Source organism: Roseospirillum parvum (genome assembly GCF_900100455.1).
GTDB classification, from domain to species: Bacteria; Pseudomonadota; Alphaproteobacteria; order Rhodospirillales; family Rhodospirillaceae; genus Roseospirillum; species Roseospirillum parvum.
The window spans coordinates 112697-226061 of the sequence record NZ_FNCV01000006.1; the positions used below are offsets into that span (position 1 = coordinate 112697).

Annotated in this window: 103 protein-coding genes (2 of these 103 cut by a window edge); 75 read left to right on the forward strand and 28 right to left on the reverse strand. The window is 70.3% G+C overall.

Annotated elements, in window-relative coordinates; translation table 11 throughout:
* Window positions 1-118: the beginning of a homoserine O-acetyltransferase MetX gene (gene metX, locus BLR95_RS10380; RefSeq protein ID WP_425438443.1), read on the reverse strand. Its footprint begins 1088 nt before the window's first position; the window shows 118 of its 1206 coding nt (coding positions 1-118); the start codon lies at window positions 116-118; the stop codon falls past the left edge of the window.
* A 267-nt stretch (window positions 119-385) separates the two neighbouring features.
* On the opposite strand from metX, the gene BLR95_RS10385 reads away from it, so the two are divergent.
* The 4 genes from BLR95_RS10385 (at window position 386) to BLR95_RS10400 (ending at window position 5080) form a co-directional block, all read left to right on the forward strand.
* Window positions 386-1309 carry a chorismate mutase gene (locus tag BLR95_RS10385; RefSeq protein WP_092619438.1) on the forward strand — a complete coding sequence of 308 codons (924 nt, stop codon included), beginning with the start codon at window positions 386-388 and terminating at the stop codon, window positions 1307-1309.
* Between the two features lie 69 nt (window positions 1310-1378).
* Window positions 1379-2470: a histidinol-phosphate transaminase gene (hisC, locus tag BLR95_RS10390; RefSeq protein ID WP_092619441.1), complete on the forward strand. Its 1092-nt coding sequence runs from the start codon at window positions 1379-1381 to the stop codon at window positions 2468-2470.
* Between the two features lie 8 nt (window positions 2471-2478).
* The gene (locus BLR95_RS10395) at window positions 2479-3441 is read left to right on the forward strand and encodes a prephenate/arogenate dehydrogenase family protein (RefSeq protein ID WP_092619444.1); all 963 of its coding nucleotides are present in this window, start codon (window positions 2479-2481) and stop codon (window positions 3439-3441) included.
* Between the two features lie 70 nt (window positions 3442-3511).
* Window positions 3512-5080, forward strand: coding sequence for a mechanosensitive ion channel family protein (locus BLR95_RS10400; RefSeq protein ID WP_092619447.1), 1569 nt, complete (start codon window positions 3512-3514; stop codon window positions 5078-5080).
* On the opposite strand, the gene BLR95_RS10405 is transcribed toward BLR95_RS10400, so the two are convergent.
* The gene (locus tag BLR95_RS10405) at window positions 5061-6209 is read right to left on the reverse strand and encodes a DUF2125 domain-containing protein (RefSeq protein ID WP_092619451.1); all 1149 of its coding nucleotides are present in this window, start codon (window positions 6207-6209) and stop codon (window positions 5061-5063) included. The genes BLR95_RS10400 and BLR95_RS10405 overlap by 20 nt on opposite strands.
* A 160-nt stretch (window positions 6210-6369) precedes the next feature.
* Here BLR95_RS10405 and BLR95_RS10410 point away from each other — a divergent pair, with 160 nt between their 5' ends.
* Window positions 6370-6927, forward strand: a complete 558-nt coding sequence (locus BLR95_RS10410) for a gamma-glutamylcyclotransferase (RefSeq protein ID WP_092619454.1) — start codon at window positions 6370-6372, stop codon at window positions 6925-6927.
* Between the two features lie 40 nt (window positions 6928-6967).
* Here the strand turns inward: BLR95_RS10410 and BLR95_RS10415 are convergent, their stop codons facing one another.
* Together BLR95_RS10415 and crtD are read right to left on the reverse strand one after the other, a co-directional pair.
* Window positions 6968-7864, reverse strand: coding sequence for a carotenoid 1,2-hydratase (locus BLR95_RS10415; protein ID WP_092619457.1), 897 nt, complete (start codon window positions 7862-7864; stop codon window positions 6968-6970).
* A gap of 2 nt (window positions 7865-7866) precedes the next feature.
* Window positions 7867-9381, reverse strand: coding sequence for a 1-hydroxycarotenoid 3,4-desaturase CrtD (crtD, locus tag BLR95_RS10420; RefSeq protein ID WP_092619460.1), 1515 nt, complete (start codon window positions 9379-9381; stop codon window positions 7867-7869).
* A 289-nt stretch (window positions 9382-9670) separates the two neighbouring features.
* On the opposite strand from crtD, the gene BLR95_RS10425 reads away from it, so the two are divergent.
* From BLR95_RS10425 to BLR95_RS10535, 23 genes are all read left to right on the forward strand, one after another.
* Window positions 9671-10540, forward strand: a complete 870-nt coding sequence (locus BLR95_RS10425; protein WP_092619463.1) for a polyprenyl synthetase family protein — start codon at window positions 9671-9673, stop codon at window positions 10538-10540.
* 85 nt (window positions 10541-10625) lie between these two features.
* Window positions 10626-11819 carry a methyltransferase gene (locus BLR95_RS10430; protein ID WP_092619466.1) on the forward strand — a complete coding sequence of 398 codons (1194 nt, stop codon included), beginning with the start codon at window positions 10626-10628 and terminating at the stop codon, window positions 11817-11819.
* Between the two features lie 393 nt (window positions 11820-12212).
* Complete coding sequence (gene bchC / locus BLR95_RS10435) at window positions 12213-13151, forward strand: chlorophyll synthesis pathway protein BchC (RefSeq protein WP_092619469.1); 939 nt, start codon at window positions 12213-12215, stop codon at window positions 13149-13151.
* A 32-nt stretch (window positions 13152-13183) separates the two neighbouring features.
* The gene (locus tag BLR95_RS10440; protein ID WP_092619752.1) at window positions 13184-14149 is read left to right on the forward strand and encodes a chlorophyllide a reductase iron protein subunit X; all 966 of its coding nucleotides are present in this window, start codon (window positions 13184-13186) and stop codon (window positions 14147-14149) included.
* A gap of 249 nt (window positions 14150-14398) precedes the next feature.
* Window positions 14399-15781 carry a chlorophyllide a reductase subunit Y gene (gene bchY, locus BLR95_RS10445; protein WP_245689454.1) on the forward strand — a complete coding sequence of 461 codons (1383 nt, stop codon included), beginning with the start codon at window positions 14399-14401 and terminating at the stop codon, window positions 15779-15781.
* Window positions 15781-17244, forward strand: a complete 1464-nt coding sequence (bchZ, locus tag BLR95_RS10450; protein WP_092619475.1) for a chlorophyllide a reductase subunit Z — start codon at window positions 15781-15783, stop codon at window positions 17242-17244. Before bchY ends, bchZ begins: the two co-directional genes overlap by 1 nt.
* Before the next feature lie 217 nt (window positions 17245-17461).
* Window positions 17462-17668: a light-harvesting antenna LH1, beta subunit gene (gene pufB / locus BLR95_RS10455; protein ID WP_092619479.1), complete on the forward strand. Its 207-nt coding sequence runs from the start codon at window positions 17462-17464 to the stop codon at window positions 17666-17668.
* A gap of 61 nt (window positions 17669-17729) precedes the next feature.
* Window positions 17730-17933 (forward strand): light-harvesting antenna LH1, alpha subunit, encoded by a 204-nt coding sequence (gene pufA / locus BLR95_RS10460; protein WP_092619482.1) that lies wholly within the window; start codon window positions 17730-17732, stop codon window positions 17931-17933.
* A gap of 130 nt (window positions 17934-18063) precedes the next feature.
* The gene (pufL, locus tag BLR95_RS10465; RefSeq protein ID WP_092619485.1) at window positions 18064-18891 is read left to right on the forward strand and encodes a photosynthetic reaction center subunit L; all 828 of its coding nucleotides are present in this window, start codon (window positions 18064-18066) and stop codon (window positions 18889-18891) included.
* A gap of 18 nt (window positions 18892-18909) precedes the next feature.
* The gene (gene pufM, locus BLR95_RS10470; RefSeq protein ID WP_092619488.1) at window positions 18910-19881 is read left to right on the forward strand and encodes a photosynthetic reaction center subunit M; all 972 of its coding nucleotides are present in this window, start codon (window positions 18910-18912) and stop codon (window positions 19879-19881) included.
* A 2-nt stretch (window positions 19882-19883) separates the two neighbouring features.
* Complete coding sequence (gene pufC / locus BLR95_RS10475; RefSeq protein ID WP_092619491.1) at window positions 19884-20972, forward strand: photosynthetic reaction center cytochrome PufC; 1089 nt, start codon at window positions 19884-19886, stop codon at window positions 20970-20972.
* A gap of 89 nt (window positions 20973-21061) precedes the next feature.
* Window positions 21062-22180: a glycosyltransferase gene (locus BLR95_RS10480; RefSeq protein ID WP_143130976.1), complete on the forward strand. Its 1119-nt coding sequence runs from the start codon at window positions 21062-21064 to the stop codon at window positions 22178-22180.
* A gap of 563 nt (window positions 22181-22743) precedes the next feature.
* Window positions 22744-23211, forward strand: coding sequence for a response regulator (locus BLR95_RS10485; RefSeq protein WP_092619497.1), 468 nt, complete (start codon window positions 22744-22746; stop codon window positions 23209-23211).
* A 259-nt stretch (window positions 23212-23470) separates the two neighbouring features.
* Entirely contained in the window at window positions 23471-26548 is a 3078-nt protein-coding gene (locus BLR95_RS10490; protein ID WP_092619500.1) for a response regulator, read from the forward strand.
* Window positions 26545-26910, forward strand: coding sequence for a response regulator (locus tag BLR95_RS10495; protein WP_092619503.1), 366 nt, complete (start codon window positions 26545-26547; stop codon window positions 26908-26910). Before BLR95_RS10490 ends, BLR95_RS10495 begins: the two co-directional genes overlap by 4 nt.
* 69 nt (window positions 26911-26979) lie before the next feature.
* Window positions 26980-28134, forward strand: a complete 1155-nt coding sequence (locus BLR95_RS10500; RefSeq protein ID WP_176787792.1) for an EAL domain-containing response regulator — start codon at window positions 26980-26982, stop codon at window positions 28132-28134.
* Window positions 28131-28514: a hypothetical protein gene (locus BLR95_RS10505; RefSeq protein ID WP_092619509.1), complete on the forward strand. Its 384-nt coding sequence runs from the start codon at window positions 28131-28133 to the stop codon at window positions 28512-28514. The genes BLR95_RS10500 and BLR95_RS10505 overlap by 4 nt, the downstream gene beginning before the upstream one ends.
* 90 nt (window positions 28515-28604) lie before the next feature.
* A complete protein-coding gene (locus BLR95_RS10510; RefSeq protein WP_092619512.1) occupies window positions 28605-29348 on the forward strand; it encodes a 3-deoxy-manno-octulosonate cytidylyltransferase in 744 nt (247 codons plus the stop codon).
* Window positions 29349-29363: 15 nt separating this feature from the next.
* Complete coding sequence (locus BLR95_RS10515) at window positions 29364-30233, forward strand: prephenate dehydratase (protein ID WP_092619514.1); 870 nt, start codon at window positions 29364-29366, stop codon at window positions 30231-30233.
* A gap of 12 nt (window positions 30234-30245) precedes the next feature.
* Window positions 30246-30686 carry a hypothetical protein gene (locus tag BLR95_RS10520; RefSeq protein ID WP_092619517.1) on the forward strand — a complete coding sequence of 147 codons (441 nt, stop codon included), beginning with the start codon at window positions 30246-30248 and terminating at the stop codon, window positions 30684-30686.
* Window positions 30687-30768: 82 nt separating this feature from the next.
* Entirely contained in the window at window positions 30769-32376 is a 1608-nt protein-coding gene (locus BLR95_RS10525; protein ID WP_143130977.1) for a hypothetical protein, read from the forward strand.
* Window positions 32373-33698, forward strand: coding sequence for an O-antigen ligase family protein (locus BLR95_RS10530; RefSeq protein WP_143130978.1), 1326 nt, complete (start codon window positions 32373-32375; stop codon window positions 33696-33698). The genes BLR95_RS10525 and BLR95_RS10530 overlap by 4 nt, the downstream gene beginning before the upstream one ends.
* 90 nt (window positions 33699-33788) lie before the next feature.
* Window positions 33789-35345: a cobyric acid synthase gene (locus BLR95_RS10535; RefSeq protein WP_092619527.1), complete on the forward strand. Its 1557-nt coding sequence runs from the start codon at window positions 33789-33791 to the stop codon at window positions 35343-35345.
* Between the two features lie 338 nt (window positions 35346-35683).
* Here BLR95_RS10535 and BLR95_RS10540 read toward each other — a convergent pair whose 3' ends face one another.
* From BLR95_RS10540 to hisG, 6 genes are all read right to left on the reverse strand, one after another.
* Entirely contained in the window at window positions 35684-36523 is an 840-nt protein-coding gene (locus tag BLR95_RS10540) for a CbiX/SirB N-terminal domain-containing protein (protein ID WP_092619530.1), read from the reverse strand.
* Window positions 36524-36525: 2 nt separating this feature from the next.
* Window positions 36526-37347, reverse strand: a complete 822-nt coding sequence (gene cobA, locus BLR95_RS10545; protein WP_092619534.1) for a uroporphyrinogen-III C-methyltransferase — start codon at window positions 37345-37347, stop codon at window positions 36526-36528.
* 72 nt (window positions 37348-37419) lie between these two features.
* The gene (locus BLR95_RS10550) at window positions 37420-37866 is read right to left on the reverse strand and encodes an arsenate-mycothiol transferase ArsC (protein WP_092619537.1); all 447 of its coding nucleotides are present in this window, start codon (window positions 37864-37866) and stop codon (window positions 37420-37422) included.
* A gap of 6 nt (window positions 37867-37872) precedes the next feature.
* Window positions 37873-38364: a UPF0262 family protein gene (locus tag BLR95_RS10555; protein WP_092619540.1), complete on the reverse strand. Its 492-nt coding sequence runs from the start codon at window positions 38362-38364 to the stop codon at window positions 37873-37875.
* Window positions 38365-38375: 11 nt separating this feature from the next.
* A complete protein-coding gene (gene hisD / locus BLR95_RS10560) occupies window positions 38376-39719 on the reverse strand; it encodes a histidinol dehydrogenase (RefSeq protein WP_092619543.1) in 1344 nt (447 codons plus the stop codon).
* Window positions 39720-39740: 21 nt separating this feature from the next.
* A complete protein-coding gene (gene hisG, locus BLR95_RS10565; protein ID WP_092619755.1) occupies window positions 39741-40397 on the reverse strand; it encodes an ATP phosphoribosyltransferase in 657 nt (218 codons plus the stop codon).
* Window positions 40398-40897: 500 nt separating this feature from the next.
* Here hisG and clpS point away from each other — a divergent pair, with 500 nt between their 5' ends.
* The 3 genes from clpS (at window position 40898) to BLR95_RS10580 (ending at window position 45167) form a co-directional block, all read left to right on the forward strand.
* Complete coding sequence (gene clpS, locus BLR95_RS15915) at window positions 40898-41179, forward strand: ATP-dependent Clp protease adapter ClpS (RefSeq protein ID WP_245689456.1); 282 nt, start codon at window positions 40898-40900, stop codon at window positions 41177-41179.
* A gap of 117 nt (window positions 41180-41296) precedes the next feature.
* Window positions 41297-43606 carry an ATP-dependent Clp protease ATP-binding subunit ClpA gene (gene clpA, locus BLR95_RS10575; protein ID WP_092619546.1) on the forward strand — a complete coding sequence of 770 codons (2310 nt, stop codon included), beginning with the start codon at window positions 41297-41299 and terminating at the stop codon, window positions 43604-43606.
* 451 nt (window positions 43607-44057) lie between these two features.
* Window positions 44058-45167, forward strand: coding sequence for a CaiB/BaiF CoA transferase family protein (locus tag BLR95_RS10580; protein WP_092619549.1), 1110 nt, complete (start codon window positions 44058-44060; stop codon window positions 45165-45167).
* A 31-nt stretch (window positions 45168-45198) separates the two neighbouring features.
* Here BLR95_RS10580 and BLR95_RS10585 read toward each other — a convergent pair whose 3' ends face one another.
* The 5 genes from BLR95_RS10585 to BLR95_RS10605 all read right to left on the reverse strand — a co-directional run bounded on the left by BLR95_RS10585 (window position 45199) and on the right by BLR95_RS10605 (window position 49273).
* Window positions 45199-46104, reverse strand: a complete 906-nt coding sequence (locus BLR95_RS10585) for a type 2 periplasmic-binding domain-containing protein (protein ID WP_092619552.1) — start codon at window positions 46102-46104, stop codon at window positions 45199-45201.
* Between the two features lie 109 nt (window positions 46105-46213).
* Entirely contained in the window at window positions 46214-46828 is a 615-nt protein-coding gene (gene pncA / locus BLR95_RS10590; protein ID WP_092619555.1) for a bifunctional nicotinamidase/pyrazinamidase, read from the reverse strand.
* A gap of 40 nt (window positions 46829-46868) precedes the next feature.
* Window positions 46869-48059: a M24 family metallopeptidase gene (locus BLR95_RS10595; RefSeq protein WP_092619558.1), complete on the reverse strand. Its 1191-nt coding sequence runs from the start codon at window positions 48057-48059 to the stop codon at window positions 46869-46871.
* A gap of 43 nt (window positions 48060-48102) precedes the next feature.
* Window positions 48103-48978 (reverse strand): DMT family transporter, encoded by an 876-nt coding sequence (locus BLR95_RS10600; RefSeq protein ID WP_092619561.1) that lies wholly within the window; start codon window positions 48976-48978, stop codon window positions 48103-48105.
* Between the two features lie 31 nt (window positions 48979-49009).
* Window positions 49010-49273: a hypothetical protein gene (locus tag BLR95_RS10605; protein ID WP_092619564.1), complete on the reverse strand. Its 264-nt coding sequence runs from the start codon at window positions 49271-49273 to the stop codon at window positions 49010-49012.
* 286 nt (window positions 49274-49559) lie between these two features.
* On the opposite strand from BLR95_RS10605, the gene BLR95_RS10610 reads away from it, so the two are divergent.
* Window positions 49560-50309, forward strand: coding sequence for a TerC family protein (locus tag BLR95_RS10610; RefSeq protein WP_092619567.1), 750 nt, complete (start codon window positions 49560-49562; stop codon window positions 50307-50309).
* Here BLR95_RS10610 and BLR95_RS10615 read toward each other — a convergent pair.
* Entirely contained in the window at window positions 50306-51109 is an 804-nt protein-coding gene (locus BLR95_RS10615; RefSeq protein ID WP_092619570.1) for an ABC transporter permease, read from the reverse strand. The genes BLR95_RS10610 and BLR95_RS10615 overlap by 4 nt on opposite strands.
* Window positions 51110-51217: 108 nt before the next feature.
* Here BLR95_RS10615 and BLR95_RS10620 point away from each other — a divergent pair, with 108 nt between their 5' ends.
* The 21 genes from BLR95_RS10620 (at window position 51218) to BLR95_RS10720 (ending at window position 74407) form a co-directional block, all read left to right on the forward strand.
* Window positions 51218-51805 (forward strand): regulatory protein RecX, encoded by a 588-nt coding sequence (locus tag BLR95_RS10620; RefSeq protein WP_092619572.1) that lies wholly within the window; start codon window positions 51218-51220, stop codon window positions 51803-51805.
* A gap of 427 nt (window positions 51806-52232) precedes the next feature.
* Window positions 52233-52799: a ribosome maturation factor RimP gene (rimP, locus tag BLR95_RS10625; RefSeq protein ID WP_092619575.1), complete on the forward strand. Its 567-nt coding sequence runs from the start codon at window positions 52233-52235 to the stop codon at window positions 52797-52799.
* 25 nt (window positions 52800-52824) lie between these two features.
* Window positions 52825-54402, forward strand: a complete 1578-nt coding sequence (gene nusA / locus BLR95_RS10630; RefSeq protein ID WP_245689440.1) for a transcription termination factor NusA — start codon at window positions 52825-52827, stop codon at window positions 54400-54402.
* 31 nt (window positions 54403-54433) lie between these two features.
* A complete protein-coding gene (locus tag BLR95_RS10635) occupies window positions 54434-55207 on the forward strand; it encodes an RNA-binding protein (RefSeq protein ID WP_245689441.1) in 774 nt (257 codons plus the stop codon).
* A gap of 135 nt (window positions 55208-55342) precedes the next feature.
* Window positions 55343-57988, forward strand: a complete 2646-nt coding sequence (gene infB / locus BLR95_RS10640; RefSeq protein WP_092619578.1) for a translation initiation factor IF-2 — start codon at window positions 55343-55345, stop codon at window positions 57986-57988.
* 188 nt (window positions 57989-58176) lie between these two features.
* Window positions 58177-58602, forward strand: a complete 426-nt coding sequence (rbfA, locus tag BLR95_RS10645; protein ID WP_092619581.1) for a 30S ribosome-binding factor RbfA — start codon at window positions 58177-58179, stop codon at window positions 58600-58602.
* Window positions 58592-59533: a tRNA pseudouridine(55) synthase TruB gene (gene truB / locus BLR95_RS10650; RefSeq protein WP_092619584.1), complete on the forward strand. Its 942-nt coding sequence runs from the start codon at window positions 58592-58594 to the stop codon at window positions 59531-59533. The genes rbfA and truB overlap by 11 nt, the downstream gene beginning before the upstream one ends.
* Before the next feature lie 51 nt (window positions 59534-59584).
* On the forward strand, window positions 59585-59854 hold the full coding sequence (gene rpsO, locus BLR95_RS10655) for a 30S ribosomal protein S15 (RefSeq protein WP_092619587.1): 270 nt from the start codon (window positions 59585-59587) through the stop codon (window positions 59852-59854).
* A 258-nt stretch (window positions 59855-60112) separates the two neighbouring features.
* The gene (gene pnp / locus BLR95_RS10660) at window positions 60113-62221 is read left to right on the forward strand and encodes a polyribonucleotide nucleotidyltransferase (RefSeq protein ID WP_092619590.1); all 2109 of its coding nucleotides are present in this window, start codon (window positions 60113-60115) and stop codon (window positions 62219-62221) included.
* A gap of 516 nt (window positions 62222-62737) precedes the next feature.
* Window positions 62738-62914: a Flp family type IVb pilin gene (locus BLR95_RS10665; protein WP_092619593.1), complete on the forward strand. Its 177-nt coding sequence runs from the start codon at window positions 62738-62740 to the stop codon at window positions 62912-62914.
* 397 nt (window positions 62915-63311) lie between these two features.
* Window positions 63312-63845: an A24 family peptidase gene (locus tag BLR95_RS10670; RefSeq protein WP_092619596.1), complete on the forward strand. Its 534-nt coding sequence runs from the start codon at window positions 63312-63314 to the stop codon at window positions 63843-63845.
* Window positions 63846-64128: 283 nt separating this feature from the next.
* Window positions 64129-65157 (forward strand): Flp pilus assembly protein CpaB, encoded by a 1029-nt coding sequence (gene cpaB, locus BLR95_RS10675; RefSeq protein ID WP_092619599.1) that lies wholly within the window; start codon window positions 64129-64131, stop codon window positions 65155-65157.
* Between the two features lie 14 nt (window positions 65158-65171).
* On the forward strand, window positions 65172-66674 hold the full coding sequence (locus BLR95_RS10680) for a type II and III secretion system protein family protein (RefSeq protein ID WP_092619602.1): 1503 nt from the start codon (window positions 65172-65174) through the stop codon (window positions 66672-66674).
* A gap of 17 nt (window positions 66675-66691) precedes the next feature.
* The gene (locus BLR95_RS16250) at window positions 66692-67507 is read left to right on the forward strand and encodes a CpaD family pilus assembly lipoprotein (RefSeq protein WP_092619605.1); all 816 of its coding nucleotides are present in this window, start codon (window positions 66692-66694) and stop codon (window positions 67505-67507) included.
* Between the two features lie 52 nt (window positions 67508-67559).
* Window positions 67560-68801 carry a CpaE/TadZ family protein gene (locus tag BLR95_RS10690; RefSeq protein WP_092619608.1) on the forward strand — a complete coding sequence of 414 codons (1242 nt, stop codon included), beginning with the start codon at window positions 67560-67562 and terminating at the stop codon, window positions 68799-68801.
* A gap of 172 nt (window positions 68802-68973) precedes the next feature.
* Window positions 68974-70500 (forward strand): TadA family conjugal transfer-associated ATPase, encoded by a 1527-nt coding sequence (locus BLR95_RS10695; protein WP_092619611.1) that lies wholly within the window; start codon window positions 68974-68976, stop codon window positions 70498-70500.
* Window positions 70501-70503: 3 nt separating this feature from the next.
* Window positions 70504-71514, forward strand: a complete 1011-nt coding sequence (locus tag BLR95_RS10700) for a type II secretion system F family protein (protein ID WP_092619614.1) — start codon at window positions 70504-70506, stop codon at window positions 71512-71514.
* Between the two features lie 37 nt (window positions 71515-71551).
* Window positions 71552-72511 carry a type II secretion system F family protein gene (locus BLR95_RS10705; protein ID WP_092619617.1) on the forward strand — a complete coding sequence of 320 codons (960 nt, stop codon included), beginning with the start codon at window positions 71552-71554 and terminating at the stop codon, window positions 72509-72511.
* A gap of 65 nt (window positions 72512-72576) precedes the next feature.
* Window positions 72577-73653, forward strand: coding sequence for a GDP-mannose 4,6-dehydratase (gene gmd, locus BLR95_RS10710; RefSeq protein WP_245689443.1), 1077 nt, complete (start codon window positions 72577-72579; stop codon window positions 73651-73653).
* A gap of 79 nt (window positions 73654-73732) precedes the next feature.
* Window positions 73733-74020: a hypothetical protein gene (locus BLR95_RS10715; protein WP_092619623.1), complete on the forward strand. Its 288-nt coding sequence runs from the start codon at window positions 73733-73735 to the stop codon at window positions 74018-74020.
* Window positions 74021-74083: 63 nt separating this feature from the next.
* Complete coding sequence (locus BLR95_RS10720; RefSeq protein ID WP_092619625.1) at window positions 74084-74407, forward strand: YnfA family protein; 324 nt, start codon at window positions 74084-74086, stop codon at window positions 74405-74407.
* A gap of 129 nt (window positions 74408-74536) precedes the next feature.
* Here the strand turns inward: BLR95_RS10720 and BLR95_RS10725 are convergent, their stop codons facing one another.
* Complete coding sequence (locus BLR95_RS10725) at window positions 74537-75529, reverse strand: MDR family oxidoreductase (protein WP_092619627.1); 993 nt, start codon at window positions 75527-75529, stop codon at window positions 74537-74539.
* Window positions 75530-75814: 285 nt separating this feature from the next.
* Window positions 75815-75997: a hypothetical protein gene (locus BLR95_RS10730; RefSeq protein ID WP_092619630.1), complete on the reverse strand. Its 183-nt coding sequence runs from the start codon at window positions 75995-75997 to the stop codon at window positions 75815-75817.
* Window positions 75998-76272: 275 nt separating this feature from the next.
* On the opposite strand from BLR95_RS10730, the gene BLR95_RS10735 reads away from it, so the two are divergent.
* Both BLR95_RS10735 and BLR95_RS10740 read left to right on the forward strand, forming a co-directional pair.
* On the forward strand, window positions 76273-77190 hold the full coding sequence (locus tag BLR95_RS10735; protein WP_245689445.1) for a 50S ribosomal protein L11 methyltransferase: 918 nt from the start codon (window positions 76273-76275) through the stop codon (window positions 77188-77190).
* Entirely contained in the window at window positions 77187-79022 is a 1836-nt protein-coding gene (locus tag BLR95_RS10740) for an aminopeptidase P family protein (RefSeq protein ID WP_092619636.1), read from the forward strand. The genes BLR95_RS10735 and BLR95_RS10740 overlap by 4 nt, the downstream gene beginning before the upstream one ends.
* A gap of 90 nt (window positions 79023-79112) precedes the next feature.
* On the opposite strand, the gene BLR95_RS10745 is transcribed toward BLR95_RS10740, so the two are convergent.
* Window positions 79113-79457 (reverse strand): carboxymuconolactone decarboxylase family protein, encoded by a 345-nt coding sequence (locus BLR95_RS10745; RefSeq protein WP_092619639.1) that lies wholly within the window; start codon window positions 79455-79457, stop codon window positions 79113-79115.
* Window positions 79458-79718: 261 nt separating this feature from the next.
* Window positions 79719-80366: an MlaC/ttg2D family ABC transporter substrate-binding protein gene (locus BLR95_RS15540; protein ID WP_143130979.1), complete on the reverse strand. Its 648-nt coding sequence runs from the start codon at window positions 80364-80366 to the stop codon at window positions 79719-79721.
* Window positions 80367-80802: 436 nt separating this feature from the next.
* Here BLR95_RS15540 and BLR95_RS10755 point away from each other — a divergent pair, with 436 nt between their 5' ends.
* The 3 genes from BLR95_RS10755 (at window position 80803) to metH (ending at window position 86290) form a co-directional block, all read left to right on the forward strand.
* Entirely contained in the window at window positions 80803-81753 is a 951-nt protein-coding gene (locus tag BLR95_RS10755) for an ArsR/SmtB family transcription factor (RefSeq protein ID WP_342719904.1), read from the forward strand.
* Window positions 81754-81784: 31 nt separating this feature from the next.
* Window positions 81785-82660: a methylenetetrahydrofolate reductase [NAD(P)H] gene (metF, locus tag BLR95_RS10760; RefSeq protein ID WP_092619645.1), complete on the forward strand. Its 876-nt coding sequence runs from the start codon at window positions 81785-81787 to the stop codon at window positions 82658-82660.
* A 63-nt stretch (window positions 82661-82723) separates the two neighbouring features.
* The gene (gene metH, locus BLR95_RS10765) at window positions 82724-86290 is read left to right on the forward strand and encodes a methionine synthase (protein WP_092619648.1); all 3567 of its coding nucleotides are present in this window, start codon (window positions 82724-82726) and stop codon (window positions 86288-86290) included.
* Between the two features lie 77 nt (window positions 86291-86367).
* On the opposite strand, the gene BLR95_RS10770 is transcribed toward metH, so the two are convergent.
* From BLR95_RS10770 to BLR95_RS10780, 3 genes are all read right to left on the reverse strand, one after another.
* Window positions 86368-87681 carry a methyl-accepting chemotaxis protein gene (locus BLR95_RS10770; protein ID WP_143130980.1) on the reverse strand — a complete coding sequence of 438 codons (1314 nt, stop codon included), beginning with the start codon at window positions 87679-87681 and terminating at the stop codon, window positions 86368-86370.
* The gene (locus BLR95_RS10775; protein ID WP_092619655.1) at window positions 87659-88183 is read right to left on the reverse strand and encodes a PAS domain-containing protein; all 525 of its coding nucleotides are present in this window, start codon (window positions 88181-88183) and stop codon (window positions 87659-87661) included. Before BLR95_RS10775 ends, BLR95_RS10770 begins: the two co-directional genes overlap by 23 nt.
* A 186-nt stretch (window positions 88184-88369) precedes the next feature.
* The gene (locus tag BLR95_RS10780) at window positions 88370-88567 is read right to left on the reverse strand and encodes a hypothetical protein (RefSeq protein WP_092619658.1); all 198 of its coding nucleotides are present in this window, start codon (window positions 88565-88567) and stop codon (window positions 88370-88372) included.
* Between the two features lie 216 nt (window positions 88568-88783).
* Here BLR95_RS10780 and ccmA point away from each other — a divergent pair, with 216 nt between their 5' ends.
* From ccmA to BLR95_RS10795, 3 genes are all read left to right on the forward strand, one after another.
* Window positions 88784-89464, forward strand: coding sequence for a heme ABC exporter ATP-binding protein CcmA (gene ccmA / locus BLR95_RS10785; protein WP_092619661.1), 681 nt, complete (start codon window positions 88784-88786; stop codon window positions 89462-89464).
* Between the two features lie 12 nt (window positions 89465-89476).
* Window positions 89477-90142: a heme exporter protein CcmB gene (ccmB, locus tag BLR95_RS10790; protein ID WP_092619664.1), complete on the forward strand. Its 666-nt coding sequence runs from the start codon at window positions 89477-89479 to the stop codon at window positions 90140-90142.
* Between the two features lie 249 nt (window positions 90143-90391).
* The gene (locus tag BLR95_RS10795) at window positions 90392-91120 is read left to right on the forward strand and encodes a heme ABC transporter permease (RefSeq protein WP_092619667.1); all 729 of its coding nucleotides are present in this window, start codon (window positions 90392-90394) and stop codon (window positions 91118-91120) included.
* Window positions 91121-91163: 43 nt separating this feature from the next.
* On the opposite strand, the gene BLR95_RS10800 is transcribed toward BLR95_RS10795, so the two are convergent.
* The gene (locus tag BLR95_RS10800; protein ID WP_245689447.1) at window positions 91164-91796 is read right to left on the reverse strand and encodes an RES family NAD+ phosphorylase; all 633 of its coding nucleotides are present in this window, start codon (window positions 91794-91796) and stop codon (window positions 91164-91166) included.
* A gap of 127 nt (window positions 91797-91923) precedes the next feature.
* On the opposite strand from BLR95_RS10800, the gene ccmD reads away from it, so the two are divergent.
* Genes ccmD through ccmI form a run of 6 tightly spaced genes read left to right on the forward strand, consistent with a single transcriptional unit; the run spans window position 91924 to window position 97297 of the window.
* Window positions 91924-92139 carry a heme exporter protein CcmD gene (ccmD, locus tag BLR95_RS10805; protein ID WP_245689448.1) on the forward strand — a complete coding sequence of 72 codons (216 nt, stop codon included), beginning with the start codon at window positions 91924-91926 and terminating at the stop codon, window positions 92137-92139.
* A gap of 1 nt (window position 92140) precedes the next feature.
* Window positions 92141-92647 (forward strand): cytochrome c maturation protein CcmE, encoded by a 507-nt coding sequence (ccmE, locus tag BLR95_RS10810; protein ID WP_092619673.1) that lies wholly within the window; start codon window positions 92141-92143, stop codon window positions 92645-92647.
* Between the two features lie 8 nt (window positions 92648-92655).
* Window positions 92656-94647, forward strand: a complete 1992-nt coding sequence (locus BLR95_RS10815; RefSeq protein ID WP_092619773.1) for a heme lyase CcmF/NrfE family subunit — start codon at window positions 92656-92658, stop codon at window positions 94645-94647.
* Window positions 94648-94662: 15 nt separating this feature from the next.
* Window positions 94663-95235 carry a DsbE family thiol:disulfide interchange protein gene (locus BLR95_RS10820; protein ID WP_092619676.1) on the forward strand — a complete coding sequence of 191 codons (573 nt, stop codon included), beginning with the start codon at window positions 94663-94665 and terminating at the stop codon, window positions 95233-95235.
* On the forward strand, window positions 95232-95813 hold the full coding sequence (locus BLR95_RS10825; RefSeq protein WP_092619678.1) for a cytochrome c-type biogenesis protein: 582 nt from the start codon (window positions 95232-95234) through the stop codon (window positions 95811-95813). The genes BLR95_RS10820 and BLR95_RS10825 overlap by 4 nt, the downstream gene beginning before the upstream one ends.
* Window positions 95813-97297 (forward strand): c-type cytochrome biogenesis protein CcmI, encoded by a 1485-nt coding sequence (gene ccmI, locus BLR95_RS10830; RefSeq protein WP_092619681.1) that lies wholly within the window; start codon window positions 95813-95815, stop codon window positions 97295-97297. The genes BLR95_RS10825 and ccmI overlap by 1 nt, the downstream gene beginning before the upstream one ends.
* 246 nt (window positions 97298-97543) lie before the next feature.
* Here ccmI and BLR95_RS10835 read toward each other — a convergent pair whose 3' ends face one another.
* Window positions 97544-98338 carry a protein NO VEIN domain-containing protein gene (locus tag BLR95_RS10835; protein ID WP_092619684.1) on the reverse strand — a complete coding sequence of 265 codons (795 nt, stop codon included), beginning with the start codon at window positions 98336-98338 and terminating at the stop codon, window positions 97544-97546.
* A gap of 261 nt (window positions 98339-98599) precedes the next feature.
* Between BLR95_RS10835 and BLR95_RS10840 the strand changes: the two genes are divergently transcribed.
* From BLR95_RS10840 to BLR95_RS10875, 8 genes are all read left to right on the forward strand, one after another.
* Window positions 98600-99586, forward strand: a complete 987-nt coding sequence (locus BLR95_RS10840) for a helix-turn-helix transcriptional regulator (protein WP_143130981.1) — start codon at window positions 98600-98602, stop codon at window positions 99584-99586.
* A 272-nt stretch (window positions 99587-99858) separates the two neighbouring features.
* Entirely contained in the window at window positions 99859-101196 is a 1338-nt protein-coding gene (locus tag BLR95_RS10845; protein ID WP_218119530.1) for an MATE family efflux transporter, read from the forward strand.
* Window positions 101193-103289: a TonB-dependent receptor gene (locus BLR95_RS10850; RefSeq protein ID WP_092619693.1), complete on the forward strand. Its 2097-nt coding sequence runs from the start codon at window positions 101193-101195 to the stop codon at window positions 103287-103289. Before BLR95_RS10845 ends, BLR95_RS10850 begins: the two co-directional genes overlap by 4 nt.
* 26 nt (window positions 103290-103315) lie before the next feature.
* Window positions 103316-105046: an ABC transporter ATP-binding protein gene (locus tag BLR95_RS10855; RefSeq protein ID WP_092619696.1), complete on the forward strand. Its 1731-nt coding sequence runs from the start codon at window positions 103316-103318 to the stop codon at window positions 105044-105046.
* Window positions 105033-106748: an ABC transporter ATP-binding protein gene (locus tag BLR95_RS10860; RefSeq protein ID WP_092619699.1), complete on the forward strand. Its 1716-nt coding sequence runs from the start codon at window positions 105033-105035 to the stop codon at window positions 106746-106748. The genes BLR95_RS10855 and BLR95_RS10860 overlap by 14 nt, the downstream gene beginning before the upstream one ends.
* A gap of 220 nt (window positions 106749-106968) precedes the next feature.
* On the forward strand, window positions 106969-107829 hold the full coding sequence (gene exbB / locus BLR95_RS10865; protein ID WP_245689450.1) for a tonB-system energizer ExbB: 861 nt from the start codon (window positions 106969-106971) through the stop codon (window positions 107827-107829).
* 14 nt (window positions 107830-107843) lie between these two features.
* The gene (gene exbD / locus BLR95_RS10870) at window positions 107844-108266 is read left to right on the forward strand and encodes a TonB system transport protein ExbD (RefSeq protein ID WP_092619705.1); all 423 of its coding nucleotides are present in this window, start codon (window positions 107844-107846) and stop codon (window positions 108264-108266) included.
* Entirely contained in the window at window positions 108263-109093 is an 831-nt protein-coding gene (locus tag BLR95_RS10875) for an energy transducer TonB (RefSeq protein ID WP_092619708.1), read from the forward strand. Before exbD ends, BLR95_RS10875 begins: the two co-directional genes overlap by 4 nt.
* On the opposite strand, the gene BLR95_RS10880 is transcribed toward BLR95_RS10875, so the two are convergent.
* The 3 genes in view from BLR95_RS10880 to BLR95_RS10890 are tightly spaced (at most 43 nt apart) and all read right to left on the reverse strand, a layout consistent with a single transcriptional unit that may run on beyond the window.
* Window positions 109090-110895 (reverse strand): ABC transporter ATP-binding protein, encoded by a 1806-nt coding sequence (locus BLR95_RS10880; RefSeq protein ID WP_092619711.1) that lies wholly within the window; start codon window positions 110893-110895, stop codon window positions 109090-109092. The two genes, BLR95_RS10875 and BLR95_RS10880, sit on opposite strands and share 4 nt — an antisense overlap.
* Window positions 110892-112724, reverse strand: a complete 1833-nt coding sequence (locus tag BLR95_RS10885; protein ID WP_218119531.1) for an ABC transporter ATP-binding protein — start codon at window positions 112722-112724, stop codon at window positions 110892-110894. The genes BLR95_RS10880 and BLR95_RS10885 overlap by 4 nt, the downstream gene beginning before the upstream one ends.
* Before the next feature lie 43 nt (window positions 112725-112767).
* On the reverse strand, window positions 112768-113365 hold the 3' portion of the coding sequence (locus BLR95_RS10890) for a class I SAM-dependent methyltransferase (protein ID WP_092619717.1). Its footprint extends 74 nt past the window's final position; the window shows 598 of its 672 coding nt (coding positions 75-672); the start codon falls outside the window, past its right edge; the stop codon is at window positions 112768-112770.

Below are 113365 nucleotides of genomic sequence, written 5' to 3' on the forward strand. Positions count from 1 at the left end.
AGTCGAGCTTCAGCGGCCGCTCCTGGCCGAGCACCAGACGCGGCCCGGCCCCGGTTTCGGAACCGGTGTCGGAGCCGGTACCGGAGTCGGTTCGGTCAGGCGCGGAAGGTTGGGACAAGGCCGGGTCGGTCATCGTCAAACGGGCGCGAAAAGGGGGGCGGCGTGGCCCCCGAAGGGCCTCGCCTAGCTAGGTTGGGGGACCCCGGGTGTCAATGTTTTCTTTGCTTTCCAGGACGTGCCGGAATAAGACTGAGGCGCGGTCGAGCGGCCGCGTGGCGGCCCGCCCGATCAGGATGCTGGTGGTGGCGCGGCGCCGCGCCAGCCCTGATCGCCTCCTCTTTTTCGCCCCTCTGTTCGGACCCACTTTCCGGGACCCATTCTGGTCATGACCCGTCGCCCCGAGGCCCCGCCCCCCGCCGCCGGCGAAGTCGATCTGGCCGCCCTGCGCGACGAGATCGACCGCCTGGACGATGCCCTGCTCGATCTGCTCATCCGCCGCACCGAGGTGGCGCGTCAGGTCGGTCAGGCCAAGCGGGCCCTGGCCGGGCGCGACAAGGGGGTGCCCGGCGACAGCCCGGGGCTCGACGTCGCCTTCCTCAGGCCGGGGCGCGAGGCGCGCATCCTGCGCCGCCTGACCGGGCGCGATATCGGACCCCTGACCAAGCCGGTGGCGGTGCGCATCTGGCGCGAGATCTTCGCCGCCGCGGTGGCCCTTCAGGGGCCGTTCACCATGGCCGTCTACATGCCGACGCGCGGCGCCGGCTATCTTGAGGTCGGGCGCGACGCCTTCGGTGCCTACACCCCGGCGACGGCCTTCGGCTCGCCCGGCCAGGTGGTGCGCGCGGTCAGCGACGGCGCCGCCGTGGTCGGCGTGCTGCCACTGCCCGGCGAGGGCGACGACAGCGCCTGGTGGCCGCACCTTCTGGGGCGTTCCGACAACACCCCCCGGGTGGTCGCCCGGCTGCCGGTGATCGGTCCCGGCCCGGGACGCGGCGACGGGGTGGAAGCCCTGGCCGTGGCCTGCGTGCCGATCGAGGACACCGGCGATGACATCTCGCTGCTGGTTATCGAAACCTCGCCCGATGTCAGCCGGGGCAGCCTCAAGACCCTGCTCGAAGGCGCCGGCCTGCCGGTCCTGGGCTTCCGCGACGCCCGCGACTCCGGGCCCGGGGCGCGGCTCCACCTGATCGAGGTGAGCGGCCTGATCGGGTCCGACGACACCCGCCTCGCCGGCCTCACCGACGACTCCGCCGGCCGGGTCGGCATGGCCATGGTGATCGGCGCCTATGCCCGGCCGCTGGCGCCCTGAGGCGCCGGCCGGTCATCCCGCTTCCCTTCTTAACCCTCCCTCCCTCCCTTCCGAACGAGCCTTCAAGCCATGACCACCCCGACCCCGCGCCCCGGCATCCTCGACATCGCGCCCTACGTGGGCGGTGAATCCGAACTGGAGGGGCTGGCCCGGGTGATCAAGCTGTCCTCCAACGAAGGGGCGCTGGGGCCCAGCCCGCGCGCCATGGAAGCCCATCGCCGCGCCGCCGAGGAAATGCACCGCTACCCGGACGGCGGGGCCGAGGCCCTGCGCCAGGCCATCGCGGCCCGCCATGGCCTGGATGCGGCCCACATCGTCTGCGGCGCCGGCAGCGACGAGCTGATCGGCCTGCTGGTCAAGGCCTACGTCGGGCCGGGCGACGAGGTGCTGTACTCGGCCCACGGCTTCTTGATGTACCGCCTCTATACCCTGGGCTGCGGCGGCGTGCCGGTGACGGCGCCGGAGGACAACCTGACCGCCAGCGTCGACAACATCCTGGCCCGGGTCAGCGAGAAGACCCGCATCGTTTTCCTGGCCAACCCCAACAACCCCACCGGCACCTGCCTGTCGGCCGACGAAGTGGCCCGCCTGCGCGCCGGCCTGCCCGACCACGTGCTGCTGGCCATCGACGCCGCCTATGCCGAGTACGTGGGCCGCAACGACTACAGCGCCGGGGCCGAGCTGGTGGCGCGCACCGACAACACGGTGATGCTGCGCACCTTCTCCAAGATGTACGGCCTGGGTGGCGTGCGCCTGGGCTGGGCCTACGCGCCGGAAGCGGTGGTCGACCACTTGAACCGCCTGCGCAGCCCGTTCAACGTCAGCGCCCCGGCCCAGGCGGCCGGCATCGCGGCGGTCGAGGACGTCGCCTTCCAGGACCTGTGCCGGGCCCACAACGACATGTGGCTGCCCTGGCTGACCGAAAAGCTGCGCGGCCTGGGCCTTGAGGTGGGCGACAGCCACGGCAACTTCGTGCTCGCCACCTTCCCCGGGTCCGGCCCCCACACCGTCGAGGCGGCCGACGCCTTCCTCAAGTCGCGCGGGCTGATCGCCCGCCGGGTCGCCGGCTATGGCCTGCCGCACAGCCTGCGCATCACCGTCGGCGCCGACGAGGAGAACCGTCTGCTGGTCGCGGCGCTGGACGAGTTCATGGCTGCCTGAGTCCGCCGATGACCGAGTCCCCCGCGCCAGTTCCCGCCCTCCCCCGTTTTGGCAAGGTCGCCTTCATCGGCATCGGCCTGATCGGCAGCTCGCTGGCCCAGGTGATGCGCCAGCAGGGGCTGGCCGGGCACATCGCCGCCACCGCGCGCAGCGCCGAGACCCGGGCCAAGGCGCTGGCCCTGGGGCTGGCCGACAGCGCCCCGGACAGCCTGGCCGACACCGTCGCCGGGGCCGATCTGGTGATGCTGTGCGCGCCGGTCGGCACCTACGGCGGTCTGGCCCGCGCCTTTGGCCCCCATCTCAAGCCGGGGGCCATCGTCAGCGATGTCGGCTCGGTCAAGCAGGCGGTGGTGCGCGATGTCGGCCCGTACCTGCCGGAAGGGGTGCACTTCGTGCCCGGCCACCCGATCGCCGGCACCGAGCACTCCGGGCCCGAGGCCGGCTTCCCCGAGCTGTTCCGCGATCGCTGGTGCATCCTGACCCCGCCGCCGGGCACCGACGCCGGGGCCGTCGCCACCGTGCGCGCCCTGTGGGAGGCCGCCGGCAGCCAGGTCGAGGTCATGGACCCGGCGCACCACGACCAGGTGCTGGCCATCACCTCGCACCTGCCGCACCTGATCGCCTACACCATCGTCGGCACGGCCGACGACCTGGAAGAGCACCTGATGCGCGAGGTGCTGAAATACTCCGCCTCGGGCTTTCGCGATTTCACCCGCATCGCCGCCTCCGACCCGGTGATGTGGCGCGATGTCTTCCTCAACAACCGCGAGGCGGTGCTCGACATCCTGCAACGCTTCACCGAGGATCTGACCGCCCTGCAACGGGCCATCCGCTGGGGCGAGGGCGACAAGCTGGAAGAGCTGTTCCGCGCCACCCGCGAAATCCGTCGCGGCATCATGGACTACGGCCAGCACGTGCCGGAGGACGTGAAGATGCGCCGCCTCAGGCGCGGCGAGGACCCCGCCGACTGAGGGGCGGGCCCGAGAGACATCGGCGGCGCCCGCCCGCCCACGGCGACAAACCGGCACAGGAGGAGAGGCGATGGGTCGTCCCTGGTTGATGGTGCTGTCTCTGCTGGTGGCCCTGTGGCCGGCCGGGCCGGTGGCCGCCCAAGGGATGCCGGCGGCGGTCGCCCAGGCCGAGGAGAAGGCCGCCGAGCCGGCGGTCGATCCCGAGCTCAAGGCGCTGATCGACAAGCTGGAGGATCCCGACCAGCGGGCCCGCCTGATCGAGGACCTGAAATCCCTCTCGGCCCTCAAGAAGGCGCAGGCGCCGGTCCGCCCGGCCGAGAACCTGGAGGTGGCGGTGACCACCTTCTGGAGCTGGGTCAACGAGCTGCCGCCGGTCAAGATGTCGCCCGATGAGCGCTGGCGGGCCCTGGCCGGCAGCGGCATCGGCCTGCTGTTGGGGGTTTTCCTGTGGTGGCTGCACGCCAAGGCCAACCGGCTGGGGCGCCGCCTGTGCCAGCGGCTGGCCGAGCGCTGGCCGAGCACCGCCGGGGTTCTGGACAAGGTGCTGATGCACATCCGCCGGCCGCTGCACGCGATCATCGCCGTGCTGACCGTGCTGGCCGTCCTCCACCCCTGGGGTTTCACGGTGGTCGACTGGGCGCGCACCCCGCTCGGCCAGCGGCTGCTTGGCGGCACGGTGACCATCGGCCTGACCCTGTTCATCGCCTACCTGCTGTGGAGCGCCATCGACGAGGGGGTGCGCCGCTATCTGGCCGAGACCGATGCCGAGGGCAACACCGTCGAGCGCTCGTCGCGCGCCCGCACCCTGTTGCCGCTGGCCCGCAACGCGGTCTTCTTCCTGCTTGTCCTGGTGGTCGGGATGGTGGTGTTGTCCGAGCTTGGCATGGACATCGGGCCGCTGCTGGCCGGTGCCGGGGTGATCGGTCTGGCCATCGGCTTCGGCGCCCAGAAGCTGGTCCAGGACGTCATCACCGGCGGCTTCATGTTGATCGAGGACACCGTCAGCGTCGGCGACATCGTCAACGTGGGCGGCTACTCCGGGGTGGTCGAGGCGATGACCGTGCGCACCCTGAAGCTGCGCGACCTGGCCGGCAACGTGCACACCATCCCCTTCAGCACGGTCGGCACCGTGACCAACATGACCAAGGACTTCAGCTACTATGTGTTCGACATCGGGGTGGCCTACCGCGAGGACACCGACGAGGTCGCCCAGGTCCTGATCGAGGTCGCCGACGACGTGCGCGCCGACCCCAAGTTCAAGGCCTTCATCCTGGAGCCGCTGGAGGTGCTGGGGGTCGACGCCTTCGGCGATTCGGCGGTGGTGGTGAAAGCCCGCCTGAAAACCCGGCCGACCCGCCAGTGGATGGTCGGCCGCGAGATGAACCGGCGCATCAAGAAGGCCTTCGACGCCCGGGGCATCGAGATTCCCTTCCCCCACACCACGCTCTACTTCGGCCAGGACAAGCAGGGCGCGGCGCCGCCCCTGCACCTGATGGCCGAGCAGGCGGCGCGCCGTCAGGCCGCCGCCAGCGGCCTGGAAACCCTGGTTCCCGAGCCGGTCCAGGTTCCCGAACCGGCCAACCCGACCAGCCCGACCCCCGATCCGGGGCCGGGGGACATCAGCGGGGGTCGCGGATGATCTCGCCTTCCGGGCCGATCTCGAAGCCGGGGCGGATGTCGCCCCGGTTGCGTTGCAGGTGATAGCCCCAGCGGATGGTCGGCAGGGCGAGCAGCGGCATCGGGCCGACATACAGCATCTGCTGCTGAAGGGTCACCGGCACCTTCAGCTCGGGCGGGCCGCCGCCGGGCGGGCGCTTGGCCAGCACGCCGAGCACGATGCGCGCCATCGAGGCGTCGCGGCTGCGCACCACGCCGCGCGCCGCCAGTGAATCCACCGCCTCGAAAAAGCCGCGCACGCGGGCCGTCAGCGCCCCTTCGGGCTGCATGAAGTCGTCCAGCGCCAGGGTGCCCTCGGTCAGCACGTCGAGCGGCGGCCAGTCGAGCGACAGGCGGTCCACCTCCAGGGTGCCGCCGGCCTCGCGCCAGGCGTTCACCGCCTCGCCCACCGGCAGGGCGGGCAGCGGGCCGAGCAGCCGGGCATCCAGATCCAGGTTGTCGAGCCGGCTGCCCAGGGGCAGGCCGGCCTGCGGCGGCAGGTCGAGGTCGGCCAGTTGCAGGCCGAGGCGCCAGGTGGGGGTGTCGGCGGCCGGTTGCGGCACTTCGCTGGCCAGGGCGGTCAGGCGGCCGTCCAGGCGGGCCAGGGTGAAGGTCTCGCCGCCGCCCAGGGCACCGCGCACCGCCACCTGCTGAAGATCAACGGTCAGCCCGGCGAGGCCGCGGCCGCCGCTCTCGACCAGGGCGGTCAGGGTGTTGCCGGTGATGGTGGCGACCCGGGACCGGCCGTTGACCGAAAAGCTGACCTGCTGGCGGCCGGGCAGGCTGACGATGGTGGTGGTCGGGGCCCAGGGCTCGACGGTGACGGTGACGGTTTCCGGGGCGAAGCCCTCGAACACCACCGCGCCGCGCCGGGGGTTGGCCACCTCGATGGCGGCTCCGGAGAGGCGTAAACGAACCGGTCCGGGGAAGCCCTCGCGGGCCAGCGTGCCGCGCGTCACGCGGTAGCCCTCGGCGGCGCGGGCATCGAACCAGGCGGTGATCTCCTCCTCGGCCGAGGAGGCGATCATGAACCAGAACGCCCCATAGGCGGCGGCCAGCACGGCGGCGCTCAGGGGCAGTGACAACAGCGTCATGACACGGCGCGAGGCCATGGTGGCGAATCCCTCCCGGCGAAGTTCCCCGGCGGCCTCCCGGCTTTTGCCCCAGGGTGTTATCCCCCGGGCCTTGCCTCAAGGCCGCCGCCCGGGCCATTGTCGGTCAACCCCGGCGCCAAGACAAACCAATCCTTTTTCGCAAAAATCGGGAGAAACCATGGCCCTCGACCAGGAACACGGCACCGACGACCTGTGGGTGTTCGGCTACGGCTCGCTGATGTGGCGGCCCGGCTTTCCCCACCAGGAGTGCCGGCCGGCCCTGCTGATGGGCTACCACCGGGCGATGTGCATCAAGTCGATCCGCTATCGCGGCACGGCGGACAACCCCGGGCTGGTGGTCGGGCTGGCCCCGGGCGGCTCGTGCCGGGGGCGGGCCTACCGGGTGGCCGCCGCCGACCGCCCCCAGGCGGTGCCCTACCTGGACCAGCGCGAGTTGGCCACCGGGGCCTACATCCCGCGCCTGCTGCCCTGCCGGCTGGACGATGGCCGCAAGGTCACCGTGTACGCCTTCGTGGCGACCCGCGATCACCCCCAGTTCATGCCCCAGCACGACCGCGAGGCCCTGCTGGCCCTGATCCTGAACGGCAGCGGCTGGGAAGGGCGCTCGGCCGAGTACCTGAAGAACACGGTCAGCCACCTGGACGACATGGGCATCGGCGACGGCCCGCTGCACGCCCTGCTCGGCGAGGCCCGGCGGCGCGATCCCTCGATCTGACGCCCGATCTGACTGGGGGCCCCGGCGGGCGGGGGCCGTCTCAGAAAGCCCGGGGCATGCGGAAGGGCAGGAAGGGCCATACCCAGCCCGCCTTCAGGCGGTCGCCGGAGAGGCTTTCGTGGACCCCCAGCACCTCCTTGCCGTCCATCCGGGTGGCCAGCATGGCGCGGGCGTAGAAGGGGGCGTCCTCCAGGTTGCGGCTGATCCTGGGGGTCATCTCCGGGGTCGCCCGGGTGGCCCGCTCAAGGCGCCACAGGGTGGGCGGCAGGGGCACCTTGGGCGGTGCCTCGCGCTCGTCGATGCCGCCGTCGGGGCGGATCATCAGGCTCATCAGCCGGTCGCCGCCCTGGCGGGCGGTGGGGTCGTACTGGATCAGGGTGCCCTGCGGGGTGTCGCTGCGCGACCAGTCCCAGCGGGCGAAGCCGGCTTCCAGCGGCTCGCCGCCGCGGTTGTGGTCGAAATAGCCGTGGCCGCTCCACGACAGCCCGGGCTCGGACATCTCCACCTCGATGCGGGCGCCGGGGGCGATCGGCCGCCACTGGTGGCGCGCCGCGTCGTCGAGGTCGAAGGTGCGCCCCTGAAGGGCGTTGGGGCGGAGGCGCACGGTGCCCCGGAGGGGGCGGGGCAGGGGGGCGCCGATCTCGCGGATGTGGATGGTCAGGCCGCCCGCGTCCCAGCTCAGGCGGCTGGGGCCGATGGCCAGGGTGGAGACGTCGCGGCTGAGGGCATCGCGGCCGCGTTCGGTCATGCTCCAGCGGCCGCCCGAGGTCTGGTAGAGGGCGACGTTCAAGGCCACGTGGTTTTCCGGGTCGGTCCGCCCGGCCCAGCAGTAGTAGGGCGAAAAGACACTGCCCACGAAGGCGATCAGGGTGATGCCCTGCTGGCCGTCGTCGCTGATCCCGTCGATGTACCACCAGGCATAGCCGCCGGGCGGCACGCTCAGCGAGAAGTCAGGTCCTTCAACGCCGCCGCCGCCGCCAGCCGGCCCGACAGGGTGGCCATCGGCACCCCCGCCCCCGGATGCACGCTGCCCCCCGCCAGGAACAGCCCCGGCAGGCGGCTGGCCGCCGGCGGCCGCGTGAACGAGGCCCGCCAGCCGTGGATCGCCTGGCCGTACAGGCTGCCCCCGGTGGCCGGGAACAGGCGGTGGAAGGTGGCCGGGGTGGTGGCCGTCAGGCGCAGCGACTCCGGGGAAAGGGAGAGGCCCGCGCGGGCCATCAGGTCGAAGGCTCGGGTCCGGCATGCATCGATCTCCGGGTCGGGGAAGGGGTGGGTGTCGCCGCTGGCCGGGGCGTTGACCAGCATCAGCAGGCGTTCCGGGCCAGCGGGGTCGGTGGGTTCCAGAGTGGCCCCGCGATCCTGGGCGCAGACGTAGACGGTCGGCTCCTCGGGCAGGCGGCGATGCCGGAACACGGCGTCGAACTCGGCCCGGTAGTCGCCGCAGAAGAACACCGTGTGGTGGCTCAAGGGGAAGTCCCGGGCCTCGGCCAGCCCGGTCCAGGTGACGGCCGACAGGGCGCGGCGCCCGGCCGGCAGGCGGCGCACGGCGGGCTCGGCCGAAGCACCCAGCAGGCCCTGCGCCAGGGCCTGGGCGTCGCCGTTGAAGATCACCGCGTCGGCGGCGATCTCCTGGCCATCGGCGAGGCGTACGCCGGCGGCGCGGCCGCCCTTGACCATGATCTCGGCCACCGGGCGGCCATAGTGGATCTCGGCCCCCAGGTCGGCGGCCAGCCCGGCGATGGCCCGGGCCACGCCGTGCATGCCGCCGGCCGGCAGCCAGACCCCTTCCTGCTCGACATGGGCGATCAGCATCAGGGTGGCCGGGGCGAGGAACGGCGAGGCCCCGCAATAGGTGCTGTAGCGGCCGAACAGTTGGCGCAGGCGCGGGTCGTGGAAGAAGGTGCCGAGGTCGTCCCACAGGCTGGAGAAGGGCGAGATGCTCATCAGCCGGGCCAGTCGCCCGGCCCGCGCCACCCGCCACACCAGGCTGACCGGGTTCGGTCGCTCGGCCCGCATGAAGGTGTGGTCCAGGGTGTCGAAGATGCTTCTGGCGCGCCGCGTGAAGGCGGCGAAGCGGGCCGCCTCGTCGGGGCCGGAGAGGGCCTCGACGGCGGCTTCGGAGCGCTCAGGGTCGGCGAACAGGTCGAAGCGGGCGCCGTCCGGCCAGGCGTGGCGGGCCAGCACCTCGGCCTGGGTCAGGGAGAGGCGGTCGGCGAGGTTGGCGCCGGCGGCGGCGAACAGCTCCTCGAACACCCAGCGCATGGTGAACACGGTGGGCCCGGCATCGACTCCGGGTGCCGACTCGTCCTCACCCACCGGCACCCGGCGCATCTTGCCGCCGGGGCGGTCGGCCCGCTCGAACAGGCTGACCCGCACCCCGCGCGCCGCCAGATCGACCGCCGCCGCCAGACCCCCGGCGCCGGCCCCGATCACCACCACGTGGTTGTCCGCCACGGCTGCTGTCTCCCCCTTTGGTATGGCGCCGGCGCGCTGTGCCGCCGCCGGCCCGCCGCCCGTCCGCCCCTGGGTCCACCCCTGGGCGTCGTGGACGTTGACTCGACCCTAACAAATGTCCAATCTGATTGACACATTCACAATCGCGTCAACCGCCGTGCCGTGGCGGTGAGCGCGGTTCGGGGGACGCGCGGGCCGCCTCGCCGAGGGGGGCGGCGCTGCTTTTTTTGCAGACAGCCAAGTTTGCGGACATTCTGGTTTGCAGACATCAAAGGGAGAGACAAGGGCGATGGACCCCAGAGAGCGCATCGACCAGGCTCTGGAGGCGGCGCTGGTCCGCCAGGGCGACGCGGGGACGCCGCCCCGGCTGATGGCCGCCATGCGGCACGCCGTGTTTCCCGGCGGCGGGCGCATGCGCCCGCGTCTGGCCCTGGCGGTGGCGGCGGCCTGCGGCGAGGACCTGCCGGCGGCCAGCGATGCCGCAGCGGTGGCGGTCGAGTTGATGCACTGCGCCTCGCTGGTCCATGACGACCTGCCCTGCTTCGACGACGCCGAGACCCGGCGCGGCCAGCCGGCGGTGCACCGCGCCTTCGGCGAGCCGCTGGCGGTGCTGGCCGGCGACGCCTTGATCCTGCTCGCCTTCCAGGTGCTGGCCCGCGACGTGGCGGTGGCGCCGGACCGCATGGGCCGGCTGATCACCATCACCGCCGACGCGGTCGGCCTGCCGAGTGGCATCATCGCCGGCCAGGGCTGGGAGAGCGAGCCCGAGGTCGATCTCTCGCAGTACCATCAGGCCAAGACCGGCGCCCTGTTCGCCGCCGCCACCATGGCCGGCGCCGCCGCCGCCGGGCACCCGCACGCCGCCTGGGGGGCGGTCGGGGCGCGCCTGGGCGAGGCCTATCAGGTGGCCGACGATCTGCGCGATCTGGCCGCCAAGGCCGAGGACCTGGGCAAGCCGGTGGGCCGCGACGCCGAACTGGGCCGCCCCAACGCGCCCGAGGCGCTGGGCATCCCGGGCGCCGTGAAGCGCCTCGAGGGGCTGCTCGCGGCGGCCGCCGAGGCGGTGCCGGCCTGCCCCGGCGAGGAGATGCTGAAAGGTCTGATCAAGACCGAGGCCTCGCGCTTCCTGCCCAAGGAACTGGCCCGCTACGCCGCCTGAGGGGCCGCGTTTTCCTCCCAACCCCGGGCCGGCGCCCGGGGTTTTTCCCACCTCCATATATAACGTGCAGATCGAGGCATCCGAGATGGCCGCCGAGCGCTCCCCGACCGACTCCACGTCCGACTCCGACCCCAAGACCGGCCTGGCCCGCCTCAAGGCCGGCCCCGGCTTCCTGTTCGGCGAGCGCTGGGTACGCCTGCGCAACCGTCTGCTGGCCGACGCGCGCTTCCACCGCTTCGCCGCCGACTTTCCGCTCACCGCCTGGCTGGCCAGGAAGCGCAGCCGCGAGGTGTTCGATCTGGCCGCCGGCTTCGTCTATTCGCAAGTCCTGCTGGCCTGCCTGAAGCTGGAGGTGTTCGAGGCGCTGTCCGGCCCGGCCCAGGAGACGGCGGAGCTGGCGCGGCGCTTCGATCTGTCGATGAGCGCCACCAGGCGCCTGCTGGAGGCGGCGGCGGCGCTCAGGCTGACCCAGAAGATGGGCCCCGACCTGTGGAGCCTGGGCGATCTGGGGGCGGCCCTGATGGGCAATCCCGGCGGGCTGGCGATGATCGCTCACCACCCCATGCTGTACACCGATCTGGCCGACCCGGTGGCCCTGCTCAAGGGCGAGTCCCGGCCGACCGAGCTGGAGCGCTTCTGGGCCTACGCCACGGCCGACGACCGGGGCGACCTCAACACCTCGGCCACCGATGCCTACACCCGCCTGATGGCCGACTCGCAAAGCCTGATCGCCGACGACATTCTGGATGCCTACCCGGTCGGCCAGCACCACCGGCTGCTCGACGTGGGCGGCGGCGAGGGGGTGTTCCTGAGTGCCGCCCTGGGTCGCGCCGGGGGCCTCAAGGGCACCGTGTTCGACCTCCCCTCGGTGGTCGCCCGGGCCGCCGAGCGGCTGGACGGAGCCGGCCTCGGCAGCCGCGCCGAGACGGTGGGCGGCGACTTCACCGCCGACGCCCTGCCGTCGGGGCACGACCTGATTTCGCTGGTCCGCATCGTCCACGATCACGACGACGACGTGGTCGCCGGCCTGCTGGCCCGGGTGCGCGCCGCCCTGCCCGAGGGCGGCACCCTGCTGCTGGCCGAGCCGATGGCCGGCACTCCGGGGGCCGAGGCCATGGGCGCCGCCTACTTCGGCTTCTACCTGATGGCCATGGGCAGCGGCCGGCCGCGCACCGAGGGCGAGCTGACCGCCATGCTGCGCCGCGCCGGTTTCGCCACCGTGACGCCGCTGAAGACCCGCCGCCCGCTGCTCACCTCGGTGCTCGTCGCCCGTCCTTAGCGGGCAATCCCATAACCCCTTCAGCGGGGTAGGGCATGGTATCATCGGGTGTAAGCCGCGCTTGACATTTGGTTACGTCAAGTTAATCTGACAGCAGGTCGAACGGTAGGGGCGCCCGCTCGGGGTGCCTTCCCAGACCTCACCCTCCGTCCCCGCGACCCGCCGCCCGTTCCACCGGGGGCTTCCAGGTTCGGGGCCGGTTCTCGAAGAGAACGGCACGCCGCGAAAGCCGCAAGGCAGGGGTGGTGCCCGGGAGTTCTTCGGGGCCGGCGGAAGGGGTGGGGCGCGCAGGGGGCCAACCTCACTGCGGTCGACCGGCTCGATTTGGTGTTGGACCCCAGGGCGCCCGTGCCCGGTGACGTCCGACCCGCCTGGAGTTTCAAAGAGCCCACAATGGACACCCTGGCTGTCGTGATGGAACAACCCCAACGCCTGGCGCTGAGCCGGCTGGCGCTGGACCCGGCGGGGGATGCCGACGTCGTCGTCGACATCGCCTACAGCGGGATCAGCACCGGTACCGAGCGTCTGCTGTGGACCGGTCGCATGCCGCCGTTCCCGGGGCTGGGCTATCCGCTGGTGCCGGGCTACGAGTCGGTGGGGCGGATCAGCGCCGCCGGCCCGCAGTCGGGGCGTCAGGTCGGCGAGACGGTGTTCGTGCCCGGCGCCAAGTGCTACGGCGAGGTGCGCGGCCTGTTCGGCGGTGCCGCCGCCCGCGTGGTGGTGCCCGGGGCGCGGGTCCTGCCGCTGCCCGAGGGGCTGGAAGAGCAGGGGGTGCTGCTGGCCCTGGCCGCCACCGCCTGGCATGTCACCGGCGGCGATGCCGCCGCCCAGCCCGAGTTGATTGTCGGTCACGGGGTGCTGGGGCGTTTGTTGGCCCGCGTCGCCGTGGCCCTGGGCGCCAGCCCGACGGTGTGGGAAACCAACCCGGCCCGGGCCGAGGGCGCCGAGGGCTATCGGGTCGTTTCGCCGGCCGACGATGGGCGCATGGACTACCACCGCATCTGCGACGTCAGCGGCGACAGCGGGCTGCTCGACAGCTTGATCGGGCGCCTCGCGCCGGGTGGCGAGGTGGTTCTTGCCGGCTTCTATGATCAGCCCTTGCATTTTGATTTCCCACCCGCTTTTATGCGCGAGGCCCGGATCCGGGTGGCCGCCGAGTTCCGGCCGGCCGACCTCACCGAGGTGACCCGGATGATCGCCGAGGATCGACTCGATCTGTCCGGCTTGATCACCCACCGGGTCGCGGCGCCTGAAGCGGCCACGGCCTACGAAACCGCCTTCGGCGACGCCGCCTGCCTGAAAATGGTTCTGGACTGGAGGACCTGTCAGTGACCGCGCCGTCGACCAGCAACACCGCCCCCGCGATGAGCACGACCGATGGCGCGACCGACTCGGTGGCCGATCCGGTGGCTGACGTGACGCCCCGCGAGACCCAGATCATCGCCATCTACGGCAAGGGCGGCATCGGCAAGAGCTTCACCCTGGCCAACCTCAGCTACATGATGGCCCAGCAGGGCAAGCGTGTGCTGCTGATTGGCTGTGACCCCAAAAGCGACACCACCTCGCTGCTCTTCGGCGGCAAGGCCTGCCCGACCATCATCGAGACCTCGACCGCCCGCAAGCTGGCCGGCGAGGAGGTGAAGGTGAGCGACGTCTGCTTCAAGCGCGACGGCGTGTTCGCCATGGAACTGGGCGGCCCCGAGGTGGGGCGCGGCTGTGGCGGTCGGGGCATCATTCATGGTTTCGAGCTGCTCGAGAAGCTGGGCTTCCACGAGTGGGGTTTCGACTACGTGCTGCTCGACTTCCTCGGCGACGTGGTTTGTGGCGGGTTCGGCTTGCCCATCGCCCGCGATATGTGTCAAAAGGTGATCGTCGTCGGGTCCAACGACCTGCAGTCGCTTTACGTGGCCAACAACGTGTGTTCGGCGGTGGAGTACTTCCGCAAGCTGGGCGGCAACGTCGGTGTGGCCGGCATGGTGATCAACAAGGACGACGGTACCGGGGAGGCCCAGGCCTTCGCAGCCAATGTGGGCATCCCGGTGCTGGCGGCCATTCCGGCCGACGAGGAGATCAGGCGCAAGAGCGCGGCCTATCAGATCGTCGGGGCGCCCGGTGGGGCGTGGGGTCCGCTGTTCGAGTCGCTGGCCAGCAACGTGGCCGAGGCTCCGCCGGTGGCGCCTTCGCCGCTCGACCAGGACGGCTTGCTCGGCCTTTTCAAGAGCGAGGCGGTCGGTCGCGACGTGGTGCTTGAGCCGGCGACGGAAGAGGATATGCTTGGTGGGCCCGCCCCGGCCAAGCCGACGCTGGAAGTGGTGTACGATACGGTCTGATCCGTTCCGCCTGGGGGGCCGAACGGGTCCCTCGGGAGGATTTGGGCGTTGCGCCGACGACAACGGCGGTGAAGCGACCCGGAAGAGGAAAAGATCGGAAGAGCTTCTTTGACGACCGCCCCGGGCACTCCGGGGCCGGCCGAAGAGCGAGGGGGAGTGGTCGTGTTCGACCCGCGTACAGACAGGAGTGGAGGGCAGGCCGCTGGCAGCAATGCCAGTTCCGCGCCTCGGTCTGCCTGCGGGGCGGAGATCGACCAGGCCACCGGTCAGACCCTGGCCCGCTACGCCGCCGACTACCCCAAGGGACCCCACGATCAGCCGCAAAGCATGTGCCCGGCCTTCGGCGCGCTGCGCATCGGCCTGCGCATGCGGCGCACGGCCAGCGTGCTGTCGGGCTCGGCCTGCTGCGTCTATGGGCTGTCGTTCACCTCGCATTTCTATGGGGCCCGCCGCCCGGTCGGCTACGTGCCCTTCAGCTCCGAGACCCTGGTCACCGGCAAGCTGTTCGAGGACATCCGCGAGGCGGTCGACAAGCTGGCCGACCCCGAGCAGTACGACGCCGTGGTGGTGATCAACCTGTGCGTCCCCTCGGCCTCCGGCGTGCCGCTCCGGCTGCTGCCCCGGGAGATCAACGGGGTGCGCATCATCGGGCTGGACATCCCCGGGTTCGGCGTGCCGACCCATGCCGAGGCCAAGGACATCCTGGCCGGTGCCATGCTGCGCTTCGCCCGGGGCGAGGCCGAGCAGGGCCCGGTGGCGGCGCCGCGTGGCGGCCCCAGCCAACAGCCGACGGTGACCCTGCTCGGCGAGATGTTCCCGGCCGATCCGATCACCATCGGCGCCCTGCTGGCGCCGATGGGGCTGGCCGCCGGTCCGGTGGTGCCGACCCGCGAGTGGCGCGAGCTGTATGCCGCCCTGGACTGTGCGGTGGCGGCGGCGATCCATCCCTTCTACACCGCCTCGGTGCGCGAGTTCGAAGTGGCCGGGCGTCCGGTGGTCGGCTCGGCCCCGGTGGGGGTCGATGGCACCGCCACCTGGCTGGCCGAGGTCGGCGAGCGCGCCGGCGTTGCCGCCGACAAGATCGCGGCGGCCCAGAACGCCGCCCTGCCGACCATTCGCGAGGCCCTGGCCAAGGCGCCGATCAAGGGGCGCATCACCCTGTCGGGCTACGAAGGCTCGGAGCTGCTGGTTGCCCGCCTGCTCATCGAGAGCGGCGCCGAGGTGCCCTATGTGGGCACCGCCTGCCCGCGCACGCCGTGGGCCGAGGCCGATCTGGCGTGGCTGGAGAGCAAGGGCGTCGAGGTCAACTTCCGCGCCTCGCTGGAGCAGGATCTGGCGGCGGTCGAGGCGGTGAAGCCGGACCTCGCGGTGGGCACCACCCCGGTGGTGCAGGCGGCCAAGGAAAAGTCCCTTCCCGCCCTGTATTTCACCAATCTGATCTCGGCCCGCCCGCTGATGGGTGCCGCCGGTGCCGGCTCGCTGGCCCAGGTGGTGAACGCGGCGATCGCCTCGAAGAGCCGCTTCGACACCCTGACCGAATTCTTCGCCGGGGTCGGCGAAGGCGCCAACACCGGCGTCTGGACGGCCACCGGGCAGGCCCCCTGGGCCGACGCGCAGGGGAGGGCGGCCTGATGTACGTCCTCGATCTGGATCGCGCCGGTGGCTATTGGGGTGCCGTCTATGTGTTCACGGCGGTGAAGGGCCTGCAGGTCATCATCGACGGCCCGGTGGGCTGCGAGAACCTGCCGGTGACTGCGGTGCTGCACTACACCGACGCCCTGCCGCCCCACGAGCTGCCGGTGGTGGTCACCGGCCTGGGCGAGGAAGAGCTGGGCCGCGACGGCACCGAAGGGGCCATGAAGCGGGCCCACCAGACCCTCGACCCCAAGCTGCCCAGTGTTGTCGTCACCGGCTCCATCGCCGAGATGATCGGTGGCGGGGTGACGCCGCAGGGCCGCAACATCCATCGCTTCCTGCCGCGCACCATCGACGAAGACCAGTGGCAGAGCGCCGACCGCGCCATGGCGTGGCTGTGGAACCAGTTCGGTGCCAAGAAGGGCAAGGCCGCGACCGCGACCCCGCGTCCCGAGGGCGCCAAGCCCCGGGTCAACATCCTGGGTCCGGCCTACGGCATGTTCAACCAGTGGTCCGATCTGGCCGAGGTGCGTCGCCTGATCGAGGGCATCGGCGCCGAGATCAACTTGGTCTTCCCGCTCGGCTGCGAGTTGACGCAGGTGGGCCGGTTGGCCGACGCCGAGGTGAACGTCTGCCTGTACCGCGAATACGGCCGCCTGCTCGCCGAGCAGCTCGGCAAGCCCTACCTGCAGGCGCCCATCGGCATCGACTCCACGACCCGCTTCCTGCGCGCCCTGGGCGAGCTGCTGGGCCTCGATCCCGAGCCCTTCATCGAGCAGGAAAAGCACACCACCCTGAAACCGGTGTGGGACCTGTGGCGCTCGGTGACCCAGGACTTCTTCGCCACCGCCAGCTTCGGCATCTCGGCCAACGAGACCTACGCCCGCGGGGTGAAGCACTTCCTGTCCGACGAGTTGGGCCTGCCGTGCAGCTTCGCCTTCGGCCGCTCGGCCGGGCAGAAGACCGACAACGAGGCGGTGCGGGCCAGCGTCCACGAAACCATGCCGCTGGTTCTCTTCGGCAGCTACAACGAGCGCATGTACCAGGCCGAGGCCGGCGGGCGCGGGGCTTACATCCCCGCCTCCTTCCCGGGCGCCGTGGTGCGCCGCCACACCGGCACGCCGTTCATGGGCTACGCCGGGGCGACCTATCTGGTGCAGGAAGTGTGCAACGGGCTGTTCGACGCCCTGTTCCACATCCTGCCCCTGGGGACCGACCTGGACAAGGTGGACGCCACCCCCTCGCGCCTGCATCGGGAACTCCCGTGGGAGCCCGAGGCCCTGGCCGCGCTGGAGCGGTCGGTGGCGCGCCATCCGGTGGTCACCCGCATTTCCGCCGCCAAGCGGCTGCGCGACGCGGCCGAGCGGACGGCCCGAGCGGCCGGGGCGGAGCGTGTGGGGACCGCGCATGTGATCCAGTTGTTGAACGCCGAGGGCAAGGTGCCGGGAGGTGTCTCATGACCTTCTCCTACCGCGCTACTGGGGCTTTCTTCAACGCCAACTTTTTCAGGGATTTCCGGGGCGCCGGGTGCGCCGCCGCGGGCGATGATCGCGCCGCGTCCCGGATCCGAGTGTCCGCCCATTGCCGTTGGGCGGGCAGCTTGCCGCGTCGGCTTTTCGACGCGGTGTCACTCGGTCGCATCCGCGACCGTTAGGGCAAACTTAGGAGGTAATAGACATGGCTACCACCGAGAACGTGACCTCCAGCACCGGTCTGACCGAGGCCGAGGCGAAGGAGTTCCATGCTGTCTACTCGCAGAGCGCCGCCGGCTTCCTGGCCGTCTGCGCCGTTGCTCACGTCCTGGCTTGGATGTGGCGTCCGTTCTGGCCGGGTGCCGAGGGCTGGGTCATGGACACCGCCCAGAACCTGACCTTCCTGGCCTAAGACTCGGATTGCTTCCCTGCAATCTGCTCTAGCCTGAGTTTCCTGTCCAAAGGAGGACACTATGACTTTCTCGACCCACAAGGTTTGGCTGATGTTCGACCCGCGCAGCACGCTGGTCGCCCTGGCTGCGTTCCTGGTCGTCCTGGCCCTGCTGATCCACTTCCTGTGCCTCGGCCATGACCGCTTCAACTGGCTCGAAGGCAACCCGGCCGCTACCAAGGCCGCGGCTGCTGCCGTGACCATGCCGGTGAACCCGGTGGCCTAAAGGCCGTTCCTGGCGAACAGTCGTTTCGCCGGCCGAAGGCAGTGGGCGCCCGGTCATTTGCCCGGGTCGCCCACTGCCGAAGGCTTGGTGATCCACCGTTGCCATGACTCCTGATCGGAGGGCCCACACAATGGCCATGCTCAGTTTTGAGAGAAAGTACCGCGTTCGAGGCGGTTCGCTGATTGGGGGGGATCTTTTTGACTTCTGGGTGGGGCCGTTCTATGTCGGCTTCTTCGGAGTCACCACCCTCTTCTTCACCTTTGTTGGTGTTGCTTTGATTGCCTACGGCTGGGTCATGGATCCGAGTGATCCGACCGTCTGGCAGCTCAGCATCGCCCCGCCCGACCTCAGCTACGGTCTGGGCTTCGCGCCGCTCATGGAGGGCGGCCTTTGGCAGATCATCACCATCTGTGCCGTTGGCGCCTTCGTTTCCTGGGCGCTGCGCGAGGTGGAAATCTGCCGCAAGCTTGGCATCGGCTTCCATGTGCCGTTTGCCTTCTCGTTCGCCATCGCCGCCTACGTCGCGCTCACCGTGGTTCGCCCGATGCTGCTCGGCGCCTGGGGGCATGGTTTCCCCTACGGCATCATGAGCCACCTGGACTGGGTGTCGAACGTCGGCTACCAGTTCCTTCACTTCCATTACAATCCTGGCCACATGCTGGGTATCACCTTCTTCTTCACCACCGCGCTGGCCCTGGCCATGCACGGCGGCCTGATCCTGTCGGCGGCCAACCCCGGCAAGGGCGAGAAGGTGAAAGGGCCGGAGCACGAGAACACCTTCTTCCGGGACACCGTCGGCTACTCGATCGGTACCCTGGGGATCCACCGTCTCGGCCTGATCCTGGCGCTGAGTGCCGTCTTCTGGAGCATCGTCTGCATGCTCATCAGCGGCCCGGTGTGGACCAAGGGCTGGCCCGAGTGGTGGAACTGGTGGTACGAACTGCCGATTTGGGCCTAAGCCAAGGGGGACCACTCAATGTCGGAATATCAGAACATCTTCACCTCCGTGCAGGTGCGTAGCGCACCCCACGAGAGTGTGGCCCTCCCGCGGGGCGCCTGGCCGCGCAGCAAGGCGTCGACCCTGTCCTACTGGCTCGGCAAGATCGGTGACGCCCAGATCGGGCCCATCTATCTTGGCGCCACGGGCATCGCGTCGCTCATCTTCGGCTTCGTGGCCATCGAGATCATCGGTCTCAACATGCTGGCCTCGGTCGACTGGAACCCGGTGGAGTTCCTCCGCCAGTTCCCGTGGCTGGCCCTTGAGCCGCCCGGACCCGAGCATGGCCTGCGTGCCATGCCGCCGCTGAATGAAGGCGGTTGGTGGGTCATGGCCGGCTTCTTCCTGACTGCCTCCATCCTGTTGTGGTGGGTCCGGACCTGGCAGCGCGCCAAGGATCTGGGCATGGGGACCCACATCGCGTGGGCCTTCGCCTCGGCGATCTTCTTCTATCTGGTTCTCGGCTTCATCCGTCCGGTGATGCTGGGCAGCTGGAGCGAGGCGCCGCCGTTCGGCATCTTCCCCCACCTGGATTGGACCGCCGCGTTCTCCATCCGGTACGGGAACCTGTACTACAACCCGTTCCACATGCTCTCGATCGCGTTCCTCTACGGTTCGGCCCTGATCTTCGCCATGCACGGCGCGACCATCCTGTCGGTGAGCCGACTGGGCGGCGACCGTGAGGTCGAGCAGATCACCGATCGTGGTACCGCGGCCGAGCGTGCCGCCCTCTTCTGGCGCTGGACCATGGGCTTCAATGCCACCATGGAATCCATCCACCGCTGGGGCTGGTGGTGTGCCGTGTTCGTCACCCTGACCGCCGGCCTGGGCATCCTGCTCAGCGGCACCGTGGTTGACAACTGGTACCTGTGGGCGGTCAAGCACGGTGTGGCTCCGACCTATCCCGACGTCTTCCCCGGCGTCACGGATCCCGCGGCGATTGGAGGCTAGCAATGAGCAACGACTTCAACTCCCGCTTCGTGTCGCTGATGGCGCGCAAGGGCCGCACCAGCCCCCGGGCTCCGGTCTGGGTTGGTGGCTGGTTCGTGGTTGGCCTGATCACCATCGGTCTGCTGACCGTGATGATGGGGCCGGCCGGCACCTATACCCAGTCGGGCTATCGCGGCCTGATGATGGGCGAGGTGGACATGGCCGACGAGCTGGCCGACGACATGGCCGCGCCCAAGAACCAGGTCCCCGCCGCCTCCGAGCGTTTCCCCGACGAGGGGCCGCTGGCTGGCGAGGTCTACGTGAACGTTCCGGTGCTGGCGCACCTGAGCGCTGACAACTTCAACCGCCTGATGGTCGCCATCACCGAGTGGGTGTCGCCGGAAGAGGGCTGTAACTACTGCCACGATCCCGACGACCTCACCGCCGAGCGGCCGTACACCAAGATCGTCTCGCGCCGTATGCTCGAGATGGTCATGTACCTGAACAGCCAGTGGGGCGACCACGTTGCTCCGTCGGGCGTCACCTGCTGGACCTGCCACCGCGGCAATCCGGTTCCGGAGAACATCTGGTTCAAGAATGACGATGCCGATGGCGGTTCGGGCGCGCTGGGCAACACCTTCGGTCAGAACGCGGCGTCCTGGGATGCCGGTCTGTCCGCGCTGCCCAACGACGTGATGGAAGCCTATCTGTTGGACGACCAGAACCTGCGAATCACCCCGACCAACGATCTGCCGATGAACGGCGTGACCCAGATCGGGACCAAGCAGGCCGAGTGGACCTACGGCATGATGTTCCACATCTCCAAGGGTCTGGGTGTGAACTGCACCTACTGTCACAACAGCCAGTCGTTCCGCGTCTGGGAGATGAGCCCGCCGGCGCGTGTCACCGCCTGGCACGGCATCCAGATGACCCGGGCCATCAACGTCGACTTCCTCGACCCGCTGCAGCCGGAATACCCGGCCAACCGGCTGGGTCCGGAGGGCGACGCCCCGAAGGCCAACTGTGCCACTTGTCACCAGGGCGCGTTCAAGCCGATGTACGGCGAGAATGTCATCGACGACTATCCGTCGCTGGCCGCCCCGGGCGAGTAACATCCTGAACTCCTCTTCCGAGAGGGAACAGGTCGGCGGCGCGGGACATTCCCGCGCCGCCTTTCTTTTGTGCAGCGGAGATCGTGGCCGTGTCCTCCCTCTCTGAGATCACCGCACGGCGGCCGGTGGTCGTTGTCCTCCCGTCGCTGGCTGGCGGCGGAGCCGAGCGGGTGGCGCTCGGGCTGCTTGCCGAGGCGACCAGGGCTGGACTGGCGGCGCGTCTGATCACCCTTGGCGGGCCACACACCCTGGCCGATCTGGTACCCTCCGGGGTGGCGTGGCGCGACCTTGGTCGGCCGCGCCTGCGTCAGGCCCTGCCGGGGCTGATCGGCGAGTTGCGCCGATGCGGTCCGGCCACGGTGTTTTCCACCTTCGGCCATCTCAATCTGCCTCTGCTGGCGGCGCGCCCCGTGCTGCCGCGGGGCACTCGCCTGGTCATCCGGGAAGCCAACCTGCCCAGCCTCAGCCTGCACCGGGTGCCTGTGCCGGGGCTGTTCGGCCGCCTGATGGGGCTTCTGTATCCGACCGCCGATTGCGTGGTGGCCAGTTCGCGGCTGATGGCCGACGAGTTGCAGGCCCGTTTCCGGGTCCCCCCCGGGCGGCTCGAGGTCTGCCCCAATCCGACCGACGTCCGCACCCTGCGGGCCGCCGCGACGCCGCCCCGGCGTGCCCCCGGGCCCGGCTTGCGGTTGGTGGCGGCCGGTCGCCTGACCCGTCAAAAGGGGGTGGATCGACTGATTCCGCTGCTCGGGGAGTTGCCCGCCGACACCCATCTGACGGTTCTCGGCGAGGGTCCGGAAGGGCCGGCGTGGCGGGCCCTGGCCGAGCGCCTGGGAGTGCAGGCGCGGATCGAGTGGCGCGGCTTCGCGGCCTGTCCCTGGCCGTGGCTGGCCGGGGCCGATGCCCTGGTCCTCCCGTCGCGCTGGGAGGGGTTGCCCAACGTGGTGCTGGAGGCATTGGCCTGTGGCACGCCGGTGGTGGCCGCGCCGGAGGCCGGGGCGGTGGCCGAGATCGCCGAGGCGGCGCTGGGAGCGGTGCGGCTGGCCACGCCGGGCCCGGCCATGGTGGCGGCCCTGGCGGCGCTGGATCGGAAGACGGCGGACGCGGTGCGCCCCTCGTTGTTGCCGGCCATGTACACCGCCCCGGCCGCCGGGCGACGTTTCCTGGCGGCGGTTGTGGGGGGCGACAGCACTCCCCGGGCGAGGTAAAGGCCGGAGGCATTCCAGGGTGACATAGCCTGGGGCTTTGCCTGGAAGAGCCGACCGGAAGGCGGCGGCGACGCGGCGGCCGCAGCGTAGCCGGGTGCCAGCCCACCCTGACGGATCGACGTCAGACCCCGCGCGCGCTCAAAATATCAAACATTTGCTGAGTCGACTCGCTCGCTGATTCGGTTGGAGGGCATCCTTTGAGGCATTGCTCCGCGCCCAGCGCAACCTTCGCGGCGATGCAAAAAACGGCCGAAAGTTTGATTGAGATTCAACCTACTGGGTTATTCTTGCCCTTTAAGTGGTGGTTTTGGTATTGCATCTGGCACGGCGCGCGGTGAATGCTTTTTTGCCGTCGGTTTCCCTATGGCGCCGAACCGGTTCTTGGCAGCGGCGCCTTGTGGGCGCGGTGGCGGGTGGCCCGCCGATCTGCTCAAGGGAAACGGCCAAGGGAAATGGTCAAGGGAAACGGCCAAGGGAAACAGCCCACGGCGGAAGGTGTCACCGGCTTTTCGGGGCCGGTGCCGGGAACCACGGGGGGGCACGTGAAGTGAGAGGTTGCAGCCATGCCCAATATCCTGATTGCCGACGACGACTCTGACCTGAGCCTGGTGATCGCGCGCGCGCTGGAGCGGGCGGGCTGGAGTTGCCGCACGGTGGATAACGGGGTCGACGCCCTGGACGAGCTTGCGGACGACAGCCTTGATCTGTTGCTGACCGACCTTGCCATGCCCCGCAAAAGCGGGCTCGACGTGATCATGGGAGCCAAGGAAGGGCGGCCCGACCTGCCGGTGGTGGCCATGTCCGGTGCCGGCCGGCCGGTGTCGGCGGCGCTGGACATCGCGCGGCGCAGCGGCGCCGACGCGGTCATCGCCAAGCCGTTCAAGCTGTCGAGCCTGACCGCCCTGGTCGAGCACGTCCTGGCCGGAACCGGCACGCCCGACCCGGATCAGCCGCTGGACGTGGCGACCAACCCGGAAGACGTGGCGGTGATCGTGCCGCCCAACCTGTTGCTGGCCAAGGTGCGCGGTTGATGCCGGGGCAGGGCAATTTTTGAGGGCCTGAAGAATCACGCCGCAACCGAAAGAGACGAAGGGAGGGCATGTCACCCAGGGTTGATCGGGCCGGAAGTCCTGGCCCAACCCCGGGACGAGGAACACAGGGTCATGCCGCCGGGTTGGCGGTCGGCGTCGCGGTCAAACCTTGGGGGGCAGTCCGCGGCTGATCGACGCCAAACCCAACGCCCCTTGGGGCGGCGCGCGGCGGTGAGAAGGTACCGAGGAGTTGCAAGCCATGTGGCAGTCCGTTCAGCCCCCCATCGCCGCCCTGGCGCGACGCCTGAGGTCGCTCCGGCCGGGCTTCGGCATGAAGAGCGCGCTGTTCTTCCTGCTCTACTCGGCGGCGATCATCGGCGCCATGGCGGTGACGGCGCACCTCGACCAGCGGCGGCAGGCGGAAGAGCTGACCGAACAGCGGCTCAAGGGCCTGGCGGTGGCCCTGGAAGCGCGCATCCAGGCCTTCCTGCGCGGCTCCCGCCACCAGATGCTGAGCCTCATCGACTCCTACCCCCTGCGGCGCTATGCCAACGCCCTGGAAGAGGGCAGCCCGGGCGAGCTGGAGTTCGCCACCGCCCAGGTCGCCGATCTGCTGCGGGCCCATCTGGCGGCCCACGCCATGCACTATCAGGCCCGGCTGATCGACGCCCGCAGTGGCTGGGAGCTGATGCGCCTGGACAAGGACCGCTACACCGACGCCATCCACTCGGCCGAGGACCTGCAGGACAAGTCGCACCGCGACTATTTCCAGGAGCTCAAGGGGGGCGGCGCGGACCGCTTCTACGTCTCGGCGGTGAACCTCAACCGCGAGCACGGGGCGGTGGAGACGCCGCATCGCCCCACCCTCAGGCTGGCCGCCCGGCTGCGCGGCAAAAGCGACCGTCCGGTGGCCTTCCTGGTCATCAACATCTCCTTCGCCAGCCTGATGTCGGACCTGCACCGCATCCTCGGGGATTCCCACGTCCCCCTGGTCCTCGACTCGCTGACCCGCTACCTGGTGCACCCCGACCGCCGGCGGGCCTTCGCCTTCGAGTTCGGGCGGGTCGAGAGTCTGGCCGTGGATGCCCCGGAGGTGGCGGCGCGGCTGCTCGGGCCCCATGCGCCGGGCATGCCGTACGGCGAGGTGTTCACCCCCGATCTGCCGATCAGGGGCGAGCCCTACATGGCGGCGCTGCGGGTGATGCCGATGCAGGGCGGCGACAACCGGCGGACCTTGATTGTCGGCGCCGCGATGCCGGCGCGCCAGGTCTATCCCAGCCTGCTCGGTTCGGTGACCCACAGCCGCGAGGCTCTGGTGGTGCTGCTGCTGGTGGCCCTGTCGGCGACCTTCCTGGTCGCCCGGGCCCGGGCCCACGGTCAGCGGGTGGCGGCCACCCACGCCAAGCTGAAAGGCGTGCTGGAGACGGCGCAGGACGGCATCGTCATCACCGATGGCGCCGGGCGCATCGAGGAGGCCAACCCGGCGGCCGGCCGACTGTTCGGCGTGAAAGGCGCGGAGCTGGTTGGCAAGCCGCTCGATGCGCTGGTTCCGGCGCTGGCGGCGGCCGATCCCAGCCGCTTCCGCAAAGGGGTCTGGCAGCCTTCCGAGGCAAAGGAGGCGGCCGACCCCGACGATCACGCCATCGAGATGGCGCGGCGCGCCGACGGCCGCGAGTTTCCGGTCCACGTCTCGCTGGCCGAGCTGCCCGACCCGAGGCAGCGCCGGCTGGCCGCCATCCTGCACGATCAGAGCGACATGGTGGCCGCCCGTCAGGCCGCGGTGGCGGCCAATCTGGCCAAGTCGCAGTTCCTCACCGCGATGAGTCACGAGCTGCGCACGCCGCTCAACGCGGTGCTGCTGTACAGCCAGATGGTGGCCGAGGACCTGGCCGACAGCGCCAGCCCGGAGGTGCTGGCCGACCTGGAGCGCATCCATCAGGCGGGGGCCCATCTGATGGACCTGATCAACGGGGTGCTTGATCTGGCGCGCATCGAGACCGGTCGCATGGAGCTGAACATGGCGACCTTCGATCTGGCCGAGATGGTCGCCGACACGGTCAGTCTGGCCGGCCCGGTGCTGCGCCAGAACGGCAACCAGCTGCTGGTCGACGTGGCGGACGACATGGGGATGATCGTGGGCGACCGGGTCAAGCTGCGCCAGTGCATGATCAACCTGATCTCCAACGCCGCCAAGTTCACCGAGCAGGGCGCCGTGACCATCGCCGGCTGGCGTCAGCACGACATGGTGTTCCTGTCGGTCGCCGACACCGGCATCGGCATGGACGAGGAGCAACTGGGCCGGGTGTTCAATGTCTTCGAGCAGGCCAGCACCCAGATCAAGGCCAAGTATGGCGGCTCCGGCGTCGGGTTGGCCCTGACCCGCCAGTTCATCGACCTGATGGGCGGGCAGATCGAGGTCTCCTCGCAACTGGGCGAGGGAAGCTGCTTCACCATCAGCCTGCCGGCGGTGGCGGTTTCGACAAGTCCGCCGTCGCCCGATCAGGTGAACGTCGGCCAGCGCATGAAGGTGCTGGTGGTTGATGACGATCCGGCCATGCGCGCCCTGCTGGGCAGTCAGCTTGAACCCAATCTCTATGAGGTGGTTGGGCTGCCCGGCGGTCAGCAGGCGTTGGAATACCTGGCCAGCCATGCCGTCGACCTGATCCTGATGGACATCCTGATGCCGGAGATGGACGGCTGGGACACCCTGCGCGTGCTGAAGGCCGAGCCGCGCACCGCCAACATTCCGGTGCTGGTGGTGTCGATCGTCGGCGACCGCGAGATTTCCGAGGTCCAGGGGGCCTGCGGGCATGTGCGCAAGCCGTTCCGGGCCGACGACATCGCCGCCGCCATCGAGCGCTGCCAGGCCTGCCGCATGGGGCGCAGCGTGGTCATTGTCGAGGACGACCTGAACATGCGCGCCGCCCTGGTCCGCGCCGTCGAGCGGGTGGGTCTGCCGGCGGTCGCCTTCTTCGGGGTCGATGACGCGCTTTACCATGTGCGCCTGCGCCGTCCCGGGGCCATCCTGCTCGACCTGCAAATGGCGCGCGGCCCCAGCGGCTTCGACATGCTCGACGAGTTGGCCAACGAGCCGGCGCTGGCCGAGGTTCCGGTGTTCGTCATCACCGGCGTCACCTTGAGCGTCGACCAGCGGGCCGCGCTGGCCGAGCGCTGTCAGATGGTGCTGGAGAAAGGCGCCTTCGATCTCGACGGCCTGATGGCCCACCTGTTGGAGTTCATCTCCGGGGAGTGCCCCAATGATCGGCCCGGCGCGTCCGACCGGGTGCCGCCGGCGGCCCCGCCGGCTCTACGGATGGTTGGAGGAGAACAGCCATGACCCGCGTCCTGCTGGTCGAGGACAACGCGATGAACGCCGATGCCCTGGGCCGTCTTTTGACCCGACGGGGGGCGACCGTCCACCACGTGGCCGAGGGGCTGGCGGTGTCGGCGGCGGCCCGCGCGTTCGCCCCCCAGGTGATCCTGATGGACATCGGCCTGCCCGACATCGATGGCCTGGAGGTGACCCGCCGGCTGAAGGCCGATCCCGAGTTGTCGGCCATCCCGGTGATCGCCCTGACCGCCCATGCCACCGCCCAGGACGAGCAACTGGCCCGTGACGCCGGGTGCTGCGACTACGCCACCAAGCCGGTCGACGTGAAGGGGTTGCAGGAAAAAATCGGCCGCCTCGTTGGTGCCTGAACCATGCGGAGAGAACAACGTCAACGGACCTCGCCGGGAGAGAGGTCCACCGCTTCCGGAGAAAGGGATATGAACGACCTGCACCTGCCGCGCGCCCTGATCGTCGACGACGACCCGGACGCCCGGGCCATCCTGCACCGGGTGTGCACCGGGGCTGGCTGGCGTTCGCTGACCCTGGAAAGCCCCGAACTGGCCATCAAGGCCATCGGCGAGTTCCGGCCCGATGTCATCTTCTGGGACCTGACCTATCCCGATGGCGACGGGGTGGCCCAGTTGACCCGGGTCGCCCAGATCATCCCCAAGGCCAACGTGGTGCTGGTCAGCGGCTGCGAGCCCGAGGTGCTGCGCTCGGCCCAGCGGGTCGGGGCGCGCATGGGGGTGCGCATGCACGAGCCGATCGAAAAGCCGGTCTCGCTGGCCACCGTGCGGGCCCTGCTCGCCCAGTTGCGCGAAGGCGACGCCGTGCTCACCCCGGTTGATCTCAGGGCCGCCCTCAACGACGGGCAAATCTCCATGGCCTATCAGCCCAAGGTGCGGCTGAGCGACGGCGCCTACGTGGGGGTCGAGGCGCTGGGCCGCTGGACCCGGTCCGATGGCGTGGCCATTCCGCCCTCGGTGTTCATCCCGGTGGTCGAGATGGACCGCCAGTTGGCCCGCGACCTGCTGCTCTTCGGCCTCGACCGGGCGAGCACCGAGGCCGAGGCCTGGCGGCGGCCGGGCACCCGCTGTGCCGTCAACCTGTCGGCCACCTGCCTCAACGACCTGACCCTGCCGGACTACGTGCTGAAGGCCGCCGTCGGGCGCGACGCCCGGGCCAGCGACTTCGTGCTGGAGGTCACCGAAACCGCCTCGCTGGGCGAGCCCGACCGTTCGGAAGAGGTGCTCACCCGGTTGCGCATCCAGGGCTATCAGGTGTCGCTGGACGACTTCGGCACCGGCCACAGCTCGCTGTTGCACCTGCAGCGCATGCCGTTCAGCGAGCTGAAGATCGACCGCCAGTTCGTGGTCGCCATGGGCGAGGATCGGCGGGCCGAGCAGATCGTCCACATGATGGTCAGCCTGGGCAAGGCACTGGGCGTGACCACGGTCGCCGAGGGCGTCGAGACCAGCGCCCAGATCGCCCACCTGACCGAGTTGGGCTGCGACGTGATCCAGGGCTATTTCATCGCCCGTCCCATGTCGGCCGACCAGTGCGCGGCCTGGATCGAGGACTACAAGCCATGAGCCAACCCAGTGCTCCGGCGCCGACGCCGCCCGTCACCGGCATGGGCGGTCTGCTCGACGAGGTCCACAACCTGGATCGCCTCATCGTGCACCTGGGCGCCCTGCTGGCCACCACCACCCTGGCCGCCGATGTCGAACGCATGCAGGTGCGGGCCCGCGACCTGAGCCCGCTGCTGGCCGAGTACCTTGAGGCGGCGGACGACGACCGCCGCCGCCTGCGCCACGATACGCTGAACGTGCTGGGCGCGGTGGCCGGCTATGCCGAGCTGATCGGCGACGACGTTCGCGAAGGCATGGCCCACGATCTGACCGAGCGCATCCAGGGCGGCGCCCATGCCCTGTCGGCCATGTTGGCGGCCGACCGCGAGGCGGCGGGCTGAGCCCCGGAGGTTGGTGGGGCGGCTGGACAGCCGGCGGGCGGCTGGGCTATCGAGGACGGCGTGCCCGTCCCGTTTTCGGAACCCCCCTTGATGCCCCGCGCCCTGACCGTCGTCCCCGCCCGCATGGCCTCGACCCGCCTGCCCGGCAAGCCGCTGGCCGACATCCACGGCAAGCCGATGATCGTCCATGTGCTGGAGCGCGCCGCGGCGGCCGACCTGGGGCCGGTGCTGCTGGCCTGCTGCGAGCCCGAGGTGGCCGAGGCCGGCCGCGCCGCCGGCTTTGAAACGGTGATGACCGACCCCGACCTGCCCAGCGGGTCGGACCGCGTCTGGCAGGCGGTGTGCCGCTTCGATCCCGAGGGCCGCCATGACGCGGTGATCAACCTCCAGGGCGACCTGCCGACCCTGGACCCCGAGCTGCCGCGCGCCGCCCTGGCGGCCCTGGCCGACCCGGCGGTGGACATCGCCACCCTGGTCGCCGAGATCACCGACCCCGCCGAGGCGGCCAATCCCAACGTGGTCAAATGCGCCCTGGCCCTGGCCGCCGGGGCCAGCGCCGGGCGGGCGCTGTACTTCAGCCGTGCCGCCGTGCCGCACGGCGTCGGGCCGCTGTTCCACCACATCGGGCTGTACGCCTATCGCCGCGCCGCCCTGGCCCGTTTCGTCGCCCTGCCGCCGGGGGTTCTGGAGCAGCGCGAGCGGCTGGAGCAACTGCGCGCCCTGGAAGCCGGCATGAGCATCGCCGCGGCCCGCGTTGACACCACTCCGCTGGGGGTCGATACTCCGGCCGATCTTGACCGGGCCCGCCTTCTGCTGGCCCCGGCCGCCCCCTGAAGGACCCCCGGCGTCGTGTCCCCTTCCCAGCCCAGTGTCGCCTTCCAGGGCCTGCCCGGCGCCTATTCCCATCTGGCCTGCCGCACCGCCCTGCCGGGTCATGAACCGCTGCCCGCGCCGTCGTTCGAGGACGCCTTTTCGATGGTCCGCGACGGCGGCGCCGATCTGGCCATGATCCCCATCGACAACTCGCTGGCCGGCCGGGTGGCCGACATCCACCACCTGCTGCCCGAGGGGGGGCTGCACATCGTCGGCGAGCATTATCAGCGGGTGAACCATCACCTGCTGGCGGTGCCCGGGGCCCGCATCGGGGACCTGAAGCGGGTGAAGAGCCACGTCCACGCCCTGGGCCAGTGCCGCCGCCTGATCCGCGAGCTGGACCTGGTGCCCGAGGTGGTGGCCGATACCGCCGGCGGGGCGCGCGAGGTGGCCCGGCTGGCCGACCCCTCCATCGCCGCCATCGCCAGCGAGCTTTCGGCCGAGACCTATGGGCTGGTCTCGCTGCGCGCCGGGGTCGAGGACGCCGACCACAACACCACGCGCTTCATCCTGCTGGCCCGCGAGCCGGCCGATCCGGGCCCCGGCTCCGGCCCGGTGGTGACCAGCTTCGTGTTCCGGGTGCGCAACGTGCCGGCCGCCCTGTACAAGGCCCTGGGTGGGTTCGCCACCAACGGCGTCAACATGACCAAGCTGGAAAGCTACATCGTCGACGGCGACTTCGTGGCCGCCCAGTTCCTGGCCGACGTGGAGGGCCATCCGGAGGAGCGGGGCCTGCGGCTGGCCCTGGAGGAGTTGCAGTTCTTCTCGCGCGAGGTGCGCATCATGGGCGTCTACCCGGCCCACCCCTACCGCTTCGAGGCCCGGGCCGCGCTGGGCGCCGAGTAGGGCGGGCAGGCCATGAGCGGCCCGCTGCTGGTCTTCCTGTGGCTGGGCAGCCTGGGCCTGGGGGCGGGTCTGGGCTGGCTGCTCGGGCCGTGGGTGGCCTCGGCCGACGATATCGCCCTGCGGCGCGCCCTGGAGCAGGAGCTCAGCCGGCGCTTCTACCGCTTCTATCCCGACGACCCCATCTTCGCCGCCGAGTTCCAGGCCTTCGCCGCCGAGCAGCGGCTGATCGTGCTGTCGATGACCGGCACCCTGACCTGGACGCTGCGCCGCGACCGTCTGCTCTCGACCCTGCTCACCCTGCTGCTGGTGCCGCCCATGGGCAGCTTCCTGATCGGCCAGGGGTTGGCCGGTGACGGCGGGCCGCTGGTCAAGCTTCAGTTGCGCAGACTGGGGCGTTGGGATGCCGCCCTGCTCGACGACCTGGGCCAGACCTACCGCGACGAGCCGGATTGACCGGGCCGGCGCGGCGGCCCTTGACGCGGCGGGGCGAACGTGGGTTTGTGCCGCCGTGGGATTTCAAGACTCGGGATCGTTCATGCGCACATCCTTGGCTGTGGTCCTGGTGGCCTTGTCCGTGGTCGGCGCCGTGCTCTTTCTGGCGGCCGATTTCGGCCATCGGATCAACGATCTGCCGGTGGTCGCCGAGGGGCCGTCACCGCGCCCGGACATGTCGGGCAGCGCTTTGGAGCGCGACAGTCTGGTCGGCCAGGCGGCCCACGCCGAAGGGCCGGAGCGCTGGCGTTTCCGCTATCGGCTGTACAGCGTGCATTCCGACGAGATCGTCAACTTCGTCGCCTTCGCGCGCTTGAAGCGCGGGCTGGCCGAGGGGCGGCCCGATCCCGGGATCTACCAGTACGGCGGGGCCTACCTGTATCCGATGGCGGCCTGGCTGGTCGGCCTGGACCGCCTGGGGCTGGTCGAGATCGGCGGCCTGACCGAACTGGTCGATGACCCCCAGCGCATGGACCGTCTCTATCTGGCCGGGCGGACTCTGGTGCTGCTGGCGGCGCTGAGTGGGGGGCTGTTCGTTTATCTGGGATTCTCGGCCCTGGGCCGGCCCTGGCTGGGCGGGGTGGTCGCCCTGCTCCAGGTGCTCACCCCGATGGCCCTGCTCGCCGAGACGACCATGAAGCCGCACTGGTACGCCACCCTGTGGGCCGGCCTCGCCTTTTTCGCCCTGGCCCGGCTGTGGGCGGGGACGGCGCGGCCCTGGCCGTGGCTCGGCGCCGCCGCCCTGGGCACCGGTCTGGCGGTCGGCGCGACCCTGCCCCTGGGGGCGATGGCGGTGGTCCTGTGGGGCTTCCTGGTCGCCCTGGCGGTCCGCCGCGCCGTGCCCTGGGTGGCCCTGCTGGCGGTGCCGGTCGGGGCCCTTCTGGTGTTCGCCGCGACCAATCCCTTCCTCTTCCTCAACCACGCCGCCCGCACCGCCGAGCAGGGCGCCGCGCTGGGCTTCTACGATCGCCTGGGCGGGCCGGCCGAGGTCTTGGCCTTCTTCTGGAACTCCCTGGTGCCGGGCCTGGGCCTGGGCCTGCTGGTGGCGCTGGGGCTGGCCACCGTGGTCGCCCTGGCCCGCCCCGAGCGGGCCCGCCTGCTGCTGCTGGCGGCGGTGTGGGGGCCATTGCTGGCCATGGGGGTGCTGACCGGGGCGCTGGTCGAGTGGACCCAGCACGCCCGCTATCTGCCCTTCATCGTGCCGCTGATCGGTCTGCTGCTGGCCGCCGTCCTGGGCCGCCGGGCGCTGCCGGTGGCCGGGGCGGTGCTCGTCCTGACCCTGGTCCAGAGCGTCCCCCAGATGGTCGCCCGGTTCGACGAGGACAGCCCGCGCCATGGCACCCGGCTGGCCGCCGCCGCCTGGATCGACACCCAAGTTCCGGCCGAGCCGGGGATCTGCGCGCCGTCCCATCTGGCGCCCTTCCAGGCGCCGCCGTTCGACTTCGCCCGCCTTGCCGTCAACCGGCCCGACTGTGCCTGTCGGGTGCGGGTGGCGGGCTCGACGGTGCGCCCGCACGACGACCCGTGGCCGTTGGCGGCCGAGTTCGCGCCCCGCCTGCGTCTGCCCGGGCTGCCGCCCCTGTATGACCACGTCAACCCCAGGATCACCGTCCATTGTCGTCCCGATTTCCGGCCGGCGGCTGGCTCATGACCGCCCCCGGCGCTCCCACCTGGCTCGACCGGCTGGCCGGCGGGCTGCTGTTCGCCCTGCCCACGGTGGCCTATGTGGCCCACCATGGGCTGGTCTGGCTGGTTCCCCTGCTCGGCCTCTACGCCCTGTGGCGCAGCCGTCCCGACGGGCCGCATCCGCTCGCCGTGATGAAGGCCGCCTGGCCGCTGCTCGCCCTGCTCGCCCTGGCCCTGGCCTCGGCCCTGTGGTCGCCCGATCCCGGCTACACCCTGAGCCGGGCCCTGCGGCTGGCCGTCGAGATGGGCTTCGGGCTGCTCCTGCTGTCCGCCGCGCCGCGCCTGCCCGAGGCCCTGCGCCGCCGCGCCGTGCGCCTGCTGGCCGCCGGGCTGGCGGTGGGGGATGTCATCCTGCTCGCCAACCTGGGGCTTGATGGGGCGGTGCTGGCGCCCTTCAAGGACGCCGCCTTCGAGGCCGAGTTCATCAACCGGGTGAGCGGCGGTCTGGCGCTGAACGCCGTGCTGGTGGTGCCGCTGGCCCTGCTGCTGGTCCGCCTGCGCCACCCGGCGGCGGGGCTCGGGCTGGTCGCCCTGCATGGCCTGACGGTGGTGCTGTTCGCCAACCTGTCGGCCAAGCTGGCGGTGCTGATCGCCGTTACGGCGGCGCTGTTCGGGCTGTTCTCCGGCCGACTGGCCCGCTGGCTGCTGCTGGTCCCGGTGCTGATTGCCCTGTTCCTGCCGCTGGCCCTGCCGGTGGCCGTCGATCAGCCGCCGCTGTGCAGCGCCGGTTGGGTGAAAAGCTCGATCCTGCACCGCCTGCAGGTGTGGAACTTCACCCGCGCCCGCATCGACGAGGCGCCGCTGTTCGGCCATGGCCTGGAAGCCGCCCGCCTGATGCCCGAGGGCCGGGGCGTGGTCTACTTCTATACCTGCCAGCCCGATGGCAGCGACGTGCGCACCTTCGGCTGGGCCGAGGCGCTGCCCCTGCATCCGCACAACGGCTTTCTCCAGGTGTGGCTGGAGATGGGGCTGGCCGGCGCCCTGTTGGTGTCGGCGGGGCTGATCCAGGCGGCGCGGGCCACCTGGCGCACGGCACGGCGCACCATGCGGCGCGACGGTCCGCGCGACGGCGCCCGACTGGCCCGCCTGCAACCGCTGGCCCTGCATCTGGCGGTGCTCGGCCCGGCGACCTCGGTCGGTGCCATCAGCTTCGGGCTGTGGCAGGGCTGGTGGCTGGCCGGGCTGTGGCTGGCCGCCACCCTGGCCGCCGCCGGCGCCACCCTGGGCCCGGGCGAGGAGGTGGCGCGCCGGACCCGCGTGGTGCCGGGGCGCGAGCCGTCGCCCTGACGGGGTTGCCCCGGCCGCCCGGGCCGGCTATATCGCCCACGCCCCGGGGGAGGGTGGGGGCCGTTTTCCTTTGACGCGTTGGGACCTTTCATGATCGTGCCTCCCGATACCTCCGGCCTGCCCACCGAAGTCGACCAGCGGCCCCGCCGGGCCCGCGTGCTGATGCTCCAGGGCACCAGTTCCGACGTCGGCAAAAGCCTGCTCGTCGCCGGGCTGTGCCGGGCCTACGCCAACCGGGGCCTGAAGGTGCTGCCCTTCAAGGCCCAGAACATGTCCAACAACGCCGCCCTGGCGGTGGACAGCGAGGCCGAACCGGGCCCCGACGGCACCATCCCGCCCGGCGAGATCGGCCGCGCCCAGGCCCTGCAGGCCCGCGCCTGCCGGGTCGCCCCCTCGATCGACATGAACCCGGTGCTCCTGAAGCCGCAGACCGAGATCGGGGCCCAGGTGGTGCTGCGCGGCCGGGTGCTGGGCAACTGCCCGGCCAAGGTCTACCACCGCATGCGCCACGCCCTGATGCCCTCGGTGCTGAGCAGCCTCAACCGCCTGTGGGCCGAGGCCGACCTGGTGCTGGTCGAAGGCGCCGGCAGCGGGGCCGAGATGTACCTGCGCGACTCCGACATCACCAACATGCGCCTCGCCGACTCGGCCGACCTGCCGGTGGTCTTCATCAGCGACATCGACCGCGGCGGCACCATGGGCGCCCTGGTCGGCAGCCACGCCCTGCTGCGGCCCAACGACCGGGCCCGCGTGAAGGGCTACCTGATCAACAAGTTCCGGGGCGATTTCTCGATCTTCGAGCCGGCCTGCGAGACCATCACCGAACACACCGGCTGGCCCTTCCTCGGCGTGCTGCGCTGGTTCGAGGCCGCCGGCAGCCTGCCGGCCGAGGATTCCCTGGCCCTGGAACGCCCGGCCCGCAACCTGTCGGGCCGGGTGCGCATCGCCGTGCCGCGCCTGCAACGGGTCGCCAACTTCGACGACCTCGACCCGCTGGCCGCCGAGCCGGCGGTCGACCTGTTCTGGCTCCAGCCCGGCCAGCCCCTGCCGGCCGATACCGATGTGGTCATCCTGCCCGGCTCCAAGGCGACCCGGGCCGACCTTGCCTTCCTCAAGGCCCAGGGCTGGGACATCGACATCCTGGCCCACGTGCGGCGCGGCGGCCATGTGGTCGGGCTGTGCGGCGGCTATCAGATGATGGGCCACGCCGTGCGCGACCCCCAGGGCCTGGAAGGGACGCCCGGCGAAACCCCGGGCCTCGGCCTGCTCGACCTCATCACCGAGATCGGCGGCGACAAGCGGCTCATCGCGGTGGACATGACCGACACCCTGAGCGGCCAGACCGTGCGCGGCTTCGAAATGCACATGGGCTGCACCGAAGGCCCCGGCCTCGCCAGCCCCTGGTTCGAACTGGAAAAGAACGGCCAGCGGGTGGCCGAGGGTGCCGTCGCCCACCAGGGCCGGGTGATGGGCGGCTACGTGCACGGCCTGTTCGCCGACGACGGCTTTAGGGCCCACTGGCTGAAACGTGTCGGCGCCACCGCCGAGTTGGCCTACGAGGAACGGGTCGAAGCCACCCTCGACGCCCTGGCCGTGCACTGCGAACAACACCTCGATCTGGACAAGCTCTACGATCTGGCCAAGTAACCGGGGCGCCGCCCCGGACCCCGCCGGGGGGACAGGGTCCCCCCGGACCCCGCCATGTCGTTGGAGGGGGACGCTTAAGGCCGAGCCGAGCGCGGATGGGGGTTGGTTGCAGGCCAGCTTCGCTGGCCTGCGGAACCAAAAACCACCGAGCACTTATCTGCGCGGACTTGATCCGCGCATCCTTGCTCAATTCCCTTGGTGTCTGTTTACGCGGGCCAGCAAAGCTGGCCCGCACCCAACCCCATCCGAATTCAGTCCGCGGCCGGCGCTCCGCTCCAACGAATTGGAGGGGGTCCGGGGGATCGCCTTCGATCCCCCGGTTGGGGTCAAGGTTGGGGTCAAGGGGGCAGGGCCCCCTTGTTGGCGCTCTGTCGCACCAGATCGAGCACCAGGTCGGCGGTGGTGGCCGGATCGGTGATGGTGGGGATGATCCACAAGCGGCGTCCCTGGCGTTCCAGGGGGCCGAGGGGGGCGCTGGCGGCCTTGAGGGTTGCCGGGTCGAGATCGAACAGGGCCGCCATGTCGCCGCTGCCGTGGTAGCCCCGGGCGATGAGCAGGGGCAGCACCAGTATGTTGGGGGAGGCGAGGTGGTGTGGCCAGTCGCTGGCCGCCGGTTCCTGTTCCAGGAAGGCGGCGGCCACCTCGGCGACCCGGCCGGTCCGTCGCAGGGTTTCGACCAGGGCGTTGGCGGTGGCGCCGGAGCCACCCGGGCGGCGCGAGCCGTGGGCGATGAGCAGCAGACCGGTGGCCGAGGGATCGAGGCGATGCGCCGCCACCACCTCGCCGACCCGTTGGGCGATCAGTCCGGGCACGGCGGGGTGGCTGCCCAGCGGCGGGGTCAGGACGAGCCGGCCGCCGGGCCGCCGGGTGGTGGACTGGCCCGGGGCGAGGCCCAGGGTCTGGGGGATCAACTGGTCGGTGAACAGGCCGGCGCCGGCGAAGTTGGGGACCACGTAGAGGTCGCCGAGGGCGGCGTCGGCCAGCACCTCTTGCAGGCTTGGGCGCTGGCGCCAGAAGGCGCAGCGCACGGCCTGGAACAGGCCCCGGGCAGCGATGATCTCGGCCAGTTCGCGGGTCGGGGTGGCGCTGTCCGGGTGGTGGGCCGAGCCGTGGCCGACCAGGATCAGGCGGGCGCGGCGCCACGTCGGGTCGGGGGAGGTGTCGGGCCGGCCGGCCATGGTCAGCCGCTGGCTTGCCGGGCCAGGGTGGCGGCCTCGGCGCCGAACCAGGCGAGCGTCTCGGCCAGTTCGACCACCCGGCCGAGCACCAGCAGGGTGGGCGGCTCGAGGTCGGCCTTCTCCACCGCCTCGGCCAGGGTGGCGACGGTGGCCACGACGCGGCGCTGGGCCGGAGTGGTGGCCGCCTGCACGGCCGCCGCCGGGGTCGCCGGGTCCATGCCGTGGGCGATCAGCTGCTCGACGATGTCGCCCAGGTTGGTCAGCCCCATGTAGACGACCAGGGTGGTGTTGGGGTCGGCCAGCCCGGCCCAGTCGTGGCACAGGGCCATGTTGTCGGCCCCGTGGCCGGTCAGGAACCGCACGCTGGAGGCCAGTCCCCGGTGGGTCAGCGGGATGCCGGCATAGGCGGCGCCGCCGGCGGCGGCGGTGATGCCGGGCACCACCTCGAAGGGGATGCCGGCGGCGGCCAGGCAGGCGGCTTCCTCGCTGCCACGGCCGAAGATGTAGGGGTCGCCGCCCTTCAGGCGCACCACCGAGCGGCCGGTGCGGGCCAGGGTGACCAGCAACTGGTTGATCTCATCCTGCGGCAGGTGGTGGCGATCCAGCGCCTTGCCGGCGTAGATGCGCGAGGTGCCGGGGCCGATCAGGTCGAGAATGGGCGGGCTGACCAGCCGGTCATAGACCACCACCTCGGCGCCGGCCAGCAGGCGGGCCGCCTTCACGGTCAGCAGCTCGGGGTCGCCGGGGCCGGCGCCGACCAGATACACCATGCCCGGGCGGAGGCCGGCCCCGCCCGGCGAGTCGGAGGGAGGATGTGCACTCATGTCCGACACCCTACCCCCTGTCACGCGCCGGCAACAAGCGGCAAGCGACGGGCGATCAGGTCGGGCTCGCCCTCAGCCGACCGAGGCCATGGTCGGTGGCGGAAAGGTTGTCAGGATGCGCTGCTCCAGCTCGTCGCGCACCGCCCGGTAGGCGTCGAGGCGGGTTTCCCGGCAGCCCTCGACGATGGAGGGGTCGAAGGTGTGCCAGAACAGCACCTCGCAGGCCATGTGGCGGGTCAGGTCGACGGCCTTGTGCTGGGCTTCCGGCGACAGCGAGACGATCACGTCGAAGCTGCCGTCCTCCAGTTCCTCGAAGGTTTTCGGCCGGTGGTGGCTGATGTCGATGCCCACCTCGTCCAGCGCCGCGATGGCGAAGCCGTCCACCGGCTGGGCCTTGACGCCCACCGAATCGACGAACACCCGCTTGCCGTGGAAGCGTTTCATCAGGCCCTCGGCCATCGGCGAGCGCACCGCGTTCATGGTGCAGGCAAAGAGGATCGCCGAGGGCAGGCCACTCACCGCCCCTTATCCCCGCACGTGCAGGACGCAGATCAGGGTGAACAGGCGCCGCGCCGTGTTGAGGTCCATCTCCACGCGCTCTTTCAGCAGGTCGCGCAGCAGCTCGGCGCCCTCGCTGTGCAGGCCGCGCCGGCCCATGTCCAGGGCCTCGATGCGGCTGGGCGGCAGGGTGCGGATGGCGGTGTAGTAGCTTTCGCAGACCTGGAAATAGTCGCGCACCAGCCGGCTGAACGATTTCAGGGGCAGGATCAGGCGGGCCAGCAACTGCTCCGCTTCGTCATGCACGGTGATGACCAGCCGGGTCAGGCCGGACATGGACAGATGCAGCACATAGGGGCCGGGCGGCCCGGCCAGCAGCACGAAGTGGTTGCCTTCCAGCAAATCGAAGATGGCCACCCGGCGTTCGTGCTCCACCTCTGGCCGGCGCCGCACCTTGACCGTTTCGTCCAGGCGGACATCGACCAGGCGGTGGCGTTCGGCCAGATCGGGGGTGGCCATCGGGGGCTCCGTCAGTCGCCGGGGTCGCCGGTCGGCGCCGCCGGCATGCCGGGCACCGGCATGTTGAGGCGCAGGCCGACCGACAGGCCGTGGGCGTGCAGGCCCTCGGCCCCGGCCAGGGCGAGGGCGGCGGGGCCGATCCTGCGCAGCGAGTCGGCGTCGCAGCCAAGCAGCGAGGTGCGCTTCATGAAGTCGAGCACCCCGAGGCCCGAGGAGAAGCGGGCACTGCGCGCCGTGGGCAGCACGTGGTTGGGGCCGCCGACGTAGTCGCCCACCGCCTCCGGCGTGAAGCGGCCGAGGAAGATGGCCCCGGCGTGGTTCACCTTGTCGGCCAGCCGGTCCGGGTCGTCGACCGCCAACTCCAGGTGCTCCGGGGCGATGCGGTCGACCAGGGCGGGGGCCTCGTCGTAGAGGTCCTCGACCACGATGATGGCGCCGTTGGCCTGCCAGCTTCGGGTGGCGATGTCGGCCCTGGGCAGGGTCTTGAGCAGGCTGTCCACGGCCTGGGCGACGCGCCGCGCGAGCAGCGGATCGTCGGTGATCAGGATGGCCTGGGCGGCGGCGTCGTGCTCGGCCTGGCTCAGCAGGTCGGCGGCCAGCCAGGCGGGGTCGTTGTCGCCGTCGGCGACGATCAGGATCTCCGACGGCCCGGCGATCATGTCGATGCCCACGGTGCCGAACACCTGGCGCTTGGCGGTCGCCACATAGGCGTTGCCGGGGCCGACGATCTTGTCCACCGGGGCGATGGTCTGGGTGCCGTGGGCCAGGGCGGCCACCGCCTGGGCGCCGCCGATGCGGTAGGCCTCGTCCACGCCGGCCAGATGGGCGGCGGCGAGGACCAGCGGGTTGAGCACCCGGTCCGGGGTGGGCACCACCATGACCAGCCGCCCGACCCCGGCCACCTTGGCCGGCAGGGCGTTCATCAGCACCGAGGAGGGATAGGCGGCGGTGCCGCCGGGCACGTACAGCCCGGCCGCCGATACCGGCCGCCAGCGCATGCCGGCCCGCACCCCGTCGGCGTCGGTGGTTTCGAAGTCGGCCGGCTTCTGGGCCTCGTGATAGGCCCGGATGCGCTGGGCGGCCAGCTTCAGGGCGTCGATCAGGGCGGGGTCGCACCGCTCGGCGGCGGCGGCGATCTCGTCGGGGCCGATGCGCAGGTCCTCGGGGCTTTCCGGGGTGAAGCGGTCGAAGCGGGCGGTCAGCTCGATCAGGGCGGCGTCGCCGCGCGCCCGGACGTCGGCGATGATCTCGGCCACCGTCTGGTCGACGGCGCTGGCCGCCTCGCGCTGGGTTTCGAGCAGGGCGGCGAAGGCGCCATCAAAGCCGGGCGCGGTGCTGATCAGTTCACGGGCCATCGGTTGGGGTTCCGGGGTTGCTCAGGTGTCGGTCAGTTGGCGGAAGGTGTCGATCCAGCCGGTCAATTCCTGCGAGCGCGTTTTCAGCGCCGTGCGGTTGACGACCAGCCGCGAGGAAACGTCGGCGATGCGCTCGACCTCGACCAGGCCGTTGGCGGCCAGGGTCGCCCCGGTCGAGACCAGATCGACGATGCGCGTCGCCAGGCCCAGGGCCGGGGCCAGTTCCATGGCGCCGTTCAGCTTGATGCACTCGGCCTGCACGCCGCGGGCGGCGAAGTGGCGCCGGGTGATGTCCGGATACTTGGTGGCCACCCGGACATGGCTCCAGCGGGTCGGATCGTCGTCGCGCGACAGGTCCACCGGCTCGGCCACGGCCAGCCGGCAGTGCCCGATGTCGAGGTCCAGCGGCGCGTACAGCTCCGGAAAGTTGAACTCCATCAGCACGTCGTTGCCGGCGATGCCCAGTTGCGCCGCGCCGAAGGCGACGAAGGTCGCCACGTCGAAGCTGCGCACCCGGATGATGTCGATATGGGCGTGGTTGGTGGCAAACCGCAAGAGCCGGGTGTCCGGGTCGTCGAAGGCCGGCTCGGGCTCGATCCCGGCGGCCCGGATCAGGGGCATGCATTCCTTCAGGATTCGCCCCTTGGGCAGGGCGATGACCAGTTTCTCCCGGGACATGGGCGCTTCCAAAGGGATCGGGGACAACAGGGGCGGCGGGCCGGCCATGGGACCGGCCCGCTCCTATATACCCGAGGCGCCGCGGCGATGACACCCGCTGATCACGCGGGCGGGGTCGTCATGACCCGGCGCGGGCGGGGGGCTGATATCCTGGAATGGGCGGGACTTGCCCAGCCCCGGGGGGAACCTCATATCGGGATCGCAAGGTTGGCTGGGGCGTCCGGTGGGGCGCGGGAGAGGCCTCGGTGGCCCCCTTTCGTCCCGCCTGGGCCTTGCCTACAATATGACGGCCGGCATGCCCGTCGGCGAGTGCGGCCGCGAAAAGACGCTCGAGAGAGGACCCGATACCCGTGATACGTGGGGACAGGCAGGAACGGCATCTGCGTCACGACGACCCGGTTTGTCATGACAACCGGGCGGGGGCGTCGCGGCCCTGGCTCGGCCCCGGCGATCCGGACGACTCCGGCGCCCCGCCGGACGACGGCCGGGGCAGCCCGGACGTGGTGCTGAAAACCCGCACCCGCACCCAGAAACCGTCCATGTACAAGGTGCTGATGCTGAACGACGACTACACGCCGATGGAGTTCGTCGTCCAGGTGCTTCAGCAGTTCTTCAACATGGATCAGGAACAGGCCACGCAAATCATGCTGCACGTACACACCAAGGGGGTGGGGGTGTGTGGCGTGTTCACCTACGAGGTGGCCGAGACCAAGGTCAACCAGGTGATGAGCCTGGCCCGTCAGCACCAGCACCCGTTGCAGTGCACCATCGAAAAGGCGTGAGCGGCCCGGCCGCCCCGCCTCGCCCGGAAGGGGCGCCCAACCGGCCCTTCCGTCACCACCCCCCAGGGCGTGTCCGCATCCTTGCGTCCCCGCCCGCCGGCCCCGAGGAGGTCCCGTATGCTCTCGGAGAACCTTGAAAACAGTCTGCGCCGCGCCCTGCACGTGGCGGCCGAACGGGACCACGAGTTGGCCACCCTGGAACACCTGCTGTTGGCCCTGACCGACGACCGCGACGCCATCGCCGTGCTGCGCGCCTGCGGGGTGGACGTGGGCCGGCTGCGCGGCCAGCTGATCGAGTTCCTGGACGAGGAAGGCCAGGGCATGAGCGGCGGCGGCCACGATCCGCAACCGACCGCCGGCTTCCAGCGCGTCATCCAGCGCGCGGTCATCCACGTGCAGTCCTCGGGGCGCGAGGAAGTGACCGGGGCCAACGTGCTGGTCGCCATGTTCCACGAGCGCGAAAGCCACGCCGTCTACTTCCTGCAGCAGCAGGACATGACCCGCTACGACGCCGTCGCCTACATCAGCCACGGCATCGCCAAGGCGCCCGGGCGCGGCGAGTCGCGCGGCCCCGAGGGGGTCGACCCCGAGGCCCGGGAAGAGACCGCGACCAAGCAGGGCGGCGAGGCGCTGGAGGCCTACTGCGTCAACCTCAACGAGAAGGCCCGCCGGGGTCGCATCGACCCCCTGATCGGCCGCGAGGCGGAGCTTGAGCGGACCATCCAGATCCTCTGCCGGCGGACCAAGAACAACCCGCTCTACGTGGGCGATCCCGGGGTCGGCAAGACCGCCATCGCCGAGGGGCTGGCGCGGCGCATCGTCGACGGCCAGGTGCCCGAGGTGATGAGCGAGGACACCATCTTCTGCCTCGACATGGGGGCGCTGCTGGCCGGCACCCGCTACCGGGGCGACTTCGAGGAACGCCTGAAGGCGGTGCTGAAGGAGATGGAGGAGTACGAGGGCGCCGTCCTGTTCATCGACGAGATCCACACCGTGATCGGCGCCGGGGCCACCTCGGGCGGCTCGATGGATGCCTCCAACCTGCTGAAGCCGGCCCTGGCCAGCGGCACCCTGCGCTGCATCGGCTCGACCACCTACAAGGAATACCGCAGCCACTTCGAAAAGGACCGCGCCCTGGTCCGCCGCTTCCAGAAGATCGACGTCACCGAGCCCTCGATCGACGATTCGCTGAAGATCCTCAAGGGGCTCAAGCCCTACTACGAGGAACACCACGGCATCCGCTACACCAACGCCGCGCTGAAGGCGGCGGTCGACCTGTCGGCCCGCTACATCCACGACCGCAAGCTGCCCGACAAGGCCATCGACGTGATCGACGAGGTCGGCGCCTCGCTGCACCTGCGCCCGGAAAGCAAGCGCAAGAAGACGATCAGCGTGAAGGATGTCGAGGACGTGGTCGCCAAGATCGCCCGCATTCCCCCGAAAACCGTCAGCCGCGACGATCAGGCCGCGCTCAAGACCCTGGAGCGCGACCTGAAGACGGTGGTCTTCGGCCAGGACCCGGCGGTGATGGCCCTGTCGTCGGCCATCAAGCTGGCCCGGGCCGGCCTGCGCGAGCCGGAAAAGCCGGTCGGCTGCTACCTGTTCAGCGGCCCCACCGGGGTCGGCAAGACCGAGGTGGCGCGCCAACTGGCCCGCTCGCTGGGCATCCCGCTGACCCGTTTCGACATGTCCGAATACATGGAGCGCCACTCGGTCAGCCGGCTGATCGGCGCCCCGCCGGGCTACGTGGGGTTCGATCAGGGCGGCCTTCTGACCGACGCCATCGACCAGCACCCCCACTGCGTGCTGCTGCTGGACGAGATCGAAAAAGCCCACCCGGACCTGTTCAACATCCTGCTCCAGGTGATGGACCACGGCAAGCTGACCGACAACAACGGCAAAACGGTCGACTTCCGCAACGTCATCCTGATCATGACCACCAACGCCGGGGCCGCCGAACTGGCCAAGCCGGCCATCGGCTTCGAGCGCGAAACCCGCGACGGCGACGACAGCGAAGCCATCGAGCGCACCTTCAGCCCCGAGTTCCGCAACCGGCTGGACGCGGTGATCCCCTTCGCCAGCCTGGGCAAGGACACCATCGGCAAGGTGGTCGACAAGTTCATCATGGAACTGGAGGCCCAGCTCTCCGACCGCAACGTGGCCATCGAGTTGACCGAACGGGCCCGCGGCTGGCTGGGCGAAAAAGGCTACGACAGCCGCATGGGCGCCCGCCCGCTGGCCCGGGTGATCCAGGAAAACATCAAGAAGCCGCTGTCCGAGGAGCTGCTGTTCGGCAAGCTGACCAAGGGCGGCGTGGTCAAGGTGAAGGTGAAAGGCGGCCGCCTGACCTTCGACATCCTGCCCGCCGACACCAACCGCCAGACCACCGACGCCGACGAAAGCGATACCGATCCCGCGCCGGCGTGAGGTGGGGACAGAAAAAAGGAAAGGGGCGCTGCCCCTTTGAACCCCGCCGGGGGACCCTGGGGGTCCCCCGGACCCCCGCCATGACATGATCGGCGGTGCCCTGCCGAGGTTTTTCGGTTCGCAAGCCAGCTTTGCTGGCTTGCATTCTCACTTCCCCATCAACTTCCTCCGACGTGGAGAGTTGCGCGCGCGGCATTGGATGCACGCCGGCTTTTCCGGCGTGCGAAAACCCTTGAGCCTGGGCCACAAAAGTCGGCCCATCTCTCCGGCAAAAGTGCAATGGTGGGGTCTGGGGAGGCCTGAAGGCCTCCCCAGCGGGGATACAAAAGGGGCAGGGCCCCTTTTGACTCTTGCTTGTGCGCACGCCGTCGTCGCGATGCCTTCGGCCTCGCTCGGGGCGTGCGCGGGGGCGGAGCCCCTTTCTTTCTTTCTTCAGAGGGAGATTTCATCAATGTCGGGTCCCTGTCTGGCCGGTTTGCGGGTGTTGGATCTCAGCCAGTATTTGCCGGGTCCGTTTGCGACGTTGATGTTGGTGGATTTCGGGGCTGAGGTGGTGAAGGTGGAGCCGCCGGCGGGCGATCCCATGCGCGGTCTTGAGCCCATCGGGGCGGATGGCGAGGGCTTGTCGTGGCGGGCGGTGAACGGCGGCAAGACGGTGGTGCGGCTGGATTTGAAGGACCCGGCGGATCAGGATCGTCTGGCCCGGCTGGTCGAGCGGGCCGATGTGCTGCTGGAGAGTTTCCGCCCCGGGGTGATGGCGCGCCTGGGCTTTGCGGCCGAGCGGCTGGCCGAGCTCAATCCGCGCCTGGTTCACTGCGCGTTGACCGGCTGGGGTTATACGGGGCCGCGGTCGAAGGCGGCGGGGCACGAGATCGGCTATGCGGCGGCGGCCGGGGCGCTGGACTATCAGGGTCCGGCGGCGGCGCCGTGCGCCAGTTTTCCGCCGGTGGGGGACATGGTGGCGGGGTTGTCGGCGGCGCTGGCCATTCTGGCGGCGGTGTTGCGGGCGCGGGCCGAGGGGCAGGGGGCGTTTCTCGACTGTTCCATATTCGAGAGCGTCCTGGCCTTGCAGTTCTATCCCCAGACATTGGCCCTCAACGGCCCGTTGGGGCGCGAGGAAAGCGTGCTCAACGGCGGGGCGGCGTGCTACCGCGTCTATCGCGCGGCGGACGGGCGGTTCGTCAGCCTGGGGGCGCTGGAGGCCAAGTTCTGGGCCGCCTTCTGCCGCGCCGTGGGGCGCGAGGATTGGGTCGCCCGGCAGGCCGAGCCGATGCCTCAAACTGATCTGATTGGCGAGGTGGCCGATCTTTTCGCGGCCCATCCCCTGGCCCACTGGCAGGCGGTTCTGGCCGAGGCCGACTGCTGTTTCGAGCCGCTGCTGACCCCGGAGGAAGTGCGCCGCGACCCGCATGTGGTGGCGCGTGGGCTGGTCCATGGCGGCGACGCGCCCGGCGGCGCGGTGGAGGTGGCTGCCCCGGTGCTGATCGACGGCGCCCCGCCGCCCCGCCGCGCCGCCCCGCGCGAATGCCCGGCCGAGGCGGTGCTGGCGGCGTGGGGGTGAGTCGCGGCCTGCTTCGCCCTGCCTGAGCGTCTTACCGGGCGGCCTGCTCCTCCAGCGGGTCGAGCCACAATTCGGCGCGCTCGACGGGGACGCCCTCGGGCAGGGTGGGGTTGTCCAGCTCGATGACCCGCCGCGCCTCGATGTTCAACTGCTTGAGAAGGCCGCCGAAGGTGTCGCGCCACCGGGCGTGGTAGGTGCCGTCGGCGATCAGCGCTTCCATGCCGTCTTCCAGGCGCTGGGCCAGGGCCTCGTGGTTGGGCGAGACGTAGAAGAACAGGGGCAGCGGGGCGCGGATCAACAGCGCCTGCTCGACCGTGAGATTGGGCAGCCGGGGGCCGTGGGTTTCGAACTCGGGCAGGATTTCCAGCACCCCGCGCGAGAAGTAGTCGAAGCGCCCGGCGGCCAGCATGTCGAACAGCAGCTCGTAATTGTCCAGCGAGGCCGAGACCACCGGCAGGTCGTTGTGCTGGAACACCTTGGCGATGCCCCAGTCGGCCAGCAGCCCGGCGCGGAATTGCCGCAGGTCCTGAAGGTTTTCCACCTTCGCGAAGGCGTCCTGGCTTTCGGCGCGGATCAGCGACACCCGGTAGCCGAGCAGGCCGCGAAAGACCGGGATGCGCACCGACGGGAACTGGTCGTCCAGCGCCTTGTCGGCCGGGGCGACGGCCACGTTGAGCTGTTCGCCGGCCAGCAGCAGGTTGATCACCCGGTTGCGCGACAGCCGCTGGGGGTTGAGCTCCAGCCGCCCGGGACCGTGGGCCGCTTCGGTGCGCGCCAGGGCGAGGCGCAGGATGTCGTGCAGGAAGGCGTCGCGGCTGTCGTCCTGCGATTGCGGCCCGGGAAAGCGGACCACGGTTTCGGCCGTTGCCGGGGCCAGCAGGGTGGAGCCGGCGATCAGGCAGGCGGCCAGCACGGTGACAAGGAACGGTGCGCGCACAGGGTCTCTCCTTCCCAATGACGATCCCGGCGTCTTCCCAAGGGGACGCCCATGATTTTGGCGCGGATGGTAGCCCGTGGCGGCGCGGGTGGGAAGGGTGGGTATGCGCCTAAAGGTGGTGCTCGGCCTCGATCAGGCGCACCCCGGCGTCCTTCAGCGCTTGATGGGCCTGGGCCAGCGAGCCGTTGACGTCGATGGCCCGGCAGGCGGCCTCGACCAGGCCCACCGAGAAGCCCAGCCGCATCCCGTCGACCGCCGAGTCCTTGACGCAGAAATCGGTCGCCAGACCGACCATCACCAACTCGGTGATGCCGCGCTCCTTCAGCGCGCCGGCCAGCCCGGTCGGCGTTTCGTGGTCGTTTTCGAGGAAGGCGGAGTAGCTGTCGATGTCGCGCCTGAAACCCTTGCGCACGATCAACTCGGCCCGGGTGGTGTCGAGATCGGGGTGGAAGGCGGCGCCCTCGGTGCCCTGCACGCAGTGGTCGGGCCACAGCACCTGGGGGCCATAGGGCATCTCGGTCAGGCTCATCGGCTCGGCCCCCGGGTGGCTGGAGGCGAACGAGGCGTGGCCCGGCGGGTGCCAGTCCTGGGTCAGGATGACGTGGGGGAAGGCCGGCATCAGGCGGTTGATCAGCGGCACCACGGCATCGCCGTCGGGCACGGCGAGGGCGCCGCCGGGGCAGAAGTCGTTCTGCACGTCGATCACCACAAGGGCGCTGGTCATGGGTCCTCTCTCCCGTTCCGGTCTCGCGGTGGCGGCCAGCCTACACCGGTTTGACCGCCAGTTCGCGGGGGAAATGGACCAGACACTCGGCCCCGGTCTCGGTGATCAGCACGCTTTCGCTGATCTCGATCCCCCAGTCGTCGGTCCAATAGCCGGGCATGACGTGCAGCGCCATGCCGGCCTGCAGCTCGGTGCGGTCGCCGGGGCGCAGGCTGATCGTGCCCTCGCCCCAGTCGGGGGGGTAGTTGAGGCCGATGGAGTAGCCCATGCGGCTGTCCTTCTCGATGCCATGCGGGCGCACCACCTTCTGCCACGCGGCGACCACCTCCTCGGCGGCGACCCCGGGGCGGATGGTGTCGATGGCGGTCTCCAGGGCCTCGACCAGCACCTCGGCGACGTGGGCGAGGCGCGGGATCGGCTCGCCCAGCAGCACGGTGCGGGCCAACGGACAGTGGTAGCGCCGCCGGCAGCCGGCCAGCTCCAGGATGGTCGCCTCGTTCTCGCGGAAGGAGGCGTCGCTCCAGGTCAGGTGGGGGGTGTTGGTGCCCCGGCCCGAGGGCAGCATGGGGACGATCGCCGGGTAGTCGCCGCCGAAGTCGTTGGTGCCGGCGATCTGGGCCTGGAAGATGGCGGCGCTGGCGTCGCACTGGCGCACCCCCACGGCGACCTTGGCGATGCCGCTGGCCATGGCCAGCTCGGCCAGCCGCCCGGCCTCGCGCAGGTAGGCGATCTCGGCCGGGCTCTTGATCAGGCGGATCCAGTTGACCAGCCGGGTGGCGTCGACCGTCTCGGCATCGGGCAGGGCGGCGGTGAGCGCGGCGTGGGCCTTGGCCGAGTACTGGAAGCTGTCCATCTCCACCCCGATGCGCCCCTTGGTCAGGCCGCGCGCCGCCAGCTCCTGGGCCATGAACTGAAGGGCATGGGCCTCGGGGTTGTGCACGTAGGTGTCGGGGTAGGGGACGATCATGCCGTCCGGCAGATAGGTGGTCAGGCGGGCCGCGTTGGCATCCATGCCGCGGCCCATCCAGATCGGCCAGGGCTCGGCCAGGGCCACCGCCACCGCCTGCGGCACGTAGAACGACCAGCCGTCATAGCCGGTCAGGTAGCCCATGTTGGCCGGATCGGTGACGATCAGAAGATCGAGCCCCCGGGCCTCCATGGCGTGCCGGGTGGCGACCACCCGGGCGTTGTACTCGTCCTTGCTGAAGGCGGGGCCGAAGGCGGGGTCCATGGGCGTGGCTTTCGCGGCTTGGGGAGTGTGGAGGGCGAAGGGGTCAGGTCCGGCGACGGTTGGCGCGCATCCCGGCCAGGGCGTTGCCGCCCACCGCCGCGACCACCAGGAGGCCGCCGGCCAGGGCCAGCCAGGTGGGTGTCTCGCCCACCCCGAGCCAGGTCCACAAGGGGCCGAGCAGGGTCTCCACCAGGGCCAGCAGGGCCACCTCGGCGGCCGGCACGTGGCGTGCCCCGGCAAAGAACAGGCCCAGCCCGATGGGCGTCAGGACCAGCCCGATCAGGGCCAGGATGGGCCAGTCGGCGGCCGGGATGGTGGCCGGCTGGGCCCCCAGCAGCAGGGCCAGCGGCACCGCCAGGGTGGCGCCCAGGGCCAGGGCCGGGGTCATGTCGACGTCCTTGGCGTGGCGCAGCACCACCAGATTGAGGCCGTAGACCAGCGACAGCAAGAGGCCGTAGAGATTGCCCGACAGACCAACCCCGCCCACGCCGTCGCCGACGATGACGACCACCCCGACAAAGGCGGCGGCGATGGCCACCCAGGTCCGCCGGCGCACCGCCTCGCCGATCAAAAGGCGCCCGAGCAGGGCCGCCGACAGCGGCATCAGGGCCAGCATGAACAGGGTGTTGGCCACCGTGGTGTTGAGGATCGACAGGGTGAACAGGATGTTGCCCCAGGCCACGATGGCCGCCGAGGCCAGGCCCGGCCAGCCGATCCGGCGCACCGCCCGGGGCAGGGCGCGGCGGTGGCGGGCCGCCAGCCAGCCCCACAGGGCCAGCCCCATGAACAGGCTGCGGGCGAAGGCCGCCTCCAGCGGCGCGGTGCCCTCGAGCAGGCGCATCATCAGGCCGTCGGGGCTGATCACCACCATCCCGGCGACCGAGAGGGCAATGCCCCGGGCATAGCCGCCGGCGGACACGGTACGCGGGCCTTGGTCGGATCGCCGGGGGTCAGTCGCCAGGGCGGTCGTCGGCGATGATCTCGTCCAGCACCTCGCGGTAGAGGCGGTTGATCACCTCCTCCAGCTCCGGGTCCTCCTTCATCATCTCGTCGATGGCTTCCTGCGCCTTGCCGGCCTCCAGGGTGTGGAAGGTGGACTTGGCGAGGAACTCCTCGATCGTCATCTCCGTTTCGTGGGCCTTCAGCTTTTCCTGATCGAAGTGGTGCTTGGCAAGCATGGTGATCCAGTGTTTCAGCGCGGCTTCGGCGGGCATCGGGAAGGCTCCGGGGATGGGGACGGATGATGGTGGCGGACGCGATGAATAAGTCGAACGGATACCACAGTCGCCCCAGGCGGCCAAGTCGGGGGTGTCTCGCCGGGGTGTCTCGCCGTTTGGCGTCGGATGGGCGAGAGCAGATCGTGCGAAATGTGAATCGCGGAGCGCTTCAGATTTCGCACGAACTGTTCTCGTTTTTCGCTCTCGGCGCTAGAATGATCCACCTCGGGCACCGGCGGGCGCCCCGCCTGCCGCGGCCCCCGCCCACCGAGCCACCAGCGCCATGATCGACCTGCTCGTTGATCCCTCTGTCTGGGCCAGCTTCCTCGCCCTGTCGGCGCTGGAGATCGTGCTCGGCATCGACAACGTCATCTTCCTGTCGATCGTCGCCGGCCGGCTGCCGCCGGCCCGTCAGGCCAGCGCCCGGCGCATCGGCCTGCTGCTGGCTCTGGTCATGCGGGTGATTTTCCTGCTGGCCATCAGCTGGATCATCGGCCTGACCCAGGCCGCCTTCGAGGTCTTCGGCCATGCCGTGTCGTGGCGCGACCTGGTGCTGATCGCCGGCGGGCTGTTTCTGCTCGTCAAGGGCACCCTGGAGATCCACGCCAGTGTGGAGGGCGGGAACGGGGAGGGCGGGACCCACGCCAGCCCGACCCAGGCCGCCGCCGGGGCCGGCTTTGCCCTGGTGGTGGCGCAGATCGTCATGCTCGACCTCGTGTTTTCCATCGACTCGGTGGTCACCGCCGTGGGCATGGTGCCGCATGTGGAGGTGATGATCGCCGCCGTGGTGGTTGCCATCGCCGTGATGATGGCCGCCGCCGAGCCGGTCAGCCGCTTCATCGAGGCCCACCCGACGGTGAAGATGCTGGCCCTGGCCTTCCTGCTGCTGGTCGGCGTGGCCCTGGTCGCCGACGGCCTGCACTTCCACATTCCGCGCGGCTACATCTACTTCGCCATCGCCTTCTCGGCCGGTGTCGAGGGGCTCAACCTGCTGGCCCGGCGGCGCCGCGAACGGGCCGGCGGAAAGGGTTAGGCCTTCAGCTTCCAGCCCTTGCGGATCAGCCAGTAGGTCAGCCCGGCAAGCACCAGATTGGTTCCCCCGACCACGATCACCGACAGCCCGGGCAAGGCGTCGTCGTGGCCGATGAAGCCATAGCGGAAGCCGTCGATCATGTAGAAGAACGGGTTGAAGTGGGCGATGAACTGCACGTTCTCGGGCAGCCGGTCGAGCGAATAGAAGGTGCCCGAAAGGAACGACAGCGGGGTGATCAGGAAGTTGGTCACCGCCGCCAGATGGTCGAACTTGTCGGCCCAGATGCCGGCCAGCATGCCGAGCAGCGAGAGCATCAGCGAGGCCCCCACGGCATGGAACAGGATCATCCCCACGTCATGGATGTGCACGGTCACGAACAGGCTCATCGCCAGCCCGACCGCCAGGCCGACCAGCAGCCCCCGGGTCACCCCGGCGGCGCCATAGGCCAGGGTCAGCTCCAGCGGCGAGATGGGCGGCATCAGCACGTCGATGATGCTGCCCTGCACCTTGCTGATGATGATCGAGCTCGAGGTGTTGGCGAAGGCGTTCTGCACCATCGCCATCATCATCAGGCCGGGCGCCAGGAACTCCATGAACGGCACCCCGCCCTGGGTCTGCACGGCGCGGCCCAGGGCCAGGGCGAAAATCGACAGGAACAGAAGGGTGGTCACCAGCGGCGCCCCGATGGTCTGCAGATAGACCTTCACGAAGCGGCGCACCTCCTTGAGGTACAGCTCCCACAGGCCGCGCCAGTTGACCGCGCCAATGGTGCGGGGGACGGGGGGCTGGACGGCGGACATGGAACGACTCTCCGGTTGGGCGCGGAACAGGGCCGGCAAGGGAAATGGTGACTGGGAAATGGTGACTGGGGGATTGAGAATGCGAAGAGGCTCATGTAGGCCGAAATCATGGCGAAGAAAACCCCACCCGACCGCCCACCCAACCACCCTCCCGGCCGCCCACCCCGCCGCCCACCCCGCCCCCTGACCCCGGAGCGCCTGGAGAAATCCGCCCTGGCCTACCTCGAGCGCTACGCCAGCTCGGCCGAGAACCTGCGCCGCGTGCTGATGCGCAAGGTGGCCCGGGTGGCCCGCCACCACCCGACCGACCCCGACCAGGCGGCCGAGTGGATCGACGCCCTGGTCGCCCGCTACCTCAAGGCCGGCCTGCTCGACGATCAGACCTACGCCGAAGGCCGCGCCCGCAGCCTGACCCGCCAGGGCGCCTCGGCCCGGCGCATCGCCGCCACCCTGGCCGCCAAGGGCGTCGAGCGCGACCACATCGACGCCGCCCTGGCCAGCCGCGACGACGGCGAGGACGCCGCCGAAGCCGACCGCGCCGCCGCCTTCACCTACGCCCGCCGGCGCCGCCTCGGACCCTACCGGGCGCCCGACAAGCGGGCCGAACACCGCCACAAGGACCTCGCCGCCCTGGCCCGCCAAGGCTTCTCCAGCGACACCGCCCACGCGGTGATCGACGCCGATCCGGAAGAGTGAAAAAGGGGCGCTGCCCCTTTGAAACCCCGCCGGGGGGACAGGGTCCCCCCGGACCCCGCCATTTCGTAGGCGTGGGGCGAAAACGATGCGTTGAACGCAGGCAGGGGTTGGTTGCAGGCCAGCTTTGCTGGCCTGCGAAAACAAACCGCTCTCCAGGACACACGGCCCGGGACGGTGTCGAAGAATCGAAATGGCGGGGTCTGGGGACCCCCTGGGTCCCCAGCGGGGCATGGGGCGGCGCCCCATCAAGCCGCCGCAAGGCGGCTTTTACAGTTGGCACCCCAGGCCCCTTCGCAAAGCATCTTGTCAAAAATCGGTCGCGGGTTTATCTATCCTCCACACGCTTTTTCGAAATGCCCCTCGGGGCCGGGAAGGTGGGTCCCCCGGGGCCCGCTTTTTTTGTTTTACCCTCACGCCGTCGACACGTATGGACATCGCCTCAAGCCCGCTCGAACACCGCCTGGCCGAGATTGTCGGCCCCACCCTTCAGGGGATGGGGTTTGATCTGGTGCGGGTGCAGATGCAGGGGGGCAGTGGCAACCGCAAGGTGTTGCAGGTGATGTGCGAGCGCCAGGGCGCCACCGGCTTGCAGGGTCAGGTGTCGGTCGACGACTGCGCCGACATCAGCCGGGCGCTGTCGGCGGTGCTGGATGTGGCCGACCCCATCGACGAGGCGTTCGTGCTCGAAGTCAGCTCGCCGGGGTTGGATCGGCCGCTCACCCGGCGCGCCGATTTCGACCGTTTCGCCGGCCGCGAGGTGCGTCTGGAGACGGCCTTCACGGTCGCGGGGCGGCGCCGTTTCAAGGGGGTCCTCAAGGGTCTGGCGCAGACCGACGATGGCCCCATGGTGGCGCTCGATGCCGACGACGGTCTGGCCGTGTCGCTGCCTTTGGAAAGCCTCATCAAGGCCAAGCTGGTGATCACCGACGCCGTCATCGCCGAGGCGCTGAAGGGCGAGCCCGACTCCGACCCCGCCTCCTCTTCCTCCGACTGAACCTTCTTCAAGGAATGCCGTAAAGATGAGCAGCAAGACCACCGGCATGGTCCGCCCCGAACTGGTCCAGGTGGCCGACACCGTGGCCCGCGACAAGAGCATCGACCGCGAGGAGGTGTTCATCGCCATGGAGCAGTCGATCCAGAAGGCGGGTCGCTCGCGCTATGGCCATGAGCACGACATCCGGGCGACCATCGACCGGCGCACCGGCGAGATCCGCATGGCCCGCTACATCGAGGTGGTGGAGAGCGCCGAGGAGGTCGAGGACGAGGCGACCCAGATGCCGCTGGCCAAGGCGCGGCGCAAGCAGCCCGAGATCGAGGTCGGGCAGTATCTGGTCGATCCGCTGCCGCCCATCGATTTCGGGCGCATCGCCGCCCAGACCGCCAAGCAGGTGCTGGTCCAGCAGGTCCGCGACGCCGAGCGCAAGCGCCAGTTCGAGGAATACAAGGGCCGCATCGGCGAGGTGGTGAACGGCCTCGTCAAGCGGGTCGAGTTCGGCAACGTGGTGGTCGACCTGGGCCGCGCCGAGGCATTGCTGCGGCGCGACGAGGTGATCCCGCGCGAGCACTTCAACAACGGCGACCGCATCCGGGCCTACATCATGGACGTGCGCGAGGAACCGCGCGGCCCGCAGATCTTCCTGTCGCGCAGCCACCCCAACTTCATGGCCCAGCTGTTCGCCCAGGAAGTGCCGGAAATCTATGACGGCATCATCGAGATCCGCGCCGTCGCCCGCGACCCGGGCAGCCGGGCCAAGATCGCGGTGATCAGCAACGACAGCTCGATCGACCCGGTGGGCGCCTGTGTCGGCATGCGCGGCTCGCGCGTGCAGGCGGTGGTCGCCGAGTTGCAGGGCGAGAAGATCGACATCATCCCCTGGTCGATGGACACCGCCACCTTTGTGGTCAACGCCCTGGCCCCGGCCGAGGTGAGCAAGGTGGTGCTGGACGAGGAAGCCCAGCGCATCGAGGTGGTGGTGCCCGACGAGCAGCTCTCCCTGGCCATCGGCCGGCGCGGCCAGAACGTGCGGCTGGCCAGCCAGTTGACCGGCTGGGACATCGACATCCTGACCGAGGAGCAGGAGAGCGAGCGCCGCCAGGAGGAATTCCGCAGCCGCTCGGCGATGTTCATCGAGGCGCTCGACGTGGACGACGTGATCGCCCACCTGCTGGTCGCCGAGGGCTTCGCCAAGCCGGAAGAGGTGGCCTATGTCGACCTCTCCGAGCTGACCGGCATCGAGGGCTTCGATGACGACATCGCCGAGGAGCTTCAGAACCGTGCCCTGGTGTGGCTCGACGAGCAGTCGCGCCTGCTCGAGGAGCGGGGCGCCGAACTGGGCGTCGCCGAGGACCTGAAAACGGCCGAGGGGCTGACCCCGCAGATGATCCTCAAACTGGCCGAGCAGGGCGTGAAGACGCTCGACGATCTGGCCGATCTGGCCAGCGACGAACTGGTCGAGATCCTGGGCGGCGAGTTGATGGACGAGGGCGAGGCCAACAAGGTGATCATGGCTGCCCGGGCCCACTGGTTCCCGGACGAGGCGGCGGATGAGGCCGCCGATGACGCGGCCACCGCCGAGCCGGCCGGGGAGGCGGGCTGAGGTCGCGGCCGCAAAGGCGGGGGGCGGCGGGATGAGCCGATCCCAGGACAGCAACCGCGCGACCCCGCCCGACCCCTCGGGCGATCTGGGGGCGGTGCGCGACGGCGTCGTGCGGGGGATGGCCGAGGGCCGCGACCCGGAGCGGCGCTGCATCGTCAGCCGGCAGCGCCGGCCGCAGTCGGCGATGATCCGCTTCGTCTTGGATCCGTCCGATCGGGTGGTGGCTGATCTGGCGGCAACCCTGCCCGGGCGTGGTTTGTGGTTGAGCGCCAGCCGCGATGTGATAGAAACGGCCACCAGGAAGCGCCTGTTCCACAAGGCCGCCCGGCGCCCGGTGACGGTGCCCGACGATCTGGCGGCGGGAATCGAGCGCGCCCTGGCCCGTCGCTGCCAGGAACTGCTGGGGCTGGCCCGTCGGGCCGGACAGGCGGTGGCCGGGCACGACAAGGTCCGCGCCTGGTTGGACTCGGAGCCGGTGGCCCTGCTGCTGAGCGCCCGTGACGGCTCCGCCGCCGAGTGCGAGCGAATGGCTCGGGCAGCGGCCGGCAAGGCGCCTCAGGCGGCCCGGGTGGCCCTGCTCGACGGGGCCGAACTGGGCCAGCCGCTGGGTTGGCCGCGGGCGGTGCATGTGGCGGTGCGGGCCGGTGGCCTGGCTCGCCGATTGACGGTGGAGACCTCCCGCTTGGCCGGTTTCAGGGCCCCGCCGGACGTGTCCGGGGCGGGGCCGACGGTCGTTGCCGGGTCGGAAAACGCCGGGTCGGAAAACGCCGGGTCGGAAAACGCCGGGTCGGAAGCCGCCGGGTAGGATATGGGCGCCGGTTGAACGGTGCCTGACCCGCCCGGTTGGCCGATGGCGCCGTGTTCCCCCGGCGCCACGGAGTTGATGGTTCGGTCCCCCGGATGGTGGACCGGCAACGTTGGTTGGAGAGAAAGACGACGCATGTCCGACGATACCAAGAGCAAGACTCCCCTCTCCCTGTCCTCGCGCGGCAAGCTTGAGCTGAAGCGGGCGGTGGAGTCCGGGTCGGTGCGTCAGAGCTTCTCCCACGGCCGCTCCAAGATGGTGCAGGTCGAGGTGCGCAAGAAGAAGCGTACCGGGGCGCCAGCCCAGGACAGCGCGCCGCCCAAGGTGGACGTGACGACCCGCGCCGCCGAGGCCGCCGAGGCCGAGCGCCAGGCCGCCGAGGCCCTGCGCCAGGGCGAGGCCGAGGGCAACCTCACCACCGAGGAGCGCTCGCACCGTCTGCAGGCCCTTCAGGCGGCCAAGAAGGCGGCCGAGGAAGCGGCCCGCCTGCAGGCCGAGGAAGAGGCCCGCCGGGCCGCCGAGGAAGCCGAGCGGGCGGCCGAGGAAGCGGCCCGTGCCGCCGAGGAGGCGGCGCGCGCCGCGGCCGAGCCGGCGGTCGAGGAGACCGCCGAGGCGGCCTCCGAAGCCGCGCCCGAGGCGCCGGCCGAAACCCCGGCTGAAGCCCCGGCCGAGGCACCGGCCGAGAGCCGGCCCGAGCAGGCTGGGGCGACCGAGGAAGCCGCCGAGTCGGCCGAGCCGGAGCACAAGCCGCGTCAGATCGTTTCCGCCTCGCGCATCGTCGAGACGCCGCGTCGCACCGAGGAGGATGACGAGGCGGACTCGCGCAAGGCCGGCAAGGCGGCGCCCAAGCTGGCGCCCAGCCGCAAGGGCGAGCCGCGCCGCCGCTCCGGCAAGCTGACCATCGCCGCCGCGCTGGATGGCGACGAGCGCACCGAGCGCGGTCGCTCGGTGGCCGCCATGCGTCGGGCCCAGCAGAAGGAGCGGCGCAAGCAGCAGCAGTTCCAGGGCGGCGAGCGGGTCGTGCGCGAGGTGATCATCCCGGAGACGGTCACCGTGCAGGAGCTGGCCAACCGCATGGCCGAGCGCGGCGCCAACGTCATCAAGGCGCTGATGAAGATGGGCGTGATGGCGACCATCACCCAGAGCATCGACGCCGACACCGCCGAGCTGGTGGTCGAGGAATTCGGCCACAAGGCCAAGCGGGTCGCCGATTCCGACATCGAGATCGGGCTGGTGGCGCCGCAGGACGATGCCGACAAGCTGACCTCGCGGGCCCCGGTGGTCACCGTCATGGGCCACGTCGACCACGGCAAGACCTCGCTCCTGGACGCCCTGCGCCAGACCGACGTGGTTTCTGGCGAGGCCGGCGGCATCACCCAGCACATCGGTGCCTATCAGGTCACCCGGCCGTCGGGGCAGAAGATCACCTTCATCGATACCCCGGGCCACGCCGCCTTCACCGCCATGCGGGCGCGTGGCGCCAAGGTCACCGACATCGTCATTCTGGTGGTCGCCGCCGATGACGGCATCATGCCGCAGACGGTGGAGGCGATCCGCCACGCCAAGGCGGCCGAGGTGCCGATCGTGGTCGCCGTCAACAAGATCGACAAGCCGGACGCCGACCCCAACCGGGTGCGCACCGAGTTGCTCAACCACGACATCCAGGTCGAGGAGATGGGCGGCGAGGTGCTCTCGGTGGAGGTCTCGGCCAAGCAGAAGCTGAACCTGGACAAGCTGGAGGAGGCCATCCTCCTGCAATCCGAACTGCTCGACCTCAAGGCCAACCCCGAGCGCAGTGCCGAGGGCACGGTGATCGAGGCCAAGATGGAGAAGGGGCGCGGCTCCATCGCCACCATCCTGGTCACCCGGGGCACCCTTCGGGTCGGCGACGTCTTCGTGGCCGGCAAGGAGTGGGGCCGCGTGCGGGCCATGGTCGATGAGCGCGGCCAGCGGATCGACGAGGCCGGGCCGGCGGTGCCGGTCGAGGTGCTGGGCTTCGCCGGCACCCCGGACGCCGGCGACGACTTCGTGGTGGTCGAGGACGAGGCCCGGGCCCGCGAGGTGGCCGAGTACCGCCAGCGCAAGGAGCGCGAGGCCCTGGCCGTGAAGAGCGCCCGCGGCGGCTCGTCCATGGAGCAGCTGTTCGCCGCCATCCAGGCCGGCGAGACCAAGGAACTGCCGGTGGTCATCAAGGCCGACGTGCAGGGCTCGGCCGAGGCCTTGGTCGGCACCCTGGAAAAGCTGGGCACCGACGAGGTCAAGGTGCGGGTGCTGCACAGCGCCGTCGGCGGCATCAACGAATCCGACGTGACGCTGGCCAAGGCCAGCAACGCGCTGATCATCGGCTTCAACGTGCGCGCCAACCCGCAGGCCCGCGATCTGGCCCGCCGCGATGGCGTCGACATCCGCTACTACTCGATCATCTACGACGTCGCCGACGACATGAAGCAGGCCCTGACCGGCATGCTGTCGCCGACCTTCAAGGAGAGCTTCCTGGGCTACGCCCAGATCCGCGAGGTGTTCTCCATCACCAAGGTCGGCAAGGTGGCCGGCTGCATGGTCACCGAGGGCCAGATCAAGCGCGGCTGCAAGGTCCGCCTGCTGCGCGACGACGTGGTCATCCACGAGGGCGACCTGGGCCAGCTCAAGCGCTTCAAGGATGATGTGAAGGAGGTGAAGGAGGGCTACGAGTGCGGCATGTCCTTCGCCAACTACCATGACATCCAGGTGGGCGACATGATCGAGTGCTTCGAGATGGAGCAGATCGCGGCCCAGCTTTAACGGCCCCTGGTCTGTCGCGCCGCCTGCCCCGCGCCGGGCGCCCCTGACGACCAGGGGCGGGCCCGGCGCGGCCCTGCGAGGGTCCCCCGCCCCGCAAGCCGAGGCGGGGAGGGCGCCTTTCCCGCCCCCCCCAGGTTCCTGAGCCAGGTTCCCGAGCCAAGTTCCTGACAAGCCCCCGACGTAACGCCATGAGCCGACACCGACCCGCCCGTGCCCCCTCCAACCGCCAGCTCAAGGTGGGCGAGGAGCTGCGTCACGCCCTGGCCTGGGTGCTGGAACGCGGCGATCTGGCCGACCCCGGTCTGGCCCAGACCCCGGTCACCGTGACCGAGGTCAGGGCCAGCCCCGACCTCAGGCAGGCCACCGTGTTCGTGGTGCCGCTGGGCGGCGGCGATGCGACCGAGGTGCTGGCCGCCCTGAAACGGGCCCGCCCCCTGCTGCGTCACGAGATCGCCCGGCGGGTGGTCCTGAAATACGTCCCCGATCTCAGCTTCGCCGCCGACACCTCGTTCGACACCGCGGCCCACATCGACCACCTGCTGCACCGCCCGGAGGTGGCCCGCGACCTGGATGGCGCCCCCCTCAAGGCGGACGACGAGCCCGATGGCGCGTAAGCGGCGCGGGCGTCCGGTTCACGGCTGGCTGGTCATCGATAAGCCGACCGGCATGACCTCGACCCAGGTGGTGGGCAGGGTGCGCCGGGCGCTGGATGCCCAGAAGGCGGGCCACGGCGGCACCCTCGACCCGCTGGCCACCGGCCTGCTGCCGATCGCCCTGGGCGAGGCGACCAAGACCGTGTCCTATGTCATGGATGGCGCCAAGGCCTACCGGGTGACGGCCCGCTTCGGCATCGCCACCGACAGCGACGACGCCGAGGGGGCCCCCGTCGAGGAACACCCCCACCGCCCGGACGACGCCGCCATCCGGGCCGCCCTGCCGGCCTTCCTGGGCACTATCGATCAGGTGCCGCCGGTCTATTCGGCGATCAAGGTGGACGGCCAGCGGGCCTACGACCTAGCCCGCCGCGACGCCGCCGTGGACCTGACGCCGCGCCCGGTGCGCGTCGATGCCTTCGACCTCGTCGCGCGGCCCGACCCCGATCACGCCAGCTTCACCATCGCCTGCGGCAAGGGGACCTATGTGCGGGCCCTGGTGCGCGATCTGGCCCGTGCCCTGGGCACGGTGGCGCATGTCACCGCGCTGCGCCGCACCCGCTGTGGCCCGTTCACCGAGGCGACGGCGATTTCGCTGGAAATGCTGGACCAAGTGGGTCATAGTCCGGCGGCCTTCGAGCATCTGTTGTCGGTTGAGGCGGCGCTGGACGACATCCCGGCCCTCTCGGTTGCCGACAACGACGCCAGGCGCCTTTCCAGCGGCCAGTCGGTCTCGCTTTCGACCGTTCTTCCCGGCGGTGCGATGGGGGCGGAGATTTCTCCCCCGCCGCCCGAGGGAAGCACGGTTTCGGTTCTTTGTTCCGGTCGTCTGGTCGCCCTGGCCCGGCGCGCCGGCGGCGAGATCCGGCCAATCCGCGTCATCAACCTCTGAGGCGACCGCGAATCCACGGCGCCCCGGACAGACAGGAGCAGTCGTTACCCGATGTCGATCACGCCCGAACGCAAGCAGGAACTGATCCAGGAATACGCCACCGCCGAAGGGGACACCGGCTCGCCGGAGGTCCAGGTGGCGATCCTCTCCGAACGCATCCGCAACCTGACCGAACACCTGAAGACGCACCACAAGGACACCCACTCGCGGCGCGGTCTTCTGATCATGGTCGGCCAGCGGCGGCGCCTGCTGGACTATCTGAAGAAGAAGAGCCAGCCGCGCTACGCCACCCTGATCGAGCGCCTTGGCCTGCGTCGCTGAGCCGCCGATGTGAACCATCCCCAAAAGGGGCGACGCCCGTTTTTGCCGCGTCGCCCCTTTTCGGCATTTGTCGGGGTGGGCTTTCGGCCGCCCCGCCCGTTCTCCAGACAGTTTCCGCGTCCCACGCCCCGGCGCCATTGCCTTGGGTGCCCTTGGAAGGGCGGGGCGCTGGTTTGAAACAGCCGGTGGGGAAGGATCAAGACCGGCAAGGACGGGGCAATCCGGCACCCGTCCGAACACCAATAAGGAATGACCTCAATGTCGATGTTCACCGTCGCCCGCAAACAGATTGAATGGGGCGGCCGCACGCTGACCCTGGAAAGCGGCAAGATCGCCCGCCAGGCCGACGGCGCGGTGCTCGCCACCTACGGCGAGACCACCGTGCTGGCCACCGTGGTCGGCGCCAAGAGCGCCAAGCCCGGGCAGGACTTCTTCCCGCTGTCGGTGCACTACCAGGAAAAGACGTTCGCCGCCGGCAAGATCCCGGGCGGCTTCTTCAAGCGCGAAGGCCGCCCGACCGAGAAGGAGGTGCTGACCTCGCGCCTGATCGACCGGCCGATCCGCCCGCTGTTCGTGAAGGGCTTCAAGAACGAGGTGCAGGTCATCTGCACCGTCTTGAGCCACGACATGGAAAACGACCCGGACATGGTGGCCATGGTCGCCGCCTCGGCGGCGCTGACCATCTCCGGCCTGCCCTTCCTCGGCCCCATCGCCGGCTGTCGCGTTGGCTACATGGAGGGTGAGTACATCCTCAATCCGCTGCTCGCCGAGATGCCGTCGAGCGAGCTGGATCTGGTGGTGGCCGGCACCACCGAGGGCGTGCTGATGGTCGAATCGGAAGCCCACGAGCTGTCCGAGGAGATCATGCTGGGCGCCGTCGTGTACGGCCACGAGGCTTGCCAGCCGGTGATCGAGGCGATCATCGAGTTGGCCGAGCTGTGCGCCAAGGAGCCCTGGGACCTGCCCCCGGAAGCCCCCGAACTGGCCGAGCTGAAGACCACCCTGGCCCCGCTGGCCGAGGACTTCGCCGCCGCCTACAAGCTGACCGTCAAGCAGGACCGCGTCGCGGCGCTGGACGCCGCCCGGGCCAAGGGCATGGAGCTGGTCGGCGACGACGAGGCCAAGCGCCAGCTCGCCCAGGGCGTGATGAAGGGCATGGAGTCCGACATCGTGCGCGGCGGCATTCTCGAAACCGGCCAGCGCATCGACGGCCGCGACCTGAAGACGGTGCGTCCGATCGCCGCCGAGGTGGGCTTGCTGCCCCGGGCCCATGGCTCGGCGCTGTTCACCCGCGGCGAGACCCAGGCCCTGGTGGTCGCCACCCTGGGCACCGGCCAGGACGAGCAGATCGTCGACGCCCTGGCCGGCGAGTACCGCGAGAACTTCATGCTGCACTACAACTTCCCGCCCTACTCGGTGGGCGAGGCGGGCCGCATGGGCTCGCCGGGGCGGCGCGAGATCGGCCACGGCAAGCTGGCCTGGCGGGCCATCCGCCCGATGCTGCCGACCAAGGAAGCCTTCCCCTACACCATGCGCGTGGTTTCCGAGATCACCGAGTCCAACGGCTCCTCGTCGATGGCCACGGTGTGCGGCACCTCGCTGTCGCTGATGGACGCCGGGGTGCCGCTGGCCCGTCCGGTGGCTGGCATCGCCATGGGCCTGATCAAGGAAGGCGAGCGCTTCGCGGTGCTGTCGGACATCCTGGGTGACGAGGATCACCTGGGCGACATGGACTTCAAGGTGGCCGGCACCGCCGAGGGCGTCACCTCGCTGCAGATGGACATCAAGATCACCTCGATCACCAAGGAGATCATGGATGTCGCCCTGAACCAGGCGCGCGACGGCCGCCTGCACATCCTGGGCGAGATGGCCAAGGGCCTGGGCGCGGCGCGCGAGACGGTGTCGAACAACGCCCCGCGCATCGTCGGCTTCAAGATCGACCCCGGCAAGATCCGCGACGTGATCGGCTCCGGCGGCAAGGTGATCCGCGAAATCTGCGAGGTCACCGGCTGCAAGGTGGACGTCGATGACGACGGCTCGATCAAGATCGCCAGCGTCGACGCCGACGCCATCGAGAAGGCCCGCGAGTGGATCGAGGGCATCGTCGCCGAGCCGGAAATGGACAAGATCTACAACGGCAAGGTGGTGAAGGTGGTCGACTTCGGCGCCTTCGTGAACTTCCTCGGCAAGCGCGACGGTCTGGTCCACATCTCCGAACTGGCCCCGGAGCGGGTCAAGGAAGTGGGCGACGTGGTCAGCGAGGGCGATCAGGTCAAGGTCAAGGTGATCGGCTTCGACAACCGCGGCAAGGTCAAGCTGTCGATGAAGCAGGTCAACCAGGAAACCGGCGAGCCGGCCGAGGACTGATCGCGGCGCCCCGCCGCGTCGCCTGGGCGCCTCGCCTGGGCGCGGCGCGACGGGGGCCCGTCCATACTGAATACGGATCGCACACCCCCCGGGCGGTTGCCCGGGGGGTGTTGGCGCGTGTCTGAATAAAGCCGGTTTATCCGCTCCCGCCCTCGGAGTATACTCGCCCACGAGGTCCGGTCCGCCAGGGGGCCCTTGGCATGTGTGGCGGCCGGTGTTTCGGGTGCCCAGCGGCCACGGGTGGCGACGATACATAAGGGTTTGTATCATCGCCTACTGCCGAAGGGGCTGGCGCCGTGTAGGATCGGTCCGTCGTGCCGTCGATCCGTGGCTTCGGACGGGCGGTCGGTTCTGGTCAGGAGGCAGGCGGACCGTCCTGCTTCCCGCGGCCAGGGTCGCCGCCGGAAGGGAGCCAGGGAAAGGCGCCGATGCCGAGAGGAGAGCGGGGCCTTCACCTGCCCCATCAGTCTACCGTTCCAGACCTTGTCCTTTTTGACCCGAGTGGGAGTGACCAACATGCTGACCAAGCTGTTCAACCTGAAGCGCGACGAAGACGGCGCCACCGCCATTGAATATGGCCTGATCGCCGCTGGCATCGCCGTCGCCATCATCGCCATCGTGTTCACCATCGGTGACGAGATCGAGAACATGTTCTCCGACGTGCAGACCCAGCTGGAGAACCGCGACAACTAAGCGCGGCTGTCCCCGACGGGTCCGACCGATCCGGGCGGGCGCCCGCTGGCGCCCGCCGTTCTCCCGGTCCCTCCGCCGCCGACCCGGTGTGCCCGGCGTGCGGCCCGGCGGGACCTGGAGCGTCCGGTTGATCTGGCGCGTTCGGTTGACCTGGGGCGCCCGGTTTCAGAGGGGAAGCCGGGTGAGGGCGGCGCAAGGTGACGCCGGCGCGGCACAGGGGATGTGCCGTTGGCTGGCGGGAGTTGCCTTGCCGCCTGTCTTGTCGCCCCGCCGTGTCACGGTCCCGTCCTGACGATCCTCGGCGCCCTGCCGTTCACGCGGCAGGGCGTTCGTGTTTGCTCTGCCGCCTGTCACTCCCCTTCTTCCCTCTTTCCGCTCGCCCGGTCACGCCGCCATCATGCCGCCGCTCGCCGACCTGCCCGTCTGGGCCCTGGTTGTGGTCGCCCTGGCCCAGGGGACGGCCGCCGCCGCCCTGCTGGTCGCCGCGTGGAGCGACCTCAAGGCCTTTCTCATCCCCAACCGGGTGCCGGCCGCCGTCGCCCTGGCCTGGCTGCTGGCCGGGCTGTCGGTTGGTCTGGCCGGACTGGTCCCGGTGGCCACCCTGGCCCTCGATCTGGCGGTGGCGATGGGGGTTTTCGCGGTGCTGGTCGGCCTCTACCTGACCGGCGCGTTGGGGGGCGGTGACGTCAAGCTGATCCCCACCGTTGCCCTGTGGGCCGGCGCCGATGGCGTGCTGGTTTTCCTGATGCTGACCGCCCTGGCCGGCGGTGTTCTCGCCCTGGCCGTGCTGTTGGCGCGTGGAGCCGCCCGCCTGCCGGGGCTGGGCGGCTGGCGGGTGATCCGGGTCACAGCCGGTTGCCAGCGCTTGCCCTACGGTGTGGCGATCGCCGTTGGCGGCCTGTGGGTCTTGGGGCGAGGGGCCTTCGGTTGATCCCATGGTTGTCCGGGGGAGGGGGCGGGCCGGGCTCGCGCCTGAGATGTAAAAATGACACACCGGGCCCGTGATCTGTGGGGTTGTGGAAATTGTTGCTTTTTCTCACGGGGGTTTATGACTAGACTCCTCAATAATGAGATTGGGAAGGGGCAGGCTTGGTGAACTGTCGGCAGCGGTCTTCCGGCCCGTCACGACGGGCAACCCACGCGGGATGGCTTGATGCCTGTCCGGCCGGGGCGGCGCGTTGCGTCGCGCCGCGGCGGCTGGCGGAGGGGGCGTGATGCGGCCGTTGACCATCATCCTGCTGGTCGCCGCCCTGGCCATTGCCGGCGCCGCGGCGTTCCTGGTCAACTCACTGATCTCCAGCCAGGAAACCCAGGAAGAGGCCGGCCCGGCCATTCCCACCGTCGATGTGCTGGTCGCCAACGACGAGCTGAGCGTCGGGGCGATGATCCGCGACGACGATCTGGCCTGGGCCCCGTGGCCCGAGGATGCCCTTGATTCCCGGCTGGTGGTGCGCACCTCGGGCAAGGACCCCAAGGCGGTGTTCGTCGGCGCCTTCACCCGCAAGGAACTGATCCCCGGCGAGCCGCTGCGCCCGGCCTATGTGTTCCGCCAGGGCGATGCCCGGGTGATGGCCGGCCTGCTCACCCCCGGCATGCGCGGCATGGCCATCTCGATCAGCGCCGAAAGCTCGGTCGCCGGCTTCATCCGCCCCGGCGACCATGTGGACGTGGTGCTGACCTACCGGGTGCAGACGGTGAAGGGAACCGGCGAGAAGCAGGTCCACGAAAACGCCTCGGAGACCCTGCTGCGCGACATCCGGGTGCTGGCCATCGATCAGGCCGTGCGCGGCGGCGAGGACGTCGCCAAGACCGGCAAGACGGCGACCCTCGAGGTCACCCTGCCCCAGGCCGAGGTGCTGGCCCTGGCCCAGGACCTGGGCAACATTTCGCTGGTTCTGCGCTCGCTGGCTCCGGGGCCGCGCGACAAGGACCCCTCCGGCCCCAGCTTCACCTCCGACCTGATGGTGGCGCGCGGTCTGGCCCAGGCGGTGCTTGGCCGGGCCTGGGGCGAGGCATCGGGCAGCGGCCGCGACCGTCAGCCGACCCCGGTGGTCCGCCAGCCGACCATCAGCGCGCCGCCGCCGCCCACCATTTCCTCGCCGCCACCGCCGCCGCGCGCCAGCGCGCCGCCGCCGCCGCCCAGCAGCACCAACAACGCGGCAAGCGGGGCGGGCGCGTCGCCGGCGCCGCCGGCGGTGGTCAACATCTATCGCGGGGGCAGCCGCTCCCAGAAGGCGTTCTAGGGAACAGGGGCACCATGACGCCATTTGCCAGTCATATCGGCCGCTTGCTGGTCCTGGTCGCCCTCGGGGTCGCCGTGCCGCAGCCGCTGCTTGCCCAGGCGCCGCCCGAGGCCGGCGGCGACCCGGCGGCGCGGACGGAGAGGGATCGCGGCGCCGCGCCCACCCGGCTCGACGTGCCCGACCGCGTGCGCGCCGCCCCGGTGACCCCGGTCGAGGAAGATGACGGGCCGGTGGTCCGGGTCCGCGACGGCGAGGACATCCAGTTGCCGGTCGGCACCTCGCGCCTGCTCAAGCTGCCGGTGCCGGTGCGCGACGTGGTGATCGGCAACCCCGACGTGGTCGAGGTGATCGCCCGCACCCCCACCGAAGCTTTCCTGATGGCCCGGGGAACGGGCATCACCAACGTCTTCTTCCTCGATGTCGAGGGCCGGGTGGTGTTGCGCTCCATGGTCTCGGTGGTGGTCGACGTGGACGGCCTGAGGGCCACCCTGTCGCGCCTGCTGCCCAACGAGCCGATCCAGGTCGAGGCGACCCCGGACAGCGTCTACCTGCGCGGCCGGGTGAGTTCCGACAGCGTGGCCGATCAGGCGCTGCGCGTGGCCGCCCGCTTCGCCGGGGGCGAGGGGCTGGTCAACCTGCTGTCGGTGGGCCAGGAGCAGCAGGTGCTGCTTCAGGTGCGGGTCGCCGAGGTGGCCCGCAACACCCTGAAGGAACTGGGCATCAACTTCAATTCCCTGGGCGCCGACAACATCAACACCACCATCTGGAACGCCGCCACCACCGCCTCGGCGCTCGATCCGGCGCTGACCAAGGCGGTCACCCTGGGCCTGAGCGGCATCGCCGGCGGCATCCCCTTCGACCTGACCATCCGGGCGCTGGAGGAGCGCGGTCTGGTGCGCACCCTGGCCGAGCCCAACCTGACGGCGGTCTCTGGCGAGGCGGCCGAGTTGGTCGCCGGTGGCGAGTACCCGTTCCCGGTGGCCGATGGCTCGGGCGGCGTGACCATCGAGTTCCGGCCCTATGGCGTGGCGGTCAGCTTCACCCCGGTGGTGCTGTCGGACGGGCGGATCAGCCTTCGGCTGTCCAGCGAGGTGTCGTCCATCGACACCGCCGTGCAGGTCACCGTGGGCGGCAACATCGTCAACGGCTTCAAGGTGCGCCGGGCCAACACGGCGGTCGAGCTGCCGAGCGGCGGCTCGCTGATGATCGCCGGCCTGCTGCAGAACGAGACGCAACAGAACCTCAATGGCGTGCCCGGGCTGATGGACCTGCCGATCCTCGGCAACCTGTTCTCCAGCAAGGCTTTCCAGCGCGATGAATCGGAGCTGGTGATCATGGTCACCTGCTATCTGGTCGACCCGGTTCAGCCCGGCCGGCTGGCCACCGCCACCGATGGCTTCGCGGCCACCAACGATCTGGATTTCTACCTCCTGAACCGGCTGCACCACCTGTACACCGGCAAGAGCACCCTGCCCGCCAACGGGGTGGTCGGGCCGATCGGCTACATCGTGCGCTGAGGAGTTCGAAGAAGACGATGCCCCGCCTCGCCCCGCTCCTCGCCGTCGCCCTCGTGCTGGCCGTCGCCGCCTGTGCCAATCCGCACGAGGTGCGCCGCAAGCATCCGATCATGGTCAACGTCGAGGAGTTGTCGATGGTCATGCGCCCGCCGGCCGCCGACGGCGCCCTGGGGGTGGGCGACGCCGGCCGCCTGGATGCCCTGGTCGACGACTACCGGCGGCGCGGCGAGGGCCCGGTGCACGTGACCATGGGCGGCTTCGCCAGCACCGGCGAGGCCGAGCGGCGCGGTCTGGTGGTGCTCGACGAACTGGTCGCCCGGGGCCTGCATCCAGACCTTCTGCGCCTGTTCGTCGAACCGCTCAGCGCCCACCGCGCCGCCGCGCCGGCCAGCGCCGACCAGCCGGCCACCCACGGCGACGAGGGCACCGGCCGGCGGCCCACCGGCGCCTATGCCGCGGGCCATGCCCCCGACAGCGCCCCCGACGGCGCCCCCGACAGCGCCACCGACATCAATATCGACGCGACCCATCTGGCCGCCGTGCGCTCCCACCTGCGGCCGGCGACGGCGGTGATCAGCTTCATGGGCTACGTCGCCGAGGTGCCCCAGTGCGGGGACTGGTCGGAAGACCTGAGCAACAACTTCGACAACGAGCCGGCCGACCGCTTCGGCTGCGCCGTGCAGCGCAACATCGGCCTGATGGTCTCTAACCCCCGCGATCTGATCCACAGCCGCAGCGATCCACGCAGCGGCCTGCGGGCCGGGCCGATCATGGATGCCTACTCGGCCGGTGATCTGACCACCATGAGCGAGGGTGCCTCGGTCGGCGACTGAGCGGCCGGCGACACGGGATAGACGCTTCAACACCAGGGACGGATCGACGGTCGTGCTGTTTCGGATCAACATTGACGCCTTCGTGCTGACCGAGCCGGTCCAGGCCGCCCTCGAGCAGGCGGCGCGCCATCCCGACCTGGGGCGCTCGAACATCAATCTGGTGCCCGGCGGGCTGGCCGCCGCGCCAACCCACTATGGCGACAACACCACGCCGCAGCTCCTCATCGTCGAAGAGGGTGACGACGACCGGACGATGATGGAAAACCTGGGCCGGCTGGCCGAGGTCTGCGATCCGGCGACCAAGGTGGTGGTGGTCGGCCAACTGAACGACATCGGGCTTTATCGCGAGCTGATCTCGCAGGGCATCAGCGACTATCTGGTCACCCCGATCACCGCCCATCACATCGTGCAGGCGGTATTGTCCATCTTCACCGATCCCAGCGCCCCGCCGCGCGGCCGGCTGATCAGCTGCATCGGGGCGCGTGGCGGCGCCGGGTCGAGCACCGTCGCCTACAACGTCTCCCACATGCTGGGCAAGCTGTACGACGAGGAGGTGATCGTCGTCGATCTCGACCTGTCGTTCGGCACCGCCGGGCTGGCCTTCAACGTCGATGCCCAGCAGACGGTGGCCGATGCCCTGGCCCAGCCGGACCGCCTGGACAGCAACCTGCTCGACCGCTTCATGGCCCGTCGCGACGATCTGTTGCGGGTCTTCTGCGCCCCGGAGCGGCTGGGCGTGGCCGGCGAGGTGGAGCAGGACACCCTGGACATGGTGCTGGAACTGGTCCGCCAGATGGCGCCTTACGTGGTGCTCGACCTGCCCCACCAGTGGAGCCCCTGGGTGCAGGCCATGCTGGCCGCCGCCGATGACGTGCTGCTGACCGCCACCCCCGATCTGGCCGCCCTGCGCGACGCCAAGAACATCGCCGACGCCATGGTCGCCATGCGCGGCGCCGATGCCCCGGTCCATCTGGTTCTCAACAAGGTGGGGCTGTTCCCCAAGGGCGAGCTGTCGCGCAAGGACTTCGAGGACACCATCGACTTGAAGGTGGCCGCCTCCATCCCTTACGATCCAGGGACGTTCGTCAACGCGCTGAACAATGGCCAGCTGGTCGCCCAGTCCAGCAAATCGAGCAAGCTGATTGAACCGCTGGAGAGCCTGGGCGGTCTGGTCAGTGGCCGGCAGGCGGCGGCGGCGCCCAAGAAGGGGGCGTTTTCCTGGCTCACCGGCGGGGCGGGCAAGCCCAGGCGCCGGGCCAAGAAAGCGACCGGCAAACCGGCCAAGAAGAGTTGATCGCCCTCGGCCCGGGCCTGGGCCAGTCGGCGGCGAAAGAAGGTCAGGAGAGCCCGCCACAAGGGTCCTGGCCGGCAAGCGGGAGCAATCGGGATCGCGCACCTTCGCAAGGACCAAGGCGGGGAACGATGGGGCGCCATCCCACAGGGCACTGAAGAGGTAACCCGGGGCCATGTTTGGCAAGCGTACCCAGCCTCCGGCGTCGCGTCCGACCACGCCGCCCGGTCCGCCCCGGCCCAGTCAGCCGGCGCCCAGGGACGACTCCGCCCCGCCGGCCCCGCCGGCGGCCGACCAGCCACCGCCGCCCGCCGCCGCCCCGCCGCCGGCGGCCAAGCCCGCGGCCAAGCCGGCCGTCGCCGCCAAGCCGGCCGTCGCCAAGCCGACGCCGGCCAAGCCGAGCAAGCCCAAGGACCCGGCCGAGGCGGCCCGCCTGCAGGAAATCAAGATCGGGGTCTTCAACGACCTGATCGATTCGGTCGACCTGACCGAGCTGGCCAAGCTGGAACCGGCCCAGGTGCGCGAGGAAATCTCGGACATCGTGTCCGAGATCATTTCCATGCGCAATCTGGTGCTGTCGGCCCAGGAACAGCAGCAGGTCATCGACGACATCTGCAACGATGTGCTGGGCCTGGGGCCGCTGGAGCCGCTGATCGCCCGCGATGACATCGCCGACATCATGGTCAACGGGGCGGACAAGGTCTACATCGAGACCAAGGGCAAGATCGAGCTGACCGACATCAAGTTCCGCGACAACGCGCAGCTGATGAACATCTGCCAGCGCATCGTCTCGGCGGTCGGCCGCCGGGTCGACGAGGCCAGCCCGATCTGCGACGCCCGTCTGGCCGACGGCTCGCGCGTCAACGTGATCGCCCCGCCGCTGGCCATCGACGGGGCCGCGCTGACCATCCGTAAGTTCAAGAAGGACAAGCTGCGCATCCCCGATCTGGTCAGCTTCGGCTCGATCACCCCGGCCGGCGCCAAGATCCTGGAGGTGATCGGCGGCTGCCGCATCAACGTGCTGATCTCCGGCGGCACCGGCTCGGGCAAGACCACCCTGCTCAACGCCCTGACCGGCTTCATCGACGTCGGCGAGCGCACCATCACCTGCGAGGACTCGGCCGAGCTGCAACTTCAGCAGCCGCATGTGGTGCGCCTGGAAACCCGTCCTCCCAACCTCGAGGGGGTGGGCGAGATCACCATGCGTGATCTGGTCAAGAACTGCCTGCGCATGCGCCCGGAGCGCATCATCGTCGGCGAGGTGCGCGGCCCGGAAGCCTTCGACCTTCTGCAGGCCATGAACACCGGCCACGACGGCTCGATGGGCACCATCCACGCCAACAACCCGCGCGAGGCGATCAGCCGTGTCGAGAACATGATCGCCATGGGCGGCTTCAACCTGCCGGCCAAGACGGTGCGCGAGCAGATCGCCGGCGCCGTGCAGGTGATCGTCCAGGCGGCCCGTCTGCGCGACGGCTCGCGCAAGATCACCCACATCACCGAGATCGTCGGCATGGAAGGCGAGGTGGTCACCCTGCAGGACCTGTTCGTCTACGAGATCGAGGGCGAGGGGCCGGACGGCAAGCTGGTCGGCCGCCATCGGGCGACCGGCCTGCGGCCCAAGTTCTGGGACAAGGCGCGCTATTTCGGCAAGGAACGCCTGCTGCTGGAAGCCCTCGAGGAAGCCAAGGCCGGGAGTTGACAGATGATGGACCAGCTCGCCGTCTCTCCCCTGATGCTCGGCCTGATCGGCGGCATGTTCCTGCTGCTGATGGTCTTCGCCGGGCTCATCCTGAACCTCCAGTATGGCCCGCGGGCCCGCCTGCGCCGGCGCATGGAGGCGGTGACCGGGGTCTCGCTGACCGGCGGCCGCAAGGGCGCCGCCCAGGGCAAGGCCCAGCCCGGCGGAGGACGCAAGAAGGCCATCCAGACCAAGCTCAAGGAGCTGGAACAGCAGCGCAAGCAGCAGAAGGCGGTCAGCCTCAAGCAACGCCTGATCCAGGCCGGCCTTCAGGTCAGCCCGCGCGGCTTCGTGCTGATCGGGCTGGCCTTCGGGGCCTTTTCGGCCGTGGTCTACTACCTGATGGGCTACAACCCGATCGGCATTCCGCTGGTGCTGGTCGCCATGGGGCTGGGTTTTCCGCGTCTGGTCCTGAAAAAGCTGATCAAGCGCCGCCAGAAGAAGTTCACCGCCAACTTCGCCGACGCCATCGACGTGATCGTGCGCGGCATCCGCTCCGGCCTGCCGGTCGGCGAGTGCATGAGCATCATCGGCCGCGAGTTCGACGATCCGGTGGGGCCCGAGTTCCAGTTGCTGATCGAGGGCCAGAAGCTGGGCATGACCCTGTCCGACGTGCTCGACCGGGCGCTTACCCGCATGCCGACCAACGAGGTGAAGTTCTTCGCCATCGTGCTGGTCATCCAGCAGCAGACCGGCGGCAATCTGGCCGACACGTTGTCCAACCTGTCCAACGTGCTGCGCGAGCGCAAGAAGCTGAAGGACAAGATCAAGTCGCTGTCCAGCGAGGCCAAGGCCTCGGCCATGATCATCGGCTCGCTGCCCATCGTCATGACCCTGCTTCTGTTCCTGGTCAAGCGCGAGTACATCACCACCCTGTTCACCGACCCGGTCGGCCAGATCATGATCCTGATCGGGCTGGGCTGGATGGGCACCGGGGTCCTGATCATGAATCAGATGGTCAACTTCGAGGCCTGAGGGCCTTGCTCTTACGGCGGCGAAGGCAGACGGCCCCATGAGCTTCATCGACACCGAATCCCTGGTCATCGGGCTGTCCGCCCTGGGCGCCTTCCTGACCATCCTGGCCATCGGCATGCCACTGATCCAGCGCGACGGGTTGTCGTCGCGCCTGAAAAGCGTCGCCGCCCGGCGCGACGAGTTGGCCCGCCAGCAGCGCGAGAACCTGAGCCAGAGCCGCCGCACCCGCTACCAGAAGAAAAAGAGCGTGGACCTGATGAAGCAGGTCCTGGACAAGCTCAACCTGCAGAACGTAATCGCCAGCCGGGAGCTGAAAAACCGCCTGTCGCAGGCCGGCTATCGTTCGCAGAACGCGGCCGTGGTGTTCTCCTTCGCCCGCCTTGCCCTGCCCCTGGTGCTGGCCGGCCTGTTCCTGCTGTTCGCCGGCGCCAACAGCGACCTCGACCTCGACCTGGGGATGCAGTTGCTGATCGCCGCCGGGCTGGCCGTGGTGGGCTTCTACCTGCCCGGCCTGCTGGTCACCAACACCGCCCAGAAGCGCCAGAAAACGTTGATGCAGAACTTCCCCGACGCGCTCGACCTGCTGGTCATCTGCGTCGAGGCCGGCCTGTCCATCGAGGGGGCGTTCACCCGGGTTTCGGAAGAGCTGGTCGACAGCGCCCCCGACCTGGCCGAGGAATTCGGCCTGACCACCGCCGAGCTGGCCTTCCTTGGCGATCGCAAGCAGGCCTACGAGAACCTCGCCGAGCGCACCGGCCTGCCGGCCACCAAGTCGCTGACCACCGCGCTGTTGCAGTCGGAGCGTTACGGTACCCCGGTCTCGGTGGCCTTGAAGGTGCTCTCGCAGGAGAATCGCGATTCCCGCATGGCGGCGGCGGAAAAGAAGGCGGGCGCCCTGCCGGCCCAGTTGACCGTGCCGATGATTGTCTTTTTCCTGCCGGTGTTGTTCATTGTGATCATCGGTCCGGCGATCATCCAGTCGCTGGAAAACCTCTGATCGACCGCCGCCCGCCAAGAGTTTCCCCCAGCCGGCGGCGCGCTACCCGTTAGGAAATGCAAGCGTTGAGCGATCCCATTGCCCTTGTCACCGGCATCACCGGCCAGGATGGTGCCTATCTGGCCGAACTGCTGCTTGAGAAAGGGTACCGGGTGCACGGGGTGAAGCGGCGCTCGTCGTCCTTCAACACCGAGCGGGTGGACCACCTCTATCACGACCCGCACGATGGCGACGTGCGCTTCCGCCTGCACTACGGCGACATGACCGACGCCACCAACCTGATCCGCCTGATCCAGGAGGTGCAGCCGACGGAAATCTACAATCTGGCCGCCCAGAGCCACGTGCAGGTCAGCTTCGAGACCCCGGAATACACCGCCAACGCCGACGCCCTGGGCACCTTGAGGCTGCTCGAGGCGTTGCGCATCCTGGGCATGGAAAAGCGGGTGCGCTTCTATCAGGCCTCGACCTCGGAGCTGTTCGGCAAGGTCCAGGAGACGCCGCAGAGCGAGACCACGCCGTTCTACCCGCGCAGCCCCTACGCGGTGGCCAAGCTTTACGCCTACTGGATCACCGTCAACTACCGCGAGGCCTACGACATGTTCGCGGTCAACGGCATCCTGTTCAATCACGAAAGCCCGATCCGGGGCGAGACCTTCGTCACCCGCAAGATTACCCGGGCCGCCGCCGCCATCCATCTCGGCCTGCAGGACTGCCTGTACCTGGGCAACCTGGAGGCACGCCGCGACTGGGGCCACGCCAAGGACTACGTGCGCGGCATGTGGCTGATGCTGCAACAGGACACGCCCCAGGATCTGGTTCTGGCGACCGGCGAGACGCGCACCGTCAAGGCCTTTGTCGAGGCCGCCTTCGGCCGCCTTGGCCATGACATCGAATGGCGCGGCGGCGGGGTCGAGGAAGAGGGCATCGACAGGCGCAGCGGCAAGGTGGTGGTGCGGGTCGATCCCCGCTACTATCGGCCGACCGAGGTGGACCTTCTGCTGGGTGACCCGTCGCGGGCCCACGAGGCGCTGGGCTGGCGGGCCGAGATCCCGTTCGAGGCGTTGGTCGGCGAGATGGTCGACGGCGATCTGGCCCGCCTCAGGGGCGCCCAGGCCGCCGACCTGCACCGCAGTGGCGAGTGAACGCCCGACCACCGACGAGGTCCCGATTACCGAAGAGGCCTCGACCATCGAAGAGGCCCTGACAGGCAAGGAGAGTCCGATGTCCGAGTTGATGCTGTCCCACATGCAGTCGACCCTTGAGCGGGTGTCCGGCGAGCTGTCGGCGCTCAAGGGCAAGGCCGACGCCGACCGCGAGCGCATGCTGGGGGCCCTCGGTGATCTGAGCGCCAACTCCGGCGCCGTGATGACGGTGCTCGCCGCCTTCCTCAAGGCGCATCGGCTGGACCCGGCCATCGCCCTGGCGGTGCTCGACGAGGAGGAGGCCGAAAGCGGCATCCAGTCGCCGGAAATCCGCCAGCGGGTGAAGCAACTGGTCGGCGCCGTCTGATCCACCCCGGACCCCGGGCAAGGGGAGGGGGGCCAAGGGGAGAGGGCCAAGGGGAGAGGCGCGGTGTCGATCCTGCTTTCGGTGCTGGCGGCGCTGGCCGAGATCGCCGGCTGCTTTTCCTTCTGGGCCTGGCTCAGGCTCGGCAAGTCGGCCCTGTGGCTGGTTCCCGGGGTGTTCAGTCTGGTTCTGTTCGCCTGGCTGCTGACCCGCATCGACGCTGACTTCGCCGGCCGCGCCTATGCCGCCTACGGGGGCGTCTACATCGCCACCTCGCTGGTCTGGCTGTGGGCCGTGGAGGGCGTGCGGCCGGACCGCTGGGACGGTCTCGGCGGTGCCCTGTGCCTGCTCGGCGCGGCGGTCATCCTGTTCGCCCCGCGTCAGGCCTGAAGGCGGCCGTTTTCGGTTGGAGGGCGATGAGAAAAGGGGCGCCCCGGGTGCCCGTTTTCGTTTGGAGGGGGGACGAGAGAAAAGGGGCGCCTGGGCGCCCCTTTTCGGTTGCTGGTCCGTGGCGGCGGATCAGCCGTTCACGTCGACCACCACGCGGCCGCGCACCTGACCTTTCAGAATGGCCCGGCCCAGTTCCGGCACCTCGGACAGGCTGGCCGGGACGATCATCGCCTCCAGCTTGTCCAGCGGCAGGTCGCGGGCGATGCGGGCCCAGGCGCGCTCGCGGTCGGCCTTGGGGCGCATCACCGAATCGATGCCCAGCAGGTTGACCCCGCGCAGCAGGAAGGGGATCACCGTGGCCGGCAGGGCGGTGCCGCCGGCCAGCCCGACGGCGGCCACCGAGGCCCCGTACTTCATCTGGCCGAGCACCCGGGCCAGCATGTCGCCGCCCACCGCGTCGACACAGCCGGCCCAGGTTTCGGTTTCCAGCGGGCGCTTGACGGTCTCGGCCAGCTCCTCGCGCGGCACGATCCGGCTGGCCCCCAGGTCCTTCAGGTAGTCGGCGCTTTCCGGGCGGCCGGTCACCGCCGCCACCTCGTAGCCCAGGTTGGCCAGGATGGCGGTGGCCACCGAGCCGACGCCGCCCGCCGCCCCGGTGACCAGCACCGGCCCCTGGTCGGGAGTCAGGCCGTGGTCCTCCAGGGCCATCACGGCGAGCATGGCGGTGAAGCCGGCGGTGCCGACGGCCATCGCCTGGCGGGCGGTCAGTCCGTCGGGCAGGTTGACCAGCCAGTCGGGCTTGACTCGGGCCTTCTGGGCGTAGCCGCCCCACCATACCTCGCCGACCCGCCAGCCGGTCAGCACCACCGGGTCGCCGGGGGCAAAGGCCGCATCGGCGCTGTCGGCCACCGTGCCGGCGAAGTCGATGCCGGGCACGTGGGGCCAGCTTTTCACCAGCCCGCCGCCCGAGCCCAGGCACAGGCCGTCCTTGTAGTTGACCGTCGAGTAGGCCACGTCGACCGTCACCGCCGCCTCGGGCAGGGCGGTTTCGTCCATCTCCTCGACCGTGGCCGAGGCCTTGCCCGCGTCATCCTTGCGGACCACCAACGCCTTGAAACCCATGATGTCGCACTCCTCCCTGCGCCAAACATCGAAGATCAAGGGGCCAGCCTAACCCACAGCACGGCACGCCGCCAACCGGTCGGGTTGGCGTGGCGTCAAGGGCGGCGGGACACGGGAAGGAGTGCGGCCCCGGGGCTGGTCCGTGGGAGGAGAGGGGAGGCTCGGACCAGACCCCGGAGCCGCGTCAGGCAGCGATCCCGGAACCGGCGGCCTCTTGGGGGGGCATGGCCGGCGGCTCCTGGGAGGTGGGATCGCGCCTGGGGATGGATGGCTGTAAGGAGGGTCTCAGGCGGTGCGGGCGTGGCCACCAGAGTGGCCGCCCGGATGGCCAAGGGTGCGCTGCCAGCGGCGGGCCAGGGACTCGGCGGCCCGGTGCAGGGCATGGGTCAGCCAGACGGCGCGCAGGTGGCGCACGTGGAGGTCGAGGCTGGGCTGATCGATCGGCGGCGTGGGCAGACGGGGCGACATGGTCTTGGACGTTTCGTTTTCAGGGGTTATGGGAAACCGGCGTCGCGTTCTTCGGCGGCGTCCGGTGGCCCTTATATAAGTCCCAACGGACACCCCACAGCCGCTGATTTTGCACCGCAGCAATGAGGAGTGCGCATAACCCCCACCTGAAAGTGTGGGTATCCGCGGGTCAGGCGTCGCGCCCCGCCTTTTGGCGGACTTGCCCCGCGCCGCGGGACGTGGTGATGTGCCGGAGATGATCGAACGGGCACAGCGTGTTGCGGAGGATGGACCGGGTGTCGGGAACGGGTGAGGTGCCGGCTGGAGAAGGCGGCGTGTGGCGGCTGACGGTGGTGGTGCCGGCCGAGGCGGTGCCGGCGGTGGAAGGTGCGCTGTCGGAGGTGGCCGAGGCGGTGCTCGCCTTCGAGATCGAGGACGGGCCCGAGGCCGGCCGCTGGCGCCTGGATGGCCTGACCGAGACCCCCCCCGACGCGGCGCAACGGGCCCTGCTGGCCACCCTCTCCGGACTGCCGGAGGACGCCTTCGCGGTCAGCCAGGAGGCGCCGCGCGACTGGCTGGCCGAAACGGCGCGCGCCTTTCCGCCCTTCTCGGTGGCCGGCTTTCACATTCGCGGCTCGCATGTCGCCGTGCCGCCGGCCGGGCGGCGGCGGCTGATGGTCGATGCCGCCACCGCCTTCGGCTCGGGCGAGCACGAGACCACCGCCGGCTGCCTGGAAGCGCTGGCCGGGCTGGCCCGGGCGTGGCCGGGGGGCGCCCCCCGGGTGCTCGACCTGGGCTGCGGCTCGGGCATCCTGGCCATGGCGGCGGCGCGCTGCTGGCCCGGCGTGGTGAACGCCGTGGACATCGATGCCGAGGCGGTGCGGGTGGCGGCGATCAACGCCCGGCTCAACCACCTGGGGCCGCGCCTGCGGGTGGCCCGGGCCGACAGTCCGGCCCGCCCGGCGGTGCGCCGCCATGGGCCCTATGACCTGATCCTCGCCAACATCCTGGCCCGCCCGCTGATCGCCCTGGCGCCGGCGGTCAGCGCCGCCTTGGCCCCCGGCGGCCGGCTGGTCCTGGCCGGTCTGCTGGCCGAGCAGGAGCGGGCGGTGCGGGCCGCCTACCGGGCCCGTGGGCTGGTTCTGGCGCGGCGCCGCCGGCGCGGCCGCTGGACCATCCTGGAGTTGCGCCATCCCCTTCGGAGACACCCATGACCAGCGGTCTTGAGATCGCCGCCGGCTGGACGCCGGACCGCCTCGACGCCCTGGACGAGGCCCTGCGCCGGGCCGGGGTGGACGCCCTGCTGATCCCGCGCGGCGACCGCTTCCGGGGCGAACAGGTGCCGCCGGCCGACGAGCGGCTGGCCTGGGCCACCGGCTTCACCGGCTCGGCCGGGGCGGTGCTGATCCTGCCGCCCAAGGCCGACTCGCCGCGTCGCGGGGTGCTGTTCGTCGATGGCCGCTACACCCTTCAGGCGGCCGAGGAGGTGGACACCGAGCGGTTTCCCGTGTGCCATCTGGTCGACAGCCCACCCTCGGTGTGGGTCGAGAAGAACCTCGCCCCGGGCACCCGGCTGGGGGTCGATCCCTGGCTGTTCACCCCGCGCGAGGTGGAGCGGCTGAACGAATGTTGCACCAAGGCCGGGGCTCGGCTGGTCGAGCTGGACGGCGATCCGGTGGCCGAGGCCTGGGCGGACCGCCCCGGCCCGCCGCTGGCCCCGGCGGTGGTCCACGAACTCACCCACGCCGGGCGCACCGCCGAGGACAAGCGGGCCGAGATCGCCGGCCGGCTGGTCGAGGCCGGGCAGCACGCGGTGGTTCTCAGCGACCCCCACTCGGTGGCCTGGCTGCTCAACATGCGCGGCGCCGACGTGCCCAACACGCCGCTCGCCCTGGCCTTCGCCCTGCTCCACGCCGACCGCCGGGTGGACCTGTTCCTGCCCCCGGAGAAGGTCGGCCCGGCCCTGCGCGATCACCTGGGCGCGGCGGTGGCGGTGCGCGAGCCGGCCGCCCTGGGGCCGATCCTGGACGCCCTGGGCAGCGAGGACGCCGTCATCCGCCTCGACCCCGAACAGGCGCCGCTGTGGTTCCTGCGCCGCCTGGAGACGGCCGGGGCCAAGGTGGTCCGCGCCGCCGACCCGTGCGCCCTGCCGCGGGCCTGCAAGAACCCGGTGGAGCTGGAGGGGGCGCGCGCCGCCCACCGCCGCGACGGGGTGGCCCTGTGCCGCTTCCTGGCCTGGCTCGATGCCACCGTGCCGACCGGCGCGGTCAGTGAGCTGGCGGCGGTGGAGCGCCTGGAGGCTCTGCGCCGCGAGCACGAACTGTGCACCGACGCGAGCTTCGCCACCATCGCCGGGGCCGGTCCGCACGGCGCCATCGTGCACTATCGGGTGACCCCGGCGACCAACCGCCAACTGCGGGCCGGCGAGTTGTTCCTGCTCGACAGCGGCGGCCAGTACCTGGACGGCACCACCGATGTTACCCGCACCATCGCCCTGGGCCGCCCCCAGGCGCTGGAGCGGCGCCGCTTCACCCAGGTGCTGAAGGGGCACATCGCGCTGGCCCGGGCGGTCTTCCCGGCCGGCACCTCGGGCAGCCAGCTCGACACCCTGGCCCGTCAGTTCCTGTGGCTCGACGGGGTCGACTACGACCACGGCACCGGGCACGGGGTGGGCAGCTATCTGTCGGTCCACGAGGGGCCGCAGCGGATCAGCCGGGTGCCCAACCAGGTGGCCCTGAAGCCGGGCATGATCCTCAGCAACGAGCCCGGCTACTACAAGCCCGACGCCTTCGGCATCCGCATCGAGAACCTGGTGGCGGTGGTCGAGGCGCCGCGCATCGACGGCGCCGAACGCGACATGCTGGCCTTCGAGACCCTGACCCTGGCCCCCATCGACCGCCGGCTGATCGACCCCGCCCTGCTCAGCGACGAGGAAAGGGCCTGGGTCGACGCCTACCATGCCCGGGTGCTGGCCACCATCGGCCCGCTGCTGCCACGCGGCGACCGCCTGTGGCTGGACGACGCCTGCGCCCCGCTGACCGCCTGACCTTCCAAAGGCACGAAAAAGGGCCAAGGGCACGAAAAAGGGGCCGCGCGCGGCCCCTTTTGAGGTTTGCCGGTGGGTCGCTGCCTGGGCTCAGGCGGCCTTGAACTGGTCGAAGGCCTTCAGCGCCTCGACCCCGTAGACGGTGGCCGGGCCGCCACCCATCAACTGGGCGACGCCGATGGTCTCGACCACCTCGCGGCGGGTGGCGCCGGCCTCGACGACCAGTTTCACATGGTGGGCGATGCAGCCGTCGCAGCGCACGGTGATGGCGATGGCCAGGGCGATCAATTCCTTCATCTTGATCGACAGCTCGCCGTCGCAGCCGGCGGTGGCGCCCATCAGGCTCTTGAAGGCCTTCATGGTCTCGGGCTCGGCCTGAGCCAACTGGCCCATGCCATCGGCCAGTTCCTGGCCCACTTTCACGAAATCGGTCATTGGGGGGCTCCTTGGGAGACGCACGAAAAACCCGGCGCTTTCCCCTTCGGGGAGCGGCACCGGTTGGCGCGTCAAGGCAGGAAGAGTGACCCCGCTCCGGGGACCCGGACGGGGGCGGACGAGACCGCCCGCCCAGATCAGGTTGGGTGTGGGGGCCGGCGGATCAACCCGCCCCGGAAAGGTTGTGGTCGGGCGGGGGTGCCATGCGATCCCTCCGGTCGCGAGGCCCGGGCGTCAGGCTGATCCGCCGGGCCGGGCGGCTCAGCCTTCCTGGCCGAGAAGCTGTTGCTTGAGCTCCGCCACCTTGCCGTCGAGCATCTCGATCAGGCCGTCGATGCCGCCGCTCTGGCGGATCACCGAGGCGTACTCCGAGCGGTAGGTGATGGCCATGCTGACCCCTTCGACCACCAGATCGATCACCTGCCAGCCGTCGTCGCGGCTGCGCAGGCGCCAGGTGACGATCACCGGCGGACCGCTCGGCTGGACGATCTCGGCGCTGACCAGGGCGCCGCCGTTGTCGTCGGGCTGGGAGTCGACCACGTCCAGGGTCTGCCCGCCGTATTCGTCGAAGCGCCGGGCCCAGGTCAGCACGTTCATCTCGCGGAAGGCCTCGATGAAGGCCTTCTTCTGCTCCGGGCTGGCGACGCGCCAGTGGCTGCCGACGACGAATCGACCGATGGTCGCCACGTCGAAGTAGCGGGTGAACATGGTGCGGAACCGCTCGACCTTCTCGGCGCGCGGAATGTCGGCGGTGAAGACGTTCTCGATGGCCTCGCGGGCCACCTCGTCGACGAAGGCTTCCGGGCTCTGCTCGGCGGCCCGGGCCGGGGCGGCCACGGCCAGCAGCAGGCAGACGGCCAGGGCCAGCACGGCGTGCGGCAGGCGGATGTCGTGGGGCATGGGGCGCATGTCGTCGTGCTCTCGTCGTTGGGCCAGCGTTCGGGGGGCTGGACGGAACGGAATGGTCGGCGGGCCGGGCGGATTTGAGTGGGCGGCGGGGCCGGGCGTGAACGGATGGCCGGCCGGGCCCGGAATGGGCCGCCGACCGGGAAGCTGTCTTATCATGCCCGGGGGTGGGCGGCAAAGCCCCACCAAACGGCAGGGGTGAAGGGGGCGCGCGGAGGTGGAGCCGAGGTGGGGCGGCGTGGCGTTTGCCACAGCGCCATTCGCCACAAGGGGGCTCGATATAAAGGGCTCTTGATATAAAGGTATCTTTATATGTATATATGCAGTGAGAATATGGATGGCCATATGCACTGACCACATGCGCTGACCGTGCGCGGCGCGGCCCTGCCCGGTGCGGTTTCACCGGGCGTCCCTACCTTTTGTCTGGCGGTTCCCTCCCATGCCCACCATGGACCACCTCCTGGCCGCCCTGCGCGGTGCCGGCGAAGAGACCCGCCTGCGGCTGCTCGCCCTGTGCGCCCGCTCGGACCTGACGGTGAGTGAGTTGACCCAGATCCTGAGCATCAGCCAGCCCCGGGTGTCGCGTCATCTGAAGGTGATGTGCGCCGCCGGTCTGCTCGAACGCCTGCGCGAGGGGGCCTGGGTGTTCTACCGCCCCGCCCTGGCCGGGCCGGGGGCCGAGGCGGCGCGCGCCATCGTCGAGCTGCTGCCCGGCGATGATCCGGTGCTGGCCGCCGACCGGGCCCGCCTGGCCGAGGTGCAGGCCGAGCGGGCGGCCCGCGCCCAGGCCTGGTTCGATGCCCAGGCCGGGGTGTGGGACGCCATCCGCTCGCTGCACGTCGACGAGGCCGAGATCGAGGCCGCCCTGGTCGCCCACCTGAAGGCCGAGCCGGCGCGCGACTACCTGGATCTGGGCACCGGCACCGGGCGCCTGCTCGAGGTGCTGGGGCCGCTGGTCGCGCGGGCCACCGGCATCGACCTGTCGCGCTCCATGCTGGCGGTGGCGCGCGACAACCTGGAGAAGGCGGGGCTGCGGCACTGCCGGCTGCGCCAGGGCGACATGTACCAGATCGCCGATGCCGATGGCGCCTTCGACCTGATCACCCTGCATCAGGTGCTGCACTACGCCGAGCGCCCGGCGGCGGTGATCGCCGAGGCGGCGCGCGTGCTGGCTCCCGGCGGCCGCCTGCTGGTGGTCGACTTCGCGGCCCACGACGTGGAGGAGCTGCGCGAGGTGCACAACCACCGCCGCCTGGGCTTCGCCGAGGCCGAGGTGCCCGGCTGGCTGGCCGAGGCCGGCCTTGAGGTGGCGCCGCCGCGCGCCTTCCCCGGCGGCCGGCTGACCGTCATGCTGTGGCTCGGCCGTCGCCCGGCCGACCCGGCTTCCTGAGACCCGCTTCCCGAAGAGATAAGGATCAACCATGGTGACCTCTGCTTCCCCGTCCCGGGCCACCGTTTCCTTCGAGTTCTTCCCGCCCAAGACCGAGGCCATGGAGGCCCAGTTGTGGCGCGCCGTGACCGATCTGGCCGGGCTTCACCCGTCCTTCGTCTCGGTCACCTACGGGGCCGGCGGCTCGACCCGGGAGCGGACCCACGAGACGGTGGCCCGCATCCGTCGCGACACCGACCTCGAGCCGGCCGCCCACCTGACCTGCGTCGCCGCCAGCCGCGACGAGGTGGACGCCGTGGCCAAGGCCTACTGGGCCGATGGCATCCGCCACATCGTGGCTCTGCGCGGCGATCCGCCGGAAGGCGTCGGCGAGCGCTACACGCCGCATCCCGAGGGCTACCCCTATGCCGTCGACCTGATCCACGGCCTGAAGCGCCTGCACGATTTCGAGATCAGCGTCGCCGCCTATCCGGAAGGGCACCCGGAGGCCACCTCGCCCGAGGTCGATCTCGACAACCTCAAGCGCAAGCAGGATGCCGGAGCCACCCGGGCGATCAGCCAGTACTTCTTCGACATCGACGCCTACCGCCGTTTCATGGACCGGGTGGCCGCCGCCGGCATCACCCTGCCCATTTCGCCGGGCATCCTGCCGGTGGCCAACTTCGCCACCGTGTGCAAATTCTCCCAGGCCTGCGGGACCCGGGTGCCGGACTGGATGCACGCCCGCTTCGCCGGCCTCGACGACGACCCGCAGGCGCGCGCCCGGGCCGCCGTCGAGGTGGCCTGCAACCTGGGTCGCGCCCTGCTTGCCGATGGCGCCGGGCACATCCACTTCTACACCTTGAACCGGGCCGACCTGACCACCACCATCTGCCAGGCCCTGGGCCTGACCCCGGACGAGGGGTGAGGCGCGGGTAGCCCCCTCCCCTGGCCGGCTTGAACTTCATCTGGAACGTCTGGATCTGAAACCATGAGCGACTTTCTCGACCATCTTCGTCAGCATGTGTTGCTGTGTGACGGCGGCATGGGCTCGCTGGTCCAGGCGCTGGACCTGTCGGTGGCCGACGATTTCCTGGGCCAGGAGAACTGCACCGAGATCCTGACCCGCTCGCGGCCCGACGTGATCCGCGACATCCACCGCCAGTACTATGGCGCCGGGGCGGACGTGGTGCTCTCCAACACCTTCGGCGGCTCGTCGGTGACCCTGGCCGAGTTCGGGCTTGAGGGCGAGACGGAAGAACTCAACCAGCGGGCCGTGGAACTGGCCCGCGAGGCGGCGGACAGCTTCGCCGACGGACGGAAGCGCTTCGTGCTGGGCGACATCGGCCCGGGCACCAAGCTGCCCAGCCTGGGCCACATCGACTACGACAGCCTGGAGGCCGGGCTGGTCCGCCAGTGCGACGGCCTGATCGCCGGCGGGGCCGACGGCATCCTGATCGAGACCTGCCAGGACCCGTTGCAGTTCAAGGCGGCCATCAACGCCGCCAAGATCGCCCGCGACAAGGCCGGGCGGTGGCTGCCGATCCTGCTTCAGGTGACCGTGGAGACCACCGGCACCCTTTTGGTCGGGGCCGACATCGCCGCCGCCGCCACCGTCGCCCACAGCCTGGGGGTCGACAGCATGGGCCTGAACTGCGCCACCGGACCGCAGGAAATGGCCGAGCACATCTCCTGGCTGGCCGAGAACTGGCCGGGGCTGATCTCGGTGCAGCCCAACGCCGGCCTGCCCGAGCTGCGCGACGGGCAGACCTACTACCCACTGACCCCGCGCGAGCTGGCCGACTGGCATCGCCGTTTCGTCACCGAGTACGGGGTCAACATGGTCGGCGGCTGTTGCGGCACCACGCCGGAGCACATCAGCGCCGTCGATGCCATGCTGCGCGAGCTGGGCGCGCCCCGCCCGGCGCCGGTCGAGCGCACGGTGCACTGGGTGCCCTCGGTGGCCTCGCTCTATAACCAGATGCCGCTGCGCCAGGAAAACGCCTTCCTGTCCATTGGCGAGCGCTGCAACGCCAACGGCTCGAAGAAGTTCCGCGACCTCCAGGAGGCCGAGGACTGGGACGCCATCACCGCCATGGCCCGCCAGCAGGTGCGCGAGGGCAGCCATACCCTGGACGTCTGCACCGCCTTCGTCGGCCGCGACGAGATCCGCGACATGACCGAGGTGGTCAGCCGGCTGCGCGGTCAGGTGACGACGCCGCTGGTCATCGATTCCACCGAGACCCCGGTCCTGGAGGCGGCGCTGAAGCTGTATGGCGGCAAGGCCATCCTCAACTCCATCAACTTCGAGGACGGCGAGGAGACGGCGGCCCGGCGCCTGGAGTTGGCCCGCAAGTTCGGCGCCTCGGTGATCGCCCTGACCATCGACGAGGAGGGCATGGCCAAGGATGCCGAGAGCAAGCTCAGGATCGCCCGCCGGCTGTATGATTTCGCCGTCAACCAACACGGCCTGCCGGCCTCGGACCTGATCTTCGACCCCCTGACCTTCACCATCTGCACCGGCAACCAGGACGACCGCCGGCTGGCCCTGGAAACCCTGGAGGCCATCCAGCGCATCGCCGAGGAAATGCCCGAGGTGCAGATCATCCTCGGCCTGTCCAACGTCTCCTTCGGCCTGAAGCCGGTGGCCCGGCACGCCCTGAACAGCGTCTTCCTGCACCACGCGGTGAAGGCCGGGATGACCGGGGCGATCGTCCACCTGTCCAAGATCAAGCCCTTGCACAAGCTCGACCCGGCCGAGGTCGAGGCGGCCGAGGACCTGATCTTCGACCGCCGCCGCGAGGGCCATGATCCGCTGTCGGCCTTCATCGAGCTGTTCCAGGACAAGACCCTGGAGGCCGAGCGCGAGGCGGTGGAGAACCTGACCATCGAACAGCGCCTGGAGCGGCGCATCGTCGATGGCGACCGCCAGGGGCTGGAGGACGACCTTGACGAGGCGCTGAAGACCATCCCTCCGCTGGACATCATCAACACCCACCTTCTGGCCGGCATGAAGGTGGTCGGCGAGCTGTTCGGCTCGGGCCAGATGCAGCTTCCCTTCGTGCTCCAGGCGGCCGAGACCATGAAGGCCGCCGTGGCCCACCTGGAACCGCACATGGAGAAGGTCGACGGTCAGGCCAAGGGCACCCTGGTGCTGGCCACGGTGAAGGGCGACGTGCACGACATCGGTAAGAACCTGGTCGACATCATCCTGTCCAACAACGGCTACAAGGTGGTCAACCTGGGCATCAAGCAGCCGGTGACGGCGATCATCGAGGCGGCCCGCGAACACGACGCCGACGCCGTGGGGATGAGCGGCCTGCTGGTCAAGTCGACCGTCATCATGCGCGAGAACCTGGAGGAGATGACCCGCCAGGGCCTGAACCTGCCGGTGCTGCTGGGCGGCGCCGCGCTGACCCGCAAGTACGTGGAGAGCGACTGCTCGGCGGCCTATGGGGAGGGCGCCGTGGCCTATGCCCGCGATGCCTTCGATGGCCTGACCCTGATGGCCAAGGTGGGCGAGGGCAGCTTTGTCGAGCACTGTCGCGCCGCCCAGGCCAAGCGCGCGTGGCCGGCCAACGCGCCGGCCGGCGGGCCGCCCGACGACGGGGCCGCCCCCACCGCTGCCCCCTCGGCGGCCCCCTCGGCGGCCAACGAGAACCAGCCGGGCGAGGCGGATCGCGCCAAGGGCATCACCGAGCGCCCGGTGGAGTGGGACTGGCCGGAGATCACCGCCCGCCGGCAGGATCTGGCCGCCGGGCATCAGGTGCCCGAACCGCCCTTCCTGGGCGCCACCCGGATCACCGACATCAGCCCGCGCAGCCTGGTCCCCTACATCAGCGAGACCATGCTGTTCCAGTTCCAGTGGGGCTTCAAGAAGCAGGGCCGCACGCTGGCCCAGTGGAAGGAGTGGGCGCGCCAGGAGTTGCGCCCCATCCTGGCCGACATGGTCGCCCGCTGCGAGGCCGAGGAGATTCTTCAGCCGGCGGCCGCCTATGGCTACTACCGCTGCGCCAGCGACGGCGACACGGTGGTGCTGTTCGAGCCCGACGGGACCACCGAGTTGGCCCGTTTCTCCTTCCCGCGCCAGCGCCGCGCCGACGGGCTGTGTCTGGCCGACTTCTTCCGCGACATCCGCCAGCCCGAGCGCGACATCTGTGCCCTGCAGGTGGTGACCATGGGCCAGAAGGCGTCGGAGGTGGCGCGCCAGTGGTTCGCCGACAACCGCTACAAGGACTATCTGTACCTGCACGGGCTGTCGGTGGAGATGGCCGAGGCGCTGGCCGAGGTGACCCACAAGCGCATCCGCGCCGAGCTGGGCTTCGCGGCCGAGGAGGGGCCGACCATCGAGGCGGTGCTGAAGCAGCACTACCGGGGGGCGCGCTACTCCTTCGGCTACCCGGCCTGCCCCAATCTGGAAGATCAGGCGCGCATCCTGGAACTGCTGGGGGCCGAGGCGATCGGCATCACCATGAGCGACGAGGACCAGCTCCATCCCGAGCAGTCCACCTCGGCCATCGTCACGCTGCACCCGGAGGCCAAGTACTTCAAAGTGTGAGCCCGGCGCGGTCGACCGCCGGCCCTGGGCTGGCGGTGACGCGGCGGGGGGGCCCTGGCGCGGGAGGGACGCGGCGGTCAGACCACCGTCTTCAGTTCCTTCATGAAGTCGATCATGCGGTCGTTCAACTCGCCCGACTGGCTGTCCAGTTCGCTCGAGGCGCCGCTCACCTCGCGCGCCGAGGCATCGGTCAGGGCCACCGCCTCGGCCACCTGGGCGATGTTCTCCGAGACCTCGTCAACCGCCCCGGAAACCGACTGGACGCTGCGCGCGATCTCCTGGGTGGCGGCGTTCTGTTCCTCCACCGCCGCCGCCACGGCGCCGGAGATGGCGCTCAGCTCGCCGACCACCCGGGTGATCTCGCCGATCGCCTGAACCGAGCCCTCGGTGGCCGCCTGGATGGCCGCCACGTGTTGACCGATTTCCTCGGTCGCCTTGGCGGTCTGGGTGGCCAGGGTCTTGACCTCGCCGGCGACCACCGCGAAGCCCTTGCCGGCCTCGCCGGCCCGCGCCGCCTCGATCGTGGCGTTCAAGGCCAGAAGGTTGGTCTGGTTGGCGATGTCGGTGATCAGGCCGACCACCTCGCCAATGCGCTGGGCGGCCTCGGTCAGTTTGGTCACCTGGGCGCTGGTCTGCTCGGCCTGTGCGGTGGCCTGCTGGGCGATCTCGTTGGAGCGCCCCATCTGGCCGCTGATCTCGGTGATCGCGGCGTGCAACTCCTCGGCCGCCGCGGCGACCATGGCGGCGTGCTCGCTGGCCTGGGCCGAGGCATCGCGCACCCGCTCGGTGCGCCGGCTGGCGTCGGTCGATGAATGGGCCAGCGCCTGGCTGGTGGTCGACAGGCTGGAGGCCGACTGGCCCAGTTCCTCGACCACGCCGCGCAGGTTGGCCTCGAAGGTGTCGGCGACCCCGCCGAACGCCTTGACGCGATCCTCGATGGCCCCCGAGGCGGCGTTGATGACGCCTGCCGAGTGCAGGAAGCTGCCCTGCATGCCGCGCGAGATGATGCGCCGGAAGTACTTGTTGTCGCGCACGTATTCCAGCGAGGCGGCGGCTTCGCGCACGAAGGCGTCGGTGCGGTCCAGAAGGTCGTTGGTGGCGTGCATGAAGGCGCCCAGGTCGCCGCCCTCGGTGATGCCCAGGACGCGCTCCTCGAAGCGGCCGCGCGCACCCTTCTCCAGCACCTTGCGGCAGTCGCCGATGGTGCGCTCGGTGCGCCGCAGCAGGAACAAGGCGTAGGCCGCCAGGACCAGCGACAGCCCGGCCCCGACCAGCGCCGTGCTCTGCCCCGTCGGGCCGCCCAGCAGGACGCCGGCGGCCTCGCCGGCGACGGCCAGCACCATCACCCCGAGCAGGGCCAGCCGGGCCTTAGAGAGAGAAGATGAAAGCATCGTAGGTCAATCCCTTGGCGGCCAGCGTTTCGGTCAGCAGGCGGTAGCTGGCGGCCATCCCATCCTTGCCGTTGGCGTGACGTTTTTCCTCGTCCAGCATGCTGCGGTACAAGGGCTTGATCTTCTCCAGCTTGGCCGGCTCCGGGACCCGGCGGCTGGAGTGGTAGCCGATCACCTCGCCCTGGTCGGTGAAGCTCGGGGTGACGTGGGCGAACACCCAGTAGTAGTCGCCGTTCTTGCAGCGGTTGACCACGTAGGCAAAAATCTCGCGGCCGTCCTGGATGGTCTCCCAGAGCAGCTTGAAGATGGCGCGTGGCATGTGCGGATGGCGCAGAATGCTGTGCGGCGCCCCCATCAGTTCCTTCTCGGCATAGCCCGAGATGTCGATGAACACCTTGTTGCCATAGAGGATCCGACCCTTGAGGTCGGTCTTGCTGACAATGATGTCGTCGGGGTCGAAGGTGCGCTCGACGCCGGTCAGGGAAGCCGTTGACGTGGCCATGTGTGAGGGTGTCCCGGGTGGTTGAAGCGGTTGTCGGGGATTCGTTGTACACAAAGCACTTCAGAATAAGTCCATAGCAGATTTGGCGGCATTGAGCAAACGCGTGTCGGAGGACCGCGGGGTGCGCTTAATAATGGAAATAAAAGCGCCGGCGGGCGCGCCGTGCAATTTGCGCGGCAGGCCGGCTCAGCACTCCACTTCGCCGATCTGCCGATAAAGGATCATCAGGGCGCCGGCCGACTCGGTGTCGCCACCCATCGCCCGCGCCGCCAGCTTGTCGATGCATTGGCCGGCCAGGGTCCTGAGCTCGGCCGTGCCAAGGGCGCCGAGAAAGCGGTCGGGGTCGGTCTTGAGGGCGAACAGGAAGGGGCTGTCGGCGGGCATGGGCGGGCTCCGGGCGCGGGGGTGGGAAGAAGGCAACAGGGTCGGACCCCGCGGGGTGGCCCGTCAAGCGCCCCCCATTACGCCCCGGGGCGGCGGTTGGATCATGCGCCATATTCCCTGAGCCCTGGCATGGTCGGGCAAAAAACCCTATGAAGGCGGACACCCGGGCCCAGTGCCGGCCCGCGTTCCGTACCCCTTGCCGTCACCGAGCCGCCCATGTCCGATCCCGCCCCCGTCCTTGAAGCCCGCGACCTGATGTGCGTGCGCGGCGAACGGGTGGTCTTCGCCGGCCTCGACCTGACGCTCAAGGCCGGGCAGGCGGTGCTGCTGCTGGGCCCCAACGGCTCCGGCAAGTCGAGCTTCCTGCGCCTGCTGGCGGGCCTGTTGCGCCCCGCCGCCGGGCGCCTCACGGTGGATGGCGAGGAGGTCTTCGCCGACCGCGAGACGCACGGTCGCAAGGCGCGCTATGTGGGCCACCTGGATGCCGTGAAACCGGTCCTCTCGGCGGCCGAGAACCTGGCCTTCTGGGGCCAGCTCTATGGCCTTTCCGGGGCCGCGCTGGAAACCGCCGTGGCCGACGCCCTGGCGGCGCTCGACATCGCCCGCTTGGCCGCCACCCCGGGCAAGATGCTCTCCGCCGGGCAGAAGCGGCGCCTCAATCTGGCCCGCCTGCTGCTGGCCCCGGCGCCGCTGTGGCTGCTCGACGAGCCGACCACGGCCCTCGACAAGGCGACCATCGCCCGCTTCGAGGCCCTGCTCGCCCGGCACCGGGCCGACGGCGGCATGGTCGTGCTGTCGACCCACGCCCCGGTCGACCTGCCGGGCGCCGGCGAGCTCTACATGGATCGCTTCGCCGTTGATCCGGGCACCACCACCTTCGACCTTCACCACCTTTAGCGGGGAGCCGAGATGGGGCTGCTGCTCGACCTGATCCGCCGCGAGTTGCGTCTGGCCCTGCGCCAGGGCAGCGACAGCCTGATGGTGGTCACCTTCTTCGTGCTCACCGTCATCCTGTTTCCCTTCGGCGTCGGCCCCGAACCCGGGGTGCTGGAGCGCATCAGCGCCGGGGTGCTGTGGGTGATGGCCCTGCTCGCCTCGATGCTGTCGCTCGACCGATTGTTCCAGACCGACTACGAGGACGGCAGCCTGGACCTTTTGGTCGCCTCGCCGGTGCCGCTGTTCCTGTTGGTGCTGGGCAAGGTGACCGCCCACTGGCTGACCACCGGCCTGCCGCTGATCGTCGCCGCGCCGCTGCTCGCCGTCCTTCTGCAGATGAGCCCCGACGGCTTCCTGATCCTGATCGCCGCCATGGCCCTGGGCACCCCGGTGCTCAGCCTGATCGGCTCGGTCGGCGCCGCCCTGGTGCTGGGCGCCCGGCGGGGCGGGGTGCTGCTGTCGCTGCTGGTCCTGCCGCTCTACGTGCCGGTGCTGATCTTCGGCGTCTCGGCGGTCGATGCCGCCGTGCAGGGCTTCGAGACCGGGGCCCAGATCAAGATCCTCGGCGCCTTCCTGCTGGCCGCCGGCGCGCTGTGCCCGCTGGCCACCGCCGCCGCGCTTCGGCAGGCGACGGAGTAGCCGGCCCCAAGGGGGCGCTGCCCCCTTGGAACCCCCGCCGGGGAAGCAGGGCTTCCCCGGACCCCTCCACGAGTTGAAATCCTCCGGAGGGGGCGCGCCCCCTCCGAAGGATTTCAGGTCATGGCGGGGGTCCGGGGGACCCTCTGGGTCCCCCGGCGGGGTTTCAAAGGGGCAGCGCCCCTTTGCGGTTGGCCGCGCCGAGGCCATGGGAGTAGAGTGCGTCGGTTTTCGCTGTCGTCAGAGGCTGTCATGCATCGCTATGCCAATCCCGCCCGGTTCCTGAAGATCGCCAACGCGATCCTGCCCTACAGCCTGTGGGCCACGGTGCTGTTGACGGCGGTCGGCCTGTACATGGCGCTGTTCAACTCGCCACCCGACTATCAGCAGGGCGAGACGGTGCGCATCATGTACGTCCACGTGCCGGCCGCCTGGATGGGGCTGTTCTGCTACATCGGTCTGGCCGTGGCCAGCTTCGTGGCACTGGTCTGGAAGCACCCGCTGGCCGACATCGCGGCCAAGGCCTCGGCCCCGGTGGGGGCGGTGTTCACGGTCATCTGTCTGGTCACCGGGGCACTGTGGGGCAAGCCGATGTGGGGCGCCTGGTGGGTCTGGGATGCCCGCCTCACCTCGATGCTGGTGCTGCTCTTCCTCTACCTCGGCCACATGGCGCTGGTGAACGCCTTCGACGACCCCGGGCGGGGCGCCAAGGCGGGCGCCGTGCTGGCCCTGGTCGGCGCGGTCAATGTGCCGATCATCAAGTTCTCGGTCGACTGGTGGAACACCCTGCACCAGCCGGCGGCGGTGTTCCGCATGGACGGCCCGACCATCGACACGCCGATCCTGATCCCGCTGCTGGTCATGGCGCTGGCCTTCAAGTTCTACTATCTGACCGTGCTGCTGTGGGCCATGCGCGGCGAGATCGCGGCGGCCAAACTGCGCTCGGCCCGCCTCGCCGAGGTCCACGCCGGGGCCACCTAAAGCAAATCCTCGGCGATCCGGCCCGGATCGCCGAGGATTGGCCCTACAGCGCGAACAGCCGGCCGCTGCCGCGATCCCGCACCCGGTCGACCCGCTGGCCATCCCAGTGGAAATCGCAGTGGGTGCCCTGGATCGGCACCGGCGGCACGTCGGGCCAGAAGACGCCGATGCACTGGCCGCCCGGGCAGCGCACGCTGGGGTAATGGACCCCGTCCGAGCCGGCGGCCCGCAAGGCCCGGCCCAGAGCCTGCCCCGGGCCATGGTCATCAGGGGCAAGGACTTCCGACACCGCCGACAGATCGTGCAACTCGCGGTCGATGTGGCCGATCAACTGGCGGAACCGGGAGGTCCATCCCGGGGTTTCGTCGGTCGCTGCCATGGCCCGCCCGTGGTGATGGGCGACCTCGCGCAGCGCCACCTCCGCGCGGTTGCCGGCGCTGTAGACGCCGTGGCTGCCATCGGTGAAGCGGCCCGGTCGATCGGTCGAGACATGGACGAACGGGGCCATCAGGCAGCTCGCCCCGGGGCCGCCCACCCGGCGCCCGGGCGGGACCAGATCAAGGCGCCCGTAGTCGGCCCGCAGGCGGGGATTGGTCTTGGCCTCGGCACTGGCCAGGGCCTCCCAGTCGGCGGGGTCGGCAGATGACCAAATTGTTAGTTTCCCCACTCCGACCACGGCGATAGGCTGCCGCCCGGTCGGCTGGCGCCGACCATTCTTAAGAAGGCGGCCGGCCCCGCCCACCCTTGGAAGACGGCCGGCGCCGGTCATCCTTCGTGTCATCAAGCCCTTCGAGGTCTTGAACGTGGACGCCGTACAAGAATTCCTGAACATGGGCGGCTATGCCGCCTACGTCTGGCCCAGCTACGGGCTGGCCGTGGTCCTGCTGGTCGGGCTGGTGGTCATCACCCGCCAGGGCATGCGCCGCAACGAGCGCCTGCTCGGCCAGTTGCAGGCGGCGCGCGAGGCCCGTCGCGCCGCGTCCTCTCCCTCTTCATCAGCCGAGGCGGATCATGGCTAGGATGTCGCGCAAGCGTCGTCGCCTGTACGTTGCCGGGGTGGCCATGCTGGCCCTGGGGGCGGCCACCGCCCTGGTGCTGGCCGCCTTCGAGGACAATCTGGTCTTCTTCTACAGCCCGCGCGACCTGGACAGCAAACAGATCACCCCGGACCGCCGCTTCCGGCTGGGCGGGCTGGTCGCCGATGGCACCGTCGAGGTCAACGGGCAGGTCGCCCGCTTCGTGGTCACCGACCTGGATGCCGAGGTGCCGGTGCTCTTCACCGGCATCCTGCCCGACCTGTTCCGCGAGGGGCAGGGGGTGGTCGCCGAGGGCAAGCTGGGCAGCGACGGGGTGTTCGTCGCCGACGAGGTGCTGGCCAAGCACGACGAGAACTACATGCCGCCCGAGGTGGCCGACGCCCTCAAGGAATCGGGCCGCTGGAACGAAGGCGGGGCCGACCACGTCAACGCGGACGGGGCCCTGACCGACCCGGTCAGCGGCCAAGTGCTGAACGGAGCCACGCAATGATCACCTACATGGTCCCCGAACTGGGCCATTTCGCCCTGGTCCTGGCCCTGATGGTGTCGCTGGTCCAGTCGGTGGTGCCGCTGGTCGGGGCGCAGCGCGGCATTCCCGAGTGGGTCGCCCTGGCCCGCCCGGCGGCGGTGGTGATGTTCATCCTGGTCACGGTGTCGTTCGTCTGCCTGACCTGGTCCTATGTGGTCAGCGACTTCTCGCTGGCCAACGTGGCGGCCAACAGCCACACCGACAAGCCGCTGCTCTACAAGATCAGCGGCGTGTGGGGGAACCACGAAGGCTCGATGCTGCTGTGGGTGCTGATCCTGGCGGTGTTCAGTCTGGCCGTCGCGGTGATGGGCGGCAACCTGCCGCCCGGCCTGAAGGCCCGCGCCCTGTCGGTGCAGGGGATGATCACCACCGGCTTCGTGCTGTTCATCCTGTTCACCTCCAACCCCTTCGTCCGTCTGGCCCAGGTGCCGCAGAACGGCGAGGGCTTGAATCCGCTGCTCCAGGACCCCGGGCTGGCCTTCCATCCGCCCATGCTCTACCTGGGCTACGTGGGCTTCTCGATGGCCTTCTCGTTCGCCATCGCGGCGCTGATCGAGGGCCGGGTGGACGCCGCCTGGGCGCGCTGGATCCGCCCCTGGACGCTGGTCGCCTGGGTCTTTCTGACCCTGGGCATCGGCCTGGGCAGCTGGTGGGCCTATTACGAGCTGGGCTGGGGCGGCTGGTGGTTCTGGGACCCGGTGGAGAACGCCAGCTTCATCCCCTGGCTGGCCGGCACGGCGCTGCTCCACTCGGCGGCCGTGGTGGAGAAGCGCGACACCCTGAAAAGCTGGACCATCCTGCTCGCCATCATCACCTTCTCGCTCAGCCTGCTCGGCACCTTCCTGGTCCGCTCCGGGGTGTTGACCAGCGTGCACTCGTTCGCCAGCGATCCGACGCGCGGCATCTTCATCCTGCTGCTGCTGATCTTCACCATCGGCGGCTCGCTGACCCTGTTCGCCATCCGCGCCCCGGCCCTCAAGGGCGGCGGGCTGTTCGCCCCGGTGTCGCGCGAGGGCAGCCTGCTTCTGAACAACCTGTTGATGAGCACGGCCGCCGCCACGGTGCTGCTGGGCACTCTTTATCCGCTGATCGCCGAGGCCCTCGACCTGGGCAAGGTGTCGGTCGGCGGGCCGTTCTACAACGCCGTCTTCGTGCCCCTGATGGTGCCCATGATCGCCGCCATGGCGATCGGCCCGCTGCTCGGCTGGAAGCGCGGCGACCTGCCCGGCGCCCTGAAGCGGCTGTGGCTGGCCGCCGGCCTGTCGGCGGCCGCCTTCGCCGCCACCTTCGTGGTCGTCGGTGGCGGGCTGGACGAGGTGATGGGCGCCTTCGGCATGGCCCTGGCCGTCTGGCTGGCGGTCGGCACGCTGGTCGAGTACGCCGAGCGCATCAAGCTGTTCCGCCTGCCGCTCGGCCGCTCGCTCAGCAAGGCGACCAGCCTGCCGCGCTCGGCCTATGGCATGACCCTGGCCCACTTCGGGCTGGCCCTGGTCATCGCCGGCATCACCGCCTCCAGTTGCTGGAAGGTGGAAAAGACGCAGACCATGGCCCTTGGCGAGACGGTCAACGTGGCCGGCTACGACTTCACCCTGACCGGGGTCGAGTTGACCGATGGGCCCAACTACTCGTCGCTCACCGGCACCTTCGAGCTGTCGCGCGATGGCAAGCCGATGGGCCTGATGACCCCGGAAAGGCGAGTCTACGACACGCCGCCCATGCCGACCACCGAGGCCGCCATCCACACCACCTTCCTCAACGACCTGTACGCCGTGATCGGCGAGCCGGACGATCAGGGCCGCTACGTGACCCGGCTCTATTTCGAGCCGCTGGTCCCCTGGCTGTGGTACGGCTGTCTGGTCATGGCCGCCGGCGGGCTGTTGTCGCTGTCGGACCGCCGCTACCGGGTCGGCGCGCCGCGCCGCGCCCCGGCCGGCGACGCCGCCGCCCAGCCGGCCGAGTAGGGAGGCCCGAAGCCCATGCGCGACACCCCCGCCGCCGCGCCGTCGGGCAGACGACGCTGGCTGTATCTGCTGCCGGTCGGCGTGTTCCTGGTGCTGGCCGGCATCTTCGCCCTGCAACTGGCCGATCCGCCGGGCCAGGTGCTGCCCTCCGAGCTGATCGACCGCCCGGTGCCCGAATTCGCCCTGGAGCCGCTGCCCGGGCGCGGCCGGCCCTTGACCTCCGAGCACCTGAAGGGCGAGGTCAGTCTGGTCAACATCTTCGGCTCGTGGTGCGTGGCCTGCGTGCAGGAGCACCCCTTCCTGGTCGACATCAAGAACACCGGGGACGTGCCCATCCACGGCATCGACTGGAACGAACGCAACCCCGAGGACGGCATGAAGTGGCTGCAACGCTTCGGCGACCCCTACGACCGGGCCGGCCTCGACCCGGACAGCGAGGTGGCCATCGCCTTTGGCGTGACCGGGGCGCCGGAAACCTTCGTGGTCGATCGGAACGGCGTGATCCGCTACAAGCACAGCGGTCCGATCACGCCCACCGTCTGGTCGAAAACCCTGAAACCCCTGATCGAGGACTTGAGGCGCCAATGATTCCCCTGGTCCCGGCCCGCGCCAGCGCTGCCCTGGCGGTTTGGCTGGTCGCTCTCATGCTCGGGCTGGCCGGGCCGCTGCTGCTGGCCCCCACCCCGGCCGGCGCGGTGATGCCCGACGAGATGCTCGACGATCCGGAGATGGAAGCCCGGGCGCGCGACATCGGCGAGCAACTGCGTTGCGTGGTCTGCCAGGGCGAATCGATCGACGAGTCCAACGCCCCGCTGGCCCGCGACATGCGCATCCTGGTCCGCAAGCGGCTGAGCCAGGGCGACAGCAACCAGGAAGTCATCGACTACCTGCAGGACCGCTACGGTGATTTCGTGCTCATGAAGCCGCCCTTCAAGCCGACCACCTGGGTGCTGTGGCTGGGGCCGCCGCTGCTGCTGGTGGCTGGCGGCATCGGGGTGGCGATGTATTATCGCGGGCGGCGCGGCGAGTCGGCGGCGGCGCCGCTCAGCCCGTCCGAGGAGGCCCGCCTTCAGGCCCTGCTCGAGGCCGAGGACGCCGCCGCCAACGGGCGGCATGATGACGCCGCCAATGGTCGGCATGACGAGTCGCGCGGGGGGCGCGCCTGATGGTTTCGGTGTGGATTTCCTTTGTTCTGTTTGCCCTGCTGGCCTTCATGCTGCTGGTCGTGCCGCTGTTGCGCGGCCAGGGCAGCCGGGCGGCGCGGCGTCGCGACTACGACCTCAGCGTCTACCGCGACCAGCTCGACGAGGTGGAGCGCGACCTGGAACGCGGCCTGCTCACCATCGATCAGGCCGAGGCCGCCCGGGCCGAGCTGAAGCGTCGCCTGCTGGCGGTGGCCGAGCGCTCCCGCCCGGCCCGCGAGGACGGCCTCGACGCCGACTTCCACGACGAAAGTCTGGCCCGGGCCGCGCGGCGCCGCACCTGGGCGCTGGTCATCGGGCTGCTGATCCTGGTCCCCGGCGGCGGTATCGGCCTGTACGCCTTCACCGGCAACCCGGGGCTGCCGGCCCAGCCGTTCGCCCTGCGCGCCCAAAGCCACCAGCCGGACGGCGCCGCCCAGATGGCGGCCAGCGGCGAGCAGGCCATGGAGTCGCTGACCGTCGAGTTGGAACAGCGGCTGGCCAAGAATCCCGCCGATACCCAGGGCTGGATCATGCTGGGCCGCACCTATGCCACGGCCCAGCGCTACGACGATGCCATCCGCGCCTACCGCGGTGCCCTGGAGCACGGCAAGCCGACCTACGCCCTGTACAGCGAGCTGGCCGAGGCCCTGGTCGCCAAGGCCGAGGGCACGGTGGACGGCGAGGCCGCCGAGGCCTTCATGGAGGCGCTGCGCCTCGACCCGCGCGACCCGCGCGCCCGCTACTACCTGGGGCTGGGCCGGGTCCAGGCCGACGAGCCCGAGGCGGCCCTGGCCATCTGGCGCGACCTGGAGCGCGACTCGCCCGATGACGCGCCGTGGATGGAGGTCCTCCAGAAACGCATCCAGGAGACCGTGGCGGACAGTGGCCTCGACCCGGAGGCGGTGACCCCGCAACACCCGCTGCAACTGGCCGGCGAGCCGCCGCCCGAGATGCCGGCCCCGTCGCCCCGGGGCCAGGGTCAGGCACTGCCCGGCGGTGGCCGCTTCAGCGAGGAGGAGTTGGCCCAGATCGAGACCATGGTCGGCAACCTGGAAGCGACGATGGCCGAAACCCCGGACGACGTGGAAGGCTGGCGGAAATTGGCCCGCTCCTACGACGTGCTGGGCCGGCCGGCCAAGGCCATTGAGGCACACCAGAACATCGTGCGGCTGGAGCCGGAGAACGTCGAGGCCCAACTGTCCTACGCCATGGCCATCCTCAAGGACTCCCAGGAGCGCGGCGAGGCCGAGTTCCCGCCCCGGGTGTTCGACATCATGCGCGATGTCCACGCCCTTCAGCCGAACAACCCCAACGCCCTCTACTTCCTGGGCCTGGAGGCGGCGATGACCGGCAAGACCGAGGCGGCGCGCACCTACTGGCAGCCCCTGCGCGACCTGCTGCCCGAGGACCACGAGGTGCGCCGCGACGTGGAAAGCCGCCTCAAGGCGCTGTCCGAGGAGGGGTAGGGGGCGCTCTGCCCCGCCTCCCCCGCTCCGGGGGCACCGATCAGGCGGGCGGCCCGCCGGTCGTGGCGGGGCGTCAGTGGAAGCCGGCCACGAAGGTCGTCGCGGTGAGCGTGACGTGGGCATCGAGCGGCGGATGCGGCTCGAACGCCTAGCGTTTTGCGCCAAAACGGAATCACTGGCTTCTGGGGTCCGGTTCGCAAAACGCTATCGATTCAATAATTCAGAGCACGTCGCGGTTATCTGGGGTCACAAAGTGACCCCAGATAACCGCGACGTGCTCAAGGGCGCGCGCGCGAAATTCCACAGACGGAACAGGCACCATTCGGCCCGCTGCGCGTCGGCCACCGCCAACTCGTTGCGGGTGATGTGGAAGGGCGTCCGTTCCCATCCGTTGGTCGTCTTCACCTCGATCAGGCGGGCCCGACCATCCGGCGCGAAACTGGCGATGTCGTAGCCCGCGCCATCGCCGTCCTCCTCGGCCACCCAGCGCACCTTCCGCGCCAGATCGGCGCGGCCGAGGGCGTGCAGCGTGGCCCGCTCGTGGGCCGGCACCCGGGCTTCGCCGGCGCGACCGAGCTGCCGGTTCCGCGCGTCCCGCCCGGCAACGTCGAACCGCCGGGCGATGTGCGGCATCTGCTCCGGTTCCTGTGGCGGCGGCTGGTTGGGCAGGGTGGGCGGTGGGGCGATCCACAGCGGCGCGGCTTCCTGAAGCTCCCTGTCCGGGCGGGCGGGAGGCGGGCGGGCGAGCCACGCCGGGTTCAGCATCAGCCAGCGTGCCACCGCATCGACCAGCGAGGCCTGGAAGTTGAAGGCCGGCTTGTCGCCCGCCATCCAGTCCTCGCCGAGCCCCTTCAGAACGGCGCTGATGTTCTGGTGCTTGAACTCGACCGAGGCCTCGGAGCGGCCATCCAGCCGGGGCAGCAGGGCCCGCCGATGCGCCGCCTTGCTGTAGGGGCGGCCCAGGATGTCGTCGGCCAGCATCGCGAAATAATCCGCGACGATCAGGTCGTTCTCCGCATCGCTCCAGGGCTGGCTCGGCATCCGGCCAGGCCCTAACGGAGGTGTCCATCGTTTTGGCGCAGGGTTGGTTGGGCCCTGATCCGCCCCATCGGTGCCATCGGCGCGCACGCCGACCAGGGGGCCCGGCTGACCGGCAGAGGGGCGGGAACATGGAAGGTTGTGCGACCGGCTTTGGTCGTGCTGCCCCGGCTTCTGTTGCGAGCGGCTCGCAATTCTGATCCGATGGGAGCCCCCGCCTGCCGGAGTCTTCCCGGCCGTGCCCGACCGTCAGCCGGACATCCCATGAACAGCCTCACCCTGAATGATCTGATGACCCCGGTGACGCGGCGCTTCGGCGTCACCTGGGGCCGCTACCATGTCGATGGCGCCGGCGAGGACGGGGCGCTGGAGCACACCGTGGCCCGTGGCCATCTGGAGGTGTTTCCACTGCATCCCGGCCTGACCTTGACCCTGGGCAACCTGTCCACCCTGACCGAGGTGCGGGGCGAGGCGCAGTACCCGGCGGGGGTGATGCTGGCGGCGATGATCGACGGCACGCCGGACATGGCCCGGGTCGATCAGCGGCTCGGCCCCGCCCCGGGCTGCTGCCTGGTGGTCGCCGCCGACCGGGCGTTCAGCCTGGGCGGTCGGACCATGAAGGGGTTCCAGGGGCGGCTGGCGATCCTGCATGCCTCGGTCGACTGGCTGAGCGGGGCCGACCTGCCGCTGGCCAGCCTGCCCGCTGGAAGTCCCGGACTGGGCAGCCATCCGCTGTCGGCGGCCATGCGCGAGGCCTTGCGCACCCTTATGAACAACGCCGGCCCGTCCGACGGTCTGCGCGCCCTGCGGGCGGAAAGCCTGGCCCTTGGCCTGCTGGCTGACAGTCTGGGCACGGCCCACCAACAGACCGCCTCGGCGCTGCGTCCGCGCGATCTGGATGCCGTCTGGGCGGCCCGCCAGGCGATGGAGATGGACCCCTTCGCCGGGCACAGTCTGGCCTCGCTGGCCCGTCTGGCGGGGATCAGCGCCTCGTCGCTGAAGGCCAAGTTCCCGCGGGCTTTTGGCATCCCGGTTCTCGGCTTCCTGCGCGACCTGCGCCTGGAGATCGCCCACGCCTCGCTGGAGAGCGGCCGGTGGACGGTCGCCGAGGCGGCGTATGCCGTGGGCTATGCCCACTCCTCCAACTTCTCCATCGCGTTCAAGCGCAAGTACGGCTATCCGCCGCGCCAGGTTGGCCGTGCCAGCGAAACCGAGGGCAGGCCCGACGGGTTGCTGGCCACGGCGCCCTGACCCCGACTTCCCCGCGCCACGAGAGCCCGCCGCGCCGGCCGACACCCGGCGCGGGGGGGGGGCGTTGCGCGCGCCCAGGCCGGCGGTTGGCCGTGCCCATACGTGATTTGACCGGCCGCATACGCCGCCGTTCTTGAGGCGCCTCACGGGCCACGTCTAACATTGCGATGCATTCGCACATAGGATAATATTCCATGCCACCGACCTCGCGAAGCCTGCCCCCGGGCCAGGTTTCTTCCGGCACATTGTTGCGTCTTTCCGGCCCCCTCGCCGTGACCCAACTGGCGCAGGTGGCCAACGGATTCGCCGATACCGCGATGGCCGGCCACCTGGGGGCGGTGCCGCTGGCGGCGGTCTCGGCCGGGGCGGCCTTGTGGCTGCCGATGATGATTTTCCTGCTTGGCCTGCTCTATGTCCTGGTGCCGGTGCTCGGCCACCTGCGCGGCCAGGGCGACAGCGCGGCCGTGGCCCAGGCCGCCGCCGCCGGCCTGAAGCTGGCCGTGCTCGGCGGGCTGCTGGCCGCCGGGCTGCTGGCCCTGGCGATGCCCCTGCTGGGGCTGATCGGCGCCGACCCGGCGCTGCTCCCCGAGGCGCGGCGGTACCTGCTCTGGATCATACCCGGAATGCCCGGCGTGGCGCTGTTCCTGGCCCTGCGCTACGTCCGCGAAAGCGCCGGCCTGACCGGCAAGGTGACCGTGGTTGCGCTGCTCGGCGCCGGCCTCAATGCCGGCCTCAATTACCTCCTCATGTTCGGCGCCCTGGGGGTGGAGCCGATGGGCGTCGCCGGGTGCGGGCTGGCCACCACGCTCGCCAACTGGACCTGCGCCATCATTCTCGGCCTGCTCATCGCCGGCGAGGGCCTGCTGAGCGGCGTCGGTCGCGCCCTGACCGCCGGCCGGGGCGCCACGGCCGGGCCCGGGCTGGCCGCCCTGGCCGGCAAGGGGCTGCCGATCGGCCTTGGCTTCGTGTCCGACTACCTGGTGGTGGCGGTGGTCGCGCTGTTCATCGCCACCCTGGGGGCGGCCCAGATCGCCGGCCACCAGATCGCCTTCAACGTGCTGTCGATCCTGGTCATGGTGCCGCTGTCCATTGCCATGGGCGGCGCCATCCTGCTGGCTCAGGCGTTGGGGGCGGAGGATCGCGCGATGGCGCGGGCGGTGATCCGCCAGACGCTGGCCGTCAACCTGATCCTGGCCCTGGTGCTGGCCATGCTGGCCGCCGTTCTGGCGCCGCTGCTGCCGGGGCTCTACGCCGTCGATCCGTTGGTCCATCAGGCCAGCCAGCCGCTGCTGCTGGTGGTCGCCGGACTGCTGGCGTTCGACATCGCGGTGTTGACCGCCGGCAGCCTGCTGCGCGGCTTCGGCGACATGACCGGGCCTTTTCTGGCCACCGCGCTGGCCCACTGGCTGCTCAGCCTGCCGCTTGGCTACGCCCTGGGGATGACCGACCTGCTGGGGCCGGCTCGTGGGGCGAGCGGCTGGTGGACCGCTTTCGGCGCCGGCCTGCTGGTCGCCGCCCTGGTACTGGGCCTGCGGCTGCACCGGGCCACCGTCCGACAGCTTGGCCAGGCCGGTCAACCAATCCAACCATCAACAGGAGAAACCGCATGACCACGCGAGAGTGGCGGCTGCCCGCCTGCCTCGGGCTTTCGGTCGTTCTTGCCGGCGCGGTGGCGACGCCCGGGGCACGGGCCGAGGAGCGCCCCACCACCGCCGAGACCGAAACCCTGTTGCTGGCGCCGGTGACCGTCACCGCCCGCAAACGGGCCGAGGTCGAAAGCGACATCCCGGTCGCCATGACCACCCTGGGCAGTGACGAGATCACCGCCGCCGGGATCGAGACCATCGAGGATGTCGCCCGCCACGCGCCGGGGCTGAACTTCAGCCAGGGCTCGCAGTCGCGCTATTCCACCATCAACCTGCGCGGCGTCGGGTCGCTGGTTCCGGGAGGCTACGAGGACGGCTCGCTCAGCGCCTACGTGGATGGCGTGCCGGTGCCCATGTCGATGCTCGACACCACCTATCGCGACCTGGAGCGGATCGAGGTGCTGCGCGGCCCGCAGGGCACCCTTTACGGCAAGAACGCCCAGGCCGGCGCGATCAACATCATCACCCGCGCCCCGAGCGACCAGACCGAGGCGGAACTGGGCTTCGATCTGGGCACCGATGGCCGGCGGCGGGCCTCGGGCCTGGTCGGGGGGGCGCTGGTGCCCGGTCTGCTGGCCGGCCGGCTGTCGGTCGACGGCTCGACCGAGAACGGGCTGATCGAGAACCGTGCCCTGAATCGCGACAACGGCGACCTGGAGCGCGTCAACGCCCGGCTCGGGCTGGCCGGCACCTGGTCGGACAGCTTCCGCAGCCGGCTCACGGTCAGCCGCGAGCAGATCAACAACAACGACAACCAGCCGGTGCCGAGGAATTTCCACGACGTCACCTACGAGCCCTGGGTGGGCACCGACGATCAGCTCATCTGGTCATTCGGCCTGACCAACACGGTGGCGCTGAGCGAGGCCATCGAGCTGAACCTGGTGACCGGCTTCTACGACATGGACGGCGAGGAGCATTACGTCCAGTCGGCGACCAGCCACAGCCGCACCGACTACGCGGAGCGCCAGATCACCCAGGAAGTGCGTCTGAACGGCACCCATGGCGGTTTTGACTGGGTGCTCGGCACCTACCTTGGCCACTTCTCGCACGATCAGACCCTGGCCGGTCTGGGCGCCATCCGGGCGGTCGACACCGGCGAGCACGAGCGCACCACCGGCGCCGTGTTCGGCGAGGTGAGCCAGGATCTGACCGACAGCCTGGAACTGACCGCCGGCCTGAGGCTGAGCCGCGACCGCGTCGAGACCGATGAGATCGTGGTCAATCAGACCTTCGGCTTCACCCACGGCTACGCCATGTCGGAAACCTTCTCCGGTTGGCACGGCCGGCTCGCCCTGGCCTACCGGCCGAGCCAGACCGACACCCTGTTCGCCTCGATCGCCCGCGCCTACAAGCCGGGCGGCTTCCAGACCGCCCACGTCAACGCCATCAGCGGCATCGCCCAGGTGACGGAAGGTTACGGCTCGGCCCGCACGGTGGCCTACGAGGCGGGCTACAAGGGGCAGTTCCTGGACCGCCGGCTGAGCGCCGACATCACCGCGTTCTTCTCGGAAACCGAGGACGAGCAGGTGGTCGGCTACGATCCGCTGACCTTTGTCAGCCAGTACGCCAACATCGATGCCTCCGCCTATGGCCTGGAACTGGCCGCCCGCTTCCAGGCCACCGCCAACCTGAGCCTGGGGGGCGGCCTGTCGCTGAGCCGCGCCTTCGCCACCGAGGATGCCGACCTGGGCTGGGGCGGTCTGGTCTCCGACGGGGCCCAACTGCCCAACACGCCGACCGTTTCCTACAACCTCCATATCGACTGGCGGGATGATCTGGACTGGGCCGCCCTGCGCCAGACACTGCCCGGCCTGGCCTGGTTCGCCCGCGCCGACTATGGCTTCACCGGCGCCCGCTGGGGCGAGGCGACCCACGACAACCGGCTCGACTCGTTCGGCGTTCTCGACCTTTCCCTGGGTCTGGAGAGCGACGCCATGCGCCTTGAGGGCTACGCCGAGAATGCGCTGGACGAACGCTACACCGAGTATTCGGCCTTTGGCCGGGCCCGCCCGGGGGCGTCCCTCAGGGTCGGCCTGCGCGGCTCGGTGTACTTCTGAGCGATGGCCGGGCGGACCGTCGACCAATGTCGCTTCTGATGCGTCTCATGGCCCGCCGGCGCTGGCTGCTGGCCGGCGCCGGGGTGGCCAGTGCCGGGGCCGCCGGGCTGGGGCTGATCCCCTTCATCGCCATCTGGCTGCTGGCGGTCCAGTTGATGTCCGGGGCTCCCGAGCGCGACCGCCTGCTGGCCATCGTGGGGCTGGTCGCCGGCGGGCTGGCGGCGCGCTGGCTGTTGCTGGGGTTGTCGGCGGCGCTGTCGCACGTCGCCGCCTTCGACATCATCCACCATCTGCGTCTCGAGGTGGCCGGGCATCTGGCCCGGGTGCCGCTGGGCGCCTTGCGGCGCCGCTCCTCGGGCGAGATCCGGCGCATCCTGCAGGACGACATCGAGCGTCTGGAAATGCTCCTTGCCCATATGCTGCCCGAACTGATCGGCGCCTTGACCACCACCCTGGCCGGTGCCGTCGTGCTGCTGGTCGTCGACTGGCGCCTGGGTCTGGCCGCCCTGGCGCCGATCCCACTGGCCCTGCTGGCCCAGGTCCTGCTGTGGCGCCGGGCGGCCGGTGGGGTGGGCACCTACCAGACCAGCCTGGACCGGATGAACGCGGCGGTGATCGACTTTCTGCGCGCCCTGCCGGCGATCCGCGCCTTCGGCCTGAACCGGGTCGCCGAAAGCCGGCTGCGGGTGGCGACCGCCGACTACAGCGCCAGCGTGGCCGAGTTCTCGCGGCACGCCGTTCCCGGCTGGATGGCCTATCTGGTCCTGCTGTCGAGCAGTCTGCTGCTGCTGCTGCCGGTCGGCGCCCACCTGCTGGCCGGCGGCGTCCTCGACGGCCCCACCTTCATCCTCTGCCTGGTGCTCGGCATGGGGTTGTGCCAGCCGCTGGCCCGGGCGAGCACGGTCGGCAGTTCGTTCAAGGTGGTGGCCAACGGCCTGGAGCGGGTCCAGGCGGTGCTCGACACGCCGCCGCTGCCCGAAGGCCCCCGCGAGGCGCCGCCGCCGAGCTTCTCGGTGAGTTTTCGGGATGTCTGGTTCTCCCATGGCGAGCAGCCGGCGCTGGCCGGACTGGACGTCACCTTTCCGGCCAATCGCCACACCGTGATCGTCGGCCGCTCGGGGTCCGGCAAGACCACCCTGGCCCATCTTGCCGCCCGCCATCTGGTTCCCGACCGGGGCACGGTCTGCCTCGGGGACATCGACATGGCCGAGTTCTCCTCGCCGGCGCTGGGTCGCTGGGTGGCCTGTGTCTTCCAGGATGTCTTCCTGTTCCGCGACAGCGTCCTTGAGAACATCCGCCTGGGCCGCCCCGAGGTGAGCCGTCAGGCGGTGGTCGAGGCGGCCCGGATCGCCCAGCTCGATGATTTCATCGAGGGCCTGCCGGAGGGCTACGACACGCAGCTCAGCGAACGCGGGCGCAACCTCTCGGGCGGCCAGCGGCAGCGTCTGTCGATCGCCCGGGCGCTGGCCGGCGCGGCGCCGGTGGTCATCCTCGACGAGGCGACCGCCTTCGCCGACCCGACCACCGAGCGGGCCTTCCATCAGGCCCTGACCCAACTGGGCCGGGAGCGGACGGTGATCACCATCGCCCACCGCCTGGCCACCGTGCGTCATGCCGATCACGTGGTGGTGCTCGAGGCCGGCCGGGTGGCCGGCGCCGGCAGCCACGCCGAGCTGCTGCACGGGTGCCCGGCCTATGGCCGGCTGTGGGCGGCCCACGACTCGGCGGAACGGATGACGCGCCATGATCTTTCTTGACATTCTGCGCCTGGCCGAGGGGGTCCACGCCCGGCGCCTGCGCCTGGCGGTTGCCCTGAAGGTGGGCGAAACCCTGTGCGCGGCGGTGCCCTTCGTCGTCCTGTGGGGCATGCTGGAGCTGATCCTGCGCCTCGACCGCCCCCCCTTCGAGGCCTGCCTGCCCTGGCTCGGGCTGGGTCTGGCCGGTCTGCTCGGGCAGTACCTGTTCGGGCTGTTCGCCGCCCGTCTGGCCTTCACCCATGGCTATGGCCTGATGGCCGATTTCCGGGTCCGCTTCGCCGAGCATCTGGCGCGTCTGCCGTCCGGCTTCTTCACCGAGGCGCGGATCGGCGAGCTGACCAGTCTGGTTTCCGACAGCGTGCGCATGATCGAGGATGTTTTCACCCATCTGGTCGGCGAGCTGGTGGCGGCGGCCGTGCTGCCGCTGGTGGTCGGCGTGCTGCTGCTGTGGATCGACTGGCGGATGGGCCTGGCGGCGCTGGTCACCGTGCCCCTGGCCTGGGCGGTGCCGGTGCTCGTCGGGCGCGCCTTCAACCGCCTGGTCGGCCAACGGCTGCGCAGCCAGGAAGAGATCGCCGCCCGCCTGCTGGAGTACATCGATGGCATGCCGGTGATCCGCGCCCACGGTATGGGCGGGGGGCACTTCAAGGCGCTGGAAGCGGCCATGCGCGATTTCCGGCGCGCCGCCCTGCGTCTGGAGGCGACCGGCGGCCTGGCGGTGATCGGGTTTGCCGTCGCCCTGGAGTTGGGGTTCGTCGCCCTGCTCGGGCTGGGCACCTATCTGCTGCTTGGCGGCGGCATCGCCGGCGCTGCCTTCCTGACCGTCGTGGTGCTGGCCCAGAAGTTCTACGCCCCGATGACCCAGACCGCCATGCTGGTGGCCGAGGCGGCCTTCCTGTCGCGGGCCTACCAGCGGGTGCGGGCGGTGATCGACCTGCCGACCATGCCAGAGCCGGCGTTGCCCAAGTCGCCGCCCGGCCACCACCTGACCTTCGAGCGGGTCGACTTCGCCTATCGTCCCGGACGGCCGGTGTTGCACGGGTTGTCGGCGACCATTCCGGCCGGCCAGGTGACCGCCCTGGTCGGTTCCTCCGGGGCCGGCAAGAGTACCGTCGTCCAGTTGGCCGCCCGCCTGTTCGACCCCGACCGGGGCAGCGTTCGCATGGGCGGCGTCGACCTGCGGGAGATCGGCTCGGAGGGAGTGCGGGCGCGGGTCGCCATGGTCCTGCAGGAAGTCCACCTGCTGGACGACACGGTGGCTGAAAACATCCGCCTGGGCCGCCCGGAGGCGAGCGACGCGGAGGTTCGCCGGGCGGCCCGCGCGGCCCAGTGCGAGGCCTTCATCGAGGCCCTGCCGGCGGGCTATGAAACGCCGGTCGGCGAGGCCGGGGCCCGGTTGTCGGGCGGCGAAAAGCAGCGCCTGTCGATTGCCCGCGCCCTGCTCAAGGACGCCCCGATCCTGATCATGGACGAAAGCACCGCGGCCATTGACGCGGAAACCGAACTGGCCTTCCAGCGCGCCTTCGAAACCCTGCGCCAGGGCCGAACCGTACTTCTGATCGCCCATCGCCTTTCCAGTGTGGTGCGGGCCGACCAAATTCTGGTAATGAGTGGCGGTCGCATCTGCGAGCGGGGGACACATGCCGAGCTGGTGGCGCGTGAGGGGCCCTACCAGCGCCTCTGGCAAGCCAGTCGGTTCTGATTCCGACCTCTCTCCGAGTCATGCCCTTCGCCGCCGGTCACCGCTGGCCGGCCGGGGCGGGGTGTGCGCCGGCCGTGAAGGCGGTGGCGGCAAGGTTCGTGTTCGCAAGTTTTATGTTTGCAAGTTCCATTTTTGACGGCCCCGGATTTGGGAAAGGACCGAGATGACTGCCCCGCGTTCGACCTTTTTGGGTTTTCTTCTGCTGTGCGGACTTGTCGCGTTGGGACAGCTTCCGGCCCGGGCCGACGAGGCGGCGGGCGCCACGCCGCCACCCGGCGGGTTGGCCGCGGGGGCGTTGGCCGACCCGGCGCCCGGCATGGCGGCCGCGCCCGAGGGCGTGGCACCGCCGGCGGGACTCGGCCCCGACCCCAGCACGCTGCCCCATGACCTGTCGCCGTGGGGCATGTTCCTGGCCGCCGACCCGGTGGTCCAGACGGTGATGACCGGGTTGTTCCTGGCCTCGGTCCTGACCTGGACGGTGTGGCTGGCGAAAAGCCTGGAACTGCGGCTGGCCAGCCGCCGCCTGGCCCGGACGATGGCGGTGCTGGAGCAGGCCTCGGGGCTCGCCGAGGCTCTGGCCCGGACCAGCCAGGCGGCCGGTCCCGAGCCCGAGCTGGTGCGCGCCGCGGCGGCCGAGGTGCGACTGTCGGCCGATGCCTTGGGGAACGGTGGAAAGGGGCTCAAGGAGCGCGTCGCCTCGCGCCTGGGGCGCCTGGAGGCGGTCGCCGCGCGGCGCATCGCGCGCGGCACGGGGGTTCTGGCGACCATCGGCTCGACGGCACCGTTCATCGGCCTGTTCGGCACGGTATGGGGGATCATGAACGCCTTCGTCGGCATCTCCCGCTCGCAGACCACCAATCTGGCGGTGGTCGCGCCGGGCATCGCCGAGGCCCTGCTGGCCACCGCCCTGGGACTGGTCGCGGCGATTCCGGCGGTGGTCATCTACAACGCCTTCGTGCGCGCCATTGCCGCCTACCGGGGTCGCCTCGGCGATGTCGCCGCCGCCGTCGAGCGGATGGTCAGCCGCGATCTGGATCGCGGCGGCCCGGCGCTCGAACCGTCGATCCCGCGGGCCGGCTGAAGGGGGGCGGGACAATGGCGTTCAAGACCGACGGCGGCGACGATCTCAGCGAAAGCCACGAGATCAACGTCACCCCGTTCATCGACGTGATGCTGGTCTTGCTGATCATCTTCATGGTTGCCGCGCCGCTGGCGACGGTCGATGTGCCGGTCGACCTGCCGTCCTCCACGGCGCCCGCCCAACCGCGCCCCGACACCCCGCTGTTCCTGACCGTGCGGGCCGATCTGGGGCTGGTTCTGGGCGATGACCCGGTGCCCGAGGAGCGGCTCGCCCAGGTCCTCGATTCGGCCAGCGGCATGGACCGCGAGCGCCGCGTCTTTCTGCGCGCCGACAAGGTGGTGCCCTACGGCGATCTGATGGCGGTGATGGACCGCCTGCGGGACGCCGGCTACCTGCGGATCGCCCTGGTGGGTCTGGAACGGGCCGAGTTGGAATGATCAACGGCCGGCGGACGCGGGTTCTCTGGGGCAGCAGTCTGCTGGCCATCATGGGGCTGCACGCCGGAGCCCTGGCGGGGGTGATCCTGCACACGCCGACCCCGCCGGAGGCCCCGGATATCGAGATCGTGCCGATCGAGATGGCCGCCTTCGAGCCCTCGGCGCCCGAACCGGCCCCCGCGCCGGCCCCGCCACCCGAACCACAGCCGGAGCCGGAGCCGCCGCCCGAGCCGGAACCGCCACCCGAGCCCGAGCCGCCGCCCGAGCCGGAACCACCACCCGAGCCCGAGCCGCCGCCCGAGCCGGAGCCGCCACCGGAGCCGGAGCCACTCCCCGAGCCCGAGCCGCCGCCCAAGCCCGAGCCGCCGCCCAAGCCGAAGCCGACGCCGACTCCCAAGCCGACGGCCCCGGCCAAGCCGACGGCGGTTCCAGCCCCCCCGGCGCCCCCCCCACCGGCTCCGCCCATCGCCGCGCCGGTCGAGGCGGCGCCCGTTGCGCCGCCGACGGTGGCGCCCGGCCCGCCGCTGGCTGATCTGGTCGCCCTCTGGCAGAGGGACCTGCTGTCGCACCTGGAGCGTCACAAGGTCTATCCACGGCGAGCCCGGGATCGCAACCAGGAAGGGGTCAGCCATGTCCGGCTGGTGATCGACCGGACCGGCGCGGTGCGCGAGGTCCGCCTGGAGCGCAGCTCAACCTACCGGCTGCTCGACCGCGAGGCGGTCGAGTTGATGCAGCGGGCGATGCCCTTGCCGCCCCCGCCCCCCCGCCTGCTCGACGGCCGCGAGGCCTTCGAACTGGTGGTGCCGGTGCGCTTCGGGTTGCGCTAGGGCTTGCCGGGGCAGGGGGCGTCGGTGGCGGCGGTGTGCCATGACTTGGCGGACTGCTGGGCTTTCCAGAGGCTGGCGTAGCGGCCGTTGGCGGCCAGCAGGTCGGGGTGGCGGCCGCGCTCGACGAGGTGGGCGTTGTCGAAGACCAGGATCTGGTCGGCGCCGACGATGGTTGACAGGCGATGCGCGATGACGATCACCGTGCGCGCGCGGACCAGGGTGTCGATGGCGGTCTGCACGGCGCGCTCGCTTTCGGTGTCGAGGGCGGCGGTCGGTTCGTCGAGGACGACGATGGGGGCATCCTTGAGGATGGCGCGGGCGATGCTGATGCGCTGGCGCTCGCCGCCCGAGAGGCTGCCGCCGATGTCGCCGACCGGGGTCCGGTAGCCCTGCGGCAGGCGGCGGATGAAGGCGTCGGCGTTGGCCGCCCGGGCCGCCGCCTCGACCTCGGCATCGCTGGCTTCCGGGCGGCCCAGGCGGATGTTCTCCAGGATGGTGTCGTCGAACAGGTAGACGTCCTGGAAGACCACCGACAGGCAGCGGTTGAGGTCGTTCGCCGACAGGGCGCGGATGTCGATGCCGCCGATGCGCACCGTCCCGGCCTGCGGGTCGGCGTAGCGGGTCAGCAGGCGGACCAGGGTGCTCTTGCCGGAGCCGGAGGGGCCGACCAGGGCGGTCATGGTGCGCTCCGCCAGCTCGGCCGAGACCTCCTTCAGGGCCGGCTCGCTGTCGCCGGCGTAGGTGAACGAGACGGCCTCGAAGCGCACCTCGTGGTGGCGCGGCGGGGGGCTGGGGGGAAGGTTCGGCAGCGGCTTGGCGGCGACCACCGCATCCATGCGGAGGAGGGCGCTTTCCATCAGGTCGAAGACCTGGGTCAGCTCGTTGAACAGGGCCAGCGGCTCGCTGAAACGCAGGATCACGACCAGCAGGGCGGCGAAGGCGGCCACCGACAGGCTGCCCTGGGTGACCCAGGCCAGACCCAGGGCGAGGACGACCAGCAGGCCCAACTCGACCAGCCCGGCCATCAGCAGGGTTGGCAGCAGGGCGGCGCCCATGGCCTCTTCCTGGACCGTCTTCAGGTGGGCCAGCGCGGCGCCCAACCGGGCCGTTCGGGGACCCGCCTGACCGAGCGAACGCAGCACCGCCAGGCCTTGGGTGTATTCCACGATGTCGGCGTTGGTGCGGGCGTGGGCCTCGGCCACGGCGTGATGCTCGGCCATCGAGGCCCGGCGCTGCCAGCGGTGGATGGGCACCGCCAGCGGAAAGATCAGGGCCATGGCCAGGGCCATCCGCCAGTCGACGGCCAGGGTGACCAGGATGCTGGTTGCCGGCACCACCATCAGGCGGATGATCACCTGGACCAGGGAGCCCAGCGGGGCGACCGCCTCGTCGATGTTGCCGCCCAGGGTGGCGGCCAGGTCGCCGGTGCGCCAGGCGGCCAGGCTCTGCATCGGCATGGCGCGCAGATGACGTCCCAGGCGCAGGCGCAAATCGTGGGTGACGTCGGCGACCGCGGCGCCGTACTCGAAGGCGTGGCCGCGCCAGGCGAGAAGCAGGTCGGCGGCCATCGCCAGCGCCATCACCAGCAGCCACATCGCCACCGCCGAAACATCCGTCGGCTCGGCGAGGAGGGCCGAGAAGAGCGGAAAGAAGCAGGCGAAGGCCAATCCCTGGGCCACGGCGGCCAGGGCGAAACAAAGCAGCATGCGGCGCACCGCCGGGGCCTGTTCGCCGGCGGCCAGGATCAGCCGGCGGTAGGTGTCGGAAAAGCGGGGGATGGCGCGGCTCATGGGGGGACTCATGGGGGGGCTCCTGGGGGGACTCCGCCGTCGGGTGTGCGCAACGCCCAGCCCTGGGCCTGTTCGTGCAGCCGCCACAGCCGGGCATAGAGGCCGTCGGCGGCCAGCAGGTCGGGGTGGCGGCCGCGCTCGGCGAGGCGGCCCTGGTCGAGGACGATGATCTGGTCGGCGTCGCGGATGGTGGCCAGCCGGTGGGCGATGACGATCACCGTCCGGCCGCGCGTCAACTCGGCCAGGGCGGCGACGATCAGCGCCTCGTTCTCCGGGTCGGCGAAGGCGGTTGCCTCGTCGAGGATGAGGATCGGCGCGTCGCGCAGGACCGCCCGGGCGATGGTGATGCGCTGCCGCTGGCCGCCGGAGAGCCGCGTGCCACGGTCGCCGGCGATGGTCTGGTAGCCGTCGGGCAGGGCGGTGATGAAGTCGTGGATGCGGGCGGCGCGGGCCGCCGCCTCGACCTCGGCCTGGGTGGCTTCGGGGCGGGCCAGGCGGATGTTGTTGGCCAGGCTGTCGTGGAACAGGAAGGTGTCCTGGAAGACGAAGGCCACCTGGCTGGCCAGGGCCTCGGGCGGGCAGTCGCGCACGTCCACCCCGCCGACCCGCAGCGTCCCTGCCGAGACGTCCCAGAAGCGCGGGATCAATCGCGCCACCGTGCTCTTGCCGGCTCCGGATGGCCCGACCAGGGCGGTCACCGTGCCCGGGGCGACGGTGAAGTTGATTGCCTCAAGGGCGTTGTCGGTGCGCTCCGGGTAGCGGAAGGAGACCGCCTCGAAGCTGACCGAGGCGTCGGCCGGCCGGGCCGGCGAGCGAGGCTCGGGCAGCGCCGGCACCGCCAGCACTTGCTGGATGCGCAGCGCCCCGGCCCGGGCCTTGCGCAGGAACTCGTTCATCCACATCAAGGGCATCAGGGCGTCGGCCACCCCGGTGCTGAGGATCAGCACCGTCACCAGGGTGGGGAAATCGAGCCCCCCGTGGGCCAGGAGCAGGCTGCCGACGGCGGCGACGACCAGCAGGGTCGGGGTCGGGCTGAGCAGCGACTGGGTGATCCGCCCGGCGGTCCCGGTGGCCAGGACCCAGTTGCGGAAGACCTCGCGGAAGCGGTTCAGGGCATCGTGATAGCGGCGGAACGAGGTGGTGCCGTCATCGAACATGCGGACCACCGGCATCGCCTGGACGAATTCGATGACCGCCGCCTGGATGGCCTCCCGGGCCGTGTCGTAGCGGGTGCGCAGGGTGGCGTAGTCGCGCATGGCCAGGTTCATCGCCGTCATGCCGGCGGCGAAAACGCCCAGCGCCACCAGGGCCAGCCGCCAGTCGAGGGCGACCAGCAGGATCAGGCTGACCAGCGGCGCCGCCACGTTGCGGCCGACGATGGGCGTTGAATCGGCGACGAAGGCATGCAGGCCGCGCACGTCGTCCTGCATCACCTTGCTCAGGGCGCCGCTGCCGGTGGTGATCGCATAGCCCAGGGGAACCCGCGCCAGATGGGCCGCCAGCTCGCTGCGCAGGGTCTGCTCAAGGCGAAAGGCGGCCAGATGCGACAGCGTGAAGGCGGCCGTGCGCAGCCCCAGGCTGGCCGCGATCAGCCCGCCGGCCAGGGCGCCGAAACCCCACGGACCCAGGCCGGCCAGCCAGGGCACCTCGACCGCCCGCCCGCCCAGGGTGGCCACCACCCCGCCCAGTGCCGCCGCGGCGCACAGCGCGCAGGCCATGCCCACCGCCCCGAGCCCCATGGCCACCCCGATCGCCCGGCGCTCCGGCCCCAGAATACCCCACAAACCGCGACCAAACGCCGGGGACGACACCCCGGAACCGGGCGCATCGCGCCGTGCCATGTCAGAATCCTTCGTGGCCATTCATCAACCCTCGACCGGGGCATCAGGTGGTGGTGGGCCGGCGGGCGATGAACAGCATGTCGGCGGCCTGGGGATCGATGGTTCCTTCCGCCACCAGGCCGCCTGCCTCGGCCCATCGGGCCAGGGCTTCCGGGGTGTCAAAGCGCATCCGCCGGGCAATCGGCCCGAAAATCCGATGCATCCGCTCGGCGCTCTCCAGCGGCGCGGTCACGATGACCAGTCGGCCACCGGGGGCCAGGACCCGGGCCATCTCGGCGATGGCCTTGTCCGGTTGGGGAAAGAAGAAGAAGGCATGCAGGCAGAAGACGTGGCTGAAGGCGGCGTCGGCGAAGGGCAGGTCGGCGGCATCGCCCTGCACCACCTCCAGGCGGCCCTCGGCCAGGGCGTGGGCGTTGCGGCGTTTGGTCTCGCGCACCATGTCCGGGCTGTGATCCAGACCGCTCGCCCGGCAGCCGCCGGCCAGCGCCATTTCCAGGAACACCCCACCGCCGCAGCCGACGTCCAGCACGCGGTCTTGGGGACCCACCGGGGCGGCCGCCAGCCCCTTGCGGAAGCCGGCCATGTGGCCGACCGGCCGACGATACAGGGCCCGGCCGATCAGGCCGTTGGGGCGGCGGGCG

Bases quoted from the DNA above. Each gene is read 5' to 3' on its own strand.
- BLR95_RS10385 (WP_092619438.1), top strand. From the start codon at position 386: ATGACCCGTCGCCCCGAGGCCCCGCCCCCCGCCGCCGGCGAAGTCGAT.
- hisC (WP_092619441.1), top strand. From the start codon at position 1,379: ATGACCACCCCGACCCCGCGCCCCGGCATCCTCGACATCGCGCCCTAC.
- BLR95_RS10395 (WP_092619444.1), top strand. From the start codon at position 2,479: ATGACCGAGTCCCCCGCGCCAGTTCCCGCCCTCCCCCGTTTTGGCAAG.
- BLR95_RS10400 (WP_092619447.1), top strand. From the start codon at position 3,512: ATGGGTCGTCCCTGGTTGATGGTGCTGTCTCTGCTGGTGGCCCTGTGG.
- BLR95_RS10405 (WP_092619451.1), bottom strand. From the start codon at position 6,209: ATGGCCTCGCGCCGTGTCATGACGCTGTTGTCACTGCCCCTGAGCGCC.
- BLR95_RS10410 (WP_092619454.1), top strand. From the start codon at position 6,370: ATGGCCCTCGACCAGGAACACGGCACCGACGACCTGTGGGTGTTCGGC.
- BLR95_RS10425 (WP_092619463.1), top strand. From the start codon at position 9,671: ATGGACCCCAGAGAGCGCATCGACCAGGCTCTGGAGGCGGCGCTGGTC.
- BLR95_RS10430 (WP_092619466.1), top strand. From the start codon at position 10,626: ATGGCCGCCGAGCGCTCCCCGACCGACTCCACGTCCGACTCCGACCCC.
- bchC (WP_092619469.1), top strand. From the start codon at position 12,213: ATGGACACCCTGGCTGTCGTGATGGAACAACCCCAACGCCTGGCGCTG.
- BLR95_RS10440 (WP_092619752.1), top strand. From the start codon at position 13,184: ATGAGCACGACCGATGGCGCGACCGACTCGGTGGCCGATCCGGTGGCT.
- bchZ (WP_092619475.1), top strand. From the start codon at position 15,781: ATGTACGTCCTCGATCTGGATCGCGCCGGTGGCTATTGGGGTGCCGTC.
- pufB (WP_092619479.1), top strand. From the start codon at position 17,462: ATGGCTACCACCGAGAACGTGACCTCCAGCACCGGTCTGACCGAGGCC.
- pufA (WP_092619482.1), top strand. From the start codon at position 17,730: ATGACTTTCTCGACCCACAAGGTTTGGCTGATGTTCGACCCGCGCAGC.
- pufL (WP_092619485.1), top strand. From the start codon at position 18,064: ATGGCCATGCTCAGTTTTGAGAGAAAGTACCGCGTTCGAGGCGGTTCG.
- pufM (WP_092619488.1), top strand. From the start codon at position 18,910: ATGTCGGAATATCAGAACATCTTCACCTCCGTGCAGGTGCGTAGCGCA.
- pufC (WP_092619491.1), top strand. From the start codon at position 19,884: ATGAGCAACGACTTCAACTCCCGCTTCGTGTCGCTGATGGCGCGCAAG.
- BLR95_RS10485 (WP_092619497.1), top strand. From the start codon at position 22,744: ATGCCCAATATCCTGATTGCCGACGACGACTCTGACCTGAGCCTGGTG.
- BLR95_RS10490 (WP_092619500.1), top strand. From the start codon at position 23,471: ATGTGGCAGTCCGTTCAGCCCCCCATCGCCGCCCTGGCGCGACGCCTG.
- BLR95_RS10495 (WP_092619503.1), top strand. From the start codon at position 26,545: ATGACCCGCGTCCTGCTGGTCGAGGACAACGCGATGAACGCCGATGCC.
- BLR95_RS10500 (WP_176787792.1), top strand. From the start codon at position 26,980: ATGAACGACCTGCACCTGCCGCGCGCCCTGATCGTCGACGACGACCCG.
- BLR95_RS10505 (WP_092619509.1), top strand. From the start codon at position 28,131: ATGAGCCAACCCAGTGCTCCGGCGCCGACGCCGCCCGTCACCGGCATG.
- BLR95_RS10510 (WP_092619512.1), top strand. From the start codon at position 28,605: ATGCCCCGCGCCCTGACCGTCGTCCCCGCCCGCATGGCCTCGACCCGC.
- BLR95_RS10520 (WP_092619517.1), top strand. From the start codon at position 30,246: ATGAGCGGCCCGCTGCTGGTCTTCCTGTGGCTGGGCAGCCTGGGCCTG.
- BLR95_RS10525 (WP_143130977.1), top strand. From the start codon at position 30,769: ATGCGCACATCCTTGGCTGTGGTCCTGGTGGCCTTGTCCGTGGTCGGC.
- BLR95_RS10530 (WP_143130978.1), top strand. From the start codon at position 32,373: ATGACCGCCCCCGGCGCTCCCACCTGGCTCGACCGGCTGGCCGGCGGG.
- BLR95_RS10535 (WP_092619527.1), top strand. From the start codon at position 33,789: ATGATCGTGCCTCCCGATACCTCCGGCCTGCCCACCGAAGTCGACCAG.
- BLR95_RS10540 (WP_092619530.1), bottom strand. From the start codon at position 36,523: ATGGCCGGCCGGCCCGACACCTCCCCCGACCCGACGTGGCGCCGCGCC.
- cobA (WP_092619534.1), bottom strand. From the start codon at position 37,347: ATGAGTGCACATCCTCCCTCCGACTCGCCGGGCGGGGCCGGCCTCCGC.
- BLR95_RS10555 (WP_092619540.1), bottom strand. From the start codon at position 38,364: ATGGCCACCCCCGATCTGGCCGAACGCCACCGCCTGGTCGATGTCCGC.
- hisD (WP_092619543.1), bottom strand. From the start codon at position 39,719: ATGGCCCGTGAACTGATCAGCACCGCGCCCGGCTTTGATGGCGCCTTC.
- hisG (WP_092619755.1), bottom strand. From the start codon at position 40,397: ATGTCCCGGGAGAAACTGGTCATCGCCCTGCCCAAGGGGCGAATCCTG.
- clpA (WP_092619546.1), top strand. From the start codon at position 41,297: ATGCTCTCGGAGAACCTTGAAAACAGTCTGCGCCGCGCCCTGCACGTG.
- BLR95_RS10580 (WP_092619549.1), top strand. From the start codon at position 44,058: ATGTCGGGTCCCTGTCTGGCCGGTTTGCGGGTGTTGGATCTCAGCCAG.
- pncA (WP_092619555.1), bottom strand. From the start codon at position 46,828: ATGACCAGCGCCCTTGTGGTGATCGACGTGCAGAACGACTTCTGCCCC.
- BLR95_RS10595 (WP_092619558.1), bottom strand. From the start codon at position 48,059: ATGGACCCCGCCTTCGGCCCCGCCTTCAGCAAGGACGAGTACAACGCC.
- BLR95_RS10605 (WP_092619564.1), bottom strand. From the start codon at position 49,273: ATGCCCGCCGAAGCCGCGCTGAAACACTGGATCACCATGCTTGCCAAG.
- BLR95_RS10610 (WP_092619567.1), top strand. From the start codon at position 49,560: ATGATCGACCTGCTCGTTGATCCCTCTGTCTGGGCCAGCTTCCTCGCC.
- BLR95_RS10615 (WP_092619570.1), bottom strand. From the start codon at position 51,109: ATGTCCGCCGTCCAGCCCCCCGTCCCCCGCACCATTGGCGCGGTCAAC.
- BLR95_RS10620 (WP_092619572.1), top strand. From the start codon at position 51,218: ATGGCGAAGAAAACCCCACCCGACCGCCCACCCAACCACCCTCCCGGC.
- rimP (WP_092619575.1), top strand. From the start codon at position 52,233: ATGGACATCGCCTCAAGCCCGCTCGAACACCGCCTGGCCGAGATTGTC.
- nusA (WP_245689440.1), top strand. From the start codon at position 52,825: ATGAGCAGCAAGACCACCGGCATGGTCCGCCCCGAACTGGTCCAGGTG.
- BLR95_RS10635 (WP_245689441.1), top strand. From the start codon at position 54,434: ATGAGCCGATCCCAGGACAGCAACCGCGCGACCCCGCCCGACCCCTCG.
- infB (WP_092619578.1), top strand. From the start codon at position 55,343: ATGTCCGACGATACCAAGAGCAAGACTCCCCTCTCCCTGTCCTCGCGC.
- rbfA (WP_092619581.1), top strand. From the start codon at position 58,177: ATGAGCCGACACCGACCCGCCCGTGCCCCCTCCAACCGCCAGCTCAAG.
- truB (WP_092619584.1), top strand. From the start codon at position 58,592: ATGGCGCGTAAGCGGCGCGGGCGTCCGGTTCACGGCTGGCTGGTCATC.
- rpsO (WP_092619587.1), top strand. From the start codon at position 59,585: ATGTCGATCACGCCCGAACGCAAGCAGGAACTGATCCAGGAATACGCC.
- pnp (WP_092619590.1), top strand. From the start codon at position 60,113: ATGTCGATGTTCACCGTCGCCCGCAAACAGATTGAATGGGGCGGCCGC.
- BLR95_RS10665 (WP_092619593.1), top strand. From the start codon at position 62,738: ATGCTGACCAAGCTGTTCAACCTGAAGCGCGACGAAGACGGCGCCACC.
- BLR95_RS10670 (WP_092619596.1), top strand. From the start codon at position 63,312: ATGCCGCCGCTCGCCGACCTGCCCGTCTGGGCCCTGGTTGTGGTCGCC.
- cpaB (WP_092619599.1), top strand. From the start codon at position 64,129: ATGCGGCCGTTGACCATCATCCTGCTGGTCGCCGCCCTGGCCATTGCC.
- BLR95_RS10680 (WP_092619602.1), top strand. From the start codon at position 65,172: ATGACGCCATTTGCCAGTCATATCGGCCGCTTGCTGGTCCTGGTCGCC.
- BLR95_RS16250 (WP_092619605.1), top strand. From the start codon at position 66,692: ATGCCCCGCCTCGCCCCGCTCCTCGCCGTCGCCCTCGTGCTGGCCGTC.
- BLR95_RS10695 (WP_092619611.1), top strand. From the start codon at position 68,974: ATGTTTGGCAAGCGTACCCAGCCTCCGGCGTCGCGTCCGACCACGCCG.
- BLR95_RS10700 (WP_092619614.1), top strand. From the start codon at position 70,504: ATGATGGACCAGCTCGCCGTCTCTCCCCTGATGCTCGGCCTGATCGGC.
- BLR95_RS10705 (WP_092619617.1), top strand. From the start codon at position 71,552: ATGAGCTTCATCGACACCGAATCCCTGGTCATCGGGCTGTCCGCCCTG.
- BLR95_RS10715 (WP_092619623.1), top strand. From the start codon at position 73,733: ATGTCCGAGTTGATGCTGTCCCACATGCAGTCGACCCTTGAGCGGGTG.
- BLR95_RS10725 (WP_092619627.1), bottom strand. From the start codon at position 75,529: ATGGGTTTCAAGGCGTTGGTGGTCCGCAAGGATGACGCGGGCAAGGCC.
- BLR95_RS10730 (WP_092619630.1), bottom strand. From the start codon at position 75,997: ATGTCGCCCCGTCTGCCCACGCCGCCGATCGATCAGCCCAGCCTCGAC.
- BLR95_RS10740 (WP_092619636.1), top strand. From the start codon at position 77,187: ATGACCAGCGGTCTTGAGATCGCCGCCGGCTGGACGCCGGACCGCCTC.
- BLR95_RS10745 (WP_092619639.1), bottom strand. From the start codon at position 79,457: ATGACCGATTTCGTGAAAGTGGGCCAGGAACTGGCCGATGGCATGGGC.
- BLR95_RS15540 (WP_143130979.1), bottom strand. From the start codon at position 80,366: ATGCGCCCCATGCCCCACGACATCCGCCTGCCGCACGCCGTGCTGGCC.
- BLR95_RS10755 (WP_342719904.1), top strand. From the start codon at position 80,803: ATGCCCACCATGGACCACCTCCTGGCCGCCCTGCGCGGTGCCGGCGAA.
- metF (WP_092619645.1), top strand. From the start codon at position 81,785: ATGGTGACCTCTGCTTCCCCGTCCCGGGCCACCGTTTCCTTCGAGTTC.
- metH (WP_092619648.1), top strand. From the start codon at position 82,724: ATGAGCGACTTTCTCGACCATCTTCGTCAGCATGTGTTGCTGTGTGAC.
- BLR95_RS10770 (WP_143130980.1), bottom strand. From the start codon at position 87,681: ATGCTTTCATCTTCTCTCTCTAAGGCCCGGCTGGCCCTGCTCGGGGTG.
- BLR95_RS10775 (WP_092619655.1), bottom strand. From the start codon at position 88,183: ATGGCCACGTCAACGGCTTCCCTGACCGGCGTCGAGCGCACCTTCGAC.
- BLR95_RS10780 (WP_092619658.1), bottom strand. From the start codon at position 88,567: ATGCCCGCCGACAGCCCCTTCCTGTTCGCCCTCAAGACCGACCCCGAC.
- ccmA (WP_092619661.1), top strand. From the start codon at position 88,784: ATGTCCGATCCCGCCCCCGTCCTTGAAGCCCGCGACCTGATGTGCGTG.
- ccmB (WP_092619664.1), top strand. From the start codon at position 89,477: ATGGGGCTGCTGCTCGACCTGATCCGCCGCGAGTTGCGTCTGGCCCTG.
- BLR95_RS10795 (WP_092619667.1), top strand. From the start codon at position 90,392: ATGCATCGCTATGCCAATCCCGCCCGGTTCCTGAAGATCGCCAACGCG.
- ccmE (WP_092619673.1), top strand. From the start codon at position 92,141: ATGTCGCGCAAGCGTCGTCGCCTGTACGTTGCCGGGGTGGCCATGCTG.
- BLR95_RS10815 (WP_092619773.1), top strand. From the start codon at position 92,656: ATGGTCCCCGAACTGGGCCATTTCGCCCTGGTCCTGGCCCTGATGGTG.
- BLR95_RS10820 (WP_092619676.1), top strand. From the start codon at position 94,663: ATGCGCGACACCCCCGCCGCCGCGCCGTCGGGCAGACGACGCTGGCTG.
- BLR95_RS10825 (WP_092619678.1), top strand. From the start codon at position 95,232: ATGATTCCCCTGGTCCCGGCCCGCGCCAGCGCTGCCCTGGCGGTTTGG.
- ccmI (WP_092619681.1), top strand. From the start codon at position 95,813: ATGGTTTCGGTGTGGATTTCCTTTGTTCTGTTTGCCCTGCTGGCCTTC.
- BLR95_RS10835 (WP_092619684.1), bottom strand. From the start codon at position 98,338: ATGCCGAGCCAGCCCTGGAGCGATGCGGAGAACGACCTGATCGTCGCG.
- BLR95_RS10840 (WP_143130981.1), top strand. From the start codon at position 98,600: ATGAACAGCCTCACCCTGAATGATCTGATGACCCCGGTGACGCGGCGC.
- BLR95_RS10850 (WP_092619693.1), top strand. From the start codon at position 101,193: ATGACCACGCGAGAGTGGCGGCTGCCCGCCTGCCTCGGGCTTTCGGTC.
- BLR95_RS10855 (WP_092619696.1), top strand. From the start codon at position 103,316: ATGTCGCTTCTGATGCGTCTCATGGCCCGCCGGCGCTGGCTGCTGGCC.
- BLR95_RS10860 (WP_092619699.1), top strand. From the start codon at position 105,033: ATGATCTTTCTTGACATTCTGCGCCTGGCCGAGGGGGTCCACGCCCGG.
- exbD (WP_092619705.1), top strand. From the start codon at position 107,844: ATGGCGTTCAAGACCGACGGCGGCGACGATCTCAGCGAAAGCCACGAG.
- BLR95_RS10875 (WP_092619708.1), top strand. From the start codon at position 108,263: ATGATCAACGGCCGGCGGACGCGGGTTCTCTGGGGCAGCAGTCTGCTG.
- BLR95_RS10880 (WP_092619711.1), bottom strand. From the start codon at position 110,895: ATGAGTCCCCCCATGAGCCGCGCCATCCCCCGCTTTTCCGACACCTAC.
- BLR95_RS10885 (WP_218119531.1), bottom strand. From the start codon at position 112,724: ATGGCACGGCGCGATGCGCCCGGTTCCGGGGTGTCGTCCCCGGCGTTT.